This window comes from Acerihabitans arboris (genome assembly GCF_010131535.1).
Taxonomy (GTDB): domain Bacteria; phylum Pseudomonadota; class Gammaproteobacteria; order Enterobacterales; family Enterobacteriaceae; genus Acerihabitans; species Acerihabitans arboris.
Window position 1 is genome coordinate 57,204 of record NZ_WUBS01000017.1, and the last position, 106,148, is coordinate 163,351.

The window sequence follows — 106,148 nt, forward strand, 5'->3', positions numbered from 1 at the left end:
GAACATAAACTGATCGGCGCCGTAGGTGGAGCCGTCGAATTCGGGCTGCATATCGGTGAAGGCGGCGACATCGTACAGCACGCCGTCATTACGACCGTAGTCAAAGGAACCATAGTCGCCAAATTTCAGGCCGGCGAAGCCATAGCGCGTGTGGTTGCCGTCGTTGGAATCGCTGCCCTCGGTATTGTTGGCCTTGATTTCATATTCCCACTGGCCGTAGCCGGTGAGCTGGTCGTTGATCTGGGTCTCGCCTTTGAAGCCGAAACGGGTATAGGTCTTGTCGCCATCGTTGCCTTTATTATCGGAGAAGTAGTGCAAGCCATGGAGCGAGCCGTACAGGTCCAGTTTATTACCGTCTTTATTGTAGATTTCCGCGGCGCCGGCCGAACCGGCTGCCAGCAACGCAGGGATGAGCAGGGATAGAACGTGGAGTTTCATTCTTTTATCCTCGAGTATTTATTATCTTTGCCACCATTGTTTCGGAGTGCTTAAAAGATTTATTACGTCTCGATAAGCCATTTCATTTTGCAATAATTGCGATATTATACTAGCGTTAAAATGATACCAAATAGCTTACAGTGTTTCAAAATGCAAAGTTTATATTTAATCATGTTACCACATGGGAACTTATCGCCTTTTAAGCAAACAATAAAAAATAGTCACCCAACGCAACAAATGGGTAAATTTAATATTTTATTCATTAAAAAACAATAAGTTATTTAAGATAATCCGCAATAGCACTTTGTGTCAAAACGCGCTGTATTTTTAGACTATTATTAACAACGCTATCATCATTGAATTTCATTGTTACTCTCATCATTACCTATCATCATTATTTATCTTTTCCCTCGCCGGTGACTTCCCCGGCTTTTTTTTGAGCCAAAATAAATTATTAATATCCATTAATAAATGTTAGCAAATAAAACATAATTTTTGTCCGATGGGCATATTCGCAAAATGTTTTTGGATAAATATCGACTTATCAGCGCGGGCACGCATTATTTATAAGCGCCGCCGAAAAAAAACTAAAATACAAAAACCAGATATCAATCACATTAAAACGCATTTAACGCCTTTTTGTCCCCGCGGCCCTGTACGGCGCACTTCGTCATCAGGCCCTGATTATGGTACACTTCATGCCGTCATTTTCCGGGGCCGTGGCCGCTTGCGCCATGGCCGCCGGACAGCGGGAGACCACATGCGGCAAGACCAGGATATCGACATCATCTGGGATCGCTTACAGCGATCCGCTTTCCGGTCAAAATTCCGACTCAATGAAAAAGACCTGGCCTACCTGCGTAATAAAGGTACGGCGGTCGTGCTTTCCCACGCGCGGGATTTTATCGCCGCCCGGCTGGCGCCGGCGCTGCCGGCCAAAGACGGTAAGCAGACGCCCTGGCGCGGCCATCCGGCGTTCGTCGCCCAGCATGCCACCGCCACCTGCTGCCGGGGGTGTCTCGAAAAATGGCATGGCATCCCCAAGGGGCAAGCGTTAGGCGCCGCTGAACAAGACTATGTCGTGCGGCTGATAGCGTTATGGCTTGAACGCCGGGGCGGCGGCATCGATTAACGATCGCGGCACTGCGTTTCTTTTATCTATTTCCAGGCGGGATATTCAGGAAGCTTAATGACGACCGTAGATACACCACAGCACGCCGCCCTGCCGGTACGCATCGCCACACGTATTGTGTTCTTTATTGCCGGCTTCGGCATGTCGGCCTGGGCGCCGCTGGTGCCCTTCGCCAAGCTGCGCCTGGATATCGGCGACGCCTCCCTCGGCCTGTTGCTGCTTTGCCTGGGCATCGGTTCCTTGATGGCCATGCCGCTGGCGGCGCCGCTGGCCGCCAGGCTGGGCTGCAAGCGGCTGATTATCGGCGCCGGCGTTTTGCTCTGCCTGGCGCTGCCGGCCCTGGCGCTGACGCACACCTTAGTTTCGCTGGGCCTGTCGCTGCTGCTGTTCGGTATCGGGCTGGGAGCGATGGATATCAGTATGAACATCCAGGCGGTGGCGGTGGAAAAAGCCAGCGGCCGGGCGATGATGTCGGGATTTCACGGGTTTTTCAGTATCGGCGGCATCGCCGGCGCCGGTTTGGTCAGCATCCTGCTGTGGCTGGGCTGTACGCCGTTTTGGTCGATTGCCGTCGCCGACCTGCTGATCGTCGCCTTAATGCTGTATGCCGGGCGCGACCTGCTGTCGCAGCGCCAGGAAAACGATCCCGGCCCGCTGTTCGCGCGCCCGCGCGGCAAGGTCATGTTTATCGGACTGCTCTGCTTCATCCTGTTTTTAACCGAAGGCGCCATGCTTGACTGGAGCGCATTGTTCCTGACCGTCGAGCGCGGGCTCGATAGCGCCAAGGGCGGCTTGGGATATGCCCTGTTCTCCATCGCCATGACCATCGGCCGGCTTAACGGCGACCGGCTGATCAACGCCATTGGGCGTTATCATACCCTGGCGGCCGGCAGCCTGTGCGCGTCGGCCGGCATTGGGCTGGCTATTTTTATCGACCAGCCGGCGGTGACGCTGCTGGGCTTCATGCTGGTGGGATTGGGCGCGTCGAACCTGGTGCCGCTGCTGTTCAGCGTGGTGGGCAGGCAAACCGATATGCCGCCCAACCTGGCCCTGGCCGCTATTTCCGGCGTCGGCTACGCCGGCATCCTGGCCGGCCCGGCGCTGATTGGCTTTATTGCCCATTTGACCAGCCTGTTCGCCGCGTTTGGCTGCGTCGCATTGTTACTTCTGGTGGTCACCCTGAGCGCGCGTCGGGTGACCCGGTAAAAAAAGCCGGTGATGAAAAACACATATGCAAATTAAGAACCTGACCCTGACCTCGGCGGCGCTGACCCGCGGCCTGCTGGTATTTATTTTATTACTGCTGCTGTCGTTGTGGCTGTTCGGTTTCCATGCCGTCAATGCGTATATCATTGAGAAACAGCACAGCATGGCCACCATCACCCTGGCGCTGCAAAAACGCATCGATACCTACCGTTTCGTGGCGGACCGGCTTTATGACGAATCTTCCAGCACCAGCGCGACGGACGTTATGTTGGGGAATATTCACGAAACCCGCCTGCGTCCGGAGGTGTTTTACATCGAAAAGCCGCATAAAAAAACCGACGGCCTGATCTTTGGCGCCCATGAGAACGCCACCCTGGCCACGGCGGTCAAGATGTCCGACTACCTGGATATCCTGTGGGGCGCCGAGAGCAATAATTATTCCCTGTTTTACCTCAACGGCGTCGATAACAGCCTGACGCTGATTTCCACGCAGGCGCTGCGGGATATCGCGCCGCGGTTCGAGGACAGCTATATCAGCGCCTTGGTCAAATCGCGCCGGGCCGAAATGCTGCAGCAGGCCAATATTCTCGACGAGCGCGAAAGTTTCTCGCCGCTGCGCAAGTTCCGCTTCCAAAACGACTATTTCTTTACCCAGCGGATTATCATCAACCAGCCGGGACACCTCGCCACCATTGTCGCCTTTGACCTGCCGATCAACGATGTCATCCCGCTGAACATGGCGCGGGCCAATTTTTCCCTGGTGTCCGCCGATGAGTCCAGTGGCATCACCGACGACGGGCAGCAAGACGCGCAGTCCGTGACCAACCGGATAGCCGGCTCGACGCTGGCCATCACCGCGCAGTTTGCCAATGCGCCGCTGAACCTGGTCTATCGCGTGCCGCTGGGCAGCCTGACCGTTGATTTGCTGCGCAACAATATTTGGCCGCTTGCCATTGACCTGCTGTTGATTGCTCTCTCGCTGCTGGGCATTTACCTGGTGCGCCAGCATTTCCTGCGGCCGCGCGAGAATATGGCGCAGGCGCTGAAATCCCACCGCATCCTGGGCGAGGAAGTGATAGCCAACCTGCCCCTGGGTTTGCTGGTGTACAACTTCAGCGATAACAGCCTGGTCGCCAGCAACAAAATTGGCGATCACCTGCTGCCCCATCTCAGCCTGCAAAAAATCGCCAACCTGGCCGAAAGCCACCAGGGCATCATCCAGGCGACGGTCAATAACGAAGTCTACGAAATCCGCATGTTCAAAAGCCAGCTGTCCCCTGAAACCTATCTGTTCCAGCTACTGGATCATGATAAAGAGGTGCTGGTGAATAAAAGGCTGCAGCAGGCGCAGCAGGAACTGGCGAAAAACCACCAGGCCCGCCGCGCCATCCTGACCAACTTCCAGGATGAATTAAACCAGCCGCTGGTGGCGATTAACGAACTGACCGATGCCCTGGCGAACGCCGCCACCGACCAGGACCGGGAACGTTGCCTGGCGGAGCTGAAAAACGAGTCGTCACGGCTGGCGGCGCTGTTTGACAACCTGCGCCTGATCACGGCGCTGGAAATCCAGGACTGGCAACCGGTCCCCGAGGTATTTTCCCTGCCAAAACTTATCGACGCCCTGTTGGTGGAGCGTTTGCCCGCCCTGCGGCAAAAAGGCCTGAGCCTGTATAACCACTACCGTTTGCCGTTGAACCAACGGCAGATGGGCGACGCCGGCGCGGTAAAAAAAATCATCTCGCTGCTGCTGGATTACAGCATTATCAGTACCCGGTTCGGCAAGATTGCCTTATCGGTTGATCAAGACCCTTCCCGTCCCGATACCCTGCTGTGTACCATCAGCGATACCGGCAGCGGCATCAGCGCGGGGGAACTGGCCAATCTGCAGCAGCCGTTCGTCAGCCGGGCGCAGGAAGATCATTACCAGCGCGGATCCGCCCTCTCCTGGTTCCTTTGCTCCCAATTATGCAAAAAGATGGGCGGCAGCCTGGATATCCACAGCAAAGCCGATATCGGCACCCGTTATCGGGTCAGGCTGCGGCTGCCGCTGGCGGAAACCGGCGACGACGCGGACGATCGGGAGGACATCCTGGACGAAACCCTGGTGCTGCTGGATATCGCCAATGAGGAAGTGCGGGTCATCGTCAGCGAAATGCTGACCCAGTGGGGGGCGGAGTGCCTGTATCCCGATGAGCATCACCTGGTGCAGGAGCACGATCTGTTGCTGACCGACGATATTAACCGGCTGGAAGATTTTGCCGTGTTGCTGCACGGCGATGAACCGGCGATTACCACGCTGGCGCCGCACCGTCTGCGGGTAAACTACAACCTGAGCGGGCCGCTGCTTGACGGCATGCTACAATTGATGGAGCTCAGGCTGGCGCAAACCGATAACGGCAGGGACGTGGAACCGGCCGCGCCGTACGGCGAAGAAGCGGCCCTGGAGCAACTGATTTCCAGCGACTATTTTACCCTCTTTGCCGATACAGTACCCGATGACGTCAAGAGGCTGTATACTGAAGCCGAGAGCGGCGACCTGAGCGCTCTGGCCCAGACCGCGCACCGCCTCAAAGGCGTCTTTGCCATGCTGAACCTGGTCCCGGGCAAGTTGTTGTGTGAGACCCTGGAACAACATATAAAACAAGCTACTATACAAAATGATAATACAAAAATCGGCAACGATATCCACCAAATTGATGTTTTTGTCATTAAACTGCTACAGCATGCAAGGTAGTCAACATTATGAATAATCTGAACGTCATCATTGCCGATGACCATCCGATAGTCCTGTTTGGCATTCGCAAATCACTGGAATCCATTGAATGGGTCAAAGTGGTTGGCGAATTTGAGGATTCCACCTCGTTAATCAACAGCCTTAGCAAACTGGACGCCAACGTCCTGGTGACCGATCTTTCGATGCCCGGCGAGAAATACGGCGACGGCATTACCCTGATTAAATATATCAAACGCCATTACCCGCAGTTGGCGATCATCGTATTGACCATGAATAACAATCCGGCCATTTTAAGCGCGGTGCTGGAGCTGGATATCGACGGTATCGTGCTTAAGCAAGGCGCGCCTACCGATCTGCCCAAGGCGCTGGCTTCGCTGCAAAAGGGGAAAAAATATACCCCGGACAGCGTGGCTAAACTGCTTGAGCGGATAAGCGCCGGCGGTTATGGCGATAAACGCCTGTCGCCGAAAGAGAGCGAAGTGCTGCGGCTGTTCGCCGAGGGATTCCTGGTCACGGAAATCGCCAAAAAGCTGAATCGCAGCATCAAGACCATCAGCAGCCAGAAAAAATCGGCCATGCTGAAACTGGGCGTGGAAAACGATATTGCGCTGCTTAATTATCTGTCGTCGGTCAGCATGGCCCCGGTGGATAAAGAATAATTCCCCATCCCTTGCCATGGGCGACGTTTTACGCCGCCCATACGGCACTTTTTTGCCTTTGCCCGACATTCAGCCCATTTCCCGCCCCGGTGCCCGCGCCCCATCGGTTTTATCCGACATGGCGTCATCACCCGTCCAATTGACTATTACCCGGCATCAGCGGGCGACTGTTGGCGCCGCTGGCGGGTGAGCTGGCTGAAATGCGCCAGGGTGGGCATGAGCACGCTCAGGGTAACCGGTTTGGACAAACAGCTATCCATGCCCGCATCCAGGCAGCGCTGTTTTTCCTCCGCCAGGGCATTGGCGGTAACGCCGATTACCGGCAGGCGGACGCCCTGCCCGCGTAAACGGCGGGTTAGCTGATAGCCGTCCATATTCGGCATATTGACATCGGTCAGGATGATATCCACCGACTGTTTTTGCAGCGTTCCCAGCGCATCCACCCCGTCGTTGGCGGTGATCACCTGATATCCCAGGGATTCAAGCTGATCCGCCAGCAGCCGGCGGTTGATCGGATGATCGTCCACCACCAGGATGCGGATATCGTTATTCAGATCCTGGGCGGTTTGCTGCACGGCGGCCGGTGACGGCAGCGCCGGGAGCAGCGCCTGGTCGCCACGGTAGATTTTAATCAGCAGCAGCGGCAGCGCGTCGGCGAAGGCCGGGCTTAACCACCACTCTCCCTCGGACATTTCCTGCGCGGGGCCAATATGCGATAGCATAAAACGGATCCAGACGCGGGGACGGACGGCGGGGGTGCGCTCGTCATCGGTAATAAACACCGATTCATAACCGATGTCCTGACAGGTATGACGTTTTACCCGGATGCCCTCCGCGCCCAGCAGGCGGGTCAGGTAGATTTCCAGCGCCGCGTTGCGCACGCTCAGCCAGCATACGCGCCCATAGAGATCGCTGCTCAGCACCGGGGGGGCGTAGCTCGCCTGGTAAAGCGGCAGCCGGATGGTAAACTGGCTTCCCAGCCCGGTCTCGGACTCAACGGCGATATCGCCGTCCATCAGGTTAACCAGCTTTTCGCAAATCGCCAACCCCAGGCCGGTGCCGTGGGACTGCTGCTGACCGCCGCCGCCCAGTTGCACAAAGGGGTCGAACAGCCGCAGCAGTTCACGCTGCTGGATGCCCACCCCGGTATCGCGGACCTGGAACAGCAGGTAGTCGTCATGGCGGTAGACGCGGATCAACAGACAGCCGCTGCGGGTGAATTTAATGGCATTGTTCAGCAGGTTCGACAGCACCTGCTGCAGGCGCACCGGATCGCCGCGCAGGTTCTGCGGCACATCGGGATCGATAAAGCAGTACAGCCCCAGCCGTTTTTTCACCACCAGCGACAGGTAATTGCCGGCAATCTGGCTGACCACCTCGCGCGGCGAAAAACACCGGGGTTCAATCTTCAGCTGCTCGGATTCAATTTTCGAGAAATCGAGAATATCACTGATAATGTTCAGTAACAGCGCGGAAGAGTTATCCATTGCCATCACCAGGCGATCGACGCCGTCCGGCAGGGCCTTGGTCTTGATTAAATCCAGATTGCCGATAATCCCGTACAGCGGCGTGCGCAATTCATGGCTGACGGTGGCCAGGAACATTGATTTCGCCTGGCTGGTCTGCTCCGCCGCCGCCGCCATTTCCTGCAAAGACTCCTCCATCCTCACCCGGGCGCTGATATCCACCAGCACACAGATGGCGACATTTTCATTCAGGTAGCGCGAATGAACGAAGCTTATTTGCAGGTTAGTGTTATTACTGGTCATCACATCGACAAAATTCACCTGCTGGCCGCAGATGATATGGATAATGCGCTGCCGATCCTCGAAGGTCAGCAGGCTGAGGTAATTGTGCGCCAGTTCATTACTGATGAGGTTAGCGCCGTCGCTGATGCGCAGGATGCAGATGCCGACCGGCGCCGACGCGACAATTTTGCGGTTGAACTGCTCGTTCTCCTCCAGCTGCAGGGCATTTTTTTCCGCCGGGGAAAACATTTTGCGCTCAAACAGCCAGGCCAGCATGAATAACAGCGTCGCCGACAGCAGATTTAACAGCAGGGCGTTGAATATCAACGACTTGAAATTCTCCACCACCGTCGTCAGCGCCAGCGAATAAACGATGCTCAGGGACGACGGGGTCAGGCTTTTTTTCATCACCAGGTTTTTATAACCATCGGTATAACCATAATAACTGGCCTGCGCCGGATACACGCTCAGCGCCGAGGCTTTACGCTCCCCTTCGGACAGCGATATCACCGGGGTATTATTCTGATCCACCAGGGTGACACCAATAGGCAAGGTGCTGGCGGTGGAAAAATCCTCCAGCCGGATGCTCAGTTCAATGCCCAGCAACGCCTGTAGCTTATTGGCAACATAGATGGGGGTTAACACGTAGAAATAGCCGCCGCCGGCACGCGAGCCAGGCACCACCCAGTACAGATCGTCCTCGCGTCCGTTTTGCCGGGCGTTACGGTATTTGGTTACCTGCTGCTGCAGGCTTTTTGGCAGCGTGGCCGCGGTGCCCGACGAGGCGCTGCGGAAGTTGAAATCCGCCATGCACAGGCTTTCGCCGCTGATATAAAACACCCGGTTAAGGTCATAGGCATCGGAAAAACTGTCTTTCCAATAGCTGAGGAAATAGCTCAGGGAATCGACGGCATTATGGTATTCGGTACCGGTGCGGCTACAGTCGGAATTGGGATACAGCGGCGAAAATTCTGGCCGGCTGGTTTTGCCGGCAAAAACGCCGTTAAGCATATCCAGCCCTGCCAGCCCGGCGTTCAGCCGGTTTTCCGCCACGTATTTTATTTCCCGCATAATGGAGGCGGAGCGGGTGATATAGTTCTGGGCCTGCCCGTAGCCGGTGTAATACTCCTGGCGCAAATCGGATTCACGCTGGTGCATCAGGCTGATAATGTAAAAAGCCGATAGCAGCGCGCCCAGCGCCCAAAGCAGTAACGCCAGGGTGCGAAACAGATAGCGGGATATTTTTACCGTTGTGCGAAATGATGAGAAGTATTTCAAAAAAGTCACTTCCGGTAATAGTGTTCAATCGGAGGCCGTCGTATGCCGTTACACTACCGGCACCCTATAAAAAAGCCAGCGCGGCGGCTGGCTTTCCGGGGCGACAGGGCCGCCCGGCATTATGGTAACACCGGGCGGCGACGTCGACAATCAGGCGTTGGGCTCGTCGTCTCCGGCCGCCTGGTCGTCATCCTCCTCGTCGATATCGTCGCCGTCGACGTCTTCAATGTCGGCATCTTCGCTATCGTCGCCTTCGGCCAGGCCTTCCACGCTGTCGAGCTCTTCGTCGTCCACGGGCTCGGCGACGCGCTGCAGGCCCACCACATGCTCGTCTTCAGCAGTGCGGATCAGGGTAACGCCCTGGGTATTGCGCCCGACGATGCTGACTTCGGACACCCGGGTGCGCACCAGCGTGCCGGCATCGGTGATCATCATGATCTGATCGGTATCGGCCACCTGTACCGCGCCGACCACCTCACCGTTGCGTGCGCTCACCTTGATCGAGATCACGCCGAGCGTGGCGCGGGACTTGGTGGGGTATTCTTCCTGGGCGGTACGCTTGCCGTACCCATGCTGGGTAACGGTCAGAATCGGCCCGTCGCCGCGCGGCACGATAAGCGATACCACGCGATCCTTGGCGGCCAGGTTGATGCCGCGCACGCCGGTGGCGGTACGACCCATTGAACGCACCTGCCCTTCCGGGAAGCGCACCACTTTACCATAGGCGGAGAACAGCATGACTTCGTTCTGGCCGTCGGTCAGGTCGACGCCTATCAGTTCGTCGCCGTCGTTGAGGTTGACGGCGATGATGCCGGCGCTGCGTGGACGGCTGAACTCGGTCAGCGCGGTCTTTTTCACCGTGCCGCTGGCGGTCGCCATAAACACATGGCGGCCTTCCTCATATTCCCGCACCGGCAGGATGGCGGTGATGCGTTCATTCGGCTCCAGCGGCAGCAGGTTGACGATCGGCCGGCCGCGGGCGCCGCGGCTGGCTTCCGGCAGTTGATATACCTTCATCCAATACAGGCGGCCGCGGCTGGAGAACAACAGGATGGTGTCGTGGGTATTGGCCACCAGCAGCCGGTCGATGAAGTCTTCTTCCTTGATGCGCGCCGCCGATTTGCCCTTGCCGCCGCGCCGCTGGGCTTCGTAATCGGTAAGTGGCTGATATTTGACATAACCCTGATGGGACAGGGTCACGACCACGTCTTCCTGGCTGATCAAGTCTTCGATATTGATATCTGAGGTGTTGGCGGTGATCTCGGTACGACGGGCATCGTTGTACTGTTCCTTCATCGCGTTCAGCTCTTCACGAATCACTTCCATCAGCCGGTCGGGACTTTCCAGGATAATGATCAGTTCAGCGATTTGCTCCAGCAGCTCTTTATATTCGTCGAGCAGCTTTTCATGCTCCAGGCCGGTCAGTTTTTGCAGGCGCAAATCAAGGATCGCCTGGGCCTGCTGTTCGGTCAGGTAATATTTGCCGTCGCGGATGCCGAACTCCGGCTCGAGCCATTCAGGCCTGGCCGCGTTGTCGCCGGCGCGCTCAAGCATGGCCGCCACGGTGCCCAGTTCCCAGGAGCGGGCAACCAGCCCGGCCTTGGCTTCGGTCGGGCTTTGCGCGTTGCGGATAAGCTCGATGATCGGATCGATATTGGCCAGCGCCACGGCCAGGGCTTCGAGGATATGGGCGCGGTCGCGGGCCTTGCGCAGTTCAAAGATAGTGCGGCGGGTAACCACTTCACGGCGATGGCGCACAAAGGCCGACAGGATGTCCTTCAGGGCCATGATCCTGGGCTGGCCCTGGTGCAACGCCACCATATTGATACCGAACGACACCTGCAGCTGCGTCTGGGAGTAGAGGTTGTTCAACACCACCTCGCCCACCGAATCGCGCTTGATTTCGATCACGATACGCATGCCGTCTTTGTCGGATTCGTCACGCAGGGCGCTGATGCCCTCGATGCGTTTGTCCTTGACCAGCTCGGCAATCTTTTCGATCAGGCGGGCTTTATTCACCTGGTATGGAATTTCATGCACGATAATGGTTTCGCGGCCGCTCTTGGCATCCGCTTCCACTTCCGCGCGGGCGCGAATCAGGATTTTGCCGCGTCCGGTGCGATAGGCCTCCTCGATGCCGCGCCGGCCGTTGATAATGGCGGCGGTGGGGAAGTCCGGCCCCGGGATGTGTTCCATCAGCCCTTCGACGCTGATATTTTCATCATCGATATAGGCCAGGCAGCCGTTGATCACCTCGGTGAGGTTATGCGGCGGAATATTGGTGGCCATGCCGACCGCGATACCGGAGGAGCCGTTGATCAGCAGGTTGGGGACCTTGGTGGGCATGACCTCTGGGATTTGCTCGGTGCCGTCGTAGTTCGGCACATAGTCCACGGTGTCTTTTTCGAGGTCCGCCAATAATTCATGGGCGATTTTCGACATGCGGATTTCGGTATAACGCATCGCCGCGGCTGAGTCGCCGTCGACGGAACCGAAGTTACCCTGGCCATCCACCAGCATGTAACGCAGCGAGAACGGCTGGGCCATACGCACGATGGTGTCGTAGACCGCGGAATCACCATGGGGGTGATATTTACCGATAACGTCCCCGACCACGCGGGCCGATTTTTTGTAAGGTTTATTCCAGTCATTACCAAGCACGCTCATCGCAAATAAAACGCGGCGGTGTACCGGCTTCAGTCCATCACGTACATCCGGCAGCGCACGTCCGATAATAACGGACATGGCATAATCCAGATAAGAGCGTTTCATCTCTTCTTCGATGTTGACCGGTGTTATTTCTCTGGCAAGGTCGCTCATGCAGCCGCTATCCCTCTACTAATTGATGCATCTACCCGGATTTGAAGGTGCCAAAGTATACCATAAATCGGTGATTCAGGGAAAATAGTCGGCGACTTAACGCGTCCGCCCCGGTGATTTCCACCGTTATGCCGCTGGTCAGTTGCGAGGTTAGCGGTATACTTGCCGCAGGCGGGCAGATCAAACCCGGGAAACACCTGTATGAACGAAAATACCAACGCGATAAGGGAGCGTGCGTGATGAATCCGCAAGTCAGCAGCAATAAACAGGACGTCGTGCGTCACGACAATGTCGACCAGCAGGAAATTGCCAAATTTGACGCCGTCGCCTCGCGCTGGTGGGATCTGGAAGGCGAATTCAAGCCGTTGCACCGCATTAATCCGCTGCGCCTGGATTATATCCTGGCGCGCGCCGGCGGCCTGTTCGGCAAATCGGTGCTGGACGTCGGCTGCGGCGGCGGCATCCTGGCGGAAAGCATGTGCCGCGAAGGCGCGCGGGTTACCGGGCTGGACATGGGCACCGAGCCGCTGGCGGTGGCGCGCCTGCACGCGCTGGAAAGCGGGGTAAAGATCGGCTATATCCAGCAGACGGTGGAGGAACACGCCGCGGCCAACCCCGGACGCTATGACGTGGTGACCTGCATGGAAATGCTGGAGCACGTGCCCGATCCGGCCTCGATCGTGCGCGCCTGCGCCCGGCTGGTCAAACCCGGCGGCGACGTATTTTTCTCGACGCTGAACCGCAATCCCAAGGCCTGGCTGATGGCCATCATCGGCGCCGAGTACCTGCTGCGCATCGTGCCGCGCGGCACCCATGACGTCAGGAAGTTCATCAAACCGTCGGAGCTGCTGAACTGGCTTGAAAGCACGCCCCTGCGCGAGCGCCATATTATCGGCCTGCATTATAACCCGCTGCGCGATCGTTTTTCCCTCGGCGGCAATGTCGATGTTAATTACATGTTGCACACGCGCCACCAGTCGTGACGAAAGGGGAGTAACGTAAATCGTTACCTCTAGATTAATAAAATACAAAATAATCCTTTTTTGAATTTTTTGTTCACAGCATTGACATACGCTAAGGGCCGGTGAAATAGCGCTTTACTGAATTCGTTAACATTTCACCCCCAAGTTATCCACAAAAAGGGGCGTTTTAGTCCCTTGCAATGGCATTGGTTTGTCACTATCTTGTTATCAAATTAACGAATAACCCTACATATAGTGTTTTGCCGCCAAGTGAAACACTATTTTTGCTTATGCAACGGCATAATCCCAAGGGATCACTCAGACAGGTATTGTGGCTTATGAACCAGAGTCTGCTTGTAACAAAACGCGACGGCAGTAAAGAAAAAATCAACCTCGATAAAATCCACCGGGTGATTGACTGGGCGGCGGAAGGCCTGGAAAACGTCTCGGTTTCCCAGGTTGAGCTGCGTTCCCATATTCAGTTTTATGACGGCATCAAAACCGCCGATATCCATGAAACCATTATCAAGGCGGCGGCGGATCTGATTTCCCGCGATGCGCCGGACTATCAATACCTGGCCGCGCGGCTGGCGGTGTTCCACCTGCGTAAAAAAGCCTACGGCCAGTTTGAGCCGCCGAAGCTTTACGATCACGTTACCCGGCTGGTGGAAATGGGCAAATACGACCGCCATCTGCTGGAGGACTACAGCGCCGAAGAGTTTGCCGAAATGGACGGTTTTATCGACCACTGGCGGGACATGAATTTCTCCTACGCGGCGGTAAAACAGCTGGAAGGCAAATACCTGGCGCAAAACCGTGTCAGCGGCCAGATCTACGAAAGCGCGCAGTTCCTGTATATCCTGGTAGCGGCCTGCCTGTTCTCGGGCTATGACCGCGCCACCCGCCTGGATTATGTAAAGCGTTTTTACGACGCCATTTCCACCTTTAAGATCTCGCTGCCGACGCCGATTATGTCCGGCGTGCGCACCCCGACCCGTCAGTTCAGCTCGTGCGTGCTGATTGAGTGCGGCGACAGCCTGGATTCCATCAACGCCACCTCCAGCGCCATCGTTAAATACGTCTCGCAGCGCGCCGGCATCGGCATCAACGCGGGCCGTATCCGGGCGCTGGGCAGCCCGATCCGCGGCGGCGAGGCCTTCCATACCGGCTGCGTTCCCTTTTATAAGCACTTCCAGACCGCGGTGAAGTCCTGCTCGCAGGGCGGCGTGCGCGGCGGCGCGGCCACCCTGTTCTATCCGATGTGGCATCTCGAGGTGGAAAGCCTGCTGGTATTGAAAAATAACCGCGGGGTGGAAGGCAACCGCGTGCGCCATATGGATTACGGCGTGCAGATCAACAAGCTGATGTACCAGCGCCTGGTCAAGGGCGAGGACATTACCCTGTTCAGCCCGTCCGACGTGCCGGGGCTATATGACGCTTTTTTTGCCGATCAGGAAGAGTTTGAACGCCTGTATACCCAGTATGAGCGGGACGACGGCATCCGTAAAAACCGCGTCAAGGCGGTGGATCTGTTTTCATTGATGATGCAGGAACGCGCCTCCACCGGCCGCATCTATATCCAGCATGTGGATCACTGCAATACCCACAGCCCGTTTGATCCGGCCATTGCGCCAATCCGCCAGTCCAACCTGTGCCTGGAAATCGCCCTGCCGACCAAACCGCTGGAAGACGTCAACGACGAAAGCGGCGAAATCGCGCTATGCACCCTGTCGGCCTTTAACCTGGGCGCGCTGGACAGCCTGGACGACCTGCAGGAACTGGCGACTCTGGCGGTGCGCGCCCTCGACGCCCTGCTCGATTACCAGGATTACCCGATACCGGCCGCGCAGCGCGGCGCCATGGGCCGTCGCACCCTTGGGGTGGGCGTGATCAACTATGCGTACTACCTGGCGAAAAACGGCGTGCGCTACTCCGACGGCAGCGCCAATAACCTGACGCACCGCACCTTTGAAGCCATCCAGTATTATCTGCTGAAGGCCTCCAACGAGCTGGCCAAAGAGCGCGGCGCCTGTCCGTGGTTTAATGAAACCACCTACGCCCAGGGCATCCTGCCGATCGATACCTATAAAAAGGATCTCGACGCCATTTGCTCCGAGCCGCTGCATTATGACTGGGAAAGCCTGCGCGCCGATATCCAGCGGCACGGCCTGCGCAACTCCACCCTGTCGGCGCTGATGCCGTCGGAGACGTCGTCGCAGATTTCCAACGCCACCAACGGCATCGAGCCGCCGCGCGGTTATGTCAGCATCAAGGCCTCCAAGGACGGCATCCTGCGCCAGGTGGTGCCGGAGTCCAACCGGCTGAAGGACGCCTATGAGCTGTTGTGGGAAATGCCGAACAACGACGGTTACCTGCATTTGGTGGGCGTGATGCAGAAATTTGTCGACCAGTCGATTTCATCCAACACCAACTACGATCCGTCCCGTTTCCCGGCCGGTAAAGTGCCGATGAAACAGTTGCTGAAAGATTTGCTGACCGCGTATAAATTCGGCGTCAAGACGCTGTATTATCAAAATACCCGTGATGGCGCGGAAGATGCGCAGGAAGATATGCAGGCGGCAGCCGCCGGGACCGACGATTGCGAAAGCGGCGCCTGTAAGATTTAACACTGGCCGCGGGCGGCGCTGATGCCGCCCGTGGGTAACGGGAGAGACCATGGCCTATACCACATTTTCACAGCATAAAAATAACCAGTTGCTAGAGCCGATGTTCTTCGGCCAGAACGTCAACGTGGCGCGTTTCGACCAGCAAAAATACGATATCTTCGAAAAGCTGATCGAAAAACAGCTGTCTTTCTTCTGGCGGCCGGAAGAAGTGGACGTGTCGCGCGACCGTATCGATTTCCAGGCGCTGCCGGAGCATGAAAAGCATATTTTCCTCAGCAACCTGAAATACCAGACCCTGCTCGATTCCATCCAGGGCCGCAGCCCCAACGTCGCGCTGCTGCCGCTGATCTCAATCCCCGAGCTGGAAACCTGGGTGGAAACCTGGGCTTTTTCGGAAACCATTCATTCGCGTTCCTATACCCATATCATCCGCAATATCGTCAACGACCCGTCGCTGGTGTTCGACGATATCGTCACCAACGAGGAAATCCTCAAGCGGGCCAAGGATATCTCAGGGTATTACGACGACCTGATCGAAATGACCAGCTATTACCACCTGCTGGGCGTCGGCACCCATCAGGTCAACGGCCGGGAAGTGACGGTTAACCTGCGTGAGCTGAAGAAAAAGCTGTATCTGTGCCTGATGAGCGTCAACGCGCTGGAAGCCGTGCGTTTTTACGTCAGCTTTGCCTGCTCCTTTGCGTTTGCCGAGCGCGAGCTGATGGAGGGCAACGCCAAGATTATACGCCTGATCGCCCGCGACGAGGCCCTGCACCTGACCGGCACCCAGCATATGCTGAACCTGCTGCGCTCCGGCGAGGACGACCCGGAAATGGCCGAGATCGCCAAAGAATGCCAACAGGATTGTTACGACCTGTTTGTGCTGGCGGCGGAGCAGGAAAAAGAGTGGGCCAGCTATCTGTTCCGCGACGGCTCGATGATCGGTTTGAACAAAGATATCCTGTGCCAGTATGTGGATTACATTACCAATATCCGCATGCAGGCGGTGGGCCTGGACCTGCCGTTTGCCACCCGCTCCAACCCCATTCCCTGGATCAACACCTGGCTGGTGTCCGACAATGTGCAGGTGGCTCCGCAGGAAGTGGAGGTCAGTTCCTATCTGGTCGGCCAGATTGACTCCGAGGTCAACGCCGACGATCTCAGCGGCTTTCAGCTGTAGGCCATTATGTCCCTGCCCATTATCAGCCTGCGTCTTAACGGGGCGCGGCTGGCCTGCGACGGGGCCCACCGTTCGCTGCTGGACGCGCTGGAAGCCCATCAGGTGGCGGTGGAGTTTCAGTGCCGCTCGGGTTATTGCGGCGCCTGCCGCCTGCGCCTGCTCAGGGGACAGGTTAAATACCAGCAGGCGCCGCTGGCGCTGATCCAGCCCGGCGAAATCCTGCCCTGCTGCTGCCTGCCGGTGGCGGATATCGAGCTGGAGCTTTGAACGGGGCTGAACAGCCATCCTATTATTTAGCATTAACTTATAACCTTTTGGCCTTTCCCTCCCGCGCGGCGCTGGTTATGCTGCGCCTTATCTTTTTACTTCACTAATAAGCAAGCTATCCATGTCCCAACTCCTGAGTCACGCCCACGTCGCCACCCCGGACGCCGATATGCCGTCGGCAGGCGATCCGATCTTTATCAACAGCGCCGCCGACATCTCCAGCCTGGTCAACGCCGGCACCCAACGGCGTAATCATGCCGGCATTATTATCGGCATTGCTCTGGGAGGTGTTTTCCTCGACGCTTACGATCTGGGGGCGCTGGCATTTGGGGTAAAGGATATTACCCGTGAGTTTAACCTGACGCCCGCCGGCACCGGCATGGTGGCCTCGGCCATTACCTTCGGGGCGATCGTCGGCGCGTTTTTCGGCGGTTACCTGACCGATAAAATCGGCCGCTACCGGGTCTTTATGGCGGATATGTTCTTTTTTGTCATCGCCGCGCTGGCCTGCGCCTTTGCGCCCAACGAGTGGGTGCTGGCCGGGGCGCGTTTTGTCATGGGGCTGGGGGTAGGCATTGATTTGCCGGTGGCGATGGCCTTCCTGGCCGAGTTTTCCCGTTTGCAGGGCCGGGGCAATAAAGCGGCCAGTATCGCCATGTGGTGCCCCACCTGGTATGCCGCCATTAGCGTGTCGTATCTGCTGGTGTTGCTGTTGTACGGAGTGCTGCCCGCGGGGTATACCGATTGGCTGTGGCGCCTGATCCTGGGTTTCGGCGCGGTGCCGGCGCTGTTTATCATCGCCATTCGCAGTAAATATATGAGCGAGTCGCCGGTCTGGGCGGCCAACCAGGGCGATCTGGCCGGCGCGGCGCGTATCCTCAGGCGTTCCTACGGTATTAACGCCCAGGTGGCGGCGGACGCCGGGAAGGGCCTTCCCGCCGCGCCGCCGCGCCGCGCCCGCTGGAGCAACTATGGTCAGCTGCTCAAGGGCATTTACCTTAAGCGCACCGTATTGGCGACCCTCATCGCCGTGGCGTCGTCCTTTGCCTATAACGCCGTGGCCTTCGGCCTGCCGGTCATCATCAGCAGTTTCCTGGCGCAGTCCATGCTGACCACCATCCTGGCGTCGCTGGCGCTGAACCTGCTGTTTGCGTTTGTCGGCGGGCTGATTGCGGTGCGTTGGGTGCCGCGGTTCGGCGCGTGGAATATGACGGTGCTGGGTTATGCGTTTCAACTGGTGGCGCTGGTGGGCCTGGCGCTGATCGGCCGGCCGGCGGATGGGATGCACGCGGGACTGGCTATCGGCATGTTGGCGTTGTTTTTGTTCGGCCAGGGCATCGGACCGGGTTCGCACAGCATGACCTTTGCGTCGTTAAGCTATCCGACCTCGCTGCGCGGCGTCGGGGTAGGTTTTAACCAGACGCTGATGCGGGCCAGCTCCACCGCGTCGCTGTTCTTATTCCCGGTATTGGCGGCATTGCTGAATACCGGCGTGTTCTGGGTGATTGCCATTGCGCCGCTGGCCGGGCTGGCGGCGCTGTTGACGATACGCTGGGAACCGTCGGGTTATGATGTGGATGCCGAGGATTTTGTAACGGCGCCGGCGCACTCGGCGTAATAACCGTTCATCGGGAAGTAATGCCGGTCAGTTGAAACTCTCCGGCATTACCCAGCCGGGCGGTTGCTATTGTTTCGTCACCGGGGTTGTCAGAACAAACGTCACAAGCACAGTGCGGCAATTAGCACGCCCTTCCCTGGGTCTCCCCACGTTCTTTTTCATACATGGTTGTTTCCACCTGTGGCGATGACAGTAATTGTAGATTTTATAATCTACAATTGTCGGTCAGGTTAGGCCAAGACGTTAAAATTGAGAGTTAACCGGCGCAAGTAAGGGCTGGGCATTGTCTGGATTGGCCATGGCGATACAACCGGGATAAAGCCATCAGTACCGGCAAGCAGGCGCCCAAACTCTGCGGCCGGTCGAAAAAACGCGCCAAAACATTGCCAGCAAACTCAGGCCTCCGGGGCCTGCTGTTCATCTCAATTACCGCCCCCAGCGCTTACGCCAGGGTGGCGGCGACGCGTATCCAGCCGTGCTCGCCGTAGACCGGCCAGCCGTTCAGCCAGCGCCTGAGCATATTCAACGCCATCAGCGAGACCATTTCCTGGCGGGTTTTCAGGCCATGGCGCTGGATGCTGACGGCAAACACCAGGGTCTGGGCATAATCGCCGTCCGGCGTATGCAGCGCCAGGCTCAGGGTATCCTGGTCCATATTGCCCACCACCAGCGCCAGCCCGGCGCCGTGCCGCGCCGCCAGCCCCTGCGCCTGCCGGGCCAGCTGTCGCAGGACCGACGGACCACCGTCGGCCGTGGCCGTATCCGCGGCGAAAGGGTGTGCGGGGAACGCGCCGCCATCGGCAGAACCGGCGGAAGGGTTTAGCTCAGGCCGGGCGCCGGGCGCGTCTAACCATTCGCCGCCCGCCACCGGCATTCCCGCGCTCTGGCATTGCCAGGTCAGCAGGCCGGCGGTAAACCGCTCGCCGATGGCCAGGGTCAGCGGCCGCTGCAGCAGGCGCTGCGCCAGTTGGGTCGGCAGATCGTCGGTACCTTCAAAAATGGCGCTTTCGCCGGCCACCGCGCGCACTTTTTGCCAGGCCAGTTCCATGGCCTCACGCTCGTGGGCCGGGCCGGTGAGTTTTAATTCAATGATGGGCATGGAGGAACGATAGCCCAGCACCACGTCTTCCGGCAGCGTCATGTCGTCCAACTGGCTCGCCAGTTCGCTTTCGGCGCGGCCGAAGGTGGTCAGGCGCAGGCAGAGCGGCGGATCCGGCAGATCAAAGCGCTCGCGCAGGCGCGGCACGATTTGCTGCTCGACCATCACCTTGAATTCCGACGGCACGCCGGGGGTAAAAAACATCAGGCAGCGGTTGAGCTGCAGGGCAAATCCGCAGGCGGTGCCCACCGGATTATCGATCATCTCGGCGTTGGCGGGGATTTGCGCCTGTTTACGGTTGCTCGGCGCCATCACCCGGCCGCGCTCGGCAAAAAACGCTTCGATTTTCGCCAGCCACTCGGGGTGCTCGATCAGCTCCTCGCCGGCGGCGGTGGCGGCGGCCAGCGCGCTGAGATCGTCGCTGGTCGGCCCCAGGCCGCCGTTGACGATCATGACATCGGCGCGCAGGCTGCGTTCGGTCAAGGCCGCCACCAGGGCGGAGAGATTATCGCCCACGGTCATGCGCGCACTCATCGGCAGGCCCTGCTCAAACAAATAGTTCGCCAGCCAGGCCGCATTGGTATCGAGAATCTGTCCATGCAGCACTTCGTCGCCGGTGCACAGCATTTCTACCCTAAGCATGCTTCTCTCCTATCATCTTCATACCGTCACTTTAGAAAGCCGGACCGACAAACACAACCTTTCTTTAAGGATTTGATGCGAATTGCGCCTGCGCCAGGCGGGTAAGCTGGCTGCGCACGATTTTTATGCCGCCGGCGGTCAACAGATCCGGAATGACATGGAATAGGGAAAGATAGGCGACCGGGCGTTGCCACGGCGCCAGCTGCGGCTCCAGCCAGGCGCGCAGCTCGGTAAACGACGCGTCGGCCTCCAGCACCGCCACCGGCCGCTGGCCGAATTCCTCGTCTTCCACCGGCACCACATAGGACTGCCGCACGGCGGGATGTTTCGCCAGGATGCGTTCGATGTCCTCCGGCTGCACCCCTTCCCCGCCGCAGAAAAATACGTTATCCAGCCGCCCGTTGATATGCAGTTCGCCGTCGACAAACCGGCCGCCGTCGCGGGTATGAAACCAGCCGTCGCCGTCGGCGAGCGGCACCAGCCGCCCCTGCTGCCAGTAGCCCGACGCCATGCCGCCGCCGCGCAGCCACACCTCGCCGTCCACCAGCCGCACTTCGCGACCGGCCAGGGGCAGACCGACGCCGGATGAGGCATCGGCGCGCTTGGCGCACACGGTGGAGGCAAACTCCGTCAGGCCGTAGCCGCACCAGCAGCGCACGCCGAGCGCTTCCGCCCGCTGGGTCAGCTCAAGGGGGATCATGGCGCCGCCCAACAGCACATCGCGCAGGCTAAGCCGCTCGGGATCGCCCTGCAGCAGACGCCACAGCTGGGTCGGCACCAGCGAGGCGTGGGTGCATCCGGCCAGCGCCTGTTCAAGCCGCAGGTCCTGCGCCAGGGCCAGGGTGGCCCCCACCGCCAGCCAGCGCCAAACGATACCCTGCCCGGAGACATGATAGAGCGGCAGCGACAGCAGCCAGCCGTGACGGCGCTGGAAATCCATCAACCGGATCACCCCCCGGGCGCTGGCCAGGTGCGCGGCAAACGTATGGGCCGCCGCCTTGGGCAGGCCGCTGGACCCGGAGGTCAGGGTCAGGGTCGCCAGCCGGTTGACCTGCCACGGTGGGATGGCGGCGGCGGCCGAGGAGATATCGGCGACGCTTAAAGGCGTAATCGCCCCCGGCCAGGACACATCCCGCGCGCACCAGCCAAACTCGATATTCAGCGTGGGCAGGCGCTCCGCCAGCAGCTCCGCCGGTAAGTGCGGATTCAACGGCAGCGCGCGCGCGCCGCATTGCAGCGCGGCCAGGTACGCCAGCAGCAGTTCCAGGCTGTTTTTACCGCGCAGCGCCACGCCGCTGCCCACCGTAACGCCCGCCCGCTGCCAGGCGGCGGCCAGTTGGTCGATACGCGACGCCAGGCTGCGCCAGCTCCAGTCGACGTCATCGACGCGCAGGGCGATACTGTGCGGTGTCTGCTGCGCCCAATGGTGCCAGGGCCAGGTAGCGAAAGTTATCATCGTTGCATCTTCATGTTAGCCACCCGGTTTTAATCGTCCCTGGCCCGCAGCAGGCGGCCTCAGGACAAACGGGCAACCGGCTCCAGTAAAGTTTGGAATAATTCCCCGTGGGTTGATAACGGCAGCGGGCTGCCCGGCCAGGGGCGGATAAGCTGCGAGCGCATCAGCGATAGGGTATCCAGTCCCGGCTGGACCCCGGGCGTCAGCCAGGCGGCCAGGCGTGAAAGCTGCGTCAGGCCCAGGCTGGACTCAATGGCCGAACTGATCACCGCAACCAGGCCCGCCCGGTGCGCCTGTTCCACCAGCGCGCGGCAGTGCGACAGGCCGCCGGTGAGCATGGGTTTAATGACCACCGCCGCCAGGCCCGGCCGGGCCTGGATGCTTAACCCCGCATCGCGCAGGCTTTCGTCCCAGGCAATGGCGATGCCGGTATCATGGGCAAAGGCCAGGGATTGCCCGGGAGTAGCGCAAGGCTCCTCGAGGAAATCGATACGGGCAACGTGGGCCGGGTCGAGATAACGGGCAAATCCGGCGGCCTTGGCCGGGGTCCAGCTGCGGTTGGCATCCAGCCGCAAATGCAGATCCGGCACCGCGTCCAGCAGCAGGTTGACCGTTACGCTGTCGCGAATCGCTTCATACATGCCGACCTTGACCTTGGCGATTTTCCTGCCCGGCAGCGCCGCCAACAGCGGGATCAGCCCATCCGGATCGCCGGTGCACAGCGGTACGGTCTGATATGGCGCCGCATCGGGCAGCGATTGATCCAGTTCGGCCAGGGCCATGCTGATGCCGAAGGCCGCCGACGGCGGCGCCGGCGGGACCGCCGCGCCGGCGGCAAAAACCAATCCCGGCCCGTCCGCCAGCGGATCTTCGCCGTTTACCCAGCGCCGCAGTATCTCAAGCGCCGATGCGCCCGCCTCAGCCAGGGTCTCGCGGCTGAAACCGGGCAGCGGCGCAATTTCGCCCTCGCCCTGGCGGCCGTCGCGCTCCAGGCGCACCACCAGGCCGTCGCGGCTTTTCAGGCGCTGGTTGCGCAGCACCACGCCGGCTTCCATCGGCAGGCTGTAATGATAGAGCGTTGCGCGGCGCATCAGGGGTTACGCTTGAATTTGCTGAAGTCGGGCTGGCGTTTCTCCACGAAGGCGTTGCGCCCCTCCTGCCCTTCTTCCGTCATGTAAAACAGCATGGTGGCATTGCCCGCCAGCTCCTGCAAACCCGCCTGTCCATCGCAATCGGCATTGAGCGCGGCCTTCAGGCAGCGCAGCGCCATCGGGCTGTTTTGCAGCATTTCACGGCACCAGCGCACGGTCTCTTTCTCCAGGTCCGCCAGCGGCACCACGGTATTGACCAGCCCCATGTCCAACGCCTGCCGGGCATCGTACTGACGGCAGAGGAACCAGATTTCCCGGGCTTTTTTCTGGCCGACGATACGCGCCATATAGGCCGCCCCCCAGCCACCGTCGAAGGAGCCGACTTTCGGCCCGGTCTGGCCGAACACGGCATTGTCCGCCGCCACGGTCAGATCGCACATCATATGCAGCACGTGGCCGCCGCCGATGGCGAAACCCGCCACCATCGCCACCACCGGTTTCGGGCAGGTGCGGATCTGGCGCTGGAAGTCCAGCACGTTAAGATGATGCACGCCGCTGTCGTCCTTGTAGCCGCCGTAGTCGCCGCGCACCTTCTGGTCGCCGCCGGAACAGAAAGCCTTTTCCCCTTCACCGGTGAGGATAATCACGCCGATGCCGTCGTCATAACGGGCGTCGGCCATGGCCTGGATCATCTCTTTTACCGTCAGCGGACGGAACGCATTGCGCACCTGGGGCCGGTTGATGGTGATCCGGGCGATACCGTCGGCGGACTTATGGTAGCGGATATCCTCGAAATCGCCGCTGCAGTCGCGCCAGTCGATGGGGGCGTACCACTGGTCTTCGCTGGGTTTAAGCATAAAACATTCCTTTAATAAAACGGTGCAAGCAGGGCAAGCAGTTGACCGGCAAAGGCCGGTGGATTGGCCCGGTGGGCGTTATGCCCCGCATCGGGCACCAAAACAAAGGGTAGCGCCGCCCGGCGGGCCAGGGCGGAAAACTTACCGTCCCGTTCGCCGCACAGGTAACCTAACGGCAGGTCCAACGCCCGCAGCCGCGCCGACAGATCGGGCTGCAGCGCCAGCGACGTGGCCTGGAGCATGCCGGCGATAGCCGCGCCGTCGTTGGCGGCGCGCAGCGTTACCAGCTCCCGGCGCGCGGCGTCGGATAAATCGCCGAACACCGGCTGGCGGTACCAATCGGCCAGTACCGAGGGCAGCGGCTGCCGGCTGAAGCGCTGCGCCCAGGCGCTATCGTGCAGCAGGCGATCGTCGCGCTCCCGCCGGCTGGACAGGCCCGGATGGGCGCCTTCAACGAAGACGCCGCGCAGCCCGCCGGGATCGTTTCCGCCAGGGCTATTCCGATGGAGGTCATGCCGGCCGGGACCGCTCCGGTCCAGGCCATTCCGGCAGGCATGGTAAAGCGCGATGCGCCCGCCCAGCGAATAACCGATAAGGATATAGCTGCGGATATCCAGCGCGGCCAGCGTCTGCGCCAACCCCCGTGATACCCCGGCAAAATCCAGTCCGTCCGGCACGGGGCGGCCATGCCCCGGCAGGTTAAGCGTCAGCAGGGACCAGTCGCTGAACCAGGGTAATACCGGCAGCCAATCCCCGCCGCTGCCCAGCAGGCCGTGCAGCCATACCAGCCACGGCCGGCCGGGATCGCCCCGGCGCATTATATTAACCGCCCATCCGACGCCCACGCCATCGTCTTGGGCCAGGGCGGGAATGCCCGTCGCATTTTGCGCGCGGGGATCGTCCCGGTTCATGGCCTGGCCATCCCGGACACCAGTTGGCGAAATACGTCCGCGCCCTCATGGGGCTGGACCTTAAGCTCCAGCAGCGTGGCCGCCCCGCCGCCCGGCCGGCTCCAGGCGCGACGCACGCAGGCGCGCAAACCGGCGGGGGTGTCGGGCTGCGCGTAATCCAGGCCGAACAGCGCCGCCGCGTGGCGAAACTCCACCTGCTGCGGCATGACGTAAAAACGCTCGCGCACCGCTTCCGGCGTCGGCAATAAGGAAAATATCTGGCCGCCGTTATTATTGACCACCACGATAACCACCGGCGCCGTCGTGCGGCGAAACAGCGCCAGGGCGTTCAGATCGTAGAGCGCCGACAGGTCGCCCACCAGCGCCAGCAGCGGCCGGTCATCGGCGCGCTGCACGCCGGCGGCGGTGGAAAGCAGGCCGTCGATGCCGCTGGCGCCCCGATTGCCGTACACCGGATAACCCGCCGGCAGCTGCGCCAGTGCGTCCACCAACCGGATGGTCAGGCTATTGCCGAGGAACAGGCGTCCGTCCGCCGGCAGCAAATCGTTAAGCCGGCAGGCCAGTTGGGCTTCGCCTAAACCGTCGCCCAGCGCCGCCTCTATGCGCGCCCGCGCCAGGCCGGCGTATCCGGCGAGGCTGGCGGCCCAGGGAGCCTGCGCGATCGCGGGATGGTGATCAAGCCAGGCGCCGATGGGCGCGCTGATGCGCCGCCCCCGGTGGTGGGCCGGATCGAGACGGCCCGGCAGCGGATCCACCAGCCAGTACTCCGCCGGCCGGCACTGCTCCTGCCATTGCAGCAGCCGTTTGCCGGTCAGGCTGCCGCCAAACTGGACAACCAGCTCGGCCTGCCGCAGCACCTGCCGCGCGTCGGGATGGGCCAGCCAGAGATCGGCATATGGCAGCGGCTGGCCGGTCTGCGACAGCACATCGCCTATCAGCGGCCAGCCAAGCTCGGCCGCCCATTCCGCCAGCCGCGCGCCCTGCTCACAGGGAATACGTCCGGCAATCACCACGCCTTTGCGTCCGCGCCATGACGCCCAGTCCGGCTCGGACGCCGGCGCGGCCGTCCCGGGAAGTTTAAGCCAGGGATCGTTGCCTTGCCACCAGTCGCCAAGCGTACGCGACCAGGGGTCCTCCCGGCCGGTGTCATCGGCGCCGTAGAGCGGTTCGGCGAACGGGCAGTTAATATGCACCGCGCCAGGAGCCGGGTCCGCCAGCGCCCGATCCAGGGTGGAGACCAGCCAGCCCGCCGGGATATCCGGCGTTGGGCGCGGCAGGTCGACGCGCTGTACGGCAAAACCGGCGAACAGCCCGGGCTGGCGGATGGCCTGGTTGGCGCCGCAGTCGATCAGCTCCGGCGGCCGGTCGGCGGTCAGCATTATCAGCTTTTCCCCGGTCAGGCTGGCTTCGATAACCGCCGGGTAGAGATTGGCCGCCGCGGTGCCGGAGGTGACGATCACCGCCACCGGCCGGCGCGTCGCCTTGGCCAGGCCCAGGGCCAGGTGCCCCAGTCCGCGTTCGTCGAAATGGGTATGGCACAGGATGGACGGATGTTCCGCCGCCGCCAACGTCAGGGGAGTGGAGCGGGAGCCGGGCGCGATGCAAATGTGCCCCACCCCATGGCGCGTCAGGGTTTCCAGCAAAAGCCTGGCCCAGCGCCGGTTAAACTGTGAAGACGTGTCTGGCATAACGGATGTTGTCATGAAACCTTCTATGAATGCGCTGCTTCAACCCACTCGTCGTCCGCGAACAAGCCCGGCGACGCGGGATGCCGACGCCTGTCCCGATCAATAACGGCTCCGGCATTATATTTCGTTTTGGCGACGGGGTTTTGATATAAACCCCTTTTAGCCTAATTCGCCGCGGTGGGCTTATCCCCGGTTAACAGGGTTCTCAGTCCGGCGGCCTTATTATTCACTTCCTGCCATTCCCGTTCCGCATCCGATCCCTCGACGATGCCGGCCCCGGCATAGAGCCAAAGCGTCTGCCGCTCCGCCAGCGCGCAGCGCAGGGACACGCAGAACTCCGCCTGCGCGTGCGAGAGATAACCCGCCGAACCGGCATACCATTGACGGTCGAACGGCTCATGGCGGGCGATAAAAGCACGGGCGGCGTCGCGGGGCAGCCCCGCCACCGCGGCGGTGGGCTGCAGCATGGCAAGACAGCGGGAGTCATCCCGGCAGTCCAGCCGGGCGGTGATGGCGCGGCGTAAATGCTGCACGGTGCGCAGCCGCACGACTTCCGGCGGCATGACGTCAAGCGTGATCGCCGAATCTTGCAGCCGCTGGCAGATATCGTCGACCACCAGCAGGTTTTCCCGCTGGTTTTTATCATCGTTCATCAGCCATTGCGCCAGTTGCCCGACGGTGGCCGAGGCGCTGCGGCTGGCGACCGTGCCGGCCAGCGCCTCGGTATCCAACTGCCGCTGGCGGCGCAGGTAGAGCCGCTCGGGGCTCGAGCCTAAAAACGCCCGCTGCGCCGACCAGGCCAGCATATAGTGATAGCAGTCGTGGTTGACCCTCCTGCTGGCCGCCATCAGGGCGTGCGGGTTGATGTTGCCGCTAAAGCCGAGGCGGGTACGCCGCGCCAGTACTACTTTGGTTAACCCACCCCGGCCAAACTGCGCCAGCGCCTGGGCGACAGTATCCCGCCAGCGGGAGCGCTCGGGCTGATGAACTTCCTCCCGCAGCTGCGCCGTCCAGGGTGGCAACGGGGTGGCGGGCGCCGCCTGTTGCAGCCAGGCAAGGCAAAGCCGGGCGTCGTCGCCCAGTGACACATCGCTTGCCAGGTTCAGGACCAGCCGGTGCGATTGCGCGTCGCGCTGCCAGGTCAGGCGCGGCAGCAGCAGGCAACTTTCCGGCTCGCCGGCGTCGTTGCCATTGGCGTGGCCATTTTGGCCGTCGCCGGCGCTGTCGTCATCGCCGTCGTTTTGTTCGCTGTTATCGTTACCGTTGCCGAACGCATTGATGCCCCACAGGCGCAGCGCCGGCCAGGCGGTGCGGTTGGTGGATAAAAAGCGCTGCGCGGCGCTCAGTCGATCGAAGGTTAGCAAGCCGCCGCAGGACGCGGCTTCCTGCGCGCCGTCGCGATGTTGCCAATAAAATTGGGGATAAAGCGTACAGGTGTTTAACCAGTCGAGCATCGGCACATGGGAGCCGGGCGTCCAGGGAAGGGATATTTGCCGTACGCCGGGTCCGGCGGGAATGCCCGCATCGATATGCTGTTGCAGCGATGTCTTGAGTAACGACAGCATAGACACCCATACCCCCATAACCTAATTAAGAGTATGGATTATACGGTTGGCGATGGCAAAAACGAAAGGGTAGCGCAACTTAAGTATGATTAATGGCGCATTAATTAACATATTTTGCTCATCCGCCACGTTAGGGTGCGGGGGAATACCGGCTGGTTGAGCCAACCAGCCGGAAAGCATGACCTGAAAATGTTAGCGACGGGCCAACAGCAACCCGACTACCAGGCCGACCGACGCGCCGATGCCCACGCCATGCCAGGGGTTTTCCTGCACATAGTCGTCGGCGAGGTAGACCGCCTGTTTTGCGCGATAATAATAGTTATCGGAGGCTTGGCTGATGCGGTTTTTAACGTCTTCCAGCGCCGCTTCGGCGCGCGTTTTCAGCTCAACGTATTTTTGATCCGCTTTATCGCCGGAGTAGGCCAGCACTTCTTCAAGCGTTTCGGACAGCAACTGCACGTCATCATCAACATGAGTTTCATGCGGTTGGATAGGATCTGTCGGGGTTACCATAATTTTTCTCCGTGTTCTGATGAAAAGCCGTCATCCTAACTATAGCCATAAATTTCACAAACCGGTCAACAATTAAGAACGGATCATTCTTAAAATCAATTCGCTACCGCAGGCGCGGCGCTATCCGCCCCGGGTGCGAGCGAGCGTATATACCCCGCCAATCCCTGGATATCCTCGTCGGTCAACGCCGTCTTGGCCCGCTGCGCCGCGCCGCTGGTGGCAACCTTGCCATCCCGCCGGTCGGTCAGCGCGCCGACCAGTTGCTCCCGGCTTAACGATACCAGCGGCGGCGCTTTGCCGAACGCCGCCCGGTCGGCCTTGCGTCCGTGGCAATCAGCACAGCCCTGGGCATATTTTTTCGCCGCGTCGGACGCATCCGCCAACGCCGTCCCGCTGATACAGATCACTAACACACCCACGATGAGCCGCTTCATGATTTATCCCGCTGCGCGTTCTGGAACATCGCGGCCAGCGCCGGCTCGCCCTGCATGCCCTGGTGCGCTTCCACCACCGCGCCCCCGGCGCTGAGCAAATACGAGGTCGGCGTGCCGATCACCTGGTAACGCTCCTTGGTAATGCCCAGCTGATCGCGGATCACCGGATAATGGATTTGCAGCCCGGCCAGGAACGGCGCGATATCAGTCTGCTCCGGGTCGGTGTTCACCGCCACCACCACCAGCCGATCGCCATAGGTGTCGGTGAGTTTTTGCAGGGTCTGCATATCCGCCGCGCAGCCGCCGCAGCCCGATGACCAAAAGGTCAGGTAAACCGGTTTGCCCCGCCATTGGTCAAGCGACGCCGGCCGGCCGTCAAGATAAAAAGCGGCAAGCCTGGGGGCCGGCGCGCCGACGGATAGCCGCTGCTCTTTACATCCGGCCAGGGCGGACAGCAGGACCAGCGCGCACGCTAGATCAACGGCGGACTTAACCGCGGGATGCCAGTTCATGATGGTTGCTCTCCTCGCCCAGGAACTTGCCATGTTGCAGACGGATAATACGATCGGCGAACCGCCCCAGTTCGGGGTTGTGGGTGACCATGACGATAGTGCGGCCCTGGCGATGCAGGTCGGTCAGCAGATCCAGCACCCGCTGCTCGTTCTCCTCGTCTAGGTTGCCGGTCGGCTCGTCGGCGAAGATCACCGGCGGCTCGTTAACCAGCGCCCGGGCGATGCACACGCGCTGCTGTTCCCCGCCGGAGAGCTGGCTGGGCAGATGGCCGACCCGTTCGCCCAGGCCGACCCGGTCGAGCACGGCGCGGGCGGCGGGTTCGTCCACCACGCTATGGTAGTGCTGGGCCAGCATGACGTTTTCCAATGCGGTCAGGAAGGGAATCAGGTGAAACTGCTGGAACACCAGGCCGATTTTATCCGCGCGGAAATTGCGGCGGCCTTCCTCGTCCAGCGCGGCGGCGTCGACGCCGTCGAGCAGCACCTGGCCTTCGCTGACCGTATCCAGGCAGGTGAGGATATTCATCAGCGTGGTTTTACCGGAGCCTGAGGCGCCCATAAAGGCCACGAATTCCCCGCGGCGGATGCGGATATTGATATCATCCAGCGCCGTGACTTTACCGAAGCGTTTATACAGGCTGCGGGTCTCGATCACGTATTCCGCCGCGGACTGCGGTTGGATCAACCGGATAGGTGAAACCATAGTTTATTCTCCTTTCAGGACCAGAGCCGGTTCGACATGCAGGGCACGCCGCACCGGCACGATGGCCGCAACCGCCGCCACCAGCAGGGATAACACCAGCGTCAGCGGAAAAACGGGGGCGCGCAGGGCGATGGCGGCGTTGAATACCGCATGCCCCAGCACCTGCGCCAGTATAAAGCCGAGCAGGCTGCCGACTATCACCGCCGCCAGGGCGATGATGCCGGTTTCCGCCAGCATTTGCCGGCTGATATCCCCGGCGCTGGCGCCCAGCGCCTTTTGCAGGGCGAACTCGCGCGAGCGCTCGCCGACGATGGCCATCAGGGTGGTATTGACGCACAGCGATGACAATATCAGAATCACCGCCGACACCAGCCCCATCAGCCCTTTGATTTTATCCAGCACCTGGCCTTCGGAGGCCGAGACCTTAAGGATCGGCCGCACGTCCAGGTCGGGATACTGCCGCTGCAGCCGGGCGGCGAACGCGTCCACCTGGCCAAGATCGTTGTTGACGCTCAGCATGGCGTTGCTGATGGCGCCGGGCTGTCGCAGCCATTTCTGCGCCAGATCCAGGTTAACGATCAGCATATTATCGGTGGCGTCGCCGGCTTCGACCACGCCCTTGATGACCAGGCTTTGCCTCTGCTGTCCGTCCACCAGCGTAACCCGACCGCCGGTCTTCAGGTGCAGGCGGTCGGCCAGTTTCACCCCAATCATGGCATGGCGGTCGTCAAAGCTGACGCCTATCCAGTCGCCCTTGACCTGCCAGTAAGGCACCAGTTGCTGCAGCGACTCGAACCACACGCCCATCACCACCACTTTTTCCAGTTCGGTGCGGGCCATGCCGTAGAGATAGGGGCTTGACGCGTTGATCAGTCCCTTGGGCGCCTGGTCGATAATGGGCTGCAGCGTGGCTTCCGGCAGGCTATTGCCATGGCCCGGGCCGAGATAAAAATTGGCGCCGAAGGTGCGCAGCTCCTGGCTCATCTTGGCGTTGATATCAAAGTACACCGAGGCCATGGCGGTCACGATGGCGGCGCCCACCGTCAGGGCGGCGAATACCACCGCCACCCGCTGCATGCGCAGCCGCAGCGCGCGCACCACCAGCAGCCAGAACATATTGTTTGCCAGGCCGGACCGGCGTTGGCTACGCCAGCCGCCCCTTGCCCGGGTGGTTCCCGCGGTATTAATTGCCATACAGCACCTCCACCGGGTAGAGTTTGGCGATCCGCCGGGCCGGGAACCAGGTGCCGATGACGGCGATAAGAATGGCGATCGCCAGCACGCTCGGCACCACGATCCAGGCAAAACTCAGCGGCGCGCCGAACAGCATCAGGCCGATGGCTTTCGCCAGTCCCCAGCCGGCGACACAGCCCAGCAAACCGCCCAGGACGCCGCTCATCGCCGCCTCGAGGTAAAACAGCAGCATAATTTGCCACTGGCGGGCGCCGAGCGCCTTCATCAGGCCGATTTCCCGGCTGCGCTCCATAATGGTACTGGTCATCAGCGAGGCGATGCCCATGGCCGACGCCGCCAGCGCCGCCAGGGTGACCACCGCCAGCAGCAGCTGGATCTTCTCAATCACCACGCCCTCGGATGCCGCCACCTGCCAGATGGGGTGCACCACCGACCCGGAAATGGCCTCCTCCAGCTGATGGGATATCGACGACACGAACGCGGTGCAATACCACAGATCGTATTCCTCCGCCGACAGGCCGTCGAGATTATCCCTGGCCCGGCGGGAGAGATCGTTTTCCGGCACCGTCAGCGCCGAGACCCGCACCGCCTGCACCTTGCCGGGCAGGCCGAGCAGTTGCTGGACCGTCGCCAACGGCATCACCAGCCGGCCTTCCTCATCGCCGCCGCTGGCCAGCACGCCGCTGATGCGCACGCTTAAGCGGCCGTGCGATCCGTCCAGGGCCAGCACATCGCCCGGTTTCCAGCCGTTTCGCTGGGCCAGTTGCTTGCCCGCCAGGGCTTCCGGCTGCCGCTGCCCAGTCACCGGCTCATGAGGATATTGGCCGGTTACCCGCCAATAGGGGCTGATAATCTGCTGGCCGGTATGGAAATCCGTTTCATCCGGCACGTTCACCGGCTGCGAGAAAAAGGTGCCCAGCACCGGCACCGGCCTGCCGTTGACCATGACTTCGCCGCCGAGCAGCGGCGCAAAACCGATGATATTGTTGCGCCAGAAGATATCCTTGATATTGGGCAGCTCGGACTCATCGATCAGATCCTGCCCCGAAAGGGGCGCGCCCCGTTCGCCAAACAGCGCGGGCAGCGCCGCCTGGCCCGCCGGTTCGATCAGGATATTGGCGCCGTAGGATTTAAGCTCGCGCGCCATTTTGTCGCCGATATCGATGGATACCGCCAGCAGCGCCGAAATCAACCCGGCGGCCAGGAATACCGTCAGCACCGCCAGGGATTTGCGGCGGATATTCTTGTACCAGGACTGCCGTAACATACGCCACAACATAAGCTACTCGCCCTCCCCTTCGTCGCTGCCGCCGGCGGCGGCCGGCACGAACTGCGCCGGCTGCGCGCGGAAACGATTGTAATTGGCTTCGCTGGCAAAAAAGTACATTTTGCCGCCGTAACTGTATTTATGGGCGGCGTTGACATTGGTCAGCCCGCGGCCGTCCACCGGATCGGTCACGTGCAGGGTGATCACGGTGGTGAAATAGTTCACCCCCGCCACCAACGCCGGTTTGCCGATGGTCAGCTCATGGTCGTCGTTGCGCCAGTTGTCGATGGGTATTGGATTACAGCCGCCCGCCTTGCCGATGGAGGGGATAAAGATATGCACCCCGCAGGCGACGCACACCACCTGGTTGCCTTGCATTACATACCCCTGATCGCCGCACAGCAGGCAGGCGTCGAATACCACGCCGAGACGCAGGCGATCCGGATAGCGGTTAATCACCAGGAAGCGTACCGCCTTGCCGTCGTCGGCAACCCAGACGAAACGATGTAGTTTTCCGTCGCGCACCTGCTCCAGCGGAATATGCACCTGGCCGTCGGCCGCCAGGGTGACCGGCACCGCTTCCGACAGGCGCGGCGGCTGCGAGGCGACCAGATCCCAATACAGCTGCGCGGCCACCACCACCAGCAGCGCGGCCAGAAGCGTCGCGGCGGTGCGCCGCGCATTGCGATAACGCGCGACGGCTTTACGGCGCGCTATCGGTTCGGCCCGGCGGAGGTAATCGCCGCGCAGATGCAACAGCGGCGCCAGAAAACCCGCCAGCAGGCCCGCCATCAACAGGGCGCTGGCGTAATTCAGCCAGGGGCTGCCATTGGTCACGTTGGAGACAAAGCTCAGGCGCGGTTTGGTCAGCCCGATGATTTCCAGCTTCATCAATAACAACATCGTCTGGCCGCAAAGCGGCAGCAGCAGGAGCAGCGCCAGCGCCAGCAGCAATGGCCAGCGCCATGCCGGCAGGCGTCGCACCAGCATGGCGGTTAGCGCCGCGCAGAGCGCGAGCAACGCGACGGCCAGCAGCACCGCGCTGAAATTAAGCAATAAATCGGTATTGATAACGCCGGTCGGCGTTAGCGCGCTTAGATTGGGATCGTTGCCCCAATGCAGCGCCGCACCGGCCACCAGCAGGCCTTGCCAGCAGTATCCCATACGGGCGGAAACGGAAAATTGACCGGCTAAAAACAATAATAGCCCCGCCAATTGCAACAGCGTGAGCGTTAACTGGACCGATTGCCCGCCGGGCAGATACACGCCCGCCAGGGTACCGGCCGCCAGCCCCAGGAGGTTCACCCAGACCAAGGCGCGCACCGAGGGCGTGGGACGAAAGGCCCAGTTCAATCCGCATAAGAGCGTCACCGGCAGGAAAGCTTGCAAGGCGGTAACAAAAAAATAATTCATGACGACTACTCAAGACCGGGAACGCTTCGTTTGGCAGCGGTCCGGCAGGCCGCTGCGACAAGAGCCGATACCGCCACGACTGCCGGGCAATCGTGGCGCGGCGCATTTATTTCAGGCCGATATATTTAAAATCGTAACTGACGTCGAACGCCTTCCACCAACGGCCCACGCCGGTTTCAGCGTCGGTATGGCGATGCAGGCCGGCTTTTGACGGCGGCTCGATATGGAAGGTCACTTTGTAGTTGCCCACGCCCATCATTTTGACATTCTGGCCGTAGTGCGGACCGTCGCTGGCGACCATCGGCATGAAGGTGCCTTCCTGCTTGTCGCCGGAGTCGGTATTCACCAACGTGTAGCTGATGGTCAGGTAGGGCATCCATTCACCGGCGCCGAAGCCGTTTTTGTTCCCTTCCACCGCATGGATGTCGGCCTCAAGATGAACATCGGCCTTGGCGGCGGGCAAACCCATGCCGCGCGGCTCCATATCGATAGGCTGTAAATAGACCGCCGCGATCTGCATTTCATTCATAGTGACGGTTTCGCCCGCCGGATGCTCCGCCGCAAACACGGCAGGGGCGCAGGTCATGCCGGCAACGGCCATCACGGCCACCAGGCTTTTATTCATCTTCATCAACATCATCCTCAGTCATCAAAAAATTATAATAATATGTGCTCTACATTGCTTCTTGCTTAGGTAACAGGGTACTGGAGCGCCGGCGCATGACCCAGAGAGCGAGCAGCGCGGCCAGTACTAAAACGACCTGGGGCGCCAGGGTCTCCAGATAGGGATAAATCCCCAGCCAGCTAATTTCAGGTATGCCCTTTAATAACGTGGGTTCGAATAATTTACCTTCAATTAACTCCAGCACCCCTTTGCCGGCAAAGACAAAGGCCATCACATACATAAACGTGCCGGTAAACATAAAGAAAGGTTTAAGCGGCAATTTCACCACGGTATAACGCATCAGGAGGTAGGCCAGCATCAGGATGACGCAGCCGATCAGGAAACCAGCCAGTATCGACAGCTGCCCGGCCATATTGGCGGCATCCCCGATCAGGGCGTAATAGAACAGCACCGTCTCCGCCCCCTCGCGGTACACCGCCAGGAAACTGGTGAACCACAGGCCCGCCAGGGAGCCGGTGGTGAGGGACAGCGTCAGCTTGCCTTCCAGGTAAGCCTGCCAGCGCTTGGCCTCGACCTTGGACAGCAGCCAGTAGCTCATAAAGAACAGCGTCACCACGGCAACCATCATGGTGGCGCCTTCGAGCAGCTCGCGGTTGGCGCCGGAGTTGGCGAACAGCCATTGGAACAACGCGGCGGTCACCACGCTTGCCAGCAGGGCGACCCAGACCGATTGCCGGATCAGCGGCAGTTTATCCTGATGTTTATTCTTGACCAGGTAAGCCACGATGGCGGCGACAATCAGCAACGCCTCCATGCCCTCGCGCACGATGATCAGCAGGCTATACACCAATAACGTCCAGTGGCTTTCCCCGCCTTCGCCCAGCATATCCACCGCTTTGGCGAGGTTCTGGGCGAGCGCGTCGGCCTGCTCCTGGATCTGGGCGACCGGCTGGCCGGCTTTCATCAGGCTGACCAGCCGGGTGAAGTAGCCTTCCAGCGTCGATTTAAAGGCCGCGTCGCGCGAGCCGATTTTATTCTCCATGCCGGTGGCTTCGAAGCGATCGAAATAGGCGTCCTGGATAGCCGTCATGCCGGCTTTGGCCTGGCCGTCGCGATATTGGGCAATAGCGGCGGCAACCGCGGTGTTGATGTCATTGCCGACCTGCCGCCAGTCGGCATCGGGCTGTCCGTCGCCATCGGTCGCGGCGCCGGCCGGGGCGCTGGCCGCATTGGCGGCGGGCGCCGTCACCGGCTGTTCGGGACGGGTGGTCGGCAGGCCCGGCAGCAAATCCTCCAGATCCTGTAGCAGCTGGGTCACGCCGTAGGACAGGTCGTTGATCTGATCGGGTTTCCCGGCCAGGGCAATCAGGGCGATGAATTCCTGGTTGATGGCGGCCGCCTGCTGGGCGGAGCGGTTGTTGCGCACCGACATTTCCATTTCCGAATTCTTGAATCCCTGGAAATGGGCCTGCTGCACGCTTTGGCTGGCGGCGGCGTACTGCCCCGCCTGGTATTGCGTCAGGGCCTCGGCCAGCAGGTCGTCGATGATTTTGAAGCTTTGCTGCCAGTACAGGGCGATTTGCGTATTGTTATAGGCGTCATGCTGGCCCGCGGCCACCAGCTGATGACCGCCGGTCAATGCCGGCAACACGCTGGTTAAATCATTTTTCAAGCCGTTGATCCGGTCCTGCACTTCCGCCAGCGGCCGGCCTTCGCCGATCAGGCGACGGATTTCGCCGAACCCGCTTTCCATTTGATAGCTTTTCTGCGCGGAAATATTGATGCGAATGGGTCCCTCGAGATTTTCAAATACCTCGAAGTAGGCCATTTGCACCTCACGGCGCGCCGCATCGTTCTGCTGTTGCTGATACAGCTGCGCGGTGGTGTCCAGACGTCCCTGGATATCGGTGACCCAAGCTTGATAATCATCGGCCGCCCAGGCAAATGAGATGCTGAGGAACGCGATAACCACACAGATAAGGTTTTTTAGAGCAGAAGTGAACATCGAACCAACGCCAAACGTCAATGAGAGTTATTTTCATTATCACCGAATGACATATTGAAACAATGACGGGCGTCAATAAAGCATTTTTTAACGAGAATTATTTCGCCAATACGGCTACGCGCCAGGCGGGAACAACTCCGTAAGCCGTCCGGCCAAAACCGGCGCGGGCGGCGTATCGGGGCCGTCGGCCTCCTCCCCGCGGCGCGTAGGCAGAACCGCGGGCGGATACGGGGAAGCAGGCCGGCGTGTTACATCAGCGGCTGCGCCAGCCTGACCAGGGAAATCAACGGCTGCGGATAAATGCCGAGCAGCAGCACCAGCACCGACGAGATCAGCACCACCACCCCGCCGGCGGTCAGCGCCCAGTTGCTGGGCGTATCGCGCCGCAGCCGTTCCGGCGGGCTGAGATAGAGGCTGACCATCACGCGCAGGTAGTAATACAGGCCGATGGCGCTGCCAAGCACTACCGAACCGGTCAGCCACCACAGGTGCGCGCCGACGCCGGCCGCCATGATATAGAATTTACCGATAAAACCCAGGGTCATCGGGATGCCGGCCAGCGACAGCATCATTACCGTCATCACCGCCGATAAAATCGGTTTATGCCAGAACAGGCCGCGATAGGAGAACAGCGAGTCGGCGTCCGGCCCGGTATAGGGACTGGACATCAGGCTGACCACCCCGAAGGCGCCCAGGCTGCTGAACAGATACCCGGCCAGGTAAACGCCCACCGCTTCCATGGCGATTTGATGCGCCTGCAGCGCAATCAGGCCCACCGTCAGGTAGCCCAGGTGCGCGATGGAGGAATACCCCAGCAGGCGCTTGATATTGGTCTGGCCGATGGCCATCAGGTTGCCGAACATGATGGAGCAGAAGGCGATAATGGCAAGCGCCAGGCGCAGCGCGTCGTTATTGACCACGGGCGTGTAGAGGAACAGCCGCATCAGCACCGCGAAGATCGCCACCTTGCTGGCGGTTGCCAGAAAGGTGGACACCGGCGCGGGCGCGCCCTGGTACACATCCGGCGTCCACAGGTGAAACGGCACCAGCGAAAGCTTAAAGCCCAGGCCGACAATCATCATGCCCAGGCCGGCCAGCAGCAATGGCTGGTGCAGCATGGCGTCGTCAAGCCGCCGGCCCAGTTCGCCAAAGCCGAGGGCGCCGGTATCGGCATAGACCAGCGCCATGCCGAACAACAGGAACGACGAGGCGGCGGCGGACAGCAGGGTATATTTCAGGCTGGCTTCCAGCGAGCGTTTTTGCCGGTAGGCGTATCCGATCAGGCCGAACAGCGGCAGGGAAATCAGCTCAATCCCCAGGAACATCGAGGCCAGATGGTTGGCGCCGGCCAGCAGGATGCCGCCCATGGCGGCAATCAGCACCAGCAGGTAAAACTCGTCGCGGTTGCCGGGATAGCCCGCCAGCCAGGGGTAGGCGAAGGTACTGGTGGCAAGGCTAGCCGCCAGCACCAGCGCGGTATAGAACATGGAATAACCGTCGGCCCGGATAAGCGGCGTTACGTCCATGGGACCGGCCTGCCCGACAAAAAACAGCGATAGTAAAGCCAAATTCAGACCGATAACGGTCAGGGTGGCATTGACAAAGTGGTTGCGTCGCCACGCAATGCACAGCATCACAACCACCACCGTCAATCCGACGATCAACAGCGGCAGCAGCGCGATCAGTTGTTGAGGAGTTATTGTCATGGCGAATTACGGCCTTGTTGTTGAAATAGTTGAAACAGCAGAACCTGCTTCGTTTAGCGCGAACCAGTGCTGTACGTTGCTCATTGCCGCGTCCGAGGTTTGCAGCACCGCCTGCGGGAAAAATCCCAGCAATACCAGCAGCACGACCAGCAGCATAATGATCAACAGTTCGCGCATCGTCATGCCCGGCAAGGGTTCTTGCGATTTAGCCGGGCCGTAATAAGCACGCTGCATCATAATCAACGAATACACCGAGGCAAACACCAGGCCGAAGGTGGAAATAACCGTAATCACCGGCACCACCGGGAAACTGCCGAACAGGATCAGGAACTCGCCGACAAAGTTGCCGGTGCCCGGCATCCCAAGCGTCGCCACCGCGAAGAACAGCGACAGGGCGGGAATGAATTTTATCCGCCCCCACAAACCGCCCATCTGGCGCATATCGCGGGTGTGCAGGCGTTCATAGAGCTGCCCGCAGATGATAAACATCCCGGCCGCCGACAGGCCGTGGGCAATCATTTGCACTACCGCGCCCTGGTAGGCCAGCTGGCTGCCGGTATAGATGGCAATCAGCACAAACCCCATGTGGGAGACGCTGGTATAGGCTATCAGGCGCTTGATATCGGTCTGGGCAAACGCCATCCAGGCGCCGTAGAAAATCCCCACCACGCCGAGCCACATGGCAATCGGCGCGAACTGGTGGGACGCTTCGGGGAACAGCGGCAGGCAGAAACGCAGCATACCGTAGGCGGCGGTTTTCAGCAGTATGCCCGCCAGGTCGACCGAACCGGCGGTCGGCGCCTGGCTGTGGGCATCCGGCAGCCAGCCGTGCAGCGGCACCACCGGCATCTTCACCGCGAAGGCGATAAAGAAGCCCAGCATCAGCAGGTACTGTACCAGCGACGACATCGGGGTATGCAGCAGGTCTTCGTAATTAAAGGTCCATACGCCGGTGGCGTTGTAGTGCACGAATACCAGCGCCAGGATGGCCACCAGCATCACCAGCCCGCTGGACTGGGTATAGATAAAGAACTTGGTGGCCGCGGTGATACGGGTCTTGCCGTCGGATGCCTTGTGTCCCCACAGGGCAATCAGGAAATACATCGGCACCAGCATCATTTCCCAGAAGAAGAAAAACAGGAACATGTCGATGGCCAGGAACACGCCGATGACGCCGCCCAGGATCCACAGCAGGTTAAGGTGGAAGAAACCCTGGTAGCGCTGGATTTCACGCCACGAACAGAGAATGGCCAGCACGCCCAGCAGGCCGGTCAGCACCACCATCAGCAGGGACAGTCCATCCAGCGCCAGGCGGAACGAGATGCCGAAGCGCGGTATCCACGGCAGCACAAACTCGGATTGCCACTGCGGCAGGCCCTGCGCCGAAACCAGTGAGTACCCGCCCTGCAGCCACAACTGCAGGGAGAGCGCCAGTGTCAGCCCCATGGAGATCAAGGCTATCCAGCGCGGCACCTTGGTACCGAAGCGCTCGCATTGCCAACACAGCAGACCGCCAATGAAGGGGAAAAGTATTAGCCAAGGTAGTAGCATGGCGTTGTGCGTCCCTAAATTGAAAAAAACCTGAAAACTTGCTTACGGCGGGAGAAGGCATGATGCCGGTTTTCTTCCCGCCCCGCGCGTGTCGTAAAACGCCGCCGCCGTTTAAACGAAAACCAGCAGCGCCACCACAATCACGGCTCCCAAACTCATTGATGCCGCATACCAGCGCAGCTGGCCGTTCTCGCTGAGCGTCAGCCCGTGACCGGCCCAACGCGCCAGTACCGCCGGGATACTCATCAAGGCGTTCAGCGGGTCGCGTTGCAGCAGCCGGGCAATGCCCAGGTAAGGCCTGACGAACACTTTATCGTACAGCCAGTCGAAGCCCCAGGCGTTGAACCACCAGACGGTGAGGAACCGTCCCGGGGCGCTGGCGGCCACGCGATTCACCAGCCGGCGCTTGCCGAGATACAGGCCGGCGGCCAGCAGGATGCCCAGCACCACCACCACGCCGGAGACGATCTCGAGGGTAATCTTGCCCTCCTCGCCCAAATGGCTTGCCGGCAACACGCCCGCCAGCGGCGGCACGATCAGCGCGCCGATAAAGGTGGACAGCACCATCAGCACCAGCAGCGGCAGGTGATGGCTGAGGCCTTTGCCGGCATGGGCCTTGATCTGCTCTTTGCCGTGGAACACGATAAAGATCATGCGGAAGGTATAGATCGAGGTCAGCAGCGCGCCCGCCAACCCCGCCAGCATCAGGTTAAAATGACCGTTGGCCAGCGCGCCCCACAGGATCTCGTCTTTGCTGTAGAAGCCGGCGGTTATGACGGGCAGGGCCGCCAGCGCGGCGCCGCCCACCAGGAAGCAGATATAGACCAGCGGGATGGACTTGCGCAGGCCGCCCATCTTGAAGATATTCTGTTCGTGGTGGCAGGCGAGGATCACCGAGCCGGAGGAGAGGAACAGCAGTGCCTTGAAAAACGCATGGGTCATCAGGTGGAAAATGGCCGCATCCCAGGCCTGCACGCCCAACGCCAGGAACATGTAGCCGATCTGGCTCATGGTGGAGTAGGCCAACACCCGCTTGATATCGGTCTGGACCAGGGCGGCAAAGCCCGCCAGCACCAGCGTCAGGGCGCCGACGATGCCGACCAGGTGCAACACCTCGGGCGCCATCAGGAACAGTCCGTGGGTACGGGCAATCAGGTAGACCCCGGCCGTCACCATGGTGGCGGCGTGGATCAACGCCGAAACGGGCGTCGGACCGGCCATGGCGTCGGCCAGCCAGGTCTGTAACGGCAGCTGCGCCGATTTACCCACCGCGCCGCCCAGCAGCATCAGGGTAGCCCAGGTGATGGCGGTGGAGCCCACCGCCAGATGCTGCGGCGCCAGCGCCATCAGCTCGCGGAAGTTCAGCGTGCCGAGTTCCGAATAGAGGATAAACAGGGCAAACGCCAGCAGCACGTCGCCGACGCGGGTGACGATAAAGGCTTTCATCGCCGCCGCGCCGTTTTTCGATTCGGTATAATAGAAGCCGATCAGCAGGTAGCTGCACAGCCCCACCCCTTCCCAGCCGAGATACATCAACAACAGGTTATCCGCCAGCACCAGCAGCACCATGCTGGCGATAAACAGGTTGGTATAGGCGAAAAACCGTGAATAGCCCTCTTCGCCGCGCATATACCAGGAGGCGAACAGATGGATCAGGAAACCGACCCCGGTCACCACCGACAGCATGGTCAGCGACAGGCCGTCCAGCGTCAGGGTAAAGGCGATATTAAAGTTGCCCACCGACATCCAGGTCCACAGCGGCTGATTAAACACCGCCGAGGCGCTTTCGCGGGTGCCGAGGAAATCAAACGCTACCCAGGCGGTGGTCAGCGCGGCCAGGCCGATGGCGCCGACGCCCACCAGGGCCGACAGGTTTTCCGACCAGCGTCCGCGTGAAAACGCCAGCAACAGGTATCCCACCAGGGGGAACAGTATCGTTAAATAGAGTAGGTTCATCCGTGCATCTCGCTGACGTTATCTATATTCAGGGATTGGCGGCGGCGATGCAGTTGCAGCAGCAGCGCCAGGCCGATACTGGCCTCGGCCGCGCCAAGGCTGATGGCCAGGATATACATCACCTGGCCGTCGGCCTGTCCCCAGTAACTGCCGGCAACGATAAACGCCAGGGCGGAGGCGTTGATCATGATTTCAAGCCCCAGCAGCATAAACAGCAGGTTGCGGCGGATCAGCATGCCCGTCAAACCCAGTACAAACAGAATGGCGGCCAAAATGAGTCCGTGCGTTAACGGGATCATGCCTGCTCCTCCGATTTTCTTCTTGTCGCGTCGGGAACCTTGGACTCTTTAGGCTGCACATCGCCCTCGCGATCTTCGCGTCCGAGATGGAACGCCACCACCAGCCCGGCCAGCAGCAGCATGGACGCCAGCTCCACCGCCAGGACGTAAGGTCCGAACAAGGCAATGCCCACCGCCTTGGCGCTGATCACCTCACCCGTGATGCCGTGATCGGGCACGCCATAAATCGCCCGGATCAGTATCGCCAGCAGCAGCAGCGACAGCACGCCAGGTCCAACCCACGCCGAGGGGACCAGCCAGTTGCGTTCCCGCCGGGCATCGGCGGCGCCCAGGTTGAGCATCATCACCACGAACACGAACAGCACCATGATGGCGCCGGCGTAGACGATAATTTCCAGCGCGCCGGCAAAATACGCGCCCAGCGAAAAGAACACGCAGGCGATGGCCAGCAGCGAGATAATCAGGTAAAGCAGCGCATGCACCGGATGGGTATGGGTGATTACACGCAGGGTTGCCAGTATCGCCACCAGGCCGGACAAATAAAAAGCGACTTCCATGCTTAACTCCTTAGGGCAGCAAACCTTTGACGTCGATGGGTTTGGCTTCGTTTTCCGCTTGACCTTTATCTTTCCCGTCGATCGCCATCCCGGACATCCGGTAAAAATTATATTCCGGATACTTACCCGGCCCCGAAATCAGCAAATTTTCTTTTTCATATACCAGGTCCTGGCGCCGGAATTCTCCCATTTCAAAATCCGGCGTCAGCTGGATAGCCGTGGTCGGGCAAGCCTCTTCACACAGGCCGCAGAAAATGCAGCGCGAGAAGTTGATGCGGAAAAACTCCGGATACCAGCGGCCGTCCGCGGTTTCTGCCTTTTGCAATGAGATGCAGGATACCGGGCAGGCCACCGCGCACAGGTTACAGGCCACGCAGCGTTCTTGACCGTCCGGGTCGCGCGTGAGCACGATGCGGCCGCGAAAACGCGGCGCCGTGTTCACCGGCACATCGGGATACATCAGCGTTTCGCGTTTGCTGAACGCCTGCAGGCCGATCATCCAGATACTGCGAAGCTGGGTGCCGGCACCATACACTAATTCTTTTAACGTCATGGTTTATCCACCCCTTATTGAGCGTTGTACAAAATGACCGCCGCGGTCGCCAGCAGGTTCAGCAGCGTTAACGGCAGGCAGATTGTCCAGCCGAAGGACATCATCTGGTCATAACGCGGACGGGGCAGCGCCGCGCGGATCAGGATGAACATCATCATAAAAAAGGCGGTCTTGATGGCGAACCAGACAAACGGCGGCAGGAACGGCCCTTGCCAGCCGCCGAAAAACAGCGTGACGATCAGGGCCGACACCGTGACGATGCCGATATATTCACCGACAAAAAACAGGCCGAACTTCATGCCCGAATATTCGATATGGTAGCCGTCGGCCAGCTCCTGCTCCGCTTCCGGCTGGTCGAACGGGTGCCGGTGGCAGACCGCAATGCCCGCCAGCACGAAGGTGGCGAAACCGAAAAACTGCGGAATGATGTTCCACAGATTGGCCTGCGAGGCGACGATATCCCCCAGGCTGAACGATCCGGCCCGCGCCACCACGCCCATCAGGGACAAACCCAGGAATACCTCGTAGCTCAGCGTCTGGGCCGAGGCGCGCATGGCGCCGAGCAGGGAGTATTTATTATTGCTCGACCAGCCGGCGAACAGCACCGCGTACACCGCCAGGCCCGCCATCATCAGGAAGAACAGCACGCCGATATTCAGGTCCGAGACCACCCAGGTGGGGCTGACCGGGATAACGGTAAAGGACACCAGCAGGGCGGTAAACGCGATCACCGGCGCCAGGGTAAATATCATCCGGTCGGAAAACGGCGGGATCCAGTCTTCCTTGAAGAACATTTTCAGCATATCCGCCACCAGTTGGAGCGAACCGCCCCAGCCGACCCGGTTGGGTCCGTAGCGGTTCTGGAACAGGCCCAGCAGCCGGCGTTCGGCAAAACTCATATAAGCGCCGCAGGTGACCACCACCAGCAGGATGACTACCGCTTTCAGCACCGTCAGGATGATGTCAATCACGTCCGATGTTAACCAACTCATAACGCGGCCTCCCGCAGGTTTTCAACGCGTTGCCCTACCCATACCGGCGGAATGCCCGGCAGCCCCAAAGGCAGGCCCACCTGGCCGGCCGCCAGGGCGTCGCTGAACCTGACCGGCAGGCGCAGCGATTGTCCCGCGCAGCTGAACTCCAGCAGCGTGCCGCTGTTCACGCCCAGGCGTTCGGCGTCCCGGCGGCTCACCACCACGTAAGGCTGCGGCATGCGTTCCTGGATTACCGCCGAGCGCTGCGAGGTTTCCTCGCTGCCGAACAGGTGATAATAAGGCGCCACGCGCCACTGGCCGTCGGCCGGGGCGACGAATGCCGCCGGCACGTCGGTAAACCAGGCCATGCGGCCCGCGCCCGCTTCCAGCAGCCGCACGCCGGGATCGCCGTGGCGCAGGTGCCCGCCCACTTCATCCTGGAATTTATTCCAGGCCTGCGGGGAGTTCCAGCCCGGCGCCCAGGCAAACGCCACCTGCTTGCTCTGCCCCTGGGGACTGCTGCTGCCCTCCATGGAGAAGGCGAACATGGTGTCCTTATCCTGCGGCTGGCGCGGCTCATGCACGTCGATATTGGCGCGCATGGCGGTGCGCCCGCTGTAGCGGTGCGGTTCGCGGGCCAGCTTCTGGCCGCTGACGCGGAAGCCGGCGTCCGGCGCGGCCTCCACGATGCCAGCCAGCTGCGGCAGCGCCTCGGCGCAGGCGTTGATGATATGATCGAACTGGGTCCAGTCCACATGGCGCTCCAGATAGGTGGAGTGCAGCGAATGCAGCCAGCGCCAGCTTTCCAGCATAATGGTGTCGGCATCGTAGTAGGCCGGGTCGTAAACCTGGAAGAAGCGCTGCGCGCGGCCTTCCTGATTGATCAGCGTGCCGTCGCTTTCGGCGAAGCTGGCCGCCGGCAGGATCAGGTTGGCCTTATCCATGATGGCGGTGCGCTGGTGGTCCACCACAATCAGGTTGACGACCCGGGCCAGCGCCGCGTCCACCCGCGAGGCCGGCGCGTGGCGGTAAAGATCGTTTTCCAGCACGATAACGCTGTCCGCCGCGCCCTGCTCGATTTGCTCCAGCGCCCGATCCAGGGAATCGCCGCCCATCAGCGCCAGTCCCATGCTGTTGGCGCCCGAGGCCACGAAGGTGATGCCGACATCGGCGCCGCGTCCTTTCAGCGCCTGGGCGACGTTGGCGGCGGCGGCTATCATCGCCTCGCTGCCGGAATGGGTGCCGGACACGATCAGCGGCTTGCGGCTGCCCGCCAGCGCCTGCACGATGACATCGATCTTGGCCTGTAGATCATCATCCAGTCCCTCAACCACCGGGGCGCTGCCGTCCAGCGCGTGGGCGATGGCAAAGCCCAGTCGGGCCTGATCCTCCACCGGCGCGCAATAGGTCCAGGCGGCGATATCGTCCAGCCTGGTGCGATCGACGCTGGTGACAAACAAAGGATGGCGGGCGTGCTGGCCGATGGTCTGGATGGCGGCAATCTGCCAGTCGGCGACTTTTTGCGCCGCGGCCATTTCGCGGGTTTTGCCCTTCACCGCCTGGCGCACCGCCAGGGCGATGCGCGCGCCGGTCTGGGTTAAGTCCTCGCCCAGCACCAGCACCGCGTCATAACTTTCCATCTCGCGCAGCGACGGGGTATGCACGCCGCTGTTTTGCAGCACGTCCAGCATCATGGCCAGCCGCGCCTGTTCGGCGCCGGAAATGCCGGTATAAAAGTTGGCGGCGCCCACCAGTTCGCGCAGCGCGAAATTGCTTTCCACGCTGGCGCGGGGCGAGCCGATGCCGATCATTTTTTTGGCATGGCGCAACGCGTCGGCCGCGCCCTGCATCGCCTGTTCGGCGTTCAGGGCAATCCAGTCGTCGCCGCGGCGCTGCAGCGGATGGCGCGGGCGATCCTTAAGGTTGACGTAACCGTAGCCGAAACGGCCGCGATCGCACAGGAAGTAATGGTTTACGCTGCCGTTAAAGCGGTTTTCGATACGCCTGAGCTCGCCATAGCGCTCGCCGGGACTGGTATTGCACCCCACGCTGCACTGCTGGCAAATACTGGGCGCGAACTGCATATCCCATTTGCGGTTGTAGCGTTCGGAATGGGTTTTATCGGTGAATACCCCGGTCGGGCACACTTCCACCAGGTTGCCGGAGAACTCGCTTTCCAGCGTGCCGTCCTCCGGGCGACCGAAATAGACGTTGTCATGGGCGCCGTAAACGCCCAGATCGGTGCCGTCGGCATAATCTTTGTAATAACGTACGCAGCGGTAGCAGGCGATACAGCGGTTCATCTCATGGGAGATAAACGGGCCGAGATTCTGGTTGCGGTGGGTGCGCTTGGTAAACCGGTAGCGGCGGAAATTCTGGCCGGTCATGACCGTCATATCCTGCAAATGGCAGTTGCCCCCCTCCTCGCATACCGGACAATCGTGGGGATGGTTGGTCATCAGCCACTCCACCACGCTTTTACGGAACTGTTGCGCTTCTTCATCGTCGATGGAGATGAAGGTGCCGTCCGACGCCGGCGTCATGCACGACATCACCAGCCGGCCGCGCGTATCCTCGGCGTTTTGATATTGCTTGACCGCGCACTGGCGGCAGGCGCCGACGCTGCCCAGCGCCGGATGCCAGCAAAAATAAGGAATATCGAGGCCAAGGGTAAGACACGCCTGCAGCAGGTTGTCGGACCCGTTAACCTCGTATTCCTTGCCGTCTACATGAATGGTAGCCATAGTCAGCATGCTTCCGTGTGGCCCGCGCCAGGGCGGGCGTTAATCAAAATGCGTCTCGGGTGCATAACATCCGTCCGGCCGCGCGATGGGCCGGGCGGATGCAGGGTTACCAACGCGCTTTCAGCAAGTTTGGCTGGATACCGGCAATAGTGCGGGTATTACCGATATGCTGCGTTGCAATTCCCGCTTCAAATTCTTCCCGGAAATATTTAATGGCGCTTTGCAGCGGCTCGACGGCGCCCGGCGCATGGGCACAAAAGGTCTTGCCCGGGCCGAGGAAGCGGCAAAGCTGTTCCAGCGTTTCGATATCACCCGGCTGCCCTTCGCCGTTTTCGATGGCGCGCAGCAGTTTCACGCTCCAGGGCAGGCCGTCGCGGCAGGGCGTGCACCAGCCGCAAGACTCGCGTGAGAAAAACTCTTCCAGGTTGCGCGTCAATGAAACCATATTGATTTCATTATCCACCGCCATGGCCAGCGCCGTGCCAAGGCGACTGCCGGCCTTGCCGATATTCTCGAAGTCCATCGGCAGGTCAAGGTGATCGCCGGTCAGGAAGTCGGTGCCCGCGCCGCCCGGCTGCCAGGCCTTGAGCGTCAGGCCGTCGCGCATGCCGCCGGCGTAATCCTCCAGGATCTCGCGCGCGGTGACGCCAAACGGCAGTTCCCACAGGCCCGGATGTTTCACCCGTCCGGAGAAACCCATCAGCTTGGTGCCGGTATCGTTGCTTTTGCCCGCCGTAATGCCCTGGTACCAGTCCACGCCGTGTTCAAGGATGGCCGGGACGTTGCACAGGGTTTCGACGTTGTTGACGCAGGTCGGTTTGCCCCAGGCGCCGGCGGTGGCCGGGAACGGCGGCTTGGAACGCGGATTGGCGCGGCGGCCTTCGAGAGAGTTGATCAGCGCCGTTTCTTCGCCGCAGATATAACGCCCCGCGCCGGTATGCACCATCAGCTCGAAATCAAAACCGGTGCCCAGGATATTCTTGCCCAGGTAGCCGGCCTCGGTGGCCTCGGCGATGGCGCGGCGCAGGTTCTCCGCCGCCTCGATGTATTCGCCGCGCAGGAAGATATAACCGCGATAGGCCTTCAGGGCAAAGGCGGCAATCAGCATGCCTTCCACCAGCAGATGGGGCAGTTGCTCCATCAACAGGCGGTCTTTATAGGTGCCGGGCTCCATTTCATCCGCGTTGCACAGCAGGTAACGGATGTCCATGGACGGATCCTTGGGCATCAGGCTCCACTTCAGGCCGGTGGAAAAGCCCGCCCCGCCCCGCCCTTTCAGGCCGGAATCCTTGACCAGGTTAACAATCTCGTCCTGGGCCATGCCCCTGAGCGCTTTTTCCGCGCCGGCGTAGCCGCTCTTGGCGCGATAGTCGTCGAGCCATACCGGCTGGCCGTCGTCGCGCAGGCGCCAGGTCAACGGATGCATTTCGGCGGTGCGTACAATCTGCTTAATCATCGATACTGCTCCAGTAGCGGACCGATACCTTCCGGCGTCAGATGAACGTGGGTATCGTCATCGATCATCATGGTCGGCCCCTTGTCGCAGTTGCCCAGGCAACAGGTGGGCAGCAGGGTAAAGCGCCCGTCCTCGGTGGTCTGTCCCGGCTTGATATGCAGCGTTTGCTCCAGGGCGGCCTGGATGCCCTGGTAACCGGTGATATGGCACACCACGCTGTCGCAATACTTGATGATATGGCGTCCGACCGGCTGGCGGTAAATCGAGCTGTAGAACGTAGCCACGCCTTCCACATCGCTGCCAGGGATGCCCAATACCTCGGCAATGGCGGCGATGGCGCCGTCCGGCACCCAGCCGCGCTGCTTTTGCACGATTTTCAGCGCTTCTATCGAAACGGCGCGGGCATCTTCGTAATGATGCTTTTCATGCTCGATGGCTTCGCGCTCCAGGGTGCTCAGCACAAAGGCGGCGGTGTCGTCCTGCCGGCCGGTCGCGGCGTCGTGCCCATGCGTATCTTTATGTTCATGCATAATTAGCGGTCCACATCTGACATAACAAAATCGATACTGCCCAGATAGACGATGAGATCGGATACCAGGCTGCCGCGTATCACCGAGGGGATCTGCTGCAAATGCGGGAAACTCGGGGTGCGGATGCGGGTCCGGTAGCTCATGGTGCTGCCATCGCTGGTCAGGTAATAACTGTTGATCCCCTTGGTGGCCTCGATCATCTGGAACGATTCGTTGGCCGGCATTACCGGTCCCCAGGAGACCTGGAGGAAGTGGGTAATCAGGGTTTCGATATGCTGCAACGTGCGCTCTTTCGGCGGCGGCGTGGTCAGCGGATGATCGGCCTTGAACGGCCCTTCCGGCATATTATTCAGGCACTGCTCCAGGATGCGCAGGCTCTGGCGCATCTCCTCGACCTTGAGCATCACGCGGCTATAGCAATCGCTGACGCCGTCGCCGACCGGCACTTCAAAATCAAACTTGTCATAACCGGAGTACGGACGCCATTTACGCACGTCGAACGAGATGCCGGTGGCGCGCAGCGCCGCGCCGGTCACGCCCCAGTCCAGCGCTTCCTGGGCGCCGTACGCGGCGACACCCTCGGCGCGACCGCGCAGCACGCTGTTGCGCAACGCCGCCTTGACATAAGAGTCCAGGCGTTTGGGCAGCCAGTTCAGGAAGTCGCGCAGCAGGCCGTCCCAGCCGCGCGGCAGATCGTGCGCCACGCCGCCGATGCGGAACCACGCCGGATGCATACGAAAGCCGGTAATGGCTTCCACCACGTCATAAATTTTTTGCCGGTCGGTAAACGCCAGGAATACCGGGGTCATGCCGCCGACGTCCTGGATATAGGTACTGATATACAGCAGGTGGCTGTTGATGCGGAACAGCTCGGAGAGCATGACGCGAATCACCTCTACCCGCTCAGGCACCACGATGCCGGCCAGTTTTTCCACCGCCAGTACATAAGGCATTTCATTGACGCAGCCGCCGAGGTATTCCACCCGGTCGGTGTAGGGAATGTAGCTGTGCCACGACTGGCGCTCGCCCATTTTTTCCGCGCCGCGATGGTGATAACCGATATCCGGCACGCAGTCGACGATCTCTTCGCCGTCCAGCTGCAAAATGATACGGAAGGCCCCGTGCGCCGACGGATGGTTCGGCCCGAGGTTGAGGAACATGAAATCTTCGTTTTCGCGGCCGCGCTTCATGCCCCAGTCTTCCGGCTTGAAGGTCAACCCTTCCATTTCCAGATCCTCTTTTTGCTTGGTCAGCATGTAAGGATCGAATTCGGTGGCGCGCGCCGGATAGTCTTTGCGCAGCGGATGTCCCTGCCAGCTTTGCGGCATCATGATGCGGGTCAGGTGCGGGTGGCCGTCGAAGCTCATGCCGAACATTTCCCAGGTCTCGCGCTCATACCAGTTGGCGTTGGGGAAAAGCCTGGTCACGGTGGGCAAATGGAAGTCGGTTTCCATAAGCGCCACCTTCAGCATGATATCCCGGTTCCTGTCGATGGAGATCAGGTGGTAGAACACGGTAAAGTCGGCGGCGGGCAACCCCTGCCGATGGGTGCGCAGACGCTCGTCCACGCCGTGCAGGTCGTAGAGCATTACATAAGGCTTCGGCAGTTTTTTTAAGAACGTCAGTACCTCGAGGATTTGCTCGCGTTTCACCCACACCACCGGAATGCCGGTGCGGGTAGGCTGGACGGTGAACGCCCCGGCGCCAAAACGATCGCGCAATTCGCCAATAACCGGGTCATCAAGGTGATCCCGGGTTTGCCAGGCCGGCTGGGCGAGATTTTGCGTCATTAACTCTGTCATAGTTTTCTTCACCAAATTAATGCTGTGCCGGCGTCATGCCACTGTGCGCGTTATTTGATTATGGACGACAACCGCCACATCGCCGCGCGCGTCATATCTCGTCGGGAGACCGCAGGTTGGTTACCGCGATGCGCTCGCCCTGTTTACGTTCGCGCTCCGACTGCATATTGGCGCGATAAACACCCTGATCGCCCATCACCCAGGAGAGCGGACGCCGTTCCTTGCCGATGGATTCCTTCAACAGCAGCAGCGCCTGGATGTACGCCTCGGGGCGCGGCGGGCAACCGGGAATATAGACATCGACCGGCAGGAACTTGTCCACGCCCTGCACCACGGAATAGATATCGTACATGCCGCCGGAGTTGGCGCAGGCGCCCATGGAGATAACCCATTTCGGCTCGAGCATTTGATCGTAGAGACGTTGGATGACCGGGGCCATTTTGGTGAAGGGCGTGCCCGCAATCACCATGAAATCCGCCTGGCGCGGTGAGGCGCGGATAACTTCCGATCCGAAGCGCGCCACATCGTGCACCGCGGTAAAGGACGTGGTCATTTCGACGTAGCAACAGGAGAGGCCAAAGTTATACGGCCATAAAGAGTTGCCCCGTCCCCAGTTCACCGCGTTGTGCAACGCGTTTTCCAGCGTGCCCAGAAAAACGCTGCGGTTAACGTGCCCGTCCAGGGGATCGGCGACGATCTCCTGTTTTTGCAGGGGGTAACGGTCATTCTCACCGTCCGGCTCAACACGGGTGAGGGTGTAGTCCATTGTTATGCCTCGCTGTTACTGCTGATGACGTTGGTTTTCGGCGACCGGGCCAGCGCGGCGCAGGCGCTGGGAACGCTCGGGCGTCCAATCCAGCGCGCCGACGCGCACCAGGTACACCAGGCCCGCCAACAACACGATAATGAAAATGGCTGCTTCGAAAAAGCCGATCCAGCCGACTTCGCGGATGGACACCGACCAGGCGTATAAATAAAGGGCTTCCACGTCGAAAATGACGAAAAACATGGCAACCAGGTAAAATTTGGATGAAAGCCGTAGTCTGGCCGTTCCCACCGGATCGATACCGGATTCGAACGGGACGTTTTTTGAGCGGCTGTGGGCCCGCCCGCCCAGAAGAAAACCGCCTAGCAGCATAAAGCAGCACAGGCCGACGGCACCGGCGAGGAATACGGCGAACGCCCAATAATGGGCGGTAACTTCAGTGGTTATCGACATTTTCTTTGCTCATCAAAAGTGGCATTTTGCAGCCTGCTCTTCGTCAACGGCAGTTTGACTCACCACATCGATTTATGGGAAGGAGTTGGAAAAAACCGCACCGAGCTGTTGCCATCGGCATACACAGCCATTGTGTGGGGTTTTTACTCCTTTACATAACCTTTTGTCAACTTGGACAAAAGAAACTTCATAGTAATTTACACATGTAATATCTAATTAACATTTGATGCGCCCACTTACCGCTTAATCGAGTCAGTGATGATATCCGGCAACACAGGAATAACATAGGTCCGTTATATGACACCGTGATTGCCCGCAGGTAACTATACCATTTTCAGGCAAAATCACGTTATTCCGCGCAATCGGTAAGGGCAAAATTTGATCCAGGGCACAATTTCGCAACTAATCGGAATAAAAGATGCACATTCTGTGCGCCATTAGCCAAATTTCTTACCAGAAACAGTGTTTTGATTTAATTGACATGTATAAGAAATAAACAAGTAACACGGCGGGAACCGGCGGGCACGGGAAAATGCCGCGGCAAGGGGAAAAGACGAGTAAATACGCCATTTAGCCGATCAGGGCCGAAAAATACGTCATTACCATATTAATTATATCTTATAAAAAAATAAGCCCCTATATTCAGGGGCTTATTATTAACATCAACTTATTTACTCATCGCTGACCGTGTAACTTTCTCCCTCGCCTTTTACCGGACGGGATACGTCACGGCTATAGGAGTCATTACCGGTCTGCACGGCGCTAAAGATAGCCATGGCCAATTCATTCTCGCATTGGGGATGCTTGCAGAGCACGTATTGGGTGTCGGGCAACGTCGGTAAACCTTCGTTTTGCCCCAGCACCCGCAGATCCGGGCTCATCATCTCCACCGCCCTGACGGTAATGCCCAGTCCCGCCTTCACCGCGGCGCGCACCGCCGCGAGCGTGGAAGCGGTGTAGGCGATACGCCAGGATATCCCGGCAGCCTGCAGTTGTTCGATGGCCATGGTGCGGAACGGACTGGGTTCATCGGATACCACCAGCGGAATCACTTCCCCCTGGATAAACCGATAATCAGACGAGCAGTACCATAACGTCGGTGACGAACGCAGCGTGACGTAGGGATGATTGGTGCTGGTCAACGTGGTAATGGCCAGATCCACCTCGCCGTTGGTCAGCATTTCCTGCATCAACGGGCTGCGTTTGACATTGACGTCAATCGCCAGTTTGGGATAGATCCGCGTTACCCGGCTGAGTAAGTAAGGAAGAATTGAGTCGGCGGTGTCGTCGGAGGCGCCAATAGTCAGTACGCCCTGAATATTACTGTACATCAGCGAGGTGCAAGCCTCATCGTTGTAAAGTAAAATCTTCCTGGCATAGCCGAGCAACTGTATCCCATGCTCGGTCAACAACTTGTTGCGACCGTGACGGGCAAACAACTCTTTTCCAACAAGCTGTTCTAATCGTTGCATTTGCTGGCTGACAGCCGACTGTGTTCGACATACTGATGCTGCTGCGGCCGCAAAGGTGTTGAGATCAGCGACGGCAACAAACGTTCTCAATAAATCAAGATCAAGATTGAGCACTGGACGATTTGCATTGGTCATAATATTGTCTTCACTTTTGTATTCTAATTACACACTACTACCCTGGCGTTTCAAAAAAATCATTTCCAAGCTAAAACTGTTATGAGCATATCCCCTTCACACCATAACGACGATGCTTAGGTCGTTATGTTAACTGGTACATGCTTTAATCTTTGGGGGACTTCGCACTCATCAAGCAAAGCTCTCACATATATAAAAGGTAGCCCCGGTTGTCGAAATTCAGCTCTCATCCTGGGTAAAACGCTAAATTTCATAATGATATCATTTGCATAGCGCTGAAAGTAAATCAAAGAAGGTTTGAACAACATACCAAAACTTAAATGTAATTAATTAAATCCGACCTTCGTATTTAAAAGAATGTTGAATATTAGCGGTTAAGTCCTATTTTTTTATCTCAAGCGCCATAATTAACATAAATTTCTCTTAACTATTGTTTATACGATCAAAATAAATCTCTTTGGAAAAGTACAGGTGCATAAATGTATACCATAAATAGCTACCATAAACGAAACAACAATAATTTGTAAGCACCAAAATGTGACCTTTATTTTCCTATGGAAAAACGCTCACAAGCCGATGAAGTAGCAATACTTTATCCTGGTGAAAAGTGTGATGCGTCTCCTGGAAATCGCCTTTATTCGCCCCGCGCCCCGCCGCCCTTGTTTGTTGGCGATATAATGCGCTCCCCTGCCGGGCCTTTTCATCAGGCCGGCAACCATAAGATCGCCATGCCTGATTACGCAGAGTAACCTTTATCGGTGGCAAGTAGTATAAAAAATACTCAAAAAATCGCAAATTAACTACCATCTGATGGATTTGGATTGCGATAATCAGCGCATGTGGGTGTTATCATAGTGTTTTAATCTAAAAATTAAGCCGAAAAATAAATTTTCCACTATTCCTTATTTTTAGCCCCGACATTCGCGGCGAACCTCGCCGTTATCCTTCAAAAGTTCAGGCCAGAAGAGTACATTATGCGGAATGCGTCATTCCATGGTCGGAATACGTTTTACCGTTATAAGGCGTAATATCGTGATCGCACCTGTAGAAAAATCCAGCAAACTGGAAAATGTTTGTTATGACATTCGTGGCCCGGTGCTGAAAGAAGCAAAGCGCCTGGAGGAAGAGGGCAATAAAGTCCTCAAGCTGAATATCGGCAACCCGGCTCCGTTCGGCTTTGAAGCGCCGGAAGAGGTCCTGGTGGATGTTATCCGCAACCTGCCCACCTCACAGGGCTATTGCGATTCAAAAGGCCTCTATTCGGCGCGTAAGGCGATTGTGCAGCACTACCAGGCGCGCAATATGCTGGATCTTACCGTCGAGGACGTGTTCATCGGCAACGGCGTCTCGGAGCTTATCCAGCAGTCAATGCAGGCGCTGCTGAACACCGGCGACGAAATGCTGATCCCGGCGCCGGATTACCCGCTGTGGACGGCGTCGGTATCCCTGTCCGGCGGCAACGCCGTGCATTACCTGTGCGATGAAGAGGCCGGCTGGTTCCCGGACCTGGATGATATCCGCAGTAAAATCACCCCGCGCACCCGGGGCCTGGTGATTATCAATCCCAATAATCCCACCGGCGCGGTCTACAGCAGGGAGATGCTGCTGGAATTGGTGGAGATCGCCCGGCAGCACAACCTGATTATCTTTTCCGACGAAATCTACGACAAGATCCTGTACGACGCGGCGGAGCACCACTCTATCGCCGCGCTGGCGCCGGACCTGCTGACCGTGACGTTTAACGGCCTGTCGAAGACCTACCGCGTCGCCGGCTTTCGCCAGGGCTGGATGGTGCTCAACGGTCCGAAAAAACACGCCAAGGGGTATATTGAGGGGCTGGAAATGCTGGCCTCGATGCGCCTGTGCGCCAACGTGCCGATGCAGCACGCCATCCAGACCGCGCTCGGCGGCTACCAGAGCATCAGCGAATTCATCGCGCCGGGCGGGCGGCTGTACGAACAGCGTAACCGCGCCTGGGAGCTGATTAATGATATCCCCGGCGTATCCTGCGTTAAACCCAGCGGCGCGCTGTATATGTTCCCGCGTATCGACGCCAGGCGCTTTAATATCCTGGACGATCAGAAGCTGGTGCTCGATCTGCTGCTGCAGGAAAAAGTGTTGCTGGTCCAGGGCAGCGCCTTTAACTGGCCGTGGCCGGATCACCTGCGCATCGTGACGCTGCCGCACGTGGACGTGCTGGAAGCCGCCATCGGCAAGTTTGGCCGTTTCCTGCAAAAGTATCATCAGTAGCCGCGACCGGCCGGGCCGGCCTGACCGGTTCCGGCGGATTTGCATAATCCGGCGGCAGTGCGCACAATAGATCCCTTGTTCACCTGCCGTAAGAGCGCATCATGATCCAAAGCCACTTTTTCGCCCATCTCTCCCGTTTGAAACTGATCAACCGCTGGCCGCTGATGCGCAACGTCCGCACCGAAAACGTCTCCGAGCACAGCCTGCAGGTGGCGTTTGTCGCCCATGCCCTGGCGGTCATCAACAACCGTAAGTTTGGCGGCGTCCTGAACCCCGAACGCATCGCGCTGCTGGCGATGTACCACGACACCAGCGAAGTGCTGACCGGCGATATGCCGACGCCGATAAAATATTTTAATGCGCAGATGGCCCATGAGTATAAAAATATCGAGAAAATCGCCCAGCAAAAGCTGATTTCCATGCTGCCCGAGGAACTGCGGGAAGATTACCGGACCCTGCTGGACGAGGAACATTACCTGCCGGCGGAGAAAGCGGTGGTTAAACAGGCGGATACCCTGTGCGCCTACCTGAAATGCCTGGAGGAGATCTCGGCGGGCAATAACGAATTTACCATGGCGATGGCGCGGCTGGAAAAAACCCTGGAACAGCGCCGCAGTCCGGAAATGGATTACTTTATGACGGTGTTCGTGCCAAGCTTCAGCCTGTCGCTGGACGAGATAAGCCAGGACACACCGCTGTAACCCCGCTCGCCGCGCTGGGGACATTCCGGCCCGGCTTCTACACCGCCCGACGGCTGAAAACCGCCTGACGCCGACATCCAGGGCCGGAACGGTTTGGCCACCGTACAACGTGATGTCAAAACGGATAAAGCACCGGCACCAGCAGTACGCTCACCACCATGACCAGCAGGGTAAAGGGCACGCCGATGCGGACAAAATCGCCGAACTTGTAGCCGCCGGGACCGAGCACCAACGTATTGACCGGCGACGACACCGGGGTCATAAAGGCCGAGGACGCGGCGATGGCGATGATCATGGCGAACGGGTACGGCGATACCCCCATCTCATTGGCGGCGGCGACCGCAATCGGCGCCATCAGCACCGCGGTGGCGGTATTGGAGATAAACAGCCCGATGGCGGCGCACAGGATGAACAGGCTCAGCAGCATGACGCGCGCCCCCGCCCCACCCGAGATATCCATCAGCAGCCGCACCACCAGATCTACCCCGCCTGTTTTCTGCAGCGCCAGCGCAAACGGCATCATGCCGACGATCAGGATCAGGCTCGGCCAGTGAATCGCGCGATAAGCGCTCTCCATATCGATACAGCGGAATTTACCCATCAGCACGCAGGCAACCAGGGCGGCGATGGGATTGGGGATCTCCTCCGTCAGCATCATGGCCACCATCAGCGCCAGGCAGAACAGCGCGTGGGGCGCCTGGCTGACCGCCGGCGCCACATCGTCCACCTCGGCGGGCAGGTTCAGCGCGATAAAGTTGTTTTTCTTGATTTGCAGCTGGCGGATAAGCTTCCAGTCGCCGATCACCAGCAGGATGTCCCCAAGCTTAAGCTCCTCGTCAATCAGCTTGCCCTGCATCGCCTCGCCGTTGCGGCGAATCCCCACCACGTTAACGCCGTAGCGGCTGCGAAAGCCTGCCTGGCGCAGGGACTTGCCCACCAATTCGGAATCGGGTATCAGGCTCACCTCCGCCATGCCCACGTCCCTGGCCTGTTCGGAGAAATACTCGCCGCGCAGCACCATCGGCTCCAGTTGCTGCTCGCTGCAAAACTGGCGCGGATCCACTTCGGCCGCGGTCATGTCAATCAGCAACACATCGCGTTCACGCAGTTCGGTATTACCGCCGGCGCTGACCATCACCCGGCGGAACTTGCGCCAGCGCTCGATGCCGACCACGTTGGCGCCGTAACGGTCGCGCAGGCGCAGATCGTCCAGGCGCTGGCCAATCAGCGGCGAGCCGGGTCGCAAGGCCAGACGCCGCGCGCGGCCGGTCAGCCGGTAATCACGGATCAGATCGCGAAAGGTCCGGCGCTTCCATTGTTCCCGCTCATGGTGGGTTTCGCCGCCGCCCAGCCAGTAACGGGCTATCAGCATATATCCGACGCCCATGGCGAGCACCACCACGCCCACCGGCGTGACGGCAAAAAAACCAAAACCTTCCACGCCGTCGCGCACCAGCTCGCTGTTGACCACCATATTGGGCGGCGTTGCCACCAGCGACATCATGCCGCTTATCAGGGCGGCAAAACTTAGCGGCATCATCATGCGGCCGGGGGACGTTTTCATGCGCTGGGAAACGCTGAGCACCACCGGGATAAATATCGCCACCACGCCGGTGGAACTCATGATGGCGCCCAGGGCGGCGACGGTCACCATCAGCAGGATCAGCATACGGGTTTCACTTTTGCCCGCCACCCGCATCAGCCATTCGCCGACCTGGTAGGCGATGCCGGTGCGCACCAATCCCTCGCCGATGACAAACATGGCGGCGATAAGCAACACGTTGGGATCGCTGAAACCTGCGGTGGCCTCGGGCAGCGACAGGGTACCGCTCAGGACAAAAGCGATAATCACCAGCAGCGCCACCACATCCATGCGCACTTTATTGGTGGTAAATAAAAAGATAGCGATCAGCAGCAGGGCAAGCACCCAGATGAGTTCGTTATTCACAACGGTTTCCCGGATTAAAGGCGGAGTCTGGGGCAAATCATGCCATAAAAAAGCCCCGCGATGACGGGGCCAAATCATTAATTATTTGATTATGTTTATCGTTTCAGGCGGTGCGCAGGCTGACCCGCGCGCGCGCGCCGTCTTTTTCAATCAACAGTTGCTCCAGGGAGGTCAACAGCAGGCCGATGGCGTCTTTTTGCGGCGTTTCCGGCGGCGGATTCACCGCAATCACCGGGCAACCGGCCGCCAAGGCGGCCTGAATGCCGGCAATGGCGTCTTCCACCACGATGCAGTCTTGCGGCGCAAAACCGAGTTTTTCCGCGCCGAGCAGGTAGGCGTCAGGCTGCGGCTTGCCCCGGGCCACCTGTTCGGCGGTAACCAGCACCGCCGGTTTCGGCAGGCGGCCGGCCAGCAGGCGGGCGGAAGCCACCGGCATCGATCCGGAGGTGACGATGGCCCAGGGAATGTCCAGCTCGTTTAACCGGTTTAACAACGCCACCGCGCCGGGCAGCGCCGTCACGCCGTCAATGCATTGCGCTTCAAATTTTTCCAGGGCGGTAAATTCCGCCTGGATGCATTCTTCACTTTCGCCCGGCATAAAATGGCGCAAAGACGTTATAGCCTGTTTGCCGTGGATAAAGCTATAAACGTCGTCGACGGGGACTCCCCGCCGCCTGGCCCAATTTCCCCAGGCTAATTCCACCACCGGCAATGAATCAATTAACGTTCCATCAAGGTCAAACAAAAAACCTTTACACAGCACAGGCATATCTCCGGGTTGAGCCGTCAGGCATTGATAATTTGGGTAATTTCCACCGCGCTGAGATGATATTGGCGCGGGCAGGATTGCCAGACGGCCAGCATTCGCAGATATTTATCCCACATTTTGGTCTGGGCGTTGAAACCGTGGCTGCCGGAATCAAAATGGGTATAACGTCCTTCGGTAAAGACCATAAAACGTACGTAACCCAGGTAGCGGGCTTCAGTGGCGGCGTCAAAACCGAGAAAGGCCAGGCGCCGCTCGTCGATATCCTGTTTTTCCTTCAGGTTCGACCAGGAAACCTGCAGCGCGTGGTGCAGTTCCATAATATCGATAATCGTGCGGCAAACGTCTTCGCTCATCTGGCCGAAATCGCGGTCCAGCTCGCGCATCTGCAGACCGTAGCCGCGTTCCACGATGGTTTGCTGACGGCGGTAACGCTCGCCGTTGTCCGGATCCAGCATGGACATCATTTTATACTGGTTGGACAGAATTAACCGTTGGGCGTTTGTCATCTCCATCATCCACTCCTGAATTTATGCCTGTTTGCGCCGGTTGGTTCGCGCTTATGGTAGCCTGGACGGTAGCATCGCATAATGCTTGCGATGGCGGTACCGGAAGCCGGCGCTTTTTTGATTTAAGACAGCAGGTGGCGAAATATCATCCGCCGGGGTTCGGCCGGGCATCCGGATTAACGGCCTGGCGATTTCAGCGCCAGGCCGGTGCTATGCCGACTCTATGCCGGCGCTAAGCCAATACCACGCCAGCAGCATGCAGGCGCCATGTCGCTTATAAGTCATCGAGGAAGGCTTTATCCAGCAGCTTAAACGCGCGCTTAAGCACCTCGGCCAGCATTTGGTAGGTCGGCGCGCCCTCCACCGGCGCCAGCGCCTGGCCGGCCTCATTGAGCTGATGGCGGACTTCGTGGAACCAATGCAGCAGCGTCGGCGGCAACGGGGTCACCGCGCGCTTGCCCAGCCACCAAAGCCCCTGCATCGGCAGGCTGCAGGCAAAAATGGCGGTGGCCACCGCCGGGCCGAGCTGGCCGCCAAAGGCAATTTGCCAGGTAAGGGTAAATACCGCCACCGCCGGCATATAACGTACGCCGAATCGGGTGGCCGTGATCATGCGGTTTTCAGGAAAAAGTGGCGCCAGGCGTTTCTCGGTCGGCCAGGTTTTCATATAATCTTGTCCGCGCTGGAAAATCTTGTACCAGCTTACCGAACCGGAAGGAATTGTCGCCATAGCGGACCTCAACTTTACGAATAAAAATTAAAATTTTTGTGCAAAATCACAATCAAATTGTATAACTTTTAAATATATTTTGTCTTTACTACCGGCAATCGTTATCCTTATTGCCGCCTCACGGCCGCTCCCTTAGGACAATTTCAGCAGCCTGGGCAGCAGGATTCCGTTTAGCGTCGCCGGCGGTCAAGAGCGATAGCGAACACATGTTTCAAAAAAAATGTTTAACTTCAACAGTTTTCGATTTCATGTCAAATAAAACGCACTTTGGCATGATGTTAATCATAAATCTCAACGGCGTAATGCGCTACGCTTTAAAGCTGATTGATGATTTATTAACCATGCACAACCATGCATAACAAATAGGTACTTCCATGTCGAGTAAGCTAGTACTGGTTCTTAACTGTGGCAGTTCATCCCTTAAATTTGCCATAATCGATGCTGCCAGCGGTGAAGAACATCTCTCCGGCCTCGCAGAATGTTTCAACCTGCCGGAAGCGCGCATCAAATGGAAGATTGACGGCGGCAAGCATGAAGCGGAGCTGGGAAACGGCGCCGCGCACAGTGAAGCATTGAGCTTTATTGTTAATACAATTCTCGCTCAAAAACCAGAATTATCAGCGCAACTCACCGCAATCGGCCATCGCGTCGTTAACGTTGGCGAAAAATATACCGCCTCCGCCCTGCTCTCCGACGATGTATTGCAAGCCATCAAGGACTCCATCCCGTTTGCGCCGCTGCACAACCCGGCCCATATCATCGGCATCAACGAAGCGCTGAAGGCGTTCCCGAAACTGGCCGATAAAAACGTCGCCGTATTCGATACCGCCTTCCACCAGACCATGCCGGAAGAGTCGTTCCTCTACGCCCTGCCGTATGCATTATATGAAGAGCACCGTATCCGCCGTTACGGCGCCCATGGCACCAGTCACTATTTTGTCACCCATGAAGCGGCGCGTATGCTTGATAAACCGGTGAAAGATGTCAACCTGATTACCTGCCACCTGGGCAACGGCGGTTCGGTTACCGCGGTGCGCAACGGCCAGAGCGTCGACACCTCCATGGGCCTGACCCCGCTGGAAGGCCTGGTGATGGGCACCCGCAGCGGCGATCTCGATCCCGCCATTATTTTCTTCCTGCATAACGCCATGGGCATGTCGGTGGAACAAATCGATAAAATGCTGACCAAGGAATCCGGCCTGTTGGGCCTGACCGGCGTAACCAGCGACATGCGTTGGGTTATCGACAACTACGATACCAAGCCTGAGGCCAAGCGCGCCATGGACGTATTCTGCCATCGCCTGGCGAAATACATCGGTTCCTATACCGCCCTGATGGACGGTCGCCTGGACGCGGTGATCTTCACCGGCGGCATCGGTGAAAACGCCGCCAAGGTGCGTGAACTGACCCTGGGTAAACTGTCGCTGCTGGGCTTTGAAATCGACCAGAAGCGCAACGAAGCCGCCCGTTTCGGCAACAGCGGCGTGATCACCACCGACGCCAGCCGCAAGGCGATTGTCATCACCACCAACGAAGAACTGGTCATTGCCCAGGATGCCGCCCGTCTGACGGCGTAACGCTATCTCCCCGTTCCGCCGGCCTGGTTCCGGCGGAACACTTGTTTGACTAACGAGCAACCGTTTAAAGAGGTTTAGCCGTGTCCCGTACAATCATGTTGATCCCAACCGGCACCAGCGTCGGCCTGACTAGCATCAGCCTGGGTGTCATTCGCGCCATGGAGCAAAAAGGCGTGCGCCTGAGCGTGTTCAAGCCGATCGCGCAGCCCCGCGCCGGCGATGACGGCCTTGACGCCACCACCAATATCATTCGCGCCAACTCCAACATTCCATCCGCCGAACCGCTGCGGATGAGCCATGTGGAGTCGCTGCTGGGCTCCAACCAGCAAGACGTGCTGATGGAAGAGATCATCGCCCGTTATCACGACAATACCAAAGACGCGGAAGTGGTATTGGTGGAAGGCCTGGTCCCTACCCGTAAACACCAGTTCGCCAACGCGCTGAACTATGAAATCGCCAAGACGCTGAACGCGGAAATCGTGTTCGTGCTGTCGCTCGGCAACGATTCGCCGGATCAGTTGAAGGAACGCATCGAGCTGGCCCGTTCCAGCTTCGGCGGCAGCAAGAATAAAAGCATCATCGGCGTTATCGTCAATAAGCTGAACGCGCCGGTGGACGAACAGGGCCGCACCCGTCCCGACCTGTCGGAAATCTTTGACGATTCAACCAAGGCCAGTATCACCAATATCGATCCAAAGCAGCTGTTCGAAAACAGCCCGCTGCCGGTCCTGGGCTGCGTGCCGTGGAGCTTTGACCTGATTGCCGTGCGCGCCATCGACATGGCCAGGCATTTGGGCGCCACCATCATCAACGAAGGCGAGATCCAAACCCGCCGCGTTCGCTCGGTGACCTTTTGCGCACGCAGCCTGCCGAACATGCTGGAGCATTTCCGTCCGGGTTCGCTGCTGGTAACCTCGGCCGATCGTCCCGACGTGCTGGTAGCCGCCTGCCTGGCGGCCATGAACGGCGTTGAACTGGGCGCCATCCTGCTGACCGGCGGCTACCAGGTGGACGAGCGTATCCAACGCCTGTGCGAACGCGCCTTCCAGACCGGCCTGCCGATGTTCCGCGTGCCGACCAATACCTGGCAGACCTCGCTCAACCTGCAGAGCTTCAGCCTTGAAGTGCCGGCCGACGACCATAGCCGGGTGGAGAAACTGCAGAACTATGTTGCCGGCCATATCGACAACAACTGGATTGAGTCCTTGACCGCCAGTTCCGAACGTTCGCGTCGCCTGTCGCCGCCGGCGTTCCGTTATCAATTGACCGAACTGGCGCGCCAGGCCGGCAAGCGTATCGTGATGCCGGAAGGTGATGAGCCACGTACCGTGAAAGCGGCCGCCATCTGCGCCGAACGCGGCATCGCCCATTGCGTGCTGTTGGGCAATCCGGACGAGATTCATCGCGTTGCCGCCGTGCAGGGCGTGGAATTGGGTAAAGGCATCGAGATTATCGACCCGGAAGTGGCTCGTGAACGTTACGTGGCCCGGCTGGTGGAACTGCGCAAGAGCAAGGGCATGACCGAAGTGGTGGCCCGCGAGCAGTTGGAAGATAACGTGGTGCTGGGCACCCTGATGCTGGAACAGGGCGAAGTGGACGGGCTGGTGTCCGGCGCGGTCCATACCACCGCCAATACCATCCGTCCGCCGCTGCAGCTGATCAAGACCGCGCCGGGCAGTTCTCTGGTGTCGTCGGTATTCTTTATGCTGCTGCCGGAACAGGTGCTGGTGTATGGCGACTGCGCCATTAACCCGGATCCGACCGCCGAACAGCTGGCCGAGATTGCCATTCAGTCCGCCGACTCCGCCGCGGCCTTCGGCATCGACCCGCGCGTGGCGATGATCTCCTACTCCACCGGTACGTCCGGCGCCGGCAGCGACGTGGAAAAAGTCCGCGAAGCCACCCGTATCGCGCAGGAAAAACGTCCCGACCTGGTGATTGACGGTCCGCTGCAGTACGACGCCGCCATCATGGCCGACGTGGCGCTGTCCAAGGCGCCTAACTCGCCGGTGGCCGGCAAGGCGACCGTGTTCATCTTCCCCGACCTGAACACCGGCAACACCACGTATAAAGCGGTACAGCGCTCGGCCGACCTGATTTCCATCGGGCCGATGCTGCAGGGCATGCGCAAGCCGGTCAACGACCTGTCGCGCGGCGCGCTGGTGGACGATATCGTCTATACCATCGCCCTGACCGCCATTCAGTCCAAACAGGCTGAAACGGCTAAATAAGCCTGAGAGGCGGTCATAGCGTTACCGATACCACGCCGGCGCAATTCAGCAAGCCGGCGTTTTTATATGCGTCGACACGGCGGGTTTAACATTGGGCGATTGCGGGCCTAGCCTGCGATGGGGCGCTCCGGCGGCCAAGAGATGGCCGCTTCGGCCCCATTCGCGCGCGCTCCCTTTAACTCGATGGGGTTAGGCGCGGCGGCGGTTATTGTTCGGCGGCTTTTTGTTCCGGGGCGGAAGGGGCCAGGGGTTTGCCGTGGCTTTGCTGGTTGTTGCGGCTCATCCACAGCGAGAGCGCCTTTAGCGAATCCGGGGTGAATTCGTCGCAGCGGGCGGTGATCTCTTCCGGACGCAGCCATTTGACCGCCTCCACCTCTGCTGCCTGCAGGGCAAACGGACCGTGCGTCACGCAGCTGAACAGCGCGCCCCATACCCGGCAATAAGCGTTTTCGAAGTAGAACAACCCATGCTCGGCAAACGGAACGCCGGCGATGCCCAGCTCTTCCTCCGCTTCCCGACGGGCGGAATCAAGTATGTTCTCGCCGCTTTGCACCACGCCGCCCGCGGTGGCGTCCAGATAGCCGGGGTAGAAATCCTTGGTGGCGGTACGGCGCTGCACCAGGATGTTACCCATGCCGTCGTGCACCACGATGTAGCTGGCACGGTGCCTGAGGCGTTCAGCGCGCATCTGCTGGCGACTGGCCTGGGCGATGACTTCATTCTCTTCGTTGACGATGTCAACCCATTCCACGCCAGCAGCCTGACTCTGTTCCACCATCTTTCGAATCCCTTGTTAATGAGACGCGGGAGAGCCGCGCACCTTAATTGTAATAAAATAAAAAAATTTGCACGAGCTGATCCGTCATAACTTAGTTGTTAATCGCCGCTTGCGCAATAGTCTCGCCCGTATCCAATGACACAACCCGTAATATTTTCCGATCCAGCAGGCCGTAGCTGGCGGCAAAGCCGCCTTTGGGGAGGCTGGCCGAGCCGGGATTGAAGCACAGGATATCCTCCACCCGCCCGGCCTGCGGGATATGGGTATGACCGTAGACCAGCACGTCGCCGCGCCGCAGCGGCGGATGATTCTCGGGATTGAACAGGTGCCCATGGGTGACGAACAGCCGGGCATCCTCGAGCAGGACCTGTTGCCATGGCGCGGTGATGGGAAACGTCAGCAGCATCTGATCCACCTCGCTATCGCAGTTGCCGCGCACCGCGATGATACGGTCGGCATAACCGTTCAGCAGCTCCGCCACCGCCGCCGGCTGGTATTCATCCGGTAGGGCGTTGCGCGGTCCGTGATAGAGCAGATCGCCCAACAGCACCAGCCACGGCGCCCCGCTGGCGTCAAAGGCGGCCAGCATCCGGCGGGTGGCGGAAAGTGAACCGTGTATATCGGCGGCAAACATCAGTTTCATGGAATAATCCTCCGGTTTATCATTTTTTTCTTAAGCTTAACAAACTTCCCGGCGCCGGTAACGGCGCTATGATGCGGATATCGGCCACCGGCCGTCCGGCCGGCGCCTGTCGCGCCCCCATCGACGATATGCGCCCGCTGGCCGGGGCCGATCGGCGGATGATCTCACGCGGTATTTGTTCTAGAGTGTCACCATGCGGTTACGCATCCACAAGGAGCTTTTATGATCGATCTGTACTACGCACCTACCCCCAACGGCCACAAAATCACGATATTCCTTGAAGAAACCGGCCTGCCTTATCAAATCCACCCGATCAATATTTCCGCCAACGAACAGTTTACGCCGGCGTTCCTCGCCATCTCGCCCAATAATAAAATACCGGCGATCGTCGACCGGCAGCCGGCCGACGGCGGCGCGCCGCTTAGCCTGTTTGAGTCCGGCGCCATCCTGCTCTACCTGGCGGATAAAACCGGCCAGCTTATCAGCAGGGATTTTCGCGAGCGCCAGGCTACCCTGCAATGGCTATTCTGGCAGATGGCGGGCTTTGGCCCGATGCTGGGCCAAAACCACCATTTCAGCCATTTCGCGCCCAAGCCGGTGCCCTATGCCATCGAACGCTACCAGCTTGAGACCGTGCGCCTGTACGGCGTGCTGGACAGGCAACTGGCGGGCCGTGAATATATCGCCGGCGACCGCCTCAGCATCGCCGATATCGCCACCTATCCTTGGGTCGTCTCCCATGAGCGCCAGCATATCGATCTGGCGGTCTATCCTGCGGTACGGCGCTGGTTTGACAAGATAAAATCCCGCCCGGCGGTAGAACGCGCCTACCAGTTAGCCGTGAAAAAGCCTTAACCGGCCCGGCGCGCTTCGCGCGAACGAACGCGGCGGCCCCTGCCGCCGGTGAAGGCTGGTGTTAATGGTCAATTGTCAATTTATTGTCAATTGACCCTCCCCGCTCACCCATTTCCCCGGCAAAATGACCTATGCTTGTAATCAAAGCGTTATATTATCGTGCGCATTGCGGGAAGCGAGGGCCATTATGAAAATTTTGATTACCGGCGGAACCGGGCTTATCGGTCGGCACCTGATTGCCAGGCTGCTGACGCTGTCGCACCAGATCACGGTACTGACCCGCGATCCGCAGCGCGCCCAGCAAAAACTGGGCACCCATGTGACCACCCTGACCACGCTTGACGCCTGCGCCAACCTGGATGCGTTCGACGCGGTGTTCAACCTGGCGGGCGAACCCATTGCCGATAAACGCTGGACCGATGAACAAAAGGAACGCCTCTGCCGCAGCCGCTGGGACGTCACCGAACGCCTGAGCAAACTTATCCGCGAGGGCGACAATCCCCCACGGGTATTGATCTCGGGCTCGGCTACGGGCTATTACGGCAACCAGGACCAGATCCTGGTCACCGAGGACGAACCGCCGGTTCCCGAGTTCACCCATACGCTTTGCCAACGCTGGGAAGAGCTGGCGTTAAGCGCGCAAAGCCCCCGCACCCGGGTCTGCCTGTCGCGCACCGGCGTGGTGCTGGCGGCGGACGGCGGCATGCTCGGCAAGCTGCTGCCGCTGTTTAAACTGGGGCTGGGCGGACCGGTGGGCAACGGACGCCAGTTCCTGTCCTGGATCCATATCGACGATATGGTGGACGCGCTGATCTTCCTGCTGAACACCGACGGACTACGCGGGCCGTTTAATCTCGTGGCGCCCTATCCGGTGCATAATGAACAGTTTGCCGCGACCCTGGGCGAAGCGCTGCGCCGCCCGGCGCTGATGCGCGCCCCGGCGGCGGCGGTGAAGCTGATGATGGGCGAAGGCGCCACGCTGATGCTGGGCGGCCAGCGGGCGGTGCCCAAACGTCTGGAGGAGGCCGGCTTCAGCTTCCACTATATGGAACTGAAAGAAGCGCTGGCCGACATCGTCAAAGACGAGTAAGGCCCGCTGGCACCGCCCCCGAAGCAGGCGGGTTAAGGGAGCGCGCGCCGGGCATGCTATTTCAGGGCGCCGGATAAAAACTGCTGCAAACGCGCGCTTTTTGGGCTGCCGAACACATCGGCCGGCGTTCCCTCTTCCTCGATCACGCCCTGGTGCAGGAAGATCACATGATTGGACACATGCCGCGCAAATTCCATCTCATGCGTTACCACCACCATGGTTTTCCCCTCTTCCGCCAGCTTTTGCATAATGCGCAGCACCTCGCCCACCAGCTCAGGATCCAGCGCCGAGGTCGGCTCGTCAAATAACAGCACATCCGGCTCCATCGCCAACGCCCGCGCAATGGACACCCGCTGCTGCTGCCCGCCGGAAAGGTTAATCGGATATTTAGCCCGCGCGCGCTCGTCGATACCCACTTTGTCCAGATAGCGCACCGCCCGATCCCGCGCCTCGGCCTTGCTTAAACCCAGCACCTGCACCGGCGCTTCCATCACGTTCTCCAGCACCGTCATATGGCTCCACAGATTAAAGTGCTGAAACACCATGGTCAGACGGGTACGCAACAGCTGCAGCTGTTTTTTATCAAACACTTTCAGCTGGCCGTCTCGATCGCGCACCATATGGATATCGATATTATTCACGCTGATCGAACCTTCGCTGGGTTTTTCCAGAAAGTTAATGCAGCGTAAAAACGTACTTTTACCCGACCCCGACGAGCCGATAATGCTGATTACATCCCCCGCGCGCGCTTCCAGGGAAACCCCTTTCAGGACCTCCTGATCGCCATAGCGCTTATGCAGTTCCTTAATCATCAGTTTGGTTTCTTGCATAGTTATATCCTGCACCTAATGGGGTTATTGCGGTTTAACATGACGCAGCCAGCGTTTTTCCGCCTGGCGGAACAGCCCGATCAGCACGAAAGAGATCATCAGGTAAATCACCGCCGCGATACCGAAGGCATAAAACGGCTGATAGGTCGCCGCGTTAATATCGCGCGCAATCTTCAGCACGTCGGGCACCGTGGCGGTAAAGGCCAGGGCGGTGGAATGCAACATCAGGATCACTTCGTTGCTATAGGCCGGAATGGCGGTACGCAACGCGGACGGCAGGATGATGCAACGATACAGCTTAAACCAGGTAAAACCATAAGCCCGCGCCGCCTCTATCTCGCCGTGAGGCACCGAGCGAATGGCGCCGGCGAAGATCTCGGTGGTATAGGCGCAGGTGTTAAGGGTCAGCGCCAGGATGGTGCAATTCAGGCCGCTGCGGAAAAACGCGTTAAGCATATCGGTGCCGCGCACGATTTCCAGGCTGTACATGCCGGAGTAAAACACCAGCAGTTGCACATAAAGCGGCGTGCCGCGAAAAATATAGGTAAACAGCCAGACCGGGAAACGCAGCCAGGGCAGAGGCGACACGCGCGCCACCGCCATAAACACCGCCAGCACCCCGCCGATGGCCACCGATGAAATCAGCAGCCACAGGGTAATCGCCAGTCCGGTAAAACGATAACCGTCGCTCCAGAGCAAAGCCGGTCCATATTGACGCAGGATCTCAATCATAACTCGGCCTTCTTAACACCCATGGAATAACGCCGGGTCAGCCATAACAGCGCCCCGTTGGAAACGGTGGTAAAAACCAGGTAGACCACCCCCGCCACGATAGCGAAATAGAAAGGCTGGTAGGTACCCTTGCCGGCCAGCTGGGTGGCCTTGACCACGTCGTTCAGGCCCAGGAGCGACACCAGCGCGGTGGCCTTGAGGATCACCTGCCAGTTATTGCCGATGCCGGGCAGCGCGAAACGCATCATGGCCGGAAACATAATGCGGCGAAAGATTTGGCTGCCGGAAAAACCGAACGCGGTGGCCGCTTCAATCTGGCCGCGCGGCACCGCCATGAACGCGCCGCGAAAGGTTTCGGTAAAATAGGCGCCGTAGATAAAACCGAGGGTGATGATACCGGCCGCCATGGGGTCGATATCGATTTGGTCCATGCCGATGGCTTCGGTCAGGCTGTTGAGGGCGATCTGCAGGCCGTAAAAAATCAGCAGCATCAGCACCAGGTCGGGCACGCCGCGAATCAGCGTGGTATAGCCTTCGAATACGCCCGCCAAGATACGGCTACGGGAAAGTTTTGCGCCGGCGCCGATCAGGCCGATGACTACCGAGAGCGCCACGGACGTAATCGCCAGCTCAAGCGTAACCAGGGCACCGTTAATGATGAGTTGCGAATAACCATAAAGCATCGATCATATCCTGTCCTGGCGGAGGATAACAACTATTTGCCCGCGCGCGGCGCGGGCAAACACATTTATGACAGGATTAACCGCCGTACACGTCAAAATCAAAATACTGCTTGGCAAATTTATCGTAGGTACCGTCTTTACGCATCTCGGCAAAGGCCTTGTTCAGCGCCGCCTTCAGATCGGCATCATCTTTACGCAGGCCCATGCCGGTGCCGACGCCAAAGAATTTATCGTCTTTTACCGACGGACCGGCGAAGACATAACCCTTGCCGGCGGGCTGTTTCAGGAAGCCTTCGCTGGCGGCTACTTCGTCCTGGAACGCGGCGTCGACGCGACCGGCGGCCAGATCGGCGTAAATCAGGTCCTGGTTGGCGTAGGCGACCACGTCAATGCCCTTGGGCGCCCACATGGCGTTGGCATAAGCCTCTTGGGTGGAGCCTTGCAATACGCCGACGCGTTTACCCTTCAGGGCGTCCAGGGTCGGGGTAATGGTCGTGCCGGCCTTGGCGATCAGGCGGGCATTGGCGGCATAGAGTTTGTCGGTAAAATCGATTTCCTGCTGGCGTTTTTCCGTAATGGACAGCGAGGAGATGATGGCGTCGATTTTTTTGGCTTTCAGCGAGGGGATCAGGGCGTCGAAATCGCTTTCCACAAAGGTGCATTTGGTCTGGATACGTTTGCACAGCTCCTTGGCGAGGTCGATATCAAAACCGACCAGTTCGCCGCCGGCATTTTTCGATTCGAACGGCGCATAGGTGGGATCGGTGCCGATTTTAATATTTTTGGGCACCGCAGCATACGCGCTGCCGGCAGCGGCCAGTGCAAATACCAGAGGAAGGACTTTAACCAGCTTTTTCATACATTACCCTCAGAATAATTTTTAATTAGGCATACCTGGATGTTTTCAGCGGAATGAGTTGCACTTTCCGTGCCATTTCAGCGCAAGCGACCGGTAGCCGGACCGCTGGTGCGCAAAACTGACTTACCTGTGTGTTTAATACCCGGACCGGGGCATGGACCGCGGCGTTTCGGGCCTTGCGGCATAGCGTCAGGCAGCGTTCCGTCGCCCGACTGCACCATAAAAAAACATAGTCTGATCACTATTGGTGCAATGTTATCAGAACGCGCCATCAGGCAGCGTCACATTGGTAAAACCGCTGCGCGAAATGCAAACCGGTTCACATCCCGGTAATATTTCCGGCAGGATTTTCACCCTCAGTTACCGCCCTGCCAGCGTTGGAACAGGTCCTGCGGCAGGGTGATATCAAACTGGTCCAGCACCCGGTTGACGGTCTGGTCGACCACGTCGTGCAGGGTGACGGGGCGGTGATAAAACGCCGGCACCGGCGGCATGATAATCGCGCCCATTTCAGCGGCGGCGGTCATCAGCCGCAGGTGGCCGAGGTGCAGCGGCGTTTCCCGCACGCCGAGCACCAGGGTGCGCCGCTCTTTTAACACCACGTCCGCCGCGCGCGCCAGCAGGCCGTCGCTGTAGCTGTTAACGATGGCCGACAGGGTTTTCATCGAACAGGGCAGGATCACCATGCCGATGGTTCTAAATGAGCCGGAGCTGATATTGGCGGCGATATCGCGGCAATCATGGAATTCATCCGCCATTGCCTGCAGATCGCGCACGCTGTAATCGGTTTCAAGCGCCAGCGTCTGGCGCGCGGCGTTGCTCAGCACCAAATGGGTTTCAATGTCGTCCAGGGCTTTAAGCACCTGCAGCAGCCGTATGCCGTAAAGGGCGCCGCTGGCGCCGGTAATGCCGACAATCAGTCGTTTCATGTTGTTCTCCCTGCCGGAGGCGAGGCGGATTAAGCCCCCCGCGCCCATAATAAAAACACCCGGCGCGTGTTACCGCCCGGGTGCATACATCGTCTGCCGGTTAACCGCCGGGGTATCGGTGCGGGTCGCGCCGATCACCCTTCGTTGTACATCTCCAGGTTTTCGACTTCGTTTTGGCGCTGGACGGCTTTTACGTCGTCGTTGCGCAGCGATTCAAGGTAGTCGAGATAACGCTGGTCGACATCCTTGGTAACGTAAATACCGTTAAAGACCGAGGATTCGAACTGTACCACGTCCGGATTGTCTTCCCTTACCGCCGCTTCCAGGTCGCCGAGATCCTGGAAAATCAGCGCGTCGGCGCCAATCAGCGCGCGGATCTCGTCCACTTCACGCCCGTGGGCAATCAGTTCGGTGGCGCTGGGCATATCAATGCCGTAGACGTTGGGAAAGCGGATTTCCGGCGCGGCGGAGGCCAGGTAGACGTTACGCGCCCCGGCTTCGCGCGCCATTTCCACAATCTGCTCCGAGGTGGTGCCGCGCACGATGGAGTCGTCCACCAGCAGCACGTTCTTATCGCGGAATTCGGCGCGGTTGGCGTTGAGCTTGCGGCGTACCGACTGGCGGCGCACCTGCTGGCCGGGCATGATAAAGGTACGGCCCACATAACGGTTTTTCACAAACCCCTGGCGATAAGGCAGGTTAAGGATGCGGGCGATTTCCAGCGCGATATCGCAGGACGTTTCCGGAATGGGGATAACCACGTCGATATCCAGGTCTTCCCATTCGCGGGCAATTTTTTCGCCCAGCTTTTGCCCCATGCGTACCCGGGCGCTGTAGACCGAGATCTTATCGATAAAAGAGTCGGGACGGGCAAAATAGACATATTCAAACAGGCACGGATGGCTTTGCGGGTTTTCGGCGCACTGGCGGGTGAACAGTTGTCCCGCCTCGGTGATGTAAACCGCCTCGCCCGGCGCCACGTCGCGCAGGAATTCAAAGTCCAGGGTATCAAGCGCCACGCTTTCGGAGGCCACCATGTACTCATTGCGTCCGTCGGCCAGGGTGCGTTTGCCGATAACCAGGGGACGGATGCCGTTCGGGTCGCGAAATGCAATCAGGCCATGGCCGATAATCATGCCGACCACGGCGTAGGCGCCGCGAATCTGCTGATGGGTGGCCGCGACCGCCGCGAAAATGTCGTCGGCTTCCAGCGGGTAGTCCGGGAAACGGTCCAGTTCACTTGCCAGGATATTGAGCAGGATTTCCGAATCGGACGTGGTGTTGATATGGCGACGGCCTTTTTCAAATAATTTCTTGCGCAGCTCGTGGGCGTTGGTCAGGTTGCCGTTATGCGCCAGGGTGATGCCGAACGGGGAATTGACATAGAAGGGTTGCGCTTCGGAGGCGCTGGAACTGCCGGCGGTGGGGTAACGCACATGGCCGATGCCCATGTTCCCCTGCAAACGCTGCATATGCCGTGCTTCGAATACATCCTTCACCAGGCCATTGGCTTTGCGTAGGCGAAAGCAATCCAATGCATCAATGGTGACGATGCCTGCGGCATCCTGCCCACGGTGCTGGAGCACCGTTAACGCGTCATAAATCGACTGGTTGACCGGCATAAATCCGGCGATACCGACAATACCGCACATAGTGTCATTTCCTCATCAGCGCTACCGAAGCGTGAGATGCTTGGGTAAGAAACTCGACGTGTTTTGCAGATAGTCGAAAAACCATCTGATAATACCGCTGAACTGCGGTATTAGCTGGGACTGCTGCCAGTCCGCGCTCTGGGAGAAGCTGGTGAAGGTGTCCAGGAAGAATAACGTGGCCGATACGACCAGTATGCCCCTGAGTGCGCCGAAACACACCCCCAACACGCGGTCGGTGCCGGATAAACCGGTCCGTTCCACCAGAGAGCCAATCACGTAATTGACGATTGCCCCGACGATCAGGGTAGCCACGAACAGCAAGGCAATCGCGATACCGTTACGAACCAACTGATCTTCAAAGCGGGTAAAATAGATAGCAAGGTAAACATAATAGTGGCTGGCGACGAAAAACGCACATCCCCATGTCACTAATGATAACGCCTCACGTATAAACCCGCGAATCAGACTTATCAGAGCAGAAAATACGATGATGCCAATAATGACGTAATCAACCCAGATCATGCGTGCATCCCTTGATCATCCGCCCCTACGCTTGCTCGCGGCGAATTCTAACAGAAAACGAAAACGTTTGCGCAGCGGAATCCCGGCCCAAAGTTAAATAAATAACGGCGATTAAAAAAAGCCAATCGCCGCAGGAAGATAGCGCCCAACGTGACAAAATCATCTGGACATGTACCCCCTTTAACACGCCGGGTTTGAATCCGGTGTAGGCGGGCCTCAGCGCGTCTGGTAAGCGCGCAGCTGGCCGCTCAGGCCGCTGAGCTGGTTCATTTCCGGCAGCGAACTTTGCAGCTTTTGCTTAGAGGCGTCCGGCCCGACAAAAATCCGGGTAATCTGCCCCGCGACGGGTACCGACGGCACGGTGTAGACCCGGTAGCCGGACAAACGCAGCTTGCCGACAATTTCCGTCACCTTGGCCGCATTTTTCAGCGCTCCCAGCTGAACCACCCAGGCTTGCCCCTGCGGCGCTTGTTCCGGCGTTTCTTTTTCCGCAGCCGGGGCCGTCGGTTTAGCGGCCGGGGCCGTAACCGGTTTGGTTTCAGGCGCTGCTTCCGGACGCGGCGTTACCGGCTTAACCTCAGTTTTAGTTTCCGGCCTGGCCGCGGGCTTGGCCGGTTCCACACGCGGCGCGGGCGCGGGCTTGGCCTGCTCGGGCCGCGCCGCCGGTTTCACCGGCTCCTGGCGCGCAACGGCGGCGGGTTTAGCCGGCGCGGCTTTTGGCGGCTCATGGCGCGGGGCCGGCGCGGTGGGCTTCACCGGCGTTGCGGCGGCCGGCTCGGGGGCATCCGGCGTGTCTGAGCCGTCCGCGTCAGGGGCCTGGCTGGCCTGTTCCACCGCCGCGCCCGCTCCTTCCGGCGGCTGGCTGGGCAGCGCCTGGTTAGCCTGGGGTGATGCGTCGGCTTCATCGCTGTCGCCGGGTTTAGGCACCAGCGGAATGGCGGCAAACTCGTCCTGGTAGTGCTTTTTTTTACCATCCAGCAGGCCGGGCAGGACAATCACCCCCAGGGCAACGATGATAATGGTTCCCACCAAGCGGTTTTGAAACTTACTCGCCACGTTCTTTCTCCGTGTCTGTTATCGCAACGATCGGCGCCACGGTATGAAACGAACCGAAAACCAGCACGCAGTCGTCGGCATCGGCATCCAGCAGCGCCTGGCGCCACGCCGAAGCCACGTCGTCGAACCGCCGGGCATGATCGAGGTGGACCGCCAGCTGCGCCGCGGTAGCGGCGCGCGGACCGTCAAGGGTGGCGCAATACCATTCATCCACCAGTCCGCGCAGGCAGCCCAGGGTGCCGGCAATATCCTTATCCGCCAGCATGCCGGCGACGGCGCGCACTTTACCGGCGATCTGCTCCTGTGCCAGCCGTTGCGCCAGATAACCGGCCGCGTGCGGATTATGCGCCACATCCAGGATGCGCAGCGGCCGCTGGCCGATAATCTGGAAACGACCCGGCAGGGAAGCCTCGGCGAGTCCCTGGCGAATGGCGCGTTCGGAGACGGCCAGCGGGAAACGTTTCAGCGCGGCAAGCGCGGTGGCGGCGTTTTCCAGCGGAATCGACGGCAGCGGCAGGCCGGCCAGGGCCGACTGCTGGTCGCGCCAGCTCCAGGTATCGCCGTCCCGGCTAAAGCGCCAGTCGCGATCGCGGCAATAGAGCCGCGCGCCAAGTGCAAGCGCCGCGCTGTCGATGGATGAGGGACGATCCGGCTCGCCTATCACCGCCGGCCGGCCGGCCCGCAGGATACCGGCTTTTTCCCGGCCGATGCTCTCGCGATCCGGCCCCAGCAGTTCGGTATGATCCAGGGCGATGCTGGTGATAACCGACACGTCGGCATCGACGATATTGGTGGCGTCCAGCCGTCCGCCCAGCCCGACTTCCAGGATCGCCACGTCCAGCCCGGCTTGTTTGAACAGCCAGAAGGCCGCCAGCGTGCCGAATTCAAAATAGCTCAGTGAGGTGTCGCCGCGGCCGGTTTCAATCGCCGCCATGGCTTCGCTGTGCCGCGCCTCCGGCAGTTCCCGCGCCTGGATGCGCACCCGTTCGGTATAGCGCAGCAGATGGGGAGAACTGTAGACGCCGACCTTGAGCCCCTCGGCCAGCAACACCGCCTCGAGCAGACGGCAGGTGGTGCCTTTGCCATTGGTGCCGGCGACGGTAACCACCCGCGGCGCGGGGCGCAGCAGGTGCATATCGGCCGCGACCCGTCCGACCCGCTCCAGGCCCATGTCGATGGCCGTGGCATGCAGGTGTTCAAGGTAATACAGCCACTCGGCCAGCGGCGAGGTGTTGTTTGGCGTAACCAGGTTTTCCATACGTCCCGTCCTCAGACTTCGTCCGGACGCTCCTCGTGGATCGTCTCAGTCCTCGTCTCATGGGAATGTATTGCTTCCGGCTGCGGCCGGTTGGTCATCTTGGCCAGCAGGCCCGCCAGCTTAAGGCGCATCTCCGGCCGGCGGATAATCATATCGATGGCGCCTTTCTCCAGCAGGAATTCGCTGCGCTGGAATCCGGCCGGCAGTTTTTCCCGTACCGTTTGTTCGATAACCCGCGGCCCGGCAAAGCCGATCAGCGCCTTGGGTTCGGCGATATTCAGGTCGCCCAGCATGGCGAGGCTGGCGGATACCCCGCCCATGGTCGGGTCGGTCAGCACCGAAATATACGGCAAGCGGCGCGCGCGCAGCTTTGCCAGCGCGGCGCTGGTTTTCGCCATCTGCATCAGGGACAGCAGCGCTTCCTGCATGCGGGCGCCGCCGCTGGCCGAGAAGCAGACCAGCGGACATTCGTCCTCCAGCGCTTGCTCGACGGCACGCACGAAACGCGCCCCGACCACCGACGACATGGAGCCGCCGATAAACGCGAATTCAAACGAGGCCACTACTATCGGCATATCGTATAACGTGCCTTTCATGACCACCAGGGCGTCTTTTTCATCGGTGGCCTTTTGCGCCGCCGCCAGGCGGTCTTTGTATTTTTTCGAGTCTTTGAACTTCAGTATATCCCTTGGCTCAAGCTCGCTGCCCAGCTCCACCTCGCTGCCTTTATCCATAAAGGCGTGCAGGCGCGCGCGCGCGGTCATGCGCATATGATGATCGCATTTGGGGCAGACCTCGAGGTTGCGCTCAAGCTCGGCACGATAGAGTACCTGTCCGCAGCTATCACATTTGGTCCACACGCCTTCCGGGATATTTGCCCTGCGCGCCGGGGTGATAGTGCTCTTGTTGAGAATTCGTTCAATCCAGCTCATCGATAACCTTTCTGTTTGAACCTGGCAAGCGCCAGTCCGCTATTCATGCTTTAACCATGGCGCCGGCATGGCGTCCGTCATTGCCTTGCCGTCGCACTTTCCATCGCGCCGTGGCGGCGAGGGTAATGGTGTTGGAAAATGTCGCCCATTAAACCATAACCGCCAACGAGTTGGGATAGAAAACTCTGCCCGGCGCTCACAATTCATCCATGGCGCCGGCAAATTCCGTCCGTTTATCTGCGGGCGGCGGCGCGCCGCTGGCGCCAGACCTCAATCACCCCCGGCAGGATAGACAGCAGGATGATGGCGACAATCAGCAATTTCAGGTTTTCCTGCACCACCGGCAAATCCCCGAACAGGTAACCGGCATAGGTGAACAACACCACCCATAATACGCCGCCGGTAATATTGAACAGGGCGAAATGACGATAGGACATATGCCCCATGCCGGCGACAAAGGGAGCGAACGTCCTGACAATCGGCACAAACCGGGCCAGGATAATGGTTTTCCCGCCATGGCGGGCATAGAACCGGTGGGTTTTATCCAGGTAGCTGCGACGGAAAATCCGGGAGTTGGGATTGCTGAACAGCTTTTCGCCGAACAGCCGCCCAATGGTGTAATTGACCGCATCGCCCAGTATCGCCGCGCCCGCCATCAGTAACGCCATCAGATGCACATCCAGGCTATTGGTCGGCAGCGCCGCCAGCGCGCCCGCGACGAACAGCAGGGAATCGCCCGGCAAAAAAGGCGTGACCACCAGCCCGGTTTCACAAAACAGGATCAAGAACAGGATGGCGTATATCCATACGCCGTACTGCGCCACCAGCTCAGCCAGATGGACGTCAATATGAAGGATAAAATCAATGATAAAACTAATAAATTCCATGTTCAGCATTCCGGAGGCGCAAATGATATTGTCAAGGCCGTCAATCCAGCAGGAATAACGGCCCCATAGGAGGATACGGCAACTCAAAGCGATCTGGGTAATCCACCGCCACCAGATACAGTCCTTCCGCCCGCGCCGTCGCGGCGGCCAGTGCTCGGTCACGCGCTTCCAGCAATTCGGCCATCCACGCAAGCGGACGGTTTCCGCAGCCGATTTCCATCAGGCTGCCGACGATATTACGCACCATATGGTGCAGGAAAGCGTTAGCCTTGATATCTACCACGATATACGCGCCGTGGCGCGCGACCTTTAGATGTTTTACATTTCGCCAGGGCGTGCGCGACTGGCACTGCAGAGCGCGAAATGACGTAAAATCATGTTCGCCCAACAGGCACTGGCCCGCCAGCGCCATTTTATCCGCATCCAGCTGATGGTAATAATGCGTCACCCCGCGGGATAAAATGGCCGGCCGGTAAGGATGGTTATAGATAATATACCGGTAACGGCGCGCCGTGGCGCTAAATCGCGCATGAAAATCCGCCGCCACGTCCCGGACCCAGCGGACCGACACATCCGGCGGCAGGTTGGCGTTAACGCCCAGCGTCCAGGCAGAGTCCTCTCGCCGCGCGCTGGTGTCGAAATGCACGATCTGGCCGGTGGCGTGCACGCCCGCGTCGGTGCGACCGGCGCACTGCACCGCGATAGGCTCGTCGGCCACTTTGGACAGGGCCTGCTCCAGGCAGGCCTGGACGCTGGCCACTTCCGACTGCCGCTGCCAGCCGTAGAAGCGGCTGCCGTCATATTCTATGCCCAACGCGATCCTGTTCTTTGCCGGCTGGCCGGCGGATACATCCCGAGACATTAATAAAAATACTCCGCCACCAGCAGTTCCGCGGTCAGCAGCGCCATCAGCGCGCCGCCGAAGCGAACATTATCCGCCACCGACCAGAACTGCAGCAGATCAGGCATACCGTAGTCGTTTCTCAGGCAGCCGATGCTCAGATGGGCCTGCCCGGAGGCGTCCTCCACCTGGGTGGGGTAGTCCCCTTCCTCGCTGACGGTAATGCTTTCGCCCGCCGTTAACGCATCGCGCGCCTCCTCGGCGCCCATGGGCCGCTGGGTTTCCAGGTGCACCATCTGGGCGTGGCCGTAGAATACCGGCGTCTGGACGCTGCTGACGGAAATGGGCAGCCCTTCGTCCTGCAATACCTTGCGCGCTTCATCCACCAGGCGGCGTTCAACCTGCACGCTGCCCTGTTCATCCGCCACCAGGGGCAGGATATTAAAGGCCAGCTGGCGGCTGAAAAAACCCGGTTCGGTGGGCAGGCCGTTCAGCAGCCTGGCGCTTTGGCCCGCCAGCGCATCCACCGCCACCTTGCCCTGCCCGGAGGCGGAAAGCAGGTTGCTGACATGCAGCCGGGCAATGCCGGCCAGGTCGGTCAGCGGCCTCACCGCCAGCAGCAGCTGGCTGGTCAGGCTATCCGCCACCGCCACCAGGTTGCGGTTGCGGTAATCCGCCAGCACCGCATCGTTGACGCCGGGCACCACCAGCGGCACGTCAGGCTCCAGGGCAAACAGGCCGCTGGAGTCGATAACCACGCAGCCCGCCGCCGCGGCCGGCTCCGCATACCGCGCGCTGGCGCCTGCGCCCGCGACAAAAAACGCCAGCTGCGCCTGGGTCCAGTCAAACTGCGCGGCATCGGCGACCAGGATGCTTTTGCCGTCAAAGCGCAGCGTTTCACCGGCGCTGCGTTCGCTTGCCAGTAAATACAGCTCCCCTACCGGGAACTGACGCTCCTGCAATAACTCCAGCAGCGCTGTGCCGACCGCGCCTGTTGCCCCCAAAAGGGCGATATTCCAGCCGTCAGACATAATATTTCTCTCCAAAGCAATGCATCATCAAGGGAAGGCGACAGCCTGCCCGCGCAATAGGTTTACGCCGTCGGGCCATTAACGCGCGCCGGCCGGCAAGGCGTTAAAACCCAGGTCGCGCAGCAGCGCCACCGCCGCGCCGTCGTCGCTTTCGACGCATAATGACGACCACTCGCGGCGCTCGTGGTACTGCCTGCGCAGCCGGTCGAATTCCCCCGGCGCGGACGACACCCGGCGCAGGTCCGCATCATCGCGGCGCACATCATACACCAGATGGACCAATTGCCGGAGCATCCCCTCGTCAAGCGGGCCGTGCAATCGCACCCGTTCCACCGCCGGACGCGGCAGCAGCCCCGCGAGCGGCGCCCGCTGCGGCATGCCGAGGAACTCGCCGTAGGCCTCGAAAACCTGGGTGGTGCCGCGCGCCTTGCCTTCCAGGGTATAACCGGCGATATGCGGCGTGCCGATATCGACGCGCGCCAGTAACGGCTGGGACAGCGCCGGTTCCGGCTCCCAGACGTCAAGGATGGTGCGTAGTTTTTTGCCCTGTTCGAGGGCGGCCAACAGCGCGGCGTTATCCACCACCGCGCCGCGGCAGGCGTTGATCAGGATACGATCCCCGGGCAGCGCCGCCAGCAGGTCCGCATCGACCTGATGCCAGGTGCGATAGGGGCCGGATGGGGTCAGCGGCGTATGGAACGTCAGCACGTCCGCCTCGCGCACCAGGGTTTCCAGCGTATGGAATCGTTCTTTATCACCGCGATCGGCGCGGGGCGGATCGCATAATAGCGTGCGGATGCCCAGCGCCTTCAGGCGCCGATCGAGCCGTCCCCCCACGTTGCCCACGCCGATAATACCGATGGTTTTATCGCGCAGGGAAAAACCGTCGCGTTCCGCCAGCGCCAGCAGGGATGAAAAGACATACTCCACCACCGCGATGGCGTTACAGCCCGGCGCGGCGGAAAACGCGATGCCGGCCTGTTCCAGCCAGGCGTGGTCCACATGATCGGTGCCCGCGGTCGCCGAGCCGACAAACTTCACCCTGCTGCCGGCCAGCAGCCCGGCGTTAACCTTGGTTACCGAGCGCACCATCAGCGCATCTGCCCCGGCAAGCGCCGCGGCTACCAGTTGGCGCCCCGCCACCGGCCTGACCTCGCCCAGCCGGCTGAACAACTCGTGGGCATAGGGCATGTTCTCATCGACCAGTATTTTCACATCCGACTCCGGCAGCTAACGGCCTGCTTGCTAAAAAGGGGGAATATTCTGCCACCTAACGAGGCAAAATCCCAATGCTATCACGCGGAGGATTGGCACAACTTATTGCCGGCGTATTATTATTGCCCGTTTAGGGGTTAACGTTGCCTGAAAAACCTTTTTTTGTCTGTCACATAACGGCTATCGCCGTACAATGACGCATTGTTGTAAACAGGACCCTCGGATGACTATTTTTTTTCCCCTGCTGGCCGTGCTGATTTGGTCGGTTAACGCCATTGTCAGCAAGATGTCCGCCGGCGCCATCGATCCGGCGGCGATCTCGTTTTACCGTTGGCTGGTGGCGTTTATCATCCTGACCCCCTTTGTCCTGCCCGGCGCGCTGCGCAACCGCCGCATCGTGCGCGCCCAAGGCTGGCGCCTGCTGGCGTTGGGCCTGTTGGGCATGGTGTTGTACCAGAGCCTGGCGTATTACGCCGCGCACAGCGTGAGCGCGCTGTTTATGGGGATTTTGAATTCGCTGATCCCGCTGCTGACGGTATTGTTGAGTATCCTGCTGCTGCGCGCCGTGCCGACGATCGGGGTATTGTTGGGCACCCTGCTCTCATTCGGCGGCCTGGTGTGGTTGGTCAGCGAAGGGCAACCGCGGGCGTTGATAAGCCACGGGATGGGCAGCGGCGAGCTGATGATGATCGGCGCTTCCGCCTCATATGCGCTGTATGGCGTGCTGACGCGGCGCTGGGCGATCCCCTTGCCCAACTGGCAATCGCTTTATATCCAGGTGGCCTTCGGCGTGATCCTGCTGCTGCCGGGGTTCCTGCTGGCGCCGGACGTCGGCCTGAACGCGCGCAATATTCCGCTGGTGGTCTTTGCCGGCATCGCCGCCTCGCTTATCGCGCCTTATCTGTGGATACAGGGCGTCATGCGGCTGGGCGCCAATACCGCGTCGATTTTCATGAACCTGGCGCCGCTGTTTACCGCCGCCATCGCGGTTCTTTTTTTACATGAGCGGCTGCACAGCTATCACGTTATCGGCGGGGGTATTACACTATTGGGTGTGATACTGGCCCAGCGGCTGAGGGCACCCTTAATCCGCCGGAAAGGTAAACAGCAGAAAATGCCTTCCTGACGCTTGCCGCTACCGCAAGCCACGGCGGCTTGTTATCATTCGCCGCATTGTTGATCTGGCCGCATACTGCCATAAGCCATTGCCACAGGCCCATTGTCATGACCGGCTGAAAACGGCGCCTTCTCTGCTAAAGGATGAGTTATATGCAACCTGTAAGTGGCCCCGGTACACCATTACAGGGCGATCCGCCCCACGGCGCCGCGGGCAGCGCACCTTTTGGGCAAGAGGGCGAAAAACCGCTGACCACGGCGCAGCGCACTACCCTGGAACGCATGATTATCAAAATCATGGCGATGACCAATAGCAAGGCCCCCGAAATTTGGGCCGCGTTGCGCCATCAATTGCATATCGCCAACGACGGCGAGCTGACCGCGCGCCATTTCCAGCCCGCCGAACAGCTGCTGCAGACCCGATTGGATCAGGCGCAGCAAACCCATGCCGGCCGGCAGTTGATGCAGCAGTTAACCGAGCTGCTGCCCAAAGGCAATAACCGGCAGGCGGTCAGCGACTATATCCGCCAGGAGTACGGCCACACGGTGCTCAGCCAGCTGAACCCCGAGCAGTTGCTGCAGGTGGTGGCGTTATTGCAAAACGGCCAGCTGAATATTCCGCAGCCGCAGCAGTCGGCCATCACCGACCGGACGCTGCTGCCGGCCGAGCACCATGCCCTGAACCAGCAAATCACCCGCCTGGCGGCGGTCACCGGCGAATCCCCGGCGGAAATCTGGCAAAGCTCGATGACCATGATGGGCCTGAAACCTGGCGATCCTATCCCGGCGCGCCACTTCCAGCTGCTGATGCAATTCCTGCAGGGTCATGTGACGCTATCGCAACAGGCTTCCCCTACCCTTGCCTCGGTGCAGGCCACCCTAAAACAGCCGACCAACAGCGATGAGCAGCAGGCGATTGAAGCCTATTGCCAGCAGCATTTCAACGCCCGCCCCCAGAGCGTGCTGACGCCGGCGCAGGTGGGCGCGGTGATGCAGTTCCTGTTTATCTATCGCCTTAGCCGCACGCAAAGCCAGCACCAAACCACCGACGCCCGGCTGCTCCAGCCGGCCATGAGCCCGCTGATCGCCACCGAGCCGATCACGCCCGCGGCAAAAACCACCCGCTCGCGCTGGATTATGGCGCTGGCCATAGCCGGCGCCCTGCTGCTGATTTGGATCCTGATCTAATCCTGATGCGCGGGCATAAAAAAACCATCCCGGGTCCCAACGGACCGGCGGGATGGTTTCCAGCGCCACGCGCGGGGGATAATGCCCGCTCGCGCGTATCGCTTAGTGGTATTTTCGCATCACCAGGGTGGCGTTGGTGCCGCCGAAACCGAAGCTGTTGGTCATCACCGTGGTCAGCCGGCGTTCGGTCGGGACGGTGACGACGTTCATCCCCTCGGCCTGCGGGTCGAGCTCATCGATGTTGATGCTCGGCGCCATGAAGTCATGCTCCAGCATCAGCAGGGTATAAATGGCTTCATGCACCCCCGCCGCGCCCAGGGAGTGTCCGGTCATGGCCTTGGTGGACGAAAACGCCGGCTGCCGGCTGCCGAAGGTTTCACGGATAGCCCACAGTTCCTTTACATCGCCTACCGGCGTCGAGGTGCCGTGCACGTTAAGGTAATCAATGGGGGTATCGACATCTTTCAGCGCCATTTGCATACAGCGGATAGCCCCTTCGCCGGAGGGCGCCACCATATCCGCGCCGTCTGAGTTGGCGCCGTAACCGATAATCTCGCCATAGATATGCGCGCCGCGCGCCAGCGCGTGTTCCAGCTCTTCCACTACCACGATGCCGCCGCCGCCGGCGATGACAAAACCATCACGGTTGACGTCGTAGGTCCGGGACGCCTTGGCCGGGGTGTCGTTGTAACGGGTGGACAATGCGCCCATGGCATCGAATTCACAGGCCATTTCCCAGCACAGCTCTTCGCCGCCGCCGGCAAACACCACATCCTGCTTACCCAGTTGGATCATTTCCACCGCGTTGCCGATACAGTGCGCGGAGGTGGAACAGGCGGAGCTGATGGAGTAGTTGACGCCGCGGATCTTGAACGGCGTCGCCAGGCAGGCGGACACGCCGGAAGCCATGGCCTTGGTGACCATATAGGGACCGACGCCGCGCAGGCCGCGCGCGCGCATGCCGTCGGAGCCGGCAACCTGGTTGCGCGGCGAGCCGCCGCCGGAACCGACGATAAGGCCGGTGCGATCGTTGGAGACCTGGTCCGGGCTTAGCCCCGAATCCTTGATTGCCTGTTCCATGGAGAGGTAAGCATAAATTGAAGCATCACTCATGAAGCGCGCAATTTTACGATCAATCAGCCCGGTAGTATCGAGTTTAATGTCGCCCCAAACGTGGCTGCGCATGCCGGAATCTTTTAATTCTTGGGAAAAAGTGATTCCGGAGCGGCCTTGTTGCAGAGATGCCAGGACTTCTTTCTGGTCATTACCAATACTCGATAAGATCCCCAGGCCGGTAATCACTGCACGTTTCATTTAATACCTCTTGTATTTATATATGAGATTCTGTGACGCACTTTAGCGTACAGTTGTAAGCTGAACAAGTCCGATCAGACGAAGTTTGCAAAATTTGCTCCGCAAAGCACACCTCGTTAAAATCTCTACACTTCTTGACAAAAGAGCCTTAAGCCGTGAATCGCGCCCCTATCCGCAACGCCATCCTTAATTGGAACGAAGACGGTACACCTGTATCCCGACAGTTCGACGACGTGTATTTTTCCACCCAGGACGGACTGGAAGAAACCAGGTTTGTGTTTTTGCAGGGAAACGGCCTGCCCGATCGGTTCGAACAGCATCCGCGGGCAGCATTTATCGTGGCGGAAACCGGCTTCGGCACCGGGCTTAATTTTCTGGCGCTGTGGCAGGCGTTTGCTCAATTCATCCGCAGGCGCCCCGGCGCGCGCCTGCGGCGTTTACATTTCATCAGCATCGAGCAGTTTCCCCTGCGGGTGGAGGATATGGCGCAGGCCCAGGCGCGCTGGCCCGAGCTGGGTGATTACGCCGCTGAGTTAAGGCGTATCTGGCCGCTGCCGACACCCGGTTGCCACCGGCTGATCCTGGCCGGCGGCGCCGTCACGCTGGATTTATGGTACGGCGAGATCAACGCGCTGCTGCCGCAGCTGGACGATAGCCTGTCCGGCCGGGTGGACGCCTGGTTCCTGGACGGCTTCGCCCCGGCCAGGAACCCCGACATGTGGAGCACGGGATTATTTAACGCCATGGCACGGCTGGCCGCTGCGCAGGGCACTTTCGCCACCTTTACCGCCGCCGGGTTCGTGCGGCGCGGTTTGCAGCGGGCGGGTTTTATCGCCGGCAAGCATGCGGGGTTCGGCCGCAAACGGGAAATGCTGGCCGGGAGCCTGGCCGCGCCCGTGGCGGCGGGCACCCATGCGCCCTGGTACGCCCGCCGTGGGGCGGACAACCCGGGGGAGGTGGCGATTATCGGCGGCGGGATTGCCGGCGCCCTGGCGGCGGAGGCCCTGCTACGGCGCGGGGCGCGGGTAACGCTCTATTGCGCCGATAGCGCTCCGGCCCAGGGGGCGTCGGGCAATCGCCAGGGCGCGCTATATCCGCTGCTGAATAATGAAGACGACGAGCTGGCGCAGTTTTTTGCCAACGCCTTTCCTTATGCGCACCACTATTACCGGGAGCGCGCCCGGCAGGGGATCGACTTCGAGCACCAATGGTGCGGCGTGACGCAGCTGGCCTATGACGACAGATCGCGACGCAAGCTGCGGCAAATCCTGGCAACCGGGTGGCCCGCGCAGCTGATTCGCGCGGTAGCATGCGAGGAGATGCCCGCGCTGACCGGACTGGCCACCGGCAGCGGCGGGGTCACCTATCCGCTGGGGGGCTGGCTTAATCCCGCCCAGTTCACCGCCGGGATAATCGCGCGGGCGCAATCCCAGGGCATGGCGGCGCGCTACGGCCATGAGGTGCGGGGATTAAACGCCGGGGCGCAAGGGTGGGAGTTGGATTTTGGCGCGGGACGGCATGCCCGCCATGACACGGTAGTGCTGGCCACCGGCCACCGGATGCTGCAGTGGCCGATTACCGCCCCGCTGCCCCTGACCAGCGTGCGCGGGCAGGTCAGCCATATTCCCGACCAGCCGTCGCTGCGGACCCTGAAACAGGTGCTATGCTACGACGGTTACCTGACGCCCGCCAGTCCGGGGTTCCAGACCCATTGCCTGGGCGCCAGCGCCCGGCGCGACGACGAGGATATCCATTACCGGCCCGGGGAGCAGCGGGCAAACCGCGATCGGTTAATCGCCTGCCTGCCGGGGCAATCCTGGGCGCAGTCCGTTGACGTCAGCGGCGGCCAGGCGCGCTGCAGCGTGCGCAGCAGCGCCAGGGATCACCTGCCCATGATCGGCGGCGTGCCCGATTTTGACGCTACCCTGCGCGCCTACCGGGACCTGCCAAGGCTGCGCGAAGCCGGCGAGCCGGCGGCGGACGCGCCGGTCCATGCAAATTTATTCATGCTGGGCGGCCTGGGCTCGCGCGGCTTATGTACCGCCCCCCTGGCGGCGGAGATCCTGGCCGGGCAAATATTCGGCGAGCCCCTGCCCCTGAGCCTGGCCCAGTCGGCGGCATTAAGCCCCAACCGTTTCTGGCTGCGGAAATTATTGAGGGGACGCGAAATATAAGCGCCGGTTAAAAACGATGTTCCCGCCCCCTTAACCGCTGCCGACGGCTTATCCCACCGGTTTTGCCCGCCGCACGGTCGTTGATTCAACGACGCTGCCGGCTAGAACGCCATATTCAACCTGGCCCACAGCGTCCTGCCCGGCTCGTTGACCTGCATATTGGCCGGATAACCGAAGCCGCTGTTGCCCGCCAGGTTAAGGTGCTCGCTATAACGCTTGTCGAGGATGTTGTCGATGCCGCTGCTGAGCTTGATGTCCTTGGCCACCTTATAGGCCACGTTGGCCGACAGCACGCCGAAGCCGGCGCTGGCGTCGAAGTCCTTGCCCGCCACGTTACCCTCGTTAAGGGCAATACGCCGCTGGCCGGCGACCACGCGCCACAGCGCGGTGCTGCTCCACCGTTCCCGTTCATAGGTCAGGCCGATACGGGCGTCCAGCGGCGGCATCTGCGGCAACGGGCGGCCGTCGCCGGTATTCTTGCCCCAGGCATAAGCCAGGCTGGCGTCGCTTTTCCAGCGTTCCGCCAGTTGATATCCCATGCCCATCTCCGCGCCCATGATATGGGCATTGACGTTCACCGACTGGCTGCGGCCGGCGCTAACCGGATCGTATTTCACTAAAATAAAATCCTCGACCCGCCCCGCATAGGCGGAAAGCCACCCGTTAAAACCGTCCCGCACATAATGCATGCCGATATCGATCTGGGTGGTTTTTTCGCTTTTCAGCGTGTCGAACGGGTCGGTTCCAATACGAGGCCCGGATTTGGGCGCGTATAACTCCCAATAATCCGGGAAACGTTCGGTATAACCGATACCCGCATACCACAACATCGGCGCGCTCAATTGGTGCTCATACCGGACAAATCCGGCGGGCAGGGTTGCGGCGCGGGTTAGATCGCCCGCGCGGGCGTATTTGTCCGCCAGGCTGCGATCGAGGCGCGCGCCGCCTATAATGCTGTTATGCGCATCGGCAAACCACGTCAGTTCGCCAAACAGGCCGTAATCCTGAAATCGCGCATCCCGCCGCCAGCCGTCGGTCTTCCTGGCGCGATGAGTATTGGTTTGCATATCCAACCCGGACCGCAGGCGGAAATCCTGCCATAGCCAGGTGCCCATGCCGCGCGCCCCGGTAGTGCGGCGATCCAGGTTACTGCGCCGGGCGGCGTTAGGCGTTCCGCCTTGCCCGCACGCCTTGCAGCAACCGCCTGGATTGGCAGGCCGGCGGCCGGGCGCGCGCAGGGTGGTGTTATCCATAACATGATTGGCATAGCTGTAATAAACCTGCGCCTCGACCTTATCCAACACCTCGCCGATACCGGTTTTTTCCAAACGCGCGCCCAGGCTTTCGCGTTTAATCTGCGCGCCGTCCATGCCCCGCCCCGCATAGCTGGCTTCGCCGTCGCCGCGTCCCAGGCTCAGCTCCATTCGCGTTTGGTTATCCGGCGTCCAGCCGAACGCCAGATCGCCATTCCATTTATCCCAGCGGGAAGGCACGCGCCTGCCGCCGCCGTCGCGATAATCACCGGCGCGGGACCGGTTGGCGGAAATTTGCATATAACCCAGCCCGTTGCCCAGGCCGGCCTGGATATTTTCATCCCGGCGCCCGTTGGATCCCGCCAGCAGGCCGGCATGGGTGTTCATGCCCGCGCGATCGAAGTGCGGGAAGGCGCGTTCGAAACGCAGGGTGCCCGCCGAGGCCCCCGGCCCCCACATGACGGTTTGCGGGCCTTTGACCAGAGTCAGGACATCATAGCTTTCCGGGGAAATATAGGCGGTCGGCGCATCCATGCGGCTCGGACAGGAGCCCAGGATTTCGGCGCCGTCGGTGAGGATTTTCAGGCGCGAGCCGAACATGCCGCGCAATACCGGGTCGCCGTTGGTGCCGCCGTTGCGTACCTGGGCGAACCCGGGGATGGTTTTCAGATAATCGGAGCCGTCGCTGGCCGGTACCGGCTGGCGCGGCGTCTTGGGGGACGTGACGACGGTCAGCGGCGAATACAGGGGCGCGGCCACCGTGATAACATCGCCGTCGGCGATAACCGGCGCCACTAGGGTAAACAGCGGCATCAGGCCGGCGAAGCGGCGCATCGGTCGGGTATGGTTGTGGGGCACGGGGTAGCCAGGCATCATCTTTCCTTGTGATTAAGCGTCGGTTTCCTGAGAAGACGGATATAAAATGCGACCGGCACGGACGGTTATGGTTGTTATGATCCGTGGGTATGGGATTATGCGTTTGCGCTATTCAGGGGGAGGATCGGGTATGCGCCGGCGGATCGCGCGGCAGGGTTTCGGGGAAAATAACCGGGGCAGGCTGTGGGAAGAAGCCCGCCGGAACTAAAGGTCTGTTCATTGACACCATCGGCCTGAAAAACGTCCATCACGTTATTGCGGGATTGTACGTGATAGGCCTTGGTGGTGTGCGGTAACTTAAATTTCGTTGATGGTTGGTACGGCTTTGGCCTGCTCATACAGCTTCTGCCACATGCCCAGCACCAGTACCTGATCCGGCGGCGACAGTTCGCCATTGCCGATGGCCTTGGCCAGGCAGCCCCGCACCCGGTCGTGAAGCTCTTCCAGGGTATGCTCGTCGTGCTCTTCCGCTTCAGCGACCGCAAGCGTCAGGTGGCCGCGTAAATAGCCGCCGGCGAACAGCTCATCGTCGGTGGCGTGCTCCACCATGTCGTCAATTAACGCCAGGATACGCGCTTCAAAGTTTACGATCATTGAATGTCCTCTTTAATTATGCAACGTCTGGGCGGCATCAATCGCGGCCGGGTAACGGAACTGCTGTCGCGTTAACGGCGGGGTATGGTAAAACGCGCGCAGCGCCTGGATAAAGCTGGCCGCGCGGTCCGGGATACCCTGTTCCAGATAGCTCATCACCTGCCCATGCACTGTGCGCTGGAATGCAATACGGTCCGGTTCGCTGTCGCCATTGAGGTTATCGCAGCTGACATTGAAGGGAAAGCCCGCCGCGACACAAAATAACCATTCCAGGGCCTGGGGTTTGATTTCCACCTGCTCAAACTGACGTTGGGTGCCGTCGTCGCGGCCGTCCGGACAGTACCAATAGCCAAAATCCACCAATAACCGGCGCCTGGCCCCGGCGATGCACCAGTGGGAAATTTCATGCATCGCGCTGGCGTAATAGCCATGGGCGAAAATTATGCGGTGATAGGGTTTTTCATCATCGGCCGGCAGGTAGATGGGTTCGTCGTCGCCCCTGACCAGCCGGGTATTGAGGCTGTCGGCGAAGCAACCGTCGAAAAGGGCGATCAGTTGCTGAACATCATGGGATTCGGTTTGCATAGTCTCGGTTCGTTTACCATAAAGTGGACAGCCAGAGCGCAATCGCCGACCCGTGGCTGTCGTAAAGAAGTTTCAGGCTCATCAGGAGCGATACCGCCACGATGGTCGGGCGTATCAGCCGTTGCCCCCTGGCCAGCACCATGCGGGCGCCCAGGCGCGCGCCCAGAATCTGCCCGGCCAGCATGACGATACCCACGCTCCACACCACCTTGCCGGTAAAGATAAACAGCAGCAGTCCGCCCAGGTTGGAGGTGAAATTGAGCACCTTGGCATGGGCGGTGGATTTTGCCAGATTAAATCCGCACAGCGTCACGTAGGCCAGCGCATAAAAAGAGCCGGCGCCGGGACCGAAAAAACCATCGTAAAAACCGACGCCGCATCCCGCCACCAGCGCAAAGGGCCACGCGGACAGGCGACGCTTGCGATCGTCCTCGCCGATATGCGGCATCAGGAGAAAATACAGACCGATGCCGATCACCAGCAGCGGCAACACCTGGCGCAGCAGATCGGCGCGCAGGTGCTGGATCAGTATGGCGCCGGTCATCGAGCCGATAAACGTCATGGCGATGGTCAGCTTCTGGTCGCCGATATCCACCGCGCGCCGGCGGATGAAATAGAGGCTGGCGGAGAACGAACCGCCCACCGACTGCAGTTTATTGGTGCCCAGCGTCTGCGCCGGCGACAATCCCGCCGCCAGCAGCGCCGGCAGGGTAATTAAACCGCCGCCGCCGGCAATGGAGTCAATAAATCCCGCCAGCAGGCTAACCAAAAACAGCAGGGCAAACACCAGCGGGGAAACCGCTAACCAATCCATGTGTTAATCCATGATCAAAAATGCGTGCTACGCTACGCGCCGCTCCACGGCTTCCGGCGGCACCCTTGCCGGCCGGGATCGCCATCGCCGCCGGAACCCACCACGGGAAGCCGCTCCGGCCCGCGGCGGCGCCCATTATTGAGAAACCAGGTGACGGTCCAACAGCGCCTGGCAAGAAGGCGGCAGCGGTGGCGGCGTCTTTTTCACCGGCGGCCCGCCTGCGCCCGGCTTGGGCGGCAGGAACCAGCTGTCCAGCTCGGCCCCGCAGCCGTCGCCGGGCGGCGGCGGCGTTTGTTCGCGGCACTCCGGGCTATCGGCGGGACAGCGCAGGCGCACATGCATATGGGCGCGATGGCCGAACCAGGGCCGCACCTTGTGTAACCAGCCGCGATCGTCGCCCGCCACCCGGCACAGCTGTTTTTTAATCGCCGGACTGACAAAAATGCGCGTCACCTCGCTGTCCTCGGCGGCCAGTTTAATCAGCATCGCGGTTTGCGGCTGCCATGCGGCGGCATTGATATCACGGCCGTTGGCCGCCACTACATCCAGGGGCTGCGGTTTGAGCAACTGCTGCGCCGACCAGCGCTGGCGCGGCAGCTGTAGCCAGATATCCACGTCAAGGCCCGACTGGTGGCTGGCGTGACCGGTGCTGAAGCGCCCGCCCGCCGGCATGGCCATATCGCCCACCAGCAGCACGTCGCCCAGCTCGAGATGCCGGATCTGGTTGCTCAGGCGTATAATGAACAGCAGCAGATCGGGATGGCCGTAATAACGCCGCTGATCCGGGCGCAACACCTGGTAGCTGGCCGCCTGCAGCTGCAGCGGCCGCGCGCCGACGATACAGCCGTTGGCAAACTCGCCGATCGCCTGCGAGGCGCCGGGGACCGGATGATCGATGCTTTGCCAGGGAGTAGGCGCCGCGAGCGCCTGGACGGAGGCCAGGGCCAGTAATCCGACTATCCATTGCCGCATCATATCACCACTGGGGAAGGGTTGAGATGACATCGCCGCACTGCGCGCGCTGCCGCAGGAAGTGATCCATTAAAACGATGGCCGTCATCGCCTCGGCGATCGGCACCGCCCGGATGCCCACGCAGGGGTCGTGTCGTCCGCGGGTCACCATTTCCACCTGCTCGCCGGCGCGGTTAATCGTGCGGCCGGGCACCGTGATGCTGGAGGTGGGTTTTAGCGCCAGATGGGCGATTACCGCCTGTCCGCTGCTGATGCCGCCCAGGACGCCGCCGGCATGGTTGCTGGCAAAACCCTGCGGGGTGATTTCGTCGCGGTTTTCACTGCCGCGCTTGGCGATCACCGCAAAACCGTCGCCGATTTCCACCCCTTTCACCGCGTTAATGCTCATCAGGGCATGGGCCAGATCGGCATCCAGGCGATCGAATACCGGTTCGCCCAGGCCGGCGGGCACATGCTCCGCCACCACCGTCACTTTGGCGCCGATGGAATCGCCCTCTTTTTTTAGGGCGCGCATCAGTTCGTCCAACGCATCCAACCGGTCCGGATCGGGACAAAAAAACGGATTCTGCCCAACCTGGTCCCAGTCTTTCAGCTCGCAGGCGATATCGCCCATCTGCGCCAGGTAGCCGCGCACCGTTACGCCGAACTTTTGCGCCAGGTATTTTTTGGCTATCGCCCCCGCGGCCACCCGCATGGCGGTTTCCCGCGCCGATGAACGGCCGCCGCCGCGATAATCGCGCACGCCGTATTTGACGTCGTAGGTGTAATCGGCGTGACCGGGACGGAATACATCCTTGATGGCGCTGTAATCCTGCGACCGCTGATCGGTATTTTCAATAATCAGGCCGATGCTGGTGCCGGTGGTGACCCCTTCGAATACGCCGGACAGGATCCGCACCTGGTCGGCCTCGCGACGCTGGGTGGTGTAACGCGAGGTGCCCGGCTTGCGCCGGTCCAGGTCCTGCTGCAGGTCCGCTTCCGTCAGGGGCAGGCCCGGCGGCACGCCGTCGACGACGCATCCCAGCGCCACCCCATGGGACTCACCGAAGGTGGTGACGCGAAATAATTCGCCAATACTATTGCCTGCCATCAGGACGCCTCTCTCAAATCGTTATAGTGCATAAAATGACTGCCGGTTAATCGTGGAACATTGTAAAGCTTTCACCACAGGCCACAAGCTGTTCGCGGGTCAGGCTAAACACGCCCTCGCCGCCGTGGGCAAACGTCAGCCAGTTAAACGGCACGGCGGGAAATTGCTCGATCAGGTGCACCATGCTGTTGCCCACTTCGCAAATCAGCACGCCGTCTTCGCTGAGGTACCGCGGCGCGCAGGCCAGGATACGGCGCACCAGCTTCAGGCCGTCGCGGCCCGCCGCCAGTCCCAGCACCGGCTCGGCGTGGAACTCCTGCGGCAGGTCGTTCATATCCTCTTCATCCACGTAGGGAGGATTAGTGACAATCAGGTCATATCGCAGCGCCGGCAGCTCGCGGAACAAATCGGAGCGCAGCGGCGTGACCCGGCTATCGAGCCCGTAGGCCTGGATATTATGCTCGGTCACCGCCAGCACGTCGGCGGAGATATCCACCGCGTCCACTTCCGCCTCCGGAAAGGCGAAGGCGCTGGCAATGGCGATACAGCCGCTGCCGGTGCACATATCCAGGATATGGGCGGGCGGATGGGGCAGCACATCGCGATAACGATCGTCTATCAGCTCGCCGATGGGCGAACGGGGGATCAGCACCCGTTCATCCACATAGAATTCCAGGCCGCAAAACCAGGCTTTATTGGTGAGATAGGGGACCGGGATCCGTTCATTCACCCGACGCACCACCCGCTCCACGATGCGGTAGCGCTCGCTGGAGGTCAGGCGTGAAACATACATCTCCTTGGGTAAATCCAGCGGCAGGAACAGGCTGGGCAGCACCAACTGCAACGCCTCGTCCCAGGGATTATCGGTACCGTGGCCGTAAAAGAGCTGCGCGGCGTTAAAACGGCTGACCGTCCAGCGCAGCAGATCCTGGATGCTGTGCAGTTCAGCGACGGCTTCATCCACAAAAATTTTGTCCAATTGTTTCTCCGCGGGGCATGTTCCGGTTCTTAGCGCGTAGTTTGCCATGAAGCGGGCGACAAAGCAGCAGCCATCGCCCTCCAGGGGCGGCGATGGCCGACATTTTCTACAAATAGGGAAAAACTTCGCTCAAAAAGGAAAATGTCGCCGCATAATGACAAGACAAGGTAAACTTGCCTAAAAGCAGCAAACGCAGAGCAGGGAATGAAGAAAAGATACCAACTGGCCGACGACGAGCGCCATTTGTTCCGTGAATCCATAGCCGGCACCCGCCCCCTGCGGCAGGACACCGTCAAAGCGCCCAAACCAAGCCGCAGGAGGGTCGCCCCGCCCGCCCGGCGGTTGATGCAGGAGCAGGTGGATGCCAGTTATTATTTTTCCGATGAGTTCCAGCCGCTGCTGGACAGCGAAGGACCGGCGCGTTATGTGCGCCCGGACGCCAGTCCCTATGAGGTGAAAAAGCTGCGGCGGGGAGATTACACCCCGGAGTTGTTCCTCGACCTGCACGGGCTGACCCAGGCGCAGGCAAAACAGGAACTGGGGGCGCTGATTGCCGCCTGCCAGCGGGAACATGTCCATTGCGCCTGCGTGATGCACGGCCATGGCAAACATATCCTGAAACAGCAAACGCCGTTATGGCTGGCGCAACACCCCGATGTGCTGGGGTTCCATCAGGCGCCGAAGAACTTCGGCGGCGACGCCGCGCTGCTGGTGCTGATCGAACTTAACCAGTAATAAAAATCAGACTTTGACCAGCAATTGCGCCGGGTTGACCTGCCATTCCAGCTTGCCTTCACCGCTTTCGCCATCCAGGGTCACGCAGGCCACCGCGGAGGTGGCGAACATCGGCGCCTGCTCGTCGGGGCATAAATCGGCGACCAGGTAGCCCACCAGCGGCAGATGGGAAACAATCAGCACCGATCCCAGCCCCTCGTTCGCCAGCGTCTGCAGGTAACAACACACCAGATCGACATCGCCGCCCGGCGTCAGCTCGGGCAGCCTTTCCTCGCCTTCCGGCAACACCAGTTCATCACGCAGCACATCCAGCGTTTGCTGTGCGCGCAGATAAGGACTGACCAAAACACGATCGGTATCGAGGATCCTGGTACTTAACCAACATGCCATCAGGCGTGATTCATCACGACCACGAACAGTCAGGGGCCTTTCCGCATCACTGGCCGCTTCAAGCTGAGCGTCGCCGTGCCGCATAATTAAAACTTGCATAGTGCACCGTTGTTGTTTGACAAAAACGCGAAAGATAAACGCAATGACCGGGCCTTCGCGCTCGAAATCACGTAGCTAAAACGCTGCTTTTTACATCAATACCCGCCATGGAGTCAACACATGGCCGCTAATTGTTCCACCCCGGGTCATTCCCGTAAGTGAAAAGCCCGCGGCGGACCGGGGCTATTAGCGTATGACAACATTTACCGATAAAGGTGCAGGGTAAGTAACATATTTGACATTTACACCCGGGGGAATGGACCGGAACCGGTAAATCAGCAATTGAATACAGGCCAGCCAATAAAAACAGGCCCGGTCAAGGGCCTGGAACGGCGGGGATTAACGCAATCCGAGCTGGAATATCAGGGTTTCAGCCTGGCAACTGAAGGTGAAATCGACGTTTAACTCGACGCCGCCCTTGACGGGTTCAATACGGCTGCCGATGTCGCAGGGATCGGATTCCACCGCGCGGGCTTTTTCCGTCAGCATCGCCAACATGGATTCCGCCTCTTGCCGTTGTTCAAATACCTTGCTGTACGATGCCGTGCAGTCTTCGTTATCGATGATGGTGCCGACATCGACACAACAGCAGGCGGCGGTTTCTTCAGCGCTGCATTTGTTAATTGAGTGAGTCATTGCAATTTTCTCCACAGGATTTACCTGTCTGACAATAATAAGCCCTTCAAAAGTATCTACGGCTTATTATACTCCTGTACACCCAACGTTGATAGGGCCGGCTCGGCGGGCTACTGCGAGTCGATATCCTTCAGGTCGCCCTGTATCGCCTGCGCGTTGGGGTTTTCCTGCGGCTTCAGCCGGCCGCCGCTGGCCAGGAAATCATGCCGCTGGAAATAGGCGGCGCGCACCATGGCGTAAGGATCGGCGGAGTTACGCAACAGGCTGTCGGAGTCCAGCAGCTGCGCGCGGGTTTCTATCCCCTCGAACACCCATTTGCCGGCGGACATCCACCAGGTGAGATAACTTAACGCCGGATAGAAATTGTCCACCGCCCCGCCCAGGTCCTCGCGCGGGGTAAAGCTGCCGTAGCCCGGCAGCACCACATAAGGACCGTAGCCGACGCCATAGGTGCCGAGGGTGGTGCCGAACCGGCGCGGCTGCTCTTTGGCCAGTTTAGGATTGGCCATGGACGCCACGTCGATCAACCCGCCCATCCCCAATAGCGTATTGAGGAAAAAACGGTTGAAATGGATCATGGCTTCATACGGCTTGCCGATGGCGAAGTAGTTGACCATGGAGGCCGGTTCTTCGAGGTTGCTTAAAAAATTACCCAGGCCGTTGCGCGCGGGCTTGGGCACATAGTCACGCCAGGCCACCGCCACCGGACGTACCAAATAGGGGTCCAGGACATTGTAGTTAAAATCGAACATCGTCCGGTTGAACCCTTCCAGATGGTCCGGACGTTCCTGTGAAGAGGGTTCGGTTTTGTTGCTGGCGCATCCCAGAATCAATACGCTGGCCAACGCCACACCTGACAGGCGGTAATTCATCATTCAACTCCGTTTATTATTGTTATGCCCGCCGCTAGGGCATTTGTTGATCTATGCGCACGGCAATCCGGCCGGTGCCGCTGAAATCCTGTAACGCACTGTCGCCAAACCAGTCGCCGCGCCTGGCGTCGGCGCTGCCGTCACGGGCGATCCTGACCCGTACTTTTACCTGTTGCCGGGCGGAAAGCAAACGCTCCGGCAGCATGGCATTGCTGTCGTCCAGCGTTAACGATAACGGAAAGCGACTCAATGGCAAAGTTTTAACCGCAACCGGTACCGGATTTTTCCCGTCGGTGACCGAAATAAACAACGTTCCCTGCGCCGGCATCGGCCGGCCGGCCAATGCCGGCGCCAGGGTAACGGTCACATTGAGTTTCACCGTCTCCTGGCCGGACTGCGCCCGGGCCTGGGCAATGCCGCGCCTGATATCGTCGATGTGGGCGTCGCCCGCCGGCAGCAGGGATAATACATGCTGCCACAGATTGATTGATTGCGCATAGTCTCCTTGCTGATACAGGCCGACCGCCAGCAGGTTAAGGGCCTGGATATTGTCCGGCTGCCGCCTGACCAGCGCCTGTAACAGACGATTGCCTTCCTGGTTGTCGCCCGCGTCGGCGGACCGGGTCAGCACTTCGGCGTAATCGAGCGCGATGGCGTCATCGCCGGGCGCCAGGCGGTAAGCGCGTTCGAACGCCCGGGTGGCCATGGGCGCGTTATTCATCACCACGCCGATACGTCCGAGGATCAGCCAATCCCGGGTATTTTGCGGATGCGCCTGTAGCGAGGCGCGCAGCCCGACCGCAAAACGCGCCAGTTCCCGCGCCGACAATTGCCGGGCGCCGGGATCCATGATGCGCGCCCGCAGCGCCGGCAGATCGGCCACCGTCTGCTGCCAGCGCCACACCTGGAGCGCGCCGCCGGTCCAGGCGTAAAACGCCAGGGTCACCACCACCAGCGCGGCCGCGCCGGGTAACAGCGCCCGCGCGCCCGGCGGCGGTTTAACCGCCGCCGGCGCGATCGGGATATCGGACAGCAGGTTTTGCTGCAGTTCCTCGATATGCAGGGACCGCTCCGCCACCACGCCCTGCGCTTCATCCTGGGCCAGTTCGTCCAGCCTGCGCTTGAAAAACGCCTGGTTCAGGCCGTCGCGGGTCATGGCGCGCTCCAGCGGGCGATAACGCAGCGCGGGCAGCACGAATAGCGCACAGGCCAGCGCCAGCAGGGCGATAACAATCAGGACCGGGATCATCATGGACGTTCCCGGTCGGTATTATCCAGCAATCGCGCCAGGCGCTGTTGCTCCTCGGTAGATAACGCGCTGCGGCCGCCGCGACGGGACGCGCGCAGGACCACCGCGAGCCCGCCGATAATGACCACCGCCAGCGGCCCGAGCCACAACAAAATCGTCAGCGGATTAAGGGGCGGAACGTAGGTAACAAAGTTGCCGTAGCGCGCCACCATGTAATCGATAATCTGCTGGTTGCTGCGGCCCTGCTGCATCAGTTGATAGACCTTGGCGCGCATATCGGCGGCGATAATCGCGTTGGAGTCGGCGATGCTGTTGTTCTGGCACTTCGGGCAGCGCAGTTGCTGGGTCAGCTCCCGGTATTGCCGCTCCTGCGCCGTATTTTTAAACTGCCAGGTATCAATCGCCGCGCCGGCGGCCAGGCTCAGGGCCAGGCCGATAAACAGCATGATGATTTTTATGCCCATCCTCACGCTCCCTTGGCGTATTTTTGGTACAACGGCTGTACTTCGCGCCGCCAGACGTCGGCATTGAGATCGCCCGCGTGGCGATAGCGGATAATCCCCCGGCCGTCGATCAGGAAGGTCTCCGGCGCGCCGTACACCCCCAGGTCCAGCCCGAGCATGCCGTCGCCGTCGTACAGGCTCAGCGCGTAGGGATTGCCCAGGGTATTGAGCCAGTTAACCGCTTTTAGCCTGTCGTCTTTATAATTGAGTCCCACCACCCTCACCCCCTGGGCCGCCAGGGCGTTGAGGAACTGGTGTTCGGCCCGGCAGGTGGGACACCAGGTGGCCCAGACGTTGAGCAGCATCGGCCGGCCGTCGCGCAATACCGAACCATCAAACGTCCTGGCCGGATCGTCGAGCGACGCCAAGCGAAAGTCCGGCACCGGCTTGCCAATCAGCGCCGACTCCAGCAGGGTGGGATCGTCGCCATGGGCGTTACGGGACAGTTGCACGATAAACGCGGCGGCCAGCAACAGGAACAACACCAGCGGGATAAACAGCAGCTTGTTTTTCATAGGTCCACCTGCCGGGCGGCCCGGCGGGCCTTTTTATTGGCCCGGTAACGGGGATCGGCCAGGCAGCACAGGCCCCCGGCCGCCATAAACAGGCCGCCCAGCCAAATCCAGCGGACAAAAGGCTTGTAATAGAGCCTGACCGCCCAGGCGCCGTCATCCATCTCCTCGCCCAGCGCCGCGTATAAATCGCGGGTCAGCCCGCCGCTGATGGCCGCTTCGGTCATGACCGTGCGGCTGACGGTGTAAAAGCGCTTTTCCGCCTGGAGCGTGGCTTCCGGATGGTTATTGCGCGTCACGTCAAACACCGCCGCCGCGCCGGAGTAATTGGGGCCGCGCAGATCCTTAAGGTCGCGGAATACAAAGCGGTAGCCTTTGATATCCACGCTGTCGCCGATTTTCATGCGCATATCGCGCTCCAGGCTGTAGTTCTGGCTAAAGGTGATGCCGATAACCGTCACCGCCACGCCCAGATGACCGAGCACCATGCCCCAATGACTGCGTGTAAGGTGAGTCAGTCCCCGGACGAACCGGTGGCGGTGGGTGGCGCGCTCGTGCACCTCCATCAGCGTCAGGATAATCACCCAAAGCGCCATCATCAGCCCCACCACCGTCATGGCCTCGATCTCATCGCCCATCAGCCGGGGCAGCAGGATGGAGAGCAGCAATATGGCCGCCATGGCCACCGCCAGGCGTTTGATCAGTTTTTTCGCCTCGTCGCGGCGCCAGCGGATCAGCGGCCCGATGCCCAGCAGCAGGGCAAACGGCGCCATCAGCCAGGTAAACATGCTGTTGAAAAAAGGCTCGCCGATGGAAATACTGCCCATGCCCAATTGTTTATGGATCAGCGGCAGCAGCGTGCCGAGCAACACCACCAGCATCGCCGCCATCAGCAGGACGTTATTGCCCAACAGGAACGTCTCGCGGGAAAACACCTCGTGCCGCGCGCGGCTGCTCACCTTGCCGCCTTTGAACGCATACAGCAGCAGCGATCCGCCGATCACCAGCACCAGGAACGCCAGGATAAACATGCCGCGCGCCGGATCCGAGGCGAAGGAATGCACCGAGACCAACACCCCCGAGCGCACCAGGAACGTGCCCAGCAGGCAAAGGGAAAAGGCGGCGATAGCCAGCAGCACCGTCCAGGATTTAAAGGTGCCGCGTTTTTCAGTGACCGCCAGCGAGTGCAGCAGCGCCGTGCCGGCAAGCCAGGGCATGAAGGAGGCATTTTCCACCGGATCCCAAAACCACCAGCCGCCCCAGCCCAGCTCGTAATAGGCCCAGGCGGACCCGAGCACGATGCCGATGGTCAGGAAGATCCAGGCGGCCTGGGTCCAGGGGCGCGACCAGCGCGCCCAGGCGGTATCGAGCCGGCCCGCGATAAGCGAAGCGATGGCGAACGAAAACGCCACCGAGAAACCCACGTAGCCCATATACAGCAGCGGCGGATGGAAAATCAGGCCGATATCCTGCAATACCGGGTTTAAATCATGCCCGTCGATGGGGATATCCGGCAGGGTGCGGCTAAACGGGTTGGAGGTGAGCAGGATAAACGCCAGGAAACCGACGCTTACCATGCCCATCACCGACAATACCCGGGCCACGGCCTCGTCCGGCATGCCGCGGCTGAACAACGCTACCGCCAGCGTCCAGCCGCTGAGCAACAGCACCCATAGCAGCAGCGATCCCTCATGGGCTCCCCAGGTGGCCGCCACGCGGTAATACACCGGCAGCGCGGTATTGGAATTATTGACCACATAGGCCACGGAAAAATCGTTGATCACAAATGCGTACACCAGGCAGGCAAACGCTCCGGCGATGGACAAAAATACGCCGTAGGACAATGGCCGGGCCACCGCCATCAGCCTGGCATCCTGACGCGCCGCGCCCCACAGGGGGTATACCGTCAGCAACAGCGCCAGGCCGATGCCCAGGCATAACAGGAAATTGCCGAATTCCGGGATCATGGCTGCCCCTGTGACGGCATGGCCTGGGCTATGCCCTGCGCTATCCCCGGGTCCCGCATCTCGCCCTGCGCTTTGCGCTGCGATGGGTCTGGCGATGGGTTGTACGCTTGGCCTGGCATTGCGCCCCCGGCCATGGCCTGCCCGGTAGGCTTATGGTTGGTTTTCATGGCGTCCGTCACTTCCGGCGGGGTATAGTTTTCATCATGTTTGGCCAGTACTTCCCGCGCCTCGACCCGATTGCCGGCGGCCAACACCCCCTGCGCCACCACCCCCTGCCCTTCGCGGAACAGATCCGGCAAGATGCCGTCGTAGCTGACCGGCACGGAGCCGACCGCATCGTAGATCCTGAAGGTGACCTTCAGGGTATGCGGGTCACGCTTTACCGATCCCGGCATCACCATGCCGCCGATGCGCAGGCGCTGGCCGATATGCGGCAACGCCCGGCTCTCGCCCTTGCCCTCGAGGATTTCGCGGGGCGTATAGAACAGATCGATATTAGCGCTGAGCGCGTAAAGCACCAGCGTCACGATAAGCCCCGCGCCCGTCAGCATCAGGATCGCCAGGTATAAACGGCTTTTGCGGCGCGGCGTCACTTGGCGTCCTCCCGCGCTATATTACCGGGCATGTCGCCATGTCCGCCGTTTGGCCCGGCGACGGGCCGGGTTGCCGCCCCGCCCCGGCCCATCCGCCGGGCGCGCGCCTGCTGCCGGCGGATACCGGCCAGCAGCAGGCGGCGTTGCCAAAGGGTATGGACGATCAGGCCCGCCAGCGACAACAGGGTAACGGCGACGGCCAGCCAGACGTAAAAAGCGTAGCCGCCCATGGCGAAAAACGCCGTCCAGGAAACAAATGCCGGGCTCACGATCGCCGCTCCTTATTGGCCAGCGCCACCGCCCAGGGACGCTGGCGCTCCTGTTGCAGTATCAGGTTGCGCAGACGCATCAGCGTCAGGGTGACAAAAAACAGAAGATACCCCAGGATCGCCCAGCGCAGCGGAGTGCGCATGCTCGGATCGATGCTCTGCTGCATGTTGGTCGAGCCTTGATGCAGGGTATTCCACCACTGCACGGAATAATGAATGATGGGGAGGTTGACCACCCCCACCAAGATCAGGATGCCGGCGGCGCGCCCGGCCAGGCGGCGATCCTCAAAGGCGTTGTACAGCGCCATGACGCCAAGGTAAAAAAACAGCAGCACCAGCTCCGAGGTCAGCCTGGCGTCCCAGACCCACCAGGTGCCCCACATCGGCTTGCCCCAGGCGGAGCCGGTGACCAGCGCGATAAAGGTAAACACCGCGCCCACCGGCGCCATGGCCGCCGCCGCCAGATCGGCCATCCTCATCTGCCAGACCAGGCCGGTAAACGCGGCAACGGCCATCGCGGCGTAGATGCCCATGGACCACATGGCGGCGGGCACATGCAGATACAGCATGCGAACGCTATCGCCCTGCTGATAATCCGGCGGGGCAAAACCAAACCCCCAGCCCCAGCCCAGCAGCAGCGCCGCGCACGCGGCCAGCGCCAGCCAGCGAATCAGGCGTCCGCAGAGCCGGTACAACCGCTCCGGTTTCGCCCATTGATGCAGCAATTTCCACATTATCTTCTTTGCTCACAGTAAAAAAACACACGGGACCGGCCGCTCTTTTCGGCAGCTGACAGGTTATTGCAAACTCACGCGCAGCGCGGCGGCGGTCGCAAAAGGGGCCAGCATGGCGCTTCCCGCCAGCAGGGCGCCGAGGATCGCCAGGTATCCATCAAAAGGTAGCCCCTGCGCGGCGTTATCCAGTGCGGCGCTGGCGAATATCAGTACCGGTATAAACAGCGGCAGCAGCAATAAGCTTAGCAATACCCCGCCTTTGCGTAATCCCAGCGTCAGGCCCACGCCGATAGCGCCAATCAGGCTCAGGGTGGGCGTGCCCAATAACAACGACAGCGCCATCGCCCGCCAGGTATGGCTGTCCAGCGACAGGAACAGCGCCGCCAGCGGCGACACCAGCAGCAGCGGCAGTCCGGTCACCAGCCAGTGGGCGCACACCTTACCCAGCACCACTACCGGCAATGGCAGCGGCGACAACAATAACTGCTCAAGCGAGCCGTCATGGAAATCATCGCGGAACAACCGTTCCAGTGACAGCAGACACGCCAGCAGGGCCGCCACCCAGATAATCCCCGGCGCGATACGGCGCAACAGCTGCGGTTCCGGCCCTATCCCCAATGGAAACAAGGTGATCACGATGAGGAAAAACCACAGCGGGTTGACAATATCCGCGCGGTTGCGCAACGCCAGCCGCAGCTCGCGGCGTACAATCAGACAGAACATGGCACCGCCTCCGCCGGTCGATCCGCCAGCGCCATTTTACGTATCCGGGCGTTGGAGGCGGGCAGTGCCTGATGAGTGGTGAGCAGCACAATGCCCCGCGCGTCGACGTGCGCGGCGAATAACGACATCAGCTGGGCGACGCCCTGCCGGTCGATGGCGGTAAGGGGCTCGTCCAGTATCCACAGCGGCGCCGGGCTAAGCCACAGACGGGCCAGGGCGATACGCCGCTGCTGACCGGCGGACAAACCTGACGCGGGCAGCTCTTCGTACCCCGCCAGCCCCACCCGTTCCAACGCCCGCCACAGGGCCGCCTCATCACGTTTGCCGCCGCCCATGGCCTGGAAAAACGCCAGGTTCTCCAGCGGCGTCAGGGACGATGCGATCCCGGCCTGATGGCCGATATAGAGCAGTTCCCGATGATATAAACCGCGCTCGCGGCGAATCGACCGCTGCCGCCAGCTGACATGCCCCGCATCCGGCTGGGCCAGCCCGGCCAGGATGCGCAGCAGCGACGTTTTGCCGGCGCCGTTGGCGCCTTCGACCTGGACCATTTCACCGGCGGCAACGCGGAAGCTCAATCCGGAAAACAATACGCGGTCATCACGGATACACGACAGGTTATTCGCTTCCAGCATCAGGAACCCAACTCGTTATTAATTGAATGGCGATCATAGCATAGGCGACTATCGCGGCGCAGTTCACCGCCATTGCATTCTTTTTCGGCCAGGAAAGGGTTGTATTAGATCAATAAAAGGCAACGAATACCAGCAAAGTTAAAATTTTGTTACGTATTGCCCGCCATAGTGACAATTAAAACGGCAATCCGCCGTACAGCGTCGCGCCAGCGCGTTTTTTTAGCGCGGCCGCAACACAAAGCCGCTACGCTTACTGTATACAAGTTAATGAATAAATAACTCAATTCATAAGGAAGACGGGATGAACGACACCGATAAACAAGATAAGCCCGGCGTCGCCGTGGAAAGCGAGGAGCATGACGCCGATACCGATATCGAGGTTAAGGAGCAGAACCTGCCTTCGCGCGCCGCCGCCATCCATGAGCTGATCCGCGAGGACGGCGAAAAGGAGCTGGAGCGCGACGCCCAGGCGCTGTTATGGTCGGCGGTGGCCGCCGGCCTGTCGATGGGCGCGTCGTTAATGGCCAAGGGGATTTTGCACGCCAGACTTCCCGATGGCGCGGCCGGTTTCCTGATTGAAAACCTGGGTTATACCTTCGGTTTTATTATCGTGATTATGTCGCGCCAGCAGTTGTTCACCGAGAATACCCTCACCGCGGTATTGCCGATTATGCAAAAACCCACCGGCCACAATATCCTGATCCTGCTGCGGCTGTGGGGCGTGGTGCTGGCGGGCAATTTGATCGGCACCGCGGTGGCGGCGTTCGCCTTCCTCCATATGCCGATTTTTAATGCCCCCACCCGCGAGGCGTTTGTCGCCCTGTCGCAGGGGATCATGGCCAATCCCCCGGCCGATATGTTTGCCAACGGCATTATCGCCGGCTGGATCATCGCGTCCATGGTCTGGATGATGCCATCGGCCGGCAACGCCAAAATACTGGTGATTATCCTGATGACCTATCTGGTCGGCATCGGCGATCTGACCCATATCGTCGTAGGGTCGGTGGAAGTGTTCTATCTGGTGTTCAACGGCGATATTCCGTGGTATCAATTTTTCTATCCGTTCGCCCTGCCCACCCTGGCCGGCAATATCGTCGGCGGCACCTTTATCTTTGCCTTGCTCAGCCATGCGCAAATCCGCAACGACCTCAGCCGCCAGCGCAAGAAGCAGTTAAAAAAGGGCCATGCGCCGGACGGGCAACCGGTTGATAAAAAACCCAAGGTCGATACCGAAACGCTGGAAGAGTAGCCCGGCGGGGTTGCCGGCCGGCATCAACGGCATCAGGACAACGCGCCGGCAACGCCCTGCGCGCGGTTAAAACGATCTTTTTTGCCCGCCGTTGTCGATGGAATGAGCAAACGAACCGTTACGTGCTTATTTTCGCTGCATAATCGGGTATAATCACCGCCGCTATCGGGTCCTCGTAGTTAAACGGATATAACAAGCCCCTCCTAAGGGCTAGTTACAGGTTCGATTCCTGTCGGGGACACCATCACTGCCTAAATCAACATAAACCCACCTAAACAGATCCTCTCTAAATCCCCGTCACATCTACGAACGAACTAAACTCACCTAAACTGAAATCATTTCCAATAAACATGGAAGTGGGGGCATTATCCGGGGTACTCAACTATACCCCTACCCCAGGATACCCCCAAATGCCCCTTTCGGTCAGGCAAATAGAGACCTTAAAGTCGCAGGATAAGCCCTATAAGCTGGCTGATGGCGGCGGCCTGTTTTTGCACGTTACTCCCAAAGGAAACAAGTCTTGGCGGTTAAAATACCGTTTTGGTGGCAAAGAAAAGCTGATGACTTTCGGTTTATTTCCGTCCATCACCCTTGCGGAGGCGAGGCAGCATAGGGACAAGGCTCGGGCTATGCTCGCCGCTGGAATGGACCCGTCAGAAGAGAAGAAATCACGCCGGGCCGAATCACTCATTTCTGCGGGCAATACGTTTCAGGCCATAGCGCAAGAGTGGTATGACAGTAAACGGCGGACTTGGTCAGAAAATTATGCCGAGCAAATATTGAGCATGTTAAAGAAAGAGTAAGCGTCAACTCTGGGCCGTATTGACGCTTATTCAACAGGGATTTTGAGGTTCCACGGCAGGAGATCTTTGATCTTATTGATGGGATGATCCGCGATAATCGCCAGCACATGGCGTAGGT

Annotated in this window: 93 protein-coding genes, 1 tRNA gene and 1 pseudogene (1 of these 95 only partly in view); 22 read left to right on the forward strand and 73 right to left on the reverse strand. The window is 60.0% G+C overall.

Translation table 11 applies throughout. From position 1 onward, the window contains the following. Nucleotides 1-438: the 5' portion of a porin OmpC gene (gene ompC / locus GRH90_RS21215; protein WP_162367961.1), read on the reverse strand. It extends 699 nt beyond the left edge of the window; 438 of the gene's 1,137 nt are visible here — the first part of the coding sequence; it begins with the start codon at nucleotides 436-438; the stop codon falls past the left edge of the window. Nucleotides 439-1,198: 760 nt separating this feature from the next. Between ompC and GRH90_RS21220 the strand changes: the two genes are divergently transcribed. The 4 genes from GRH90_RS21220 to rcsB are packed head-to-tail and all read left to right on the forward strand — an operon-like array spanning nucleotide 1,199 to nucleotide 6,172. Beyond that, nucleotides 1,199-1,570, forward strand: a complete 372-nt coding sequence (locus GRH90_RS21220; protein ID WP_162367962.1) for a DUF4186 domain-containing protein — start codon at nucleotides 1,199-1,201, stop codon at nucleotides 1,568-1,570. Between the two features lie 57 nt (nucleotides 1,571-1,627). Beyond that, nucleotides 1,628-2,776 (forward strand): MFS transporter, encoded by a 1,149-nt coding sequence (locus GRH90_RS21225; RefSeq protein WP_162367963.1) that lies wholly within the window; start codon nucleotides 1,628-1,630, stop codon nucleotides 2,774-2,776. Nucleotides 2,777-2,801: 25 nt separating this feature from the next. Continuing rightward, nucleotides 2,802-5,513 carry a phosphotransferase RcsD gene (gene rcsD / locus GRH90_RS21230; protein WP_162367964.1) on the forward strand — a complete coding sequence of 904 codons (2,712 nt, stop codon included), beginning with the start codon at nucleotides 2,802-2,804 and terminating at the stop codon, nucleotides 5,511-5,513. Nucleotides 5,514-5,521: 8 nt separating this feature from the next. Continuing rightward, nucleotides 5,522-6,172 carry a response regulator transcription factor RcsB gene (gene rcsB / locus GRH90_RS21235; RefSeq protein ID WP_162367965.1) on the forward strand — a complete coding sequence of 217 codons (651 nt, stop codon included), beginning with the start codon at nucleotides 5,522-5,524 and terminating at the stop codon, nucleotides 6,170-6,172. 146 nt (nucleotides 6,173-6,318) lie between these two features. On the opposite strand, the gene rcsC is transcribed toward rcsB, so the two are convergent. Beyond that, nucleotides 6,319-9,198: a two-component system sensor histidine kinase RcsC gene (gene rcsC / locus GRH90_RS21240; RefSeq protein WP_162367966.1), complete on the reverse strand. Its 2,880-nt coding sequence runs from the start codon at nucleotides 9,196-9,198 to the stop codon at nucleotides 6,319-6,321. 150 nt (nucleotides 9,199-9,348) lie between these two features. Then, nucleotides 9,349-12,018, reverse strand: a complete 2,670-nt coding sequence (gene gyrA, locus GRH90_RS21245; protein WP_162367967.1) for a DNA topoisomerase (ATP-hydrolyzing) subunit A — start codon at nucleotides 12,016-12,018, stop codon at nucleotides 9,349-9,351. Nucleotides 12,019-12,257: 239 nt separating this feature from the next. On the opposite strand from gyrA, the gene ubiG reads away from it, so the two are divergent. From ubiG to GRH90_RS21270, 5 genes are all read left to right on the forward strand, one after another. After that, nucleotides 12,258-13,001: a bifunctional 2-polyprenyl-6-hydroxyphenol methylase/3-demethylubiquinol 3-O-methyltransferase UbiG gene (gene ubiG, locus GRH90_RS21250; protein WP_162368056.1), complete on the forward strand. Its 744-nt coding sequence runs from the start codon at nucleotides 12,258-12,260 to the stop codon at nucleotides 12,999-13,001. Nucleotides 13,002-13,318: 317 nt separating this feature from the next. Beyond that, on the forward strand, nucleotides 13,319-15,607 hold the full coding sequence (gene nrdA, locus GRH90_RS21255) for a class 1a ribonucleoside-diphosphate reductase subunit alpha (RefSeq protein ID WP_162367968.1): 2,289 nt from the start codon (nucleotides 13,319-13,321) through the stop codon (nucleotides 15,605-15,607). 49 nt (nucleotides 15,608-15,656) lie between these two features. Then, nucleotides 15,657-16,787, forward strand: coding sequence for a class Ia ribonucleoside-diphosphate reductase subunit beta (nrdB, locus tag GRH90_RS21260; RefSeq protein ID WP_162367969.1), 1,131 nt, complete (start codon nucleotides 15,657-15,659; stop codon nucleotides 16,785-16,787). 6 nt (nucleotides 16,788-16,793) lie between these two features. Further along, the gene (gene yfaE / locus GRH90_RS21265; protein WP_162367970.1) at nucleotides 16,794-17,054 is read left to right on the forward strand and encodes a class I ribonucleotide reductase maintenance protein YfaE; all 261 of its coding nucleotides are present in this window, start codon (nucleotides 16,794-16,796) and stop codon (nucleotides 17,052-17,054) included. Nucleotides 17,055-17,175: 121 nt separating this feature from the next. Further along, nucleotides 17,176-18,672 carry an MFS transporter gene (locus GRH90_RS21270; protein WP_162367971.1) on the forward strand — a complete coding sequence of 499 codons (1,497 nt, stop codon included), beginning with the start codon at nucleotides 17,176-17,178 and terminating at the stop codon, nucleotides 18,670-18,672. Between the two features lie 442 nt (nucleotides 18,673-19,114). Here the strand turns inward: GRH90_RS21270 and GRH90_RS21275 are convergent, their stop codons facing one another. From GRH90_RS21275 to lrhA, 30 genes are all read right to left on the reverse strand, one after another. Then, the gene (locus GRH90_RS21275) at nucleotides 19,115-20,413 is read right to left on the reverse strand and encodes a nicotinamide mononucleotide deamidase-related protein YfaY (RefSeq protein ID WP_162367972.1); all 1,299 of its coding nucleotides are present in this window, start codon (nucleotides 20,411-20,413) and stop codon (nucleotides 19,115-19,117) included. A 64-nt stretch (nucleotides 20,414-20,477) separates the two neighbouring features. Beyond that, nucleotides 20,478-21,869: an o-succinylbenzoate--CoA ligase gene (gene menE / locus GRH90_RS21280; RefSeq protein ID WP_162367973.1), complete on the reverse strand. Its 1,392-nt coding sequence runs from the start codon at nucleotides 21,867-21,869 to the stop codon at nucleotides 20,478-20,480. Nucleotides 21,870-21,928: 59 nt separating this feature from the next. Further along, nucleotides 21,929-22,960: an o-succinylbenzoate synthase gene (menC, locus tag GRH90_RS21285; RefSeq protein WP_162367974.1), complete on the reverse strand. Its 1,032-nt coding sequence runs from the start codon at nucleotides 22,958-22,960 to the stop codon at nucleotides 21,929-21,931. Further along, entirely contained in the window at nucleotides 22,960-23,817 is an 858-nt protein-coding gene (gene menB, locus GRH90_RS21290) for a 1,4-dihydroxy-2-naphthoyl-CoA synthase (RefSeq protein WP_162367975.1), read from the reverse strand. The genes menC and menB overlap by 1 nt, the downstream gene beginning before the upstream one ends. A gap of 11 nt (nucleotides 23,818-23,828) precedes the next feature. Then, on the reverse strand, nucleotides 23,829-24,728 hold the full coding sequence (menH, locus tag GRH90_RS21295) for a 2-succinyl-6-hydroxy-2,4-cyclohexadiene-1-carboxylate synthase (protein WP_312857208.1): 900 nt from the start codon (nucleotides 24,726-24,728) through the stop codon (nucleotides 23,829-23,831). After that, nucleotides 24,725-26,431, reverse strand: coding sequence for a 2-succinyl-5-enolpyruvyl-6-hydroxy-3-cyclohexene-1-carboxylic-acid synthase (gene menD, locus GRH90_RS21300; protein WP_162367976.1), 1,707 nt, complete (start codon nucleotides 26,429-26,431; stop codon nucleotides 24,725-24,727). The genes menH and menD overlap by 4 nt, the downstream gene beginning before the upstream one ends. A gap of 149 nt (nucleotides 26,432-26,580) precedes the next feature. Further along, a complete protein-coding gene (locus GRH90_RS21305) occupies nucleotides 26,581-27,981 on the reverse strand; it encodes an isochorismate synthase (protein ID WP_162367977.1) in 1,401 nt (466 codons plus the stop codon). Between the two features lie 192 nt (nucleotides 27,982-28,173). Further along, nucleotides 28,174-28,494: a stress response protein ElaB gene (gene elaB / locus GRH90_RS21310; RefSeq protein ID WP_162367978.1), complete on the reverse strand. Its 321-nt coding sequence runs from the start codon at nucleotides 28,492-28,494 to the stop codon at nucleotides 28,174-28,176. A gap of 95 nt (nucleotides 28,495-28,589) precedes the next feature. Continuing rightward, a complete protein-coding gene (locus GRH90_RS21315) occupies nucleotides 28,590-28,928 on the reverse strand; it encodes a c-type cytochrome (RefSeq protein WP_162367979.1) in 339 nt (112 codons plus the stop codon). Beyond that, nucleotides 28,925-29,440, reverse strand: coding sequence for a TlpA family protein disulfide reductase (locus GRH90_RS21320; RefSeq protein WP_162367980.1), 516 nt, complete (start codon nucleotides 29,438-29,440; stop codon nucleotides 28,925-28,927). Before GRH90_RS21320 ends, GRH90_RS21315 begins: the two co-directional genes overlap by 4 nt. After that, the gene (locus tag GRH90_RS21325; protein WP_162367981.1) at nucleotides 29,418-30,143 is read right to left on the reverse strand and encodes an ABC transporter ATP-binding protein; all 726 of its coding nucleotides are present in this window, start codon (nucleotides 30,141-30,143) and stop codon (nucleotides 29,418-29,420) included. Before GRH90_RS21325 ends, GRH90_RS21320 begins: the two co-directional genes overlap by 23 nt. Nucleotides 30,144-30,146: 3 nt before the next feature. Then, nucleotides 30,147-31,259 (reverse strand): ABC transporter permease, encoded by a 1,113-nt coding sequence (locus tag GRH90_RS21330; protein ID WP_162368058.1) that lies wholly within the window; start codon nucleotides 31,257-31,259, stop codon nucleotides 30,147-30,149. 67 nt (nucleotides 31,260-31,326) lie between these two features. Next, the gene (locus GRH90_RS21335) at nucleotides 31,327-32,616 is read right to left on the reverse strand and encodes an ABC transporter permease (RefSeq protein WP_162367982.1); all 1,290 of its coding nucleotides are present in this window, start codon (nucleotides 32,614-32,616) and stop codon (nucleotides 31,327-31,329) included. A gap of 3 nt (nucleotides 32,617-32,619) precedes the next feature. Then, nucleotides 32,620-34,017, reverse strand: a complete 1,398-nt coding sequence (locus tag GRH90_RS21340; RefSeq protein WP_162367983.1) for a Fe-S-containing protein — start codon at nucleotides 34,015-34,017, stop codon at nucleotides 32,620-32,622. Between the two features lie 106 nt (nucleotides 34,018-34,123). Continuing rightward, on the reverse strand, nucleotides 34,124-34,648 hold the full coding sequence (locus GRH90_RS21345; RefSeq protein WP_162367984.1) for an iron transporter: 525 nt from the start codon (nucleotides 34,646-34,648) through the stop codon (nucleotides 34,124-34,126). 43 nt (nucleotides 34,649-34,691) lie between these two features. Then, nucleotides 34,692-36,647, reverse strand: coding sequence for an FTR1 family iron permease (locus GRH90_RS21350; protein ID WP_162367985.1), 1,956 nt, complete (start codon nucleotides 36,645-36,647; stop codon nucleotides 34,692-34,694). Between the two features lie 248 nt (nucleotides 36,648-36,895). Further along, a complete protein-coding gene (gene nuoN, locus GRH90_RS21355; protein WP_162367986.1) occupies nucleotides 36,896-38,353 on the reverse strand; it encodes an NADH-quinone oxidoreductase subunit NuoN in 1,458 nt (485 codons plus the stop codon). A 6-nt stretch (nucleotides 38,354-38,359) separates the two neighbouring features. After that, a complete protein-coding gene (gene nuoM, locus GRH90_RS21360) occupies nucleotides 38,360-39,904 on the reverse strand; it encodes an NADH-quinone oxidoreductase subunit M (RefSeq protein ID WP_162367987.1) in 1,545 nt (514 codons plus the stop codon). A 111-nt stretch (nucleotides 39,905-40,015) separates the two neighbouring features. Then, complete coding sequence (gene nuoL / locus GRH90_RS21365) at nucleotides 40,016-41,860, reverse strand: NADH-quinone oxidoreductase subunit L (protein WP_162367988.1); 1,845 nt, start codon at nucleotides 41,858-41,860, stop codon at nucleotides 40,016-40,018. Beyond that, entirely contained in the window at nucleotides 41,857-42,159 is a 303-nt protein-coding gene (nuoK, locus tag GRH90_RS21370; protein WP_162367989.1) for an NADH-quinone oxidoreductase subunit NuoK, read from the reverse strand. The genes nuoL and nuoK overlap by 4 nt, the downstream gene beginning before the upstream one ends. Continuing rightward, nucleotides 42,156-42,716 (reverse strand): NADH-quinone oxidoreductase subunit J, encoded by a 561-nt coding sequence (gene nuoJ / locus GRH90_RS21375; protein ID WP_162367990.1) that lies wholly within the window; start codon nucleotides 42,714-42,716, stop codon nucleotides 42,156-42,158. The genes nuoK and nuoJ overlap by 4 nt, the downstream gene beginning before the upstream one ends. Nucleotides 42,717-42,726: 10 nt before the next feature. Further along, complete coding sequence (gene nuoI, locus GRH90_RS21380; protein WP_162367991.1) at nucleotides 42,727-43,269, reverse strand: NADH-quinone oxidoreductase subunit NuoI; 543 nt, start codon at nucleotides 43,267-43,269, stop codon at nucleotides 42,727-42,729. Nucleotides 43,270-43,283: 14 nt separating this feature from the next. After that, entirely contained in the window at nucleotides 43,284-44,261 is a 978-nt protein-coding gene (nuoH, locus tag GRH90_RS21385) for an NADH-quinone oxidoreductase subunit NuoH (protein WP_162367992.1), read from the reverse strand. Further along, a complete protein-coding gene (nuoG, locus tag GRH90_RS21390) occupies nucleotides 44,258-46,987 on the reverse strand; it encodes an NADH-quinone oxidoreductase subunit NuoG (RefSeq protein WP_162367993.1) in 2,730 nt (909 codons plus the stop codon). The genes nuoH and nuoG overlap by 4 nt, the downstream gene beginning before the upstream one ends. Before the next feature lie 106 nt (nucleotides 46,988-47,093). Next, a complete protein-coding gene (nuoF, locus tag GRH90_RS21395) occupies nucleotides 47,094-48,443 on the reverse strand; it encodes an NADH-quinone oxidoreductase subunit NuoF (protein WP_162367994.1) in 1,350 nt (449 codons plus the stop codon). Continuing rightward, nucleotides 48,440-48,973: an NADH-quinone oxidoreductase subunit NuoE gene (gene nuoE, locus GRH90_RS21400; RefSeq protein WP_162367995.1), complete on the reverse strand. Its 534-nt coding sequence runs from the start codon at nucleotides 48,971-48,973 to the stop codon at nucleotides 48,440-48,442. Before nuoE ends, nuoF begins: the two co-directional genes overlap by 4 nt. Nucleotides 48,974-48,975: 2 nt before the next feature. Then, nucleotides 48,976-50,775: an NADH-quinone oxidoreductase subunit C/D gene (nuoC, locus tag GRH90_RS21405; RefSeq protein WP_162367996.1), complete on the reverse strand. Its 1,800-nt coding sequence runs from the start codon at nucleotides 50,773-50,775 to the stop codon at nucleotides 48,976-48,978. A 91-nt stretch (nucleotides 50,776-50,866) separates the two neighbouring features. After that, complete coding sequence (locus GRH90_RS21410; RefSeq protein WP_162367997.1) at nucleotides 50,867-51,541, reverse strand: NuoB/complex I 20 kDa subunit family protein; 675 nt, start codon at nucleotides 51,539-51,541, stop codon at nucleotides 50,867-50,869. 15 nt (nucleotides 51,542-51,556) lie between these two features. Continuing rightward, nucleotides 51,557-51,994, reverse strand: a complete 438-nt coding sequence (locus GRH90_RS21415; RefSeq protein ID WP_162367998.1) for an NADH-quinone oxidoreductase subunit A — start codon at nucleotides 51,992-51,994, stop codon at nucleotides 51,557-51,559. A 671-nt stretch (nucleotides 51,995-52,665) separates the two neighbouring features. Beyond that, nucleotides 52,666-53,601, reverse strand: a complete 936-nt coding sequence (gene lrhA, locus GRH90_RS21420) for a transcriptional regulator LrhA (RefSeq protein ID WP_162367999.1) — start codon at nucleotides 53,599-53,601, stop codon at nucleotides 52,666-52,668. A 1,035-nt stretch (nucleotides 53,602-54,636) separates the two neighbouring features. Here lrhA and GRH90_RS21425 point away from each other — a divergent pair. Further along, nucleotides 54,637-55,851 (forward strand): pyridoxal phosphate-dependent aminotransferase, encoded by a 1,215-nt coding sequence (locus GRH90_RS21425; RefSeq protein WP_162368059.1) that lies wholly within the window; start codon nucleotides 54,637-54,639, stop codon nucleotides 55,849-55,851. 101 nt (nucleotides 55,852-55,952) lie between these two features. Further along, nucleotides 55,953-56,552 carry a 5'-deoxynucleotidase gene (gene yfbR / locus GRH90_RS21430; RefSeq protein WP_162368000.1) on the forward strand — a complete coding sequence of 200 codons (600 nt, stop codon included), beginning with the start codon at nucleotides 55,953-55,955 and terminating at the stop codon, nucleotides 56,550-56,552. A 115-nt stretch (nucleotides 56,553-56,667) separates the two neighbouring features. On the opposite strand, the gene GRH90_RS21435 is transcribed toward yfbR, so the two are convergent. The 4 genes from GRH90_RS21435 to yfbV all read right to left on the reverse strand — a co-directional run bounded on the left by GRH90_RS21435 (nucleotide 56,668) and on the right by yfbV (nucleotide 60,505). Continuing rightward, on the reverse strand, nucleotides 56,668-58,500 hold the full coding sequence (locus GRH90_RS21435) for an SLC13 family permease (protein ID WP_162368001.1): 1,833 nt from the start codon (nucleotides 58,498-58,500) through the stop codon (nucleotides 56,668-56,670). Nucleotides 58,501-58,603: 103 nt separating this feature from the next. Beyond that, nucleotides 58,604-59,269 carry a sugar phosphatase gene (locus GRH90_RS21440; protein ID WP_178113303.1) on the reverse strand — a complete coding sequence of 222 codons (666 nt, stop codon included), beginning with the start codon at nucleotides 59,267-59,269 and terminating at the stop codon, nucleotides 58,604-58,606. 17 nt (nucleotides 59,270-59,286) lie between these two features. Continuing rightward, complete coding sequence (locus GRH90_RS21445; RefSeq protein ID WP_162368060.1) at nucleotides 59,287-59,781, reverse strand: YfbU family protein; 495 nt, start codon at nucleotides 59,779-59,781, stop codon at nucleotides 59,287-59,289. Between the two features lie 268 nt (nucleotides 59,782-60,049). Then, entirely contained in the window at nucleotides 60,050-60,505 is a 456-nt protein-coding gene (gene yfbV / locus GRH90_RS21450; protein ID WP_162368003.1) for a terminus macrodomain insulation protein YfbV, read from the reverse strand. A gap of 374 nt (nucleotides 60,506-60,879) precedes the next feature. Between yfbV and GRH90_RS21455 the strand changes: the two genes are divergently transcribed. Further along, the gene (locus GRH90_RS21455) at nucleotides 60,880-62,082 is read left to right on the forward strand and encodes an acetate kinase (RefSeq protein ID WP_162368004.1); all 1,203 of its coding nucleotides are present in this window, start codon (nucleotides 60,880-60,882) and stop codon (nucleotides 62,080-62,082) included. Between the two features lie 80 nt (nucleotides 62,083-62,162). Continuing rightward, a complete protein-coding gene (gene pta, locus GRH90_RS21460; RefSeq protein WP_162368005.1) occupies nucleotides 62,163-64,313 on the forward strand; it encodes a phosphate acetyltransferase in 2,151 nt (716 codons plus the stop codon). A gap of 205 nt (nucleotides 64,314-64,518) precedes the next feature. Here the strand turns inward: pta and yfcD are convergent, their stop codons facing one another. Together yfcD and yfcE are read right to left on the reverse strand one after the other, a co-directional pair. Continuing rightward, nucleotides 64,519-65,091 (reverse strand): NUDIX hydrolase YfcD, encoded by a 573-nt coding sequence (gene yfcD / locus GRH90_RS21465; protein WP_162368006.1) that lies wholly within the window; start codon nucleotides 65,089-65,091, stop codon nucleotides 64,519-64,521. Nucleotides 65,092-65,182: 91 nt separating this feature from the next. Further along, nucleotides 65,183-65,734: a phosphodiesterase gene (gene yfcE / locus GRH90_RS21470; protein ID WP_162368007.1), complete on the reverse strand. Its 552-nt coding sequence runs from the start codon at nucleotides 65,732-65,734 to the stop codon at nucleotides 65,183-65,185. Between the two features lie 222 nt (nucleotides 65,735-65,956). Here yfcE and GRH90_RS21475 point away from each other — a divergent pair, with 222 nt between their 5' ends. Both GRH90_RS21475 and GRH90_RS21480 read left to right on the forward strand, forming a co-directional pair. After that, on the forward strand, nucleotides 65,957-66,589 hold the full coding sequence (locus GRH90_RS21475) for a glutathione binding-like protein (RefSeq protein WP_162368008.1): 633 nt from the start codon (nucleotides 65,957-65,959) through the stop codon (nucleotides 66,587-66,589). A gap of 187 nt (nucleotides 66,590-66,776) precedes the next feature. Then, the gene (locus GRH90_RS21480; RefSeq protein ID WP_162368009.1) at nucleotides 66,777-67,679 is read left to right on the forward strand and encodes a TIGR01777 family oxidoreductase; all 903 of its coding nucleotides are present in this window, start codon (nucleotides 66,777-66,779) and stop codon (nucleotides 67,677-67,679) included. Nucleotides 67,680-67,735: 56 nt separating this feature from the next. On the opposite strand, the gene hisP is transcribed toward GRH90_RS21480, so the two are convergent. The 14 genes from hisP to pdxB form a co-directional block, all read right to left on the reverse strand. After that, nucleotides 67,736-68,509, reverse strand: coding sequence for a histidine ABC transporter ATP-binding protein HisP (hisP, locus tag GRH90_RS21485; protein ID WP_162368010.1), 774 nt, complete (start codon nucleotides 68,507-68,509; stop codon nucleotides 67,736-67,738). A 24-nt stretch (nucleotides 68,510-68,533) separates the two neighbouring features. Then, nucleotides 68,534-69,241, reverse strand: a complete 708-nt coding sequence (locus GRH90_RS21490; RefSeq protein WP_162368011.1) for an ABC transporter permease — start codon at nucleotides 69,239-69,241, stop codon at nucleotides 68,534-68,536. Next, the gene (locus tag GRH90_RS21495; protein ID WP_162368012.1) at nucleotides 69,238-69,924 is read right to left on the reverse strand and encodes a histidine ABC transporter permease HisQ; all 687 of its coding nucleotides are present in this window, start codon (nucleotides 69,922-69,924) and stop codon (nucleotides 69,238-69,240) included. The genes GRH90_RS21490 and GRH90_RS21495 overlap by 4 nt, the downstream gene beginning before the upstream one ends. Nucleotides 69,925-70,000: 76 nt before the next feature. Then, nucleotides 70,001-70,783, reverse strand: coding sequence for a histidine ABC transporter substrate-binding protein HisJ (gene hisJ / locus GRH90_RS21500; RefSeq protein WP_162368013.1), 783 nt, complete (start codon nucleotides 70,781-70,783; stop codon nucleotides 70,001-70,003). 356 nt (nucleotides 70,784-71,139) lie between these two features. Continuing rightward, a complete protein-coding gene (locus GRH90_RS21505; protein ID WP_512698841.1) occupies nucleotides 71,140-71,760 on the reverse strand; it encodes a UbiX family flavin prenyltransferase in 621 nt (206 codons plus the stop codon). 86 nt (nucleotides 71,761-71,846) lie between these two features. Beyond that, nucleotides 71,847-73,364, reverse strand: coding sequence for an amidophosphoribosyltransferase (purF, locus tag GRH90_RS21510; RefSeq protein WP_162368015.1), 1,518 nt, complete (start codon nucleotides 73,362-73,364; stop codon nucleotides 71,847-71,849). A 21-nt stretch (nucleotides 73,365-73,385) separates the two neighbouring features. Next, entirely contained in the window at nucleotides 73,386-73,886 is a 501-nt protein-coding gene (cvpA, locus tag GRH90_RS21515) for a colicin V production protein (protein ID WP_162368016.1), read from the reverse strand. A 216-nt stretch (nucleotides 73,887-74,102) separates the two neighbouring features. After that, nucleotides 74,103-74,942 (reverse strand): cell division protein DedD, encoded by an 840-nt coding sequence (gene dedD / locus GRH90_RS21520; protein ID WP_162368017.1) that lies wholly within the window; start codon nucleotides 74,940-74,942, stop codon nucleotides 74,103-74,105. Beyond that, complete coding sequence (gene folC, locus GRH90_RS21525) at nucleotides 74,932-76,200, reverse strand: bifunctional tetrahydrofolate synthase/dihydrofolate synthase (RefSeq protein WP_162368018.1); 1,269 nt, start codon at nucleotides 76,198-76,200, stop codon at nucleotides 74,932-74,934. Before folC ends, dedD begins: the two co-directional genes overlap by 11 nt. Nucleotides 76,201-76,211: 11 nt before the next feature. Then, the gene (gene accD, locus GRH90_RS21530) at nucleotides 76,212-77,132 is read right to left on the reverse strand and encodes an acetyl-CoA carboxylase, carboxyltransferase subunit beta (protein WP_162368019.1); all 921 of its coding nucleotides are present in this window, start codon (nucleotides 77,130-77,132) and stop codon (nucleotides 76,212-76,214) included. Between the two features lie 233 nt (nucleotides 77,133-77,365). Continuing rightward, nucleotides 77,366-78,019, reverse strand: a complete 654-nt coding sequence (locus GRH90_RS21535) for a DedA family protein (RefSeq protein WP_162368020.1) — start codon at nucleotides 78,017-78,019, stop codon at nucleotides 77,366-77,368. Between the two features lie 40 nt (nucleotides 78,020-78,059). Further along, complete coding sequence (gene truA / locus GRH90_RS21540) at nucleotides 78,060-78,881, reverse strand: tRNA pseudouridine(38-40) synthase TruA (protein ID WP_162368021.1); 822 nt, start codon at nucleotides 78,879-78,881, stop codon at nucleotides 78,060-78,062. Continuing rightward, nucleotides 78,881-79,891, reverse strand: a complete 1,011-nt coding sequence (locus GRH90_RS21545) for an aspartate-semialdehyde dehydrogenase (RefSeq protein ID WP_162368022.1) — start codon at nucleotides 79,889-79,891, stop codon at nucleotides 78,881-78,883. Before GRH90_RS21545 ends, truA begins: the two co-directional genes overlap by 1 nt. A 78-nt stretch (nucleotides 79,892-79,969) precedes the next feature. Next, nucleotides 79,970-81,106: a 4-phosphoerythronate dehydrogenase PdxB gene (gene pdxB, locus GRH90_RS21550; RefSeq protein ID WP_162368023.1), complete on the reverse strand. Its 1,137-nt coding sequence runs from the start codon at nucleotides 81,104-81,106 to the stop codon at nucleotides 79,970-79,972. A 223-nt stretch (nucleotides 81,107-81,329) separates the two neighbouring features. On the opposite strand from pdxB, the gene GRH90_RS21555 reads away from it, so the two are divergent. After that, the gene (locus GRH90_RS21555; protein WP_162368024.1) at nucleotides 81,330-82,232 is read left to right on the forward strand and encodes a DMT family transporter; all 903 of its coding nucleotides are present in this window, start codon (nucleotides 81,330-81,332) and stop codon (nucleotides 82,230-82,232) included. Between the two features lie 143 nt (nucleotides 82,233-82,375). Beyond that, complete coding sequence (gene flk / locus GRH90_RS21560) at nucleotides 82,376-83,410, forward strand: flagella biosynthesis regulator Flk (protein ID WP_162368025.1); 1,035 nt, start codon at nucleotides 82,376-82,378, stop codon at nucleotides 83,408-83,410. Between the two features lie 102 nt (nucleotides 83,411-83,512). Here flk and fabB read toward each other — a convergent pair whose 3' ends face one another. Further along, a complete protein-coding gene (gene fabB, locus GRH90_RS21565; protein WP_162368026.1) occupies nucleotides 83,513-84,724 on the reverse strand; it encodes a beta-ketoacyl-ACP synthase I in 1,212 nt (403 codons plus the stop codon). 155 nt (nucleotides 84,725-84,879) lie between these two features. On the opposite strand from fabB, the gene mnmC reads away from it, so the two are divergent. Beyond that, a complete protein-coding gene (gene mnmC / locus GRH90_RS21570; RefSeq protein ID WP_162368027.1) occupies nucleotides 84,880-86,898 on the forward strand; it encodes a bifunctional tRNA (5-methylaminomethyl-2-thiouridine)(34)-methyltransferase MnmC2/FAD-dependent 5-carboxymethylaminomethyl-2-thiouridine(34) oxidoreductase MnmC1 in 2,019 nt (672 codons plus the stop codon). A 101-nt stretch (nucleotides 86,899-86,999) separates the two neighbouring features. Here the strand turns inward: mnmC and GRH90_RS21575 are convergent, their stop codons facing one another. From GRH90_RS21575 to prmB, 7 genes are all read right to left on the reverse strand, one after another. Further along, the gene (locus GRH90_RS21575) at nucleotides 87,000-88,985 is read right to left on the reverse strand and encodes a TonB-dependent copper receptor (RefSeq protein WP_376766096.1); all 1,986 of its coding nucleotides are present in this window, start codon (nucleotides 88,983-88,985) and stop codon (nucleotides 87,000-87,002) included. A 339-nt stretch (nucleotides 88,986-89,324) separates the two neighbouring features. Further along, nucleotides 89,325-89,621 (reverse strand): YfcL family protein, encoded by a 297-nt coding sequence (locus GRH90_RS21580; protein WP_162368029.1) that lies wholly within the window; start codon nucleotides 89,619-89,621, stop codon nucleotides 89,325-89,327. 12 nt (nucleotides 89,622-89,633) lie between these two features. Next, a complete protein-coding gene (locus GRH90_RS21585; RefSeq protein WP_162368030.1) occupies nucleotides 89,634-90,206 on the reverse strand; it encodes an elongation factor P hydroxylase in 573 nt (190 codons plus the stop codon). Nucleotides 90,207-90,219: 13 nt separating this feature from the next. Further along, complete coding sequence (locus GRH90_RS21590; protein WP_162368031.1) at nucleotides 90,220-91,020, reverse strand: sulfite exporter TauE/SafE family protein; 801 nt, start codon at nucleotides 91,018-91,020, stop codon at nucleotides 90,220-90,222. Between the two features lie 135 nt (nucleotides 91,021-91,155). Further along, nucleotides 91,156-91,992, reverse strand: coding sequence for a penicillin-insensitive murein endopeptidase (gene mepA / locus GRH90_RS21595; RefSeq protein ID WP_162368032.1), 837 nt, complete (start codon nucleotides 91,990-91,992; stop codon nucleotides 91,156-91,158). A gap of 4 nt (nucleotides 91,993-91,996) precedes the next feature. Next, a complete protein-coding gene (gene aroC / locus GRH90_RS21600) occupies nucleotides 91,997-93,082 on the reverse strand; it encodes a chorismate synthase (RefSeq protein ID WP_162368033.1) in 1,086 nt (361 codons plus the stop codon). A 46-nt stretch (nucleotides 93,083-93,128) separates the two neighbouring features. Further along, nucleotides 93,129-94,061: a 50S ribosomal protein L3 N(5)-glutamine methyltransferase gene (gene prmB / locus GRH90_RS21605; protein ID WP_162368034.1), complete on the reverse strand. Its 933-nt coding sequence runs from the start codon at nucleotides 94,059-94,061 to the stop codon at nucleotides 93,129-93,131. Nucleotides 94,062-94,265: 204 nt separating this feature from the next. Here prmB and smrB point away from each other — a divergent pair, with 204 nt between their 5' ends. Then, a complete protein-coding gene (smrB, locus tag GRH90_RS21610) occupies nucleotides 94,266-94,796 on the forward strand; it encodes an endonuclease SmrB (protein WP_162368035.1) in 531 nt (176 codons plus the stop codon). A gap of 6 nt (nucleotides 94,797-94,802) precedes the next feature. Here the strand turns inward: smrB and sixA are convergent, their stop codons facing one another. The 12 genes and pseudogenes from sixA to ccmA all read right to left on the reverse strand — a co-directional run bounded on the left by sixA (nucleotide 94,803) and on the right by ccmA (nucleotide 103,978). Further along, complete coding sequence (gene sixA, locus GRH90_RS21615; protein WP_162368036.1) at nucleotides 94,803-95,285, reverse strand: phosphohistidine phosphatase SixA; 483 nt, start codon at nucleotides 95,283-95,285, stop codon at nucleotides 94,803-94,805. A 339-nt stretch (nucleotides 95,286-95,624) separates the two neighbouring features. Beyond that, nucleotides 95,625-95,921, reverse strand: coding sequence for a YfcZ/YiiS family protein (locus tag GRH90_RS21620; RefSeq protein ID WP_162368037.1), 297 nt, complete (start codon nucleotides 95,919-95,921; stop codon nucleotides 95,625-95,627). A gap of 110 nt (nucleotides 95,922-96,031) precedes the next feature. Then, on the reverse strand, nucleotides 96,032-96,793 hold the full coding sequence (mlaA, locus tag GRH90_RS21625; protein WP_162368061.1) for a phospholipid-binding lipoprotein MlaA: 762 nt from the start codon (nucleotides 96,791-96,793) through the stop codon (nucleotides 96,032-96,034). 34 nt (nucleotides 96,794-96,827) lie between these two features. Further along, the gene (ccmI, locus tag GRH90_RS21630) at nucleotides 96,828-98,042 is read right to left on the reverse strand and encodes a c-type cytochrome biogenesis protein CcmI (protein WP_162368062.1); all 1,215 of its coding nucleotides are present in this window, start codon (nucleotides 98,040-98,042) and stop codon (nucleotides 96,828-96,830) included. After that, nucleotides 98,042-98,500 (reverse strand): cytochrome c-type biogenesis protein, encoded by a 459-nt coding sequence (locus GRH90_RS21635; protein ID WP_376766097.1) that lies wholly within the window; start codon nucleotides 98,498-98,500, stop codon nucleotides 98,042-98,044. The genes ccmI and GRH90_RS21635 overlap by 1 nt, the downstream gene beginning before the upstream one ends. A gap of 8 nt (nucleotides 98,501-98,508) precedes the next feature. Beyond that, the gene (locus GRH90_RS21640; protein ID WP_162368039.1) at nucleotides 98,509-99,060 is read right to left on the reverse strand and encodes a DsbE family thiol:disulfide interchange protein; all 552 of its coding nucleotides are present in this window, start codon (nucleotides 99,058-99,060) and stop codon (nucleotides 98,509-98,511) included. Beyond that, complete coding sequence (locus GRH90_RS21645) at nucleotides 99,057-101,024, reverse strand: heme lyase CcmF/NrfE family subunit (protein ID WP_162368040.1); 1,968 nt, start codon at nucleotides 101,022-101,024, stop codon at nucleotides 99,057-99,059. The genes GRH90_RS21640 and GRH90_RS21645 overlap by 4 nt, the downstream gene beginning before the upstream one ends. 104 nt (nucleotides 101,025-101,128) lie before the next feature. Then, nucleotides 101,129-101,617, reverse strand: a pseudogene (ccmE, locus tag GRH90_RS21650) (cytochrome c maturation protein CcmE); the annotation flags it as partial. Further along, nucleotides 101,614-101,886, reverse strand: coding sequence for a heme exporter protein CcmD (gene ccmD / locus GRH90_RS21655; protein WP_162368042.1), 273 nt, complete (start codon nucleotides 101,884-101,886; stop codon nucleotides 101,614-101,616). The pseudogene ccmE and the gene ccmD, both read right to left, overlap by 4 nt. Next, nucleotides 101,883-102,620, reverse strand: a complete 738-nt coding sequence (locus tag GRH90_RS21660) for a heme ABC transporter permease (RefSeq protein ID WP_162368043.1) — start codon at nucleotides 102,618-102,620, stop codon at nucleotides 101,883-101,885. Before GRH90_RS21660 ends, ccmD begins: the two co-directional genes overlap by 4 nt. A gap of 63 nt (nucleotides 102,621-102,683) precedes the next feature. Continuing rightward, nucleotides 102,684-103,343 (reverse strand): heme exporter protein CcmB, encoded by a 660-nt coding sequence (ccmB, locus tag GRH90_RS21665; protein WP_162368044.1) that lies wholly within the window; start codon nucleotides 103,341-103,343, stop codon nucleotides 102,684-102,686. Further along, nucleotides 103,331-103,978 carry a cytochrome c biogenesis heme-transporting ATPase CcmA gene (ccmA, locus tag GRH90_RS21670; RefSeq protein ID WP_162368045.1) on the reverse strand — a complete coding sequence of 216 codons (648 nt, stop codon included), beginning with the start codon at nucleotides 103,976-103,978 and terminating at the stop codon, nucleotides 103,331-103,333. Before ccmA ends, ccmB begins: the two co-directional genes overlap by 13 nt. Nucleotides 103,979-104,279: 301 nt before the next feature. Between ccmA and GRH90_RS21675 the strand changes: the two genes are divergently transcribed. The 3 genes from GRH90_RS21675 (at nucleotide 104,280) to GRH90_RS21685 (ending at nucleotide 106,030) form a co-directional block, all read left to right on the forward strand. Continuing rightward, nucleotides 104,280-105,227 (forward strand): formate/nitrite transporter family protein, encoded by a 948-nt coding sequence (locus GRH90_RS21675; RefSeq protein ID WP_162368046.1) that lies wholly within the window; start codon nucleotides 104,280-104,282, stop codon nucleotides 105,225-105,227. A 169-nt stretch (nucleotides 105,228-105,396) separates the two neighbouring features. After that, a tRNA-Arg gene (locus GRH90_RS21680) sits at nucleotides 105,397-105,471 on the forward strand. A 166-nt stretch (nucleotides 105,472-105,637) separates the two neighbouring features. After that, nucleotides 105,638-106,030, forward strand: coding sequence for a tyrosine-type recombinase/integrase (locus GRH90_RS21685; protein ID WP_162368047.1), 393 nt, complete (start codon nucleotides 105,638-105,640; stop codon nucleotides 106,028-106,030). The last annotated feature ends 118 nt before the right edge of the window (nucleotides 106,031-106,148 follow it).

What these genes read in the sequence shown, in the direction of transcription:
- hisJ (WP_162368013.1), bottom strand. Translation starts at nt 70,783, where the DNA reads ATGAAAAAGCTGGTTAAAGTCCTTCCTCTGGTATTTGCACTGGCCGCT.
- lrhA (WP_162367999.1), bottom strand. Translation starts at nt 53,601, where the DNA reads ATGACCAATGCAAATCGTCCAGTGCTCAATCTTGATCTTGATTTATTG.
- GRH90_RS21580 (WP_162368029.1), bottom strand. Translation starts at nt 89,621, where the DNA reads ATGATCGTAAACTTTGAAGCGCGTATCCTGGCGTTAATTGACGACATG.
- GRH90_RS21305 (WP_162367977.1), bottom strand. Translation starts at nt 27,981, where the DNA reads ATGCTGTCGTTACTCAAGACATCGCTGCAACAGCATATCGATGCGGGC.
- menB (WP_162367975.1), bottom strand. Translation starts at nt 23,817, where the DNA reads ATGCTTAAACCCAGCGAAGACCAGTGGTACGCCCCCATCGACTGGCGC.
- GRH90_RS21445 (WP_162368060.1), bottom strand. Translation starts at nt 59,781, where the DNA reads ATGGAGATGACAAACGCCCAACGGTTAATTCTGTCCAACCAGTATAAA.
- menD (WP_162367976.1), bottom strand. Translation starts at nt 26,431, where the DNA reads ATGACAACATCCGTTATGCCAGACACGTCTTCACAGTTTAACCGGCGC.
- GRH90_RS21545 (WP_162368022.1), bottom strand. Translation starts at nt 79,891, where the DNA reads ATGTCTGACGGCTGGAATATCGCCCTTTTGGGGGCAACAGGCGCGGTC.
- yfcD (WP_162368006.1), bottom strand. Translation starts at nt 65,091, where the DNA reads ATGGTGGAACAGAGTCAGGCTGCTGGCGTGGAATGGGTTGACATCGTC.
- GRH90_RS21315 (WP_162367979.1), bottom strand. Translation starts at nt 28,928, where the DNA reads ATGAAGCGGCTCATCGTGGGTGTGTTAGTGATCTGTATCAGCGGGACG.
- nuoG (WP_162367993.1), bottom strand. Translation starts at nt 46,987, where the DNA reads ATGGCTACCATTCATGTAGACGGCAAGGAATACGAGGTTAACGGGTCC.
- GRH90_RS21645 (WP_162368040.1), bottom strand. Translation starts at nt 101,024, where the DNA reads ATGATCCCGGAATTCGGCAATTTCCTGTTATGCCTGGGCATCGGCCTG.
- GRH90_RS21480 (WP_162368009.1), top strand. Translation starts at nt 66,777, where the DNA reads ATGAAAATTTTGATTACCGGCGGAACCGGGCTTATCGGTCGGCACCTG.
- elaB (WP_162367978.1), bottom strand. Translation starts at nt 28,494, where the DNA reads ATGGTAACCCCGACAGATCCTATCCAACCGCATGAAACTCATGTTGAT.
- nuoH (WP_162367992.1), bottom strand. Translation starts at nt 44,261, where the DNA reads ATGAGTTGGTTAACATCGGACGTGATTGACATCATCCTGACGGTGCTG.
- yfcE (WP_162368007.1), bottom strand. Translation starts at nt 65,734, where the DNA reads ATGAAACTGATGTTTGCCGCCGATATACACGGTTCACTTTCCGCCACC.
- GRH90_RS21410 (WP_162367997.1), bottom strand. Translation starts at nt 51,541, where the DNA reads ATGGACTACACCCTCACCCGTGTTGAGCCGGACGGTGAGAATGACCGT.
- nuoC (WP_162367996.1), bottom strand. Translation starts at nt 50,775, where the DNA reads ATGACAGAGTTAATGACGCAAAATCTCGCCCAGCCGGCCTGGCAAACC.
- menC (WP_162367974.1), bottom strand. Translation starts at nt 22,960, where the DNA reads ATGCGCCGCGCAACGCTCTATCATTACAGCCTGCCGATGGAAGCCGGC.
- smrB (WP_162368035.1), top strand. Translation starts at nt 94,266, where the DNA reads ATGAAGAAAAGATACCAACTGGCCGACGACGAGCGCCATTTGTTCCGT.
- rcsD (WP_162367964.1), top strand. Translation starts at nt 2,802, where the DNA reads ATGCAAATTAAGAACCTGACCCTGACCTCGGCGGCGCTGACCCGCGGC.
- GRH90_RS21340 (WP_162367983.1), bottom strand. Translation starts at nt 34,017, where the DNA reads ATGAATTATTTTTTTGTTACCGCCTTGCAAGCTTTCCTGCCGGTGACG.
- sixA (WP_162368036.1), bottom strand. Translation starts at nt 95,285, where the DNA reads ATGCAAGTTTTAATTATGCGGCACGGCGACGCTCAGCTTGAAGCGGCC.
- purF (WP_162368015.1), bottom strand. Translation starts at nt 73,364, where the DNA reads ATGTGCGGTATTGTCGGTATCGCCGGATTTATGCCGGTCAACCAGTCG.
- nuoL (WP_162367988.1), bottom strand. Translation starts at nt 41,860, where the DNA reads ATGAACCTACTCTATTTAACGATACTGTTCCCCCTGGTGGGATACCTG.
- GRH90_RS21325 (WP_162367981.1), bottom strand. Translation starts at nt 30,143, where the DNA reads ATGGTTTCACCTATCCGGTTGATCCAACCGCAGTCCGCGGCGGAATAC.
- nuoJ (WP_162367990.1), bottom strand. Translation starts at nt 42,716, where the DNA reads ATGGAAGTCGCTTTTTATTTGTCCGGCCTGGTGGCGATACTGGCAACC.
- cvpA (WP_162368016.1), bottom strand. Translation starts at nt 73,886, where the DNA reads ATGATCTGGGTTGATTACGTCATTATTGGCATCATCGTATTTTCTGCT.
- ccmI (WP_162368062.1), bottom strand. Translation starts at nt 98,042, where the DNA reads ATGATCCCGGTCCTGATTGTTATCGCCCTGCTGGCGCTGGCCTGTGCG.
- folC (WP_162368018.1), bottom strand. Translation starts at nt 76,200, where the DNA reads ATGGAAAACCTGGTTACGCCAAACAACACCTCGCCGCTGGCCGAGTGG.
- GRH90_RS21620 (WP_162368037.1), bottom strand. Translation starts at nt 95,921, where the DNA reads ATGACTCACTCAATTAACAAATGCAGCGCTGAAGAAACCGCCGCCTGC.
- GRH90_RS21320 (WP_162367980.1), bottom strand. Translation starts at nt 29,440, where the DNA reads ATGAACTGGCATCCCGCGGTTAAGTCCGCCGTTGATCTAGCGTGCGCG.
- GRH90_RS21440 (WP_178113303.1), bottom strand. Translation starts at nt 59,269, where the DNA reads ATGCCTGTGCTGTGTAAAGGTTTTTTGTTTGACCTTGATGGAACGTTA.
- yfbR (WP_162368000.1), top strand. Translation starts at nt 55,953, where the DNA reads ATGATCCAAAGCCACTTTTTCGCCCATCTCTCCCGTTTGAAACTGATC.
- GRH90_RS21555 (WP_162368024.1), top strand. Translation starts at nt 81,330, where the DNA reads ATGACTATTTTTTTTCCCCTGCTGGCCGTGCTGATTTGGTCGGTTAAC.
- aroC (WP_162368033.1), bottom strand. Translation starts at nt 93,082, where the DNA reads ATGGCAGGCAATAGTATTGGCGAATTATTTCGCGTCACCACCTTCGGT.
- nrdB (WP_162367969.1), top strand. Translation starts at nt 15,657, where the DNA reads ATGGCCTATACCACATTTTCACAGCATAAAAATAACCAGTTGCTAGAG.
- GRH90_RS21660 (WP_162368043.1), bottom strand. Translation starts at nt 102,620, where the DNA reads ATGTGGAAATTGCTGCATCAATGGGCGAAACCGGAGCGGTTGTACCGG.
- GRH90_RS21575 (WP_376766096.1), bottom strand. Translation starts at nt 88,985, where the DNA reads ATGCGCCGCTTCGCCGGCCTGATGCCGCTGTTTACCCTAGTGGCGCCG.
- yfaE (WP_162367970.1), top strand. Translation starts at nt 16,794, where the DNA reads ATGTCCCTGCCCATTATCAGCCTGCGTCTTAACGGGGCGCGGCTGGCC.
- GRH90_RS21415 (WP_162367998.1), bottom strand. Translation starts at nt 51,994, where the DNA reads ATGTCGATAACCACTGAAGTTACCGCCCATTATTGGGCGTTCGCCGTA.
- GRH90_RS21685 (WP_162368047.1), top strand. Translation starts at nt 105,638, where the DNA reads ATGCCCCTTTCGGTCAGGCAAATAGAGACCTTAAAGTCGCAGGATAAG.
- accD (WP_162368019.1), bottom strand. Translation starts at nt 77,132, where the DNA reads ATGAGCTGGATTGAACGAATTCTCAACAAGAGCACTATCACCCCGGCG.
- ccmB (WP_162368044.1), bottom strand. Translation starts at nt 103,343, where the DNA reads ATGTTCTGTCTGATTGTACGCCGCGAGCTGCGGCTGGCGTTGCGCAAC.
- ccmA (WP_162368045.1), bottom strand. Translation starts at nt 103,978, where the DNA reads ATGCTGGAAGCGAATAACCTGTCGTGTATCCGTGATGACCGCGTATTG.
- fabB (WP_162368026.1), bottom strand. Translation starts at nt 84,724, where the DNA reads ATGAAACGTGCAGTGATTACCGGCCTGGGGATCTTATCGAGTATTGGT.
- mlaA (WP_162368061.1), bottom strand. Translation starts at nt 96,793, where the DNA reads ATGAATTACCGCCTGTCAGGTGTGGCGTTGGCCAGCGTATTGATTCTG.
- GRH90_RS21490 (WP_162368011.1), bottom strand. Translation starts at nt 69,241, where the DNA reads ATGATTGAGATCCTGCGTCAATATGGACCGGCTTTGCTCTGGAGCGAC.
- GRH90_RS21495 (WP_162368012.1), bottom strand. Translation starts at nt 69,924, where the DNA reads ATGCTTTATGGTTATTCGCAACTCATCATTAACGGTGCCCTGGTTACG.
- ubiG (WP_162368056.1), top strand. Translation starts at nt 12,258, where the DNA reads ATGAATCCGCAAGTCAGCAGCAATAAACAGGACGTCGTGCGTCACGAC.
- GRH90_RS21350 (WP_162367985.1), bottom strand. Translation starts at nt 36,647, where the DNA reads ATGTTCACTTCTGCTCTAAAAAACCTTATCTGTGTGGTTATCGCGTTC.
- GRH90_RS21225 (WP_162367963.1), top strand. Translation starts at nt 1,628, where the DNA reads ATGACGACCGTAGATACACCACAGCACGCCGCCCTGCCGGTACGCATC.
- GRH90_RS21535 (WP_162368020.1), bottom strand. Translation starts at nt 78,019, where the DNA reads ATGGAATTTATTAGTTTTATCATTGATTTTATCCTTCATATTGACGTC.
- GRH90_RS21220 (WP_162367962.1), top strand. Translation starts at nt 1,199, where the DNA reads ATGCGGCAAGACCAGGATATCGACATCATCTGGGATCGCTTACAGCGA.
- truA (WP_162368021.1), bottom strand. Translation starts at nt 78,881, where the DNA reads ATGTCTCGGGATGTATCCGCCGGCCAGCCGGCAAAGAACAGGATCGCG.
- GRH90_RS21640 (WP_162368039.1), bottom strand. Translation starts at nt 99,060, where the DNA reads ATGAAAAACAAGCTGCTGTTTATCCCGCTGGTGTTGTTCCTGTTGCTG.
- nrdA (WP_162367968.1), top strand. Translation starts at nt 13,319, where the DNA reads ATGAACCAGAGTCTGCTTGTAACAAAACGCGACGGCAGTAAAGAAAAA.
- GRH90_RS21275 (WP_162367972.1), bottom strand. Translation starts at nt 20,413, where the DNA reads ATGCTTAGGGTAGAAATGCTGTGCACCGGCGACGAAGTGCTGCATGGA.
- nuoM (WP_162367987.1), bottom strand. Translation starts at nt 39,904, where the DNA reads ATGCTACTACCTTGGCTAATACTTTTCCCCTTCATTGGCGGTCTGCTG.
- GRH90_RS21590 (WP_162368031.1), bottom strand. Translation starts at nt 91,020, where the DNA reads ATGGATTGGTTAGCGGTTTCCCCGCTGGTGTTTGCCCTGCTGTTTTTG.
- hisP (WP_162368010.1), bottom strand. Translation starts at nt 68,509, where the DNA reads ATGCAAGAAACCAAACTGATGATTAAGGAACTGCATAAGCGCTATGGC.
- flk (WP_162368025.1), top strand. Translation starts at nt 82,376, where the DNA reads ATGCAACCTGTAAGTGGCCCCGGTACACCATTACAGGGCGATCCGCCC.
- GRH90_RS21335 (WP_162367982.1), bottom strand. Translation starts at nt 32,616, where the DNA reads ATGTTGTGGCGTATGTTACGGCAGTCCTGGTACAAGAATATCCGCCGC.
- rcsB (WP_162367965.1), top strand. Translation starts at nt 5,522, where the DNA reads ATGAATAATCTGAACGTCATCATTGCCGATGACCATCCGATAGTCCTG.
- nuoI (WP_162367991.1), bottom strand. Translation starts at nt 43,269, where the DNA reads ATGACGTTAAAAGAATTAGTGTATGGTGCCGGCACCCAGCTTCGCAGT.
- menE (WP_162367973.1), bottom strand. Translation starts at nt 21,869, where the DNA reads ATGATAACTTTCGCTACCTGGCCCTGGCACCATTGGGCGCAGCAGACA.
- nuoK (WP_162367989.1), bottom strand. Translation starts at nt 42,159, where the DNA reads ATGATCCCGTTAACGCACGGACTCATTTTGGCCGCCATTCTGTTTGTA.
- GRH90_RS21585 (WP_162368030.1), bottom strand. Translation starts at nt 90,206, where the DNA reads ATGCAAACCGAATCCCATGATGTTCAGCAACTGATCGCCCTTTTCGAC.
- nuoF (WP_162367994.1), bottom strand. Translation starts at nt 48,443, where the DNA reads ATGATTAAGCAGATTGTACGCACCGCCGAAATGCATCCGTTGACCTGG.
- mepA (WP_162368032.1), bottom strand. Translation starts at nt 91,992, where the DNA reads ATGCGGCAATGGATAGTCGGATTACTGGCCCTGGCCTCCGTCCAGGCG.
- nuoN (WP_162367986.1), bottom strand. Translation starts at nt 38,353, where the DNA reads ATGACAATAACTCCTCAACAACTGATCGCGCTGCTGCCGCTGTTGATC.
- menH (WP_312857208.1), bottom strand. Translation starts at nt 24,728, where the DNA reads ATGAACCGGGACGATCCCCGCGCGCAAAATGCGACGGGCATTCCCGCC.
- GRH90_RS21675 (WP_162368046.1), top strand. Translation starts at nt 104,280, where the DNA reads ATGAACGACACCGATAAACAAGATAAGCCCGGCGTCGCCGTGGAAAGC.
- GRH90_RS21330 (WP_162368058.1), bottom strand. Translation starts at nt 31,259, where the DNA reads ATGTTCTGGCTGCTGGTGGTGCGCGCGCTGCGGCTGCGCATGCAGCGG.
- GRH90_RS21505 (WP_512698841.1), bottom strand. Translation starts at nt 71,760, where the DNA reads ATGGGCGCGGGGGGCTTAATCCGCCTCGCCTCCGGCAGGGAGAACAAC.
- GRH90_RS21270 (WP_162367971.1), top strand. Translation starts at nt 17,176, where the DNA reads ATGTCCCAACTCCTGAGTCACGCCCACGTCGCCACCCCGGACGCCGAT.
- yfbV (WP_162368003.1), bottom strand. Translation starts at nt 60,505, where the DNA reads ATGGCGACAATTCCTTCCGGTTCGGTAAGCTGGTACAAGATTTTCCAG.
- gyrA (WP_162367967.1), bottom strand. Translation starts at nt 12,018, where the DNA reads ATGAGCGACCTTGCCAGAGAAATAACACCGGTCAACATCGAAGAAGAG.
- GRH90_RS21345 (WP_162367984.1), bottom strand. Translation starts at nt 34,648, where the DNA reads ATGAAGATGAATAAAAGCCTGGTGGCCGTGATGGCCGTTGCCGGCATG.
- GRH90_RS21475 (WP_162368008.1), top strand. Translation starts at nt 65,957, where the DNA reads ATGATCGATCTGTACTACGCACCTACCCCCAACGGCCACAAAATCACG.
- nuoE (WP_162367995.1), bottom strand. Translation starts at nt 48,973, where the DNA reads ATGCATGAACATAAAGATACGCATGGGCACGACGCCGCGACCGGCCGG.
- GRH90_RS21455 (WP_162368004.1), top strand. Translation starts at nt 60,880, where the DNA reads ATGTCGAGTAAGCTAGTACTGGTTCTTAACTGTGGCAGTTCATCCCTT.